Source organism: Paraburkholderia phosphatilytica (assembly GCF_003443895.1).
Classification (GTDB): domain Bacteria; phylum Pseudomonadota; class Gammaproteobacteria; order Burkholderiales; family Burkholderiaceae; genus Paraburkholderia; species Paraburkholderia phosphatilytica.
In genome coordinates this window covers 1-115,343 of the sequence record NZ_QQOA01000020.1, presented here as the reverse complement: position 1 = coordinate 115,343, position 115,343 = coordinate 1, and the positions used below count along the sequence as shown (strand labels likewise).

Here is a 115,343-nt window from a genome sequence, read left to right as displayed (position 1 = left end):
ACCGCACGCCGATTCTCGTGCCGAAGGAAGTGGAATGCGGCGTGATCGGCTGCGCGATTCTGGCGGCGACATCGCACGGGCAATTCGCGCGCCTCGGCGATGCCGTCGACGCGTTCGTTCACTTCGAGCGCGAGATCGCACCCGACCCGCGCGCGAGCGACGTCTACGACCGGATGATGCCGATCTTCGAGCGGCTCTACACGCACTCGCAGCGGTTCTACGACGACCTGGACCGCCTCGCGGCGCACACCTCATGACGAACGCGACGACCCAGCGAACGCAGGCAATTCTGTGGGACATGGACGGCACGCTCGCGGACAGCGAGGCGCTGCATCTGCAGACTTTGCTCGACGTGCTCACGCATCACGGCGTGACGGCGGGCGACGAGCTGCATCCGCTGATTCTCGGCATGACGGGCCGCGAGGTGCATACGCTCTGCTGCGAACGCTTCGGACTGGCGACGAAATTCTCCGCGTGGGCGGCGTTCCGCGCACGTCGCTATCTGGCTGGCGCGCCGCTGCTGAACGAACGAGCCGGCGCGCTCGACGTGTACCGCGCGGCGCAACGCGCGGGCATCGCACAGGCGATCGTATCGAACTCGTCGCGGATGCTGCTCGAAGCGAATCTGCGCGCGCTCGAACTCGAAGCGCCGGATCTCGTCACCGTCAGCGCGAACGACGTGCGGCGCGGCAAGCCCGACCCCGAACCTTATCTGCGCGCCGCGTGGCTGCTCGGTGTCGAACCTGCGGATGCGATCGTCGTCGAGGACAGCCCGACCGGCGCGCGTGCGGCGATCGCAGCAGGGATGCGGGTTATCGCGTGGCCGGTGGACGGAGGCGATGCAACGAGTTTTCCCGCTGCGGCGCGCGTCGTTCGTTCGGCGGATGAACTTGCCGCCGCGCTCGAGCTGGTAACGATCAGTCAAGGAGCAGATCACGATGGAACACGGGCAACTTCAGCAGCAACGCGGCGATGAAGTCGATGCATTCCGCGCCGGGCTGTTCGACGGCAAGACGGTACTCGTATCGGGCGGCACGAGCGGGATCGGCCTGGCGATTGCACAGGGCTTTGCGCAACTGGGCGCGATGGTGATTGCCACCGGCAGTTCGCAGGCGAAGCTCGATGCGCTGAACGCGGACCGCACGCTCAGCGGAATCCGCTTCGCGCGGCTCGACGTGCGCAATCACGACGACATCCAGCGCTTCGTCGACGAACTCGATACGCTCGATGTGCTCGTCAACGCGGCAGGCGTGGCGCGCCCGGCGGACGAGTATCGCGACGATGTGTTTCGCGAAGTGATCGACGTGAACCTCACGGCGGCGATGCGGCTTTCGATGGCGGCGCGCGTGAAGCTGGAGAAACGTCAGGGCGCGATCGTCAATGTCGCGTCGATGCTCAGCTATATCGCGGACGTCGAGGTGCCGGCGTACTGCGCGAGCAAGACCGGCATGCTCGGCTTGACGCGTTCGCTCGCGCACGCATTCGGTATCGCCGGCGTGCGCGTGAACGCGATTGCGCCCGGCTACCATCGCACGGCGATGACGCGCGCGTTGTGGGAAGACCCGGCGAGCGCGAACCGGATCGCCGCGCGCAGCGCATTGAAGCGCTGGGGCGAAGCGGACGATCTGGTGGGCGCGGTGCTGTTTCTGTCGTCGAAGGCGTCGGCGTTCATTACCGGCGCGACGCTGCCGGTGGACGGCGGGTATGTGAGCGGGGTGTGATGTCTGCTTGCGCAGTCGGGCTGGTGCGGCGTGCGGTCGACTATCTCCCGGAAACGCTCACCTTTCGGTGTGTGCGATGTAACGTCGGTGCACGCTCGGCTAGTCGAGTCACGAGGTTACCGGGGCGCGAATTGGTGAGGATTTCCAGGAGATCGCGAGTGAAGTGAAGCGCTCTCCGATCGTTGCGCTCACCGTTTCGACGCTTTCGTCTTTTCAAACGAATCGATGTCTAGCGTTCGCCAGTGCGGCCTGTCAACGCAGTCTTGGGGTGCTATCAGCGCGATTGGTGAGGATTTCCAGGAGTTGCCTGCGAGCGGTGGCAAAGGTGATGTCACTGCTCGTCAAGCTGCTCACGTTTTCCGACGCGTCGCTAAAAGGTGAAGCGCTTGCGATCTTCTACCTTCACCGCAATGCTGCGCAGATGCGTGAGTCGTGACTCCCTGGATATCCTCACCGTTTCGCTTTGCTTCCAATGCGGACGGCGCTCATCGCCTCTTAGGTGAGGATATTCAGGAGCATCTTGCAGTTCATCGAAACACGCCTCACGTCAGCCTCGAAAAGCATTGATCCAGAATCGCGAGCGCAGCCTGCAGTCGCTCAACGCCGATCGTGAGCGGCGGCAGGAGCCGCAGCACATTGCCGTGCGCGCCGCCGGCCAGCAACAGCAAGCCTTGCTCGCGCGCCATCGCAAGCAGTGACTTCGCGCGCTGCGTCGCTGGGTGCCCATCGGCTTCGCGCAGTTCGATGCCGATCAACGCGCCGATTCCGCGTACGTCCGCGATCACCGGATGGCGCCGCCGCATGTCGTGCAGTGTCGCGCGCATCGCCTCGCCGATCTCGCGGGCGCGGGCAGGCAGCTGTTCACGTTCGATCACGTCGAGCACCGCGAGCGCGGCCGCGCACGCGAGCGGATGACCCGCGTACGTCCCACCGAGCCCGCCGGGTCCCACGGCATCGACGATCGCGGCTCGACCCACGATGCCGGCGAGCGGCAATCCGCCCGCGATCGATTTGCCGAATACGACGAGATCGGGCACGACGTCCATCTGCTCGATCGCGAAGAACGTGCCGGTACGTCCAGCGCCGCTCTGCACTTCGTCGGCGATCAGCACGATGCCATGCTGGTCGCAAAGCTCGCGCAGACGCGCCGCGAACGCGCGCGGCGCGACCTGAATGCCGCCTTCGCCCTGCACCGGTTCGAACAGGATCGCGGCGATGTCCTCGGGCGCAGCGTCGTTGCGGAAGATCTGCTCGATGCTGTCGATCGCACGACGCACGTCCACGCCGTTCAGCGTGTCGGGAAACTGCGCGCGGTAGACGTCGCCGGGCATCAGTCCCATACCCGCAGCGTACGGCGACACCTTGCCGGTCAGCGCGAGCGTCATGAACGTGCGCCCGTGAAACGCGCCGGTGAACGCGATGACGCCGCGCCGCTGCGTATGCGCGCGTGCAATCTTGATCGCGCTTTCCACCGCTTCGGCGCCGGTCGTGAAGAGCGCGGACTTGCTGTGCGCGCCGCCGGGCATCAACGTGTTGATGCGCTCGCATACGGCGACGTAGGGCTCGTAGGGCAACGCGGCGAAGCAGGTATGCGTGAAGCGTTGTAGCTGGCGCTGCACCGCGTCGACGACGTCGGGATGCAGGTGACCCGTGTTGAGCACCGCGATGCCGCTCGTGAAATCGATGTATTCGCGACCGTCGACGTCGCGGATCAGATCGTTTCGCGCTTCGGCCACGAACACCGGATGAGCCTGATTGAGGCCGCGCGCGACGGCGGCCTGGCGGCGCGACAGCAGCGCCGCGTTGCTGAGGTCCATGGCTCACTCCACCGTCGCCTGTTGCTGCATCTGCGCGGCGAGGCGCGCATCGGCGCGTGCGGCGAGTGCGAGCCGGTCGCCGTCGCGATAGCGGTCGAGAAAATCGAAGGGCCGTGCGCTCGCGCCGCGTGCGAGTTTCGCGGCGAGACCTTCCGGTGCATGATTGGCCCAGTCGAGCAGCGACTGCGCGAATTCCGTTGTCGGACGCGAGACGTAGCGGTTCGTGAAGTTCGCGAAATCGAGCGGCAGGTGCTCGCGGTTCGCTTCATACAGGCCGTGCAGCATATCGATCGTTTCGCGTTCGCCGATCTCGCCGGCGTTGAAACGCTCCATCGCTGCGCACGCGCTATCGAACATGCGCTCGTAACGATGGCTCTCGATCGACAGATGACCGGGATACGTCGCGGCGTCGAAGGTCGTGCGCAGCGCATCGTCGTCACGCTGCGCGAGATAGTCGGCCAGTATCCGGCGCAACCGCAACACGCCAATGTAGCTGCCGCTCAGCCAGACGCGGAACCATGCGTTCCACAGCGGGAAAGTCTTGAAGGCCGTGTACGAATTGGCCACCAGACGGTCGTTGATGCGGACCACTTCGAGGCTGTAGCGCTCGAGCGTCAGCAGGTTGTCGCGCTTCCATACGTCGGTCCTGGCCGATTCGAGCAGCACCGGTGCAATCCGCACAATCGATTCGAACGTGTTGACGAGCCCGCGCGAGAACAGCGGATCGACGAAACCCACCGCATGACCGAGCAGGCAGTAACGATCGCCGACGGTCGTGCGGCTCGTGTAGTTGAGGCGTGGCGCGACGGTCCATTCGCGCACGCGCGCGGCCTTCGTGAAGTGCTTCGCAACCGACGGATGATCAGCGAGGAACTGCTGGAATTCATGTTCCGGATCGCGGCTCGCCGGACCATGCTTGCCGATGTCGAACTGCAGGCCGACGCTGCACAGCGGATTCGTGCTGAACGGCTGGTTGTTGAACGGGATGATCCACAGCCAGCCGCAGTCGAACATATGGTGCAGTGTGGTCTGAGACAGCGCGGTGGGCGAACCGTGTACCTCGACTGGCGCGATCGCGTCTTCGTACAGGTCCACGCCGACCATGTGCGTGAAAAGCGAGCGCGTGTTCGCCTGCATCGGCCGCGCGCCGTCGCGTAGTTTTAGCGCGTCCGCAAGCGGCGAGCGGTAGCCCGCGGCGTCCACGACGAAGCGTGTGCGCAGCGTCTGCCCGTCCGCGAGTGTGAGCGTTACGCCGTCGTCTGCGACGTCGATCGTCTGGATGCGCGCCTGCTGGCGAATTGCGGCGCCGAGCCGGGCGGCGAGCGCGACGTAATACGCGTCCACGTCCTGGCGAAACAGATGCGCTTCGGGCGCGAGCACCGGCGTGGACACGACGTCGTTGATATTGTGCTCCTTGCGAAAGCCGTTCCACGCGAAGCTGAACGCGAGCTTGACGCCGGCCGCGGACGAACCGATGTGCTGGTTGATCTGCGCGATGTTGCCGGGATACGCGAGTTCGGGAATGCCATAGCGCTCGGCAAGCAGCTCCAGCAAGATGGCGCTCTCCGGCACCATCGATTCGCCGACGGCAAAGCGCGGATGCGTACCCGCGTCCAGCACGACGACTCTCGTGCCGTGCTTCGCGAGGATGGCACCGAGCATCGAGCCGGAGATGCCGGAGCCGATGATCGCAATATCGTAGTCGTAGGTCATGATTGGTTATCCGAAATAGTATGAATTGATCCTGGTCTGTTTGGCGTCTCGCGCTTGTGTTCAGGCTTCAAGCGGAGTCGTGTTTGCCCGCCAGAACGGCCGTGACGCGAATGTCATCGTGTTCGCTGAAATCCGCGGTGGCGAGAATCAGATAACGTGCGTCGCCGCGTGCGAGCCACGTCGCGGCGAGCGCGTTTGCGAGCGACTGCGCGCGCAAGGCGGTCATCGTCAGGTGCAAGGTCGGGCCGCGAAAGCCGAAGCGCGTGCAGCAGAACGAGATGGCCGCGCCCGCGTTCGCGTTGATGAACGCGACGGGCGACACGCGGCCGTTGCGGCTGACGTCGCTGAACACGCGTTGCGACTTCGCGCGTGGAAATGCCAGACCGGACTGGATCATGCCAATGCGATCCGTGTGCGGTTCGAGCCGCGCACGATGCACGCGATACAGCCGGCCGACTGCCTCCAGCACCGGCAGCACGACGGGGTCGGCGTTGCGCATCCCGGCGCTTATTTCCGGATGCATACGCGAAATATCGATGCCCGCGACTTCGCACACGTCGATAACCGCGAAGCCGCAGGTCTCGTTGACGATCAGGTCGATCATGCGTCGCTCCGTTCGAAGACGAGACTCGTGTTGAACCCGCCAAAGCCGATCGTGACGCTCAGGCCGTATCGTGCATCGATCGAGGCTGGGGCGGCAATCGGCATCGGCAGATCGAAGTCGTGGATCGGTGTGCCGAGGGCGTAGATTGGCGGCACGCTTCGACGCTGCAGCGCAAGGATCAATGCGATCGCTTCGAGTGCACCCGTGGCGCCGAGCGTGTGTCCGAACGCGCCTTTGGTCGCGAAGACGGTTGGGCACGACGCGCCGAAGAGGCGCCCATAAGCGGCGCTCTCGATGCGGTCGTTGGTGGGCGTGCCGGATCCGTGCGCGTTGATGACGCCGATATCGTCAGGACGCAGACCGGCCGCGGCAAGCGAACGGTTCACCGCGAGCCGGATGCCGTTGCCGTCGCGATCGGGTGCGGTGAGGCCCGCGGCATCGTTCGACGAACCCGCGCCGCGCAGTAGCGCATAGGGCTGCACGTCAGCCCGCTTGTCGGCCCGTTCTAGCACGAGGAAACCCACACCTTCGCCGAGGATCGTGCCGTCGCGATGTTCATCGAAGCTGCGCAGTGTAGTCGACGACATCGTGCCGAGTGCGGTGTGCGCGAGTCGCTTCGCGTCGCTCAGCACATCGGCGCCGCCGCAGATGCAGCAGTCGGCCATGCCGGCATCGATCAGTTCAGCGCCGACGAGCAGCGCATCCGAACCCGACGAACATGCCGTAGAGAGCGCGATGGATGTCACGCCGAATTCATCCGCCACGTCCTGCACCCAACGGTCGAGCGGTTGTGTGACGCACTGCGAGTCGTCAAGACGTGCGCCGAAGCTCGTGCCCACCACGAGCACCGTGCGCTGCCGGTGCAGCGGCACCGGTAGATGTGCATCGTCGATCGCGGCCGCGACGGTTTGCTTCGTGAGGTCGTGAAGCGTCGCGGCGATATCGTCACGGTCGATGTCGGGAATGGCCGCGACGCGCTCGTTCTTCAGCGCATGACGTGACGCTAGCGGCGCGATGCCGGACTCGCCATTGACGAGCCGCTGCCAGACGCCGTCGAGCGTGCTGCCTAAAGCGGTGCGCCATGCCATGCCTGTCACGACGATTGGCGTCATGACATGTGCTCCACGTGGGAGCGCGAGGGGGCCGTCGCAAAGTGCGCTCCGTACACGCGCAAAAACTGATCGGGGCGCGACGTGTCGAACGGATTCGGACAGAACGTGTCGTGTATCGCGTTGCCGTCGAACGAGATCGCGCGCTGCATCGGCTCGCGCTGCAGCCAGTCGTCGCCGATGAAGTGTGGCGTGACGTCCGCGGCGTCGAAGCCTGCGAGTTCCTCGGGCCGCATGAACTTGCGCTTCTGGCGATCGAACACCTGCCGGTACGCCGACGAATCGAAATAGCGGATCCGTCCATCTACGACGAACGCGTTCAGCGAGTGCCAGCGCTGCGGCAGATACAGATAGTCGACGTACAGCTGGCGGATTGCATACACCGGCTGCGCAAGCAGCACGCTCGCGAGCGTGCCGGCCACGTCGCTCATCTCCGTGCAGAAGCACGGCAAGCGCGGCGCGTCGGCCTCGACGAACGCGCGCAGATAATCCGCAAGACCGAGCGACGGAATGATCTCGTCGCGATACCGTGCATAGACCGCTTCGTGATGCGCCCATTCCGCTTGAGGGTGACGCAGCCGCATCACGTTCGCAGGCCAGGTGCCGAACACGTCGGGCTCCTGGGTGATGTGGCACATATGCAGCGGGATGACTCGCACCACCTGCTCGATGGTGGAGAGTCCGTATTGCTCGATCACGGCGCGGGCCAGTGCGCTGATTTCCTCGGTCATAGCCGCTCTCTCCTTATTTGTAGAACTCATGCTGCTGACGATTCACGGCCGTCAGCGTCAGGCTGTGTGGGCGCTCGTGCCGCTTGAGCGCTTTGAGGATGCGGCTGCGCATCGCATCCGCGTCGCTCGGGCTCACCATGCGTTCGTCCACCACGATGTCGAGCAGATAGCCGTCGAGCGCGTCGGAACCCATCAGCGTCCGGGTCTTGCAGGTCAGCACACCGGGCAACGCGCGGCAGAACTGCTTGATGGCGGCGAGATTGATCTTCTCGTCGTTGAGCACGATGAAATCCGACTTGCGATTGCGGAAGAACAGATAGCCGTCTGCATCGATCTCGAAGATGTCGCCGGTGCGAAGCCACCTGCGGCCGTCGAGTTCGATGAACGGGCTTTTCGCGTTGCGGCCGATCTTGCGCTTGAGCAACGTGTCCGAATGCACCAGCAGTTCGCCGATGCCTCCACTGAGGAGGTCTGCGTCCAGCAGGCGCACCATCGTGTCGCGCATCGGCAAGCCAGCGGATGCGAATCTCGTTGCGTCCACTTCGTGTGCGTTGCAGGTCGACACACGAGGGCCTGCTTCGGTGATGCCGTAGGTCAGATAGAGCGCCGTGTCGGGATAACGCGTCACGAATGCGCTCGCGTGCTCCGGCGCGAGCATGTCTCCGCCGACCGTGAGCGCGCGCAAGCCGCGCGGCAACGTCGACGCGCGGTCCACAACCAGTTCTCGCAGCAATATCGGTGTCAGCGAGCTGACGGTGACCGCGTGCCGCGAGAGATCGGCGACATACTGCGAAGCGATGAACGGCGGCCCACCAATCACCAGACGTGCGCCGCATTCGATGCTCGCGATCGCCTGCGCCACGAGCGCGAACGAGTAGTAGAGCGGCAGGTTCACGAGCACCGTATCGGCCGCGGTGAGGCCGATGTCCTCCGCGTGCTTGCGCGCGTTCGCACGCAGCGATTCGAACCCGTGCACACAGCCGCTGCTGAACTCCGACGACGTGCCGGACGTGGTCAGGATCACTTCGCCGGCATGCGTGACCGGCGATGTGTGCGTAGAGAAGAAGCCGGTCTCCCAGCCGTGCTGCGCATCAACGTCGCAAAGTGCCAGCTCGCGGCACAGTGTTTCGCCCAGACGCGGTTTGACGATCGCAGCTGCGCGGAAGTCTTCAGCCATCTGCCGCAGGCGCTCGGCGGGCGTGGTCGGCGATACCATCGCGGGCACGTAGCCGGCGGCGACGAGCGCGAAGAACAGGCGCAGCAGCCTGACGCCATTCGGCATGCCGACCAGCACGACGCTGCCGTCTGGCAACGCGTGCCGGCGCAGCGTCGCGATGAACCGGTCGACCTCGGCGGGCGTGCAACGTGGAGACGAGAGACTCGACGTTTCGACGATCGCGCCATCTCCAGCGCAAATGTCCATGAGCGCGCCCACCGTTCAGCGCGCCACGGCGTGAACGGCTGCGCCGGCGTTCAGCTTCGACAGGACGAAGCTTGCCAGCACGTCGCAGTTGAGAAAGTTGTCCGGTACGAATTCGCTTTCGTCGATGCGGATGCCGAACGCTTCCTCGCATTGATACTTGAGCTCGATGAAGCCGATCGAATCGATGCCGATCACGGACTGGAATCCGTCGGTCAATCCGATGCGTTCGGGCGAGATGTCGACGTCGAGCTGCGTGGCAATGACGTGACGCAGACGATCGACGATCTGCTGCCGGGTTTCGTTCATGACGATCCTCGTAAAAGTATGTGGGGGAAGACGGATGGCTATTTTTTGACGCCTACGTCTGCGATTGCGCGTCAGGCAGCGCACGCTCGGCGGATCGCAGCTGATAACGAACGAGCGGCGTGGTCGCTGCGGTCGTGACGAGCGCGAACAGCACCAGCATCGTGTAGACGGCGGCCGGCAGGATGCGCAGTTGCAGGCCGATCGAGAGCACGATCAGCTCCATCAGGCCGCGCGCATTCATCAGCGAGCCGACCAGCGCGGCGTCGCCCGGCAAGAGGCCGCAGAGGCGCGCGGCACCATACGAGCCGCCGAACTTGCCGATGAATCCTGCTGCCAGGAAGACGACAAACCACCACCATTCCCCATTGCCCGTCACGGTCGGCATCGACATGTGCAGGCCGGCGTACGAGAAGAACACGGGCATCAGCACCGTGCGCAGGAAGCCGCCGAACCAGCGGTCCCAGTGTTCGCGCAGGGCGGGAACATCGCGTAGCAGCATGCCAGGCAGCAGCGCGCCGAACGCGCTGTGCAAGCCGAGACTCGCGGTCGCGCACGAAGAGACCAGCACCGTGCAGACGACGATGGCGAACATCGCCGGCAGATCGTCGCGCGCCGCGAGTTTCGACAGCAACGGTTGGATCGCGACGCGCACGGCCGCGACGCATCCTGCGATATAGACCACGGGGCCCAGCAACGAGATCAGCAAGCGATCGTTGCCGTGTTCCGCGCCGGCGATCGATGCGACGACAGCCAGCAGTATCCAGCCGGTCACGTCGGTCATCATCGCGGCCGCGAGCGCGGTCCTGGCCATCGGATGATTGCTGAGGCCCAGGTCCGCGACGATGCGGACCATCACCGGCACCGCGGACACGCCGAGCGCGACACCGCAGAACAGCACATAGGAGAGCGCCGGTACGTTGGGTGCGAGCGTCGCGCGCGACCATGCGGCGACGCCCATGCCGAGCACGAGCGGCACTGCGAGGCCAAGCGCCGCGACGAGTGCGGGCAAACGTGCGCTCGCGAGCTTCGCCGGGCCGGGAAGGCGAATGTGCAGACCGATTTCGAACATCAGCAGCACGACACCCAGTTCGCCGAGCTGCGACAGGCTTGCCGACACGCTGGCGGGCAGCACGAACCGATGCAACGCAGGAAACGCGACGCCGAGCACCGTCGGCCCCAGCAGTATCCCGGCGACGATCTCACCGACTACGCGGCATTGGCCGATTCGCACCGCGACGCTTCCGCACGCATGGCAGGCAAGGATCACGATGGCTAGCTGAAGAAGGAACATGGCCGTTTCTGTTGTGCTCGAACGAAGGGTTCGCTTACGCTGAATTTCAGGTGACGAAGATAGCGGCGCGCTTGCAGCGCCGAAACTCCAGGAAATGAGAGGGGCCGCCTTGATCAAAGCGGGATCCCGTATCAACCGATCAGGCCGAGCGCGGCGGCGCGAGCGGCCGCATGCGTCTTGTTGACGGCGCCGAGCTTGCGGGCCGCGTTGGTGATGTGAAAGATGCAGGTGGATTCCGCGATGCCCAGAATCAGGCCGATTTCCGCGGCGGTTTTGCCTTCGGCCGTCCACGTCATGACTTCGCGTTCACGCGCGGACAGGCGAGGGATCTCGCTGTCGAACATCAGCGGTATCAGCGGCTCGATGATGCGGGACTGCGCGAAATGCGCGAGCCAGATCATCGGATATTCGATGTCGGCGAGTTCGTCGGGAGGCAAGGGGCGAGTGGCACGGGCGAGCGTGAACCAGGTCAGCGCGCCAAGGCGACCTTTCATCGGCATGGACCAGCCGTAACGAATCCCTTGCGCTTTCACTTCCGACCAGTACTGGTGATCGGACGCCGGTGTTTCAGTGCTCCATAACAGCGGAATGGATGAAGTCCTGCAGTGTCGAAGAATCGGATCGGATTCGGTGGTGACCGGATTCCGGAAACGCATCTGCAACGTCAGCGGATAGTCGCCGCGCGCCTCGACCGCTGGGCGTGAAAAAGGCACCGGCAACCGGATGCCGAACATCCAGAAGTCGAAGCGAAGCGCGTTCGCACTGCTTGCGATTTCCCGATGCAGCGCTTCTTCAGAAACGGAACGTTCGGCAAGCTCTTTAAGTCTCGTCTCGTACCACTGGCGCATGTGTTTTCCCCGAAAATAGTCCACTCGGGGAGCGCGCAAAGCTTTGAAGCAATCAGGTCTTCGACCTGGACGAGACAGCAGTGGATGCGGCCAAACGCGACCTAACGCACGCGGGTGCGCCTTTCTCCATCGCGCATGGCCGGACGTTCGCCTTGCATCTGCCGGATGCAGGTGAATGCGAGCCCGCACAGCGCGATCGCCATGCTGATGCCGCACACCGATTCCCAGCCGGTGCGCAGCAGAATCCACGGACCGACGATCGAACCCAGCGCGCCCGACGCGTAGTAGCCGAACATGTACACGGTGTAGATGCGGCTGCGCGCGGTGGCGTCGATGGCCATGAGTCGTGTCTGGTTCGCGACCTGCGAAGCGAAGCAGCCCACATCGAACAGCACGAGGCCTGCGACAGTGCCCGCGATCGACGCGCGGGTGACCAGCAGCAGCGCAACGCCGGCCACGACGAGCAGCAGACCGGCGATGACGACGGGGCGATGCCCGAACCGGTCGGACGCGCGGCCCGCTGCGCGCGTTGCGAACAGACCGAGTACGCCCGCGAAGCTGAACAGACCCGCCTGCGCGGTGTTCAGGTTGAATGGCGGACCGGCCACCTGCAGCACCAGCGTGACCCAGATCATGCTGAACACGCTGAACCAGCACGCCCCCGCGATCATCCCTTCACGCAGCAGCGCGTGTTTGCGCAGTAGCGATGGCAGCGACGCAAGCAGGCCCAGATAGCTCGACGTGTGCTGCGGCCGGTCTTTCGGCAGCAGGCGATACGCGAGCACCGCGAGCACGAGCGCGGCGGCGCCGAACAGCAGCAGCATCGCGCGCCAGCCGACTGCCTGCGACAGCAGCCCACCGACGAGGCGGCTCAGGAGGATACCCGCGGACACCCCGGTGCCGACGGTGCCGACTGCGCGCCCTTTCGAATCCGGCGGCGCGATCCGAAACGCGACGGTGGCGAGATGCACGGCGTTGGTGGCGGTTGCGCCGATCACGCACCCTGCCGCTGCCAGCGCCGGCAGCGACGGCGCGCATCCGGCGAGCACGAGCGCGACCGCGAGCGCGGCGAACTGCCACGACACGATGCGAGCGGGCGAAAGCTTGTCGCCAAACGGTGTGAGCAGCAGGATGCCGAACATATAGCCGACCTGCATGCTGCCCGCGACGAATCCCATCGCACCGGGCGGCACACCGAACGTGTGCGCGACGGCGGGCAGCGCCGGCTGCAGCGTGTAGTTGTTCGCGATGGCCACGCCGGCGGCGAGCGCAATGAATGCGGTCAGCCAGTGCGAGCGCCTGTCTTGCGCCTGCATCACGCGTTCTTCCGCGACGCGGTTCATCGCGCGTTACGCGGCGGCTTCGTGCTTCACCGCGGTGATCTCGATCTCGACGAGGATCTTCGGATCGATGAACGGCGCGACATGTAGCAGCGTGAGCGCCGGCCGGACGTCGCCGAACACTTCGCCATGCGCGCGGCCGGCTTCTTTCCAGTTCGCGACGTCCGTGACGTAGAGCCTGCTTTGCACGACGTCCTTGTAGCTGAAGCCGGCGTCGCTCAGCACGCCGCCGAGCTTCTGCAGGATCGCGCGGGTCTGCGTGTACAGATCGTCGCCGACGATCGCGCCGTCCGCGCCGCTCGCGGCCGTGGCGGAGACATAAAGCGTGTTGCCTGCCTGGACCGCACGCGAGTAGCCGATCGTCGCTTCCCATGTGGAACCAGACGAATAGCGCTTGTGCATGGTGTTCTCCTTCGGTCGAACGGGTTGTACTACTTGAGGAGTAAAAATACTTACTACGGCGGTAGTGTACGTAGCCAAAGGTGAATATGCTAGTCTCGCGAGCATGACTACGATTATTTCCGACGAGCTGCTGTCTGCCCTGATCCGGCTAGGCTTTTCCCAGTACGAAGCCCAGGCTTACTGCGCACTGTTGCAACGCTCGCCGTTGAACGGTCACGAAGTTGGCAAGCTCTCCAACGTTCCTCCATCGAAGATCTACGAAACGCTGCAAAGGCTGGACGCTAAAGGCGCCGTACTGCTGCATCGCTCGGAGCCGGTTCGCTATGCGGCCGTGCCGTACGCGGAGGTGCTGTCGCGTATGCGCGAGCGCTTCGAGGGCGACCTCGAGCTCGTCAACAAAGGGCTGTCCACGTTGCCCGCCACGCGCGAACTCGGGCTCGTATGGTCGCTGCGCGAGCGCAGTGCGATCATCACCGCGTTTCGCAGCACGATCGACAGCGCGAAGCAGACGCTGTTTGCCGCGGTTTGGGACGAAGAGATGGAGCCATTGCGCGACGCGATCGAAGCGGCCTCCGCGCGCGGTGTGGATGTGCACGTCGCCATTTATGGCATGGCGAGTCTGAACGGACCGCGCTGTTACGACCTGCGTGAATGCGGTGAAAGTGCGCGCAGGCGTCTCGAAGGGCGGCGTCTGTCGGTTGCTGTAGCGGACGAACAGGATGCGATCACTGCGGAGTTCGGGGTATTCCCGAATGAAGAAGCTGTGCTGACGAATAACCCCGTCGTGAGTCTGCTCGCCATCGAGTATGTGAAGGCCGACGTGATGGGGCGCATCCTGATCAATTCGATGGGGCCGCGCGCTTACGAAAAGGCGCTGAACAGCGAGGTCATGCAGGCGTTGCTGTCGGCGAAAACGATTCGGCCTTTGCCGCAGCAACGCGATGCCGCACAGCCGGCTAGCGAAAAACGCAAAAGCGCCAAAGAGACCAAACCTGCCAGAAGCGCAGCGAAGCCCCGCTAACGGGTCAGTGTTGAACTGATCCGACAGTCAAACCGGACGCTTGGCAAAGACTTCAAATCCGCCTACACTACCCGTGTAGTGCAAATGCTCCACCAGGGTAGTAAAAAACAGCGGTAAGGCGGTAATTCGTACGCAAAAAAAAGCCGCCCAAAAACGAGGCGGCGTAATGATTCTGGCTATTCCGAGGGCCTTGCCAGAACCTGAGAGAAGGGTAGTATCACACAAAACAATGTTCCGCGTACGAAGGTTCCCAGCCCTCGTGACCATCAGGTCCGAGGGTTTTTGATTTTCTGGGGGGGCCTTTGCCAAAGGGCAACCAAAGCATCAATTCGCTGAGGTCCTCAGCGCCGCGCGCAACGCCTGCGCCAGTTGCTGCTGCGCAAGCCGCGCGGCACGCACTGCACCGCCCATGCTGATGAATCCATGCGCGAGGCCGTGATACTCAACGACGATCGCGTCGTTGCCCGCTTCAAGCAAACACTGTCCATAGGCAAGCGCCTCGTCGCGCAGCGGATCGTGCGTTGCGACCTGCAGAAGCGCAGGCGGCAGCGTCGACAGGTCGTCCGCGAACAGCGGTGCGGCAAGCGCATTCTTCGGCGCACCTTCGGTGCCAAAGTAGAAGCCGTTGAAGTAGTCGATCATGCGTGCCGTTAGCGTCGGCCCTTCTGCGTAGAGCGTGCGTGACGGAAAGTCGACGCGCGAACCGGCGGCCGCCGGCGGATACACGAGCCCCTGAAACGCGATGGCCGGGCCGCCACGGTCCCGCGCGAGGATGCACATCACGGTCGCGAGCAGCGCGCCGGCGCTATCGCCCGCTACCGCGATGCGTGCGTGCCGCGACGCGAGTTCGCTGGCGTTGGCGGCCACCCATTCGAGCGCGGCCCACGCGTCGTCGATGGCGGCGGGGAACGGATGCTCGGGCGCGAGCCGGTAGTCCACCGACACGACGGTCGCGCCACTGTCGTCGCACAGTTGACGGCAGACGTTGTCGTAGCCATCCACGTCACCGAGCACGAAGCCCCCGCCGTGGTAATAGACGACGATGCCCTCTGCCGCTTCGCGATGCGGACGGTAGATGCGCAGCGGCAGCGCGCCGCCGGGGCCGCCGATCGTATGGTTACTCGCGCCGACGTCCGCGGGCGGGACATCCGCTGCCGCCAGGATCTGGCGATACACGGCACGCGCCGCTTCCGGCGGCAGTTCGGTCAGATCCGGCGCACCGGACGCCGCGGCCTGAGCAAAGATGGTTTGGAGAGTGCTGTCGAGCGGCATGGCTGGCCTTGTGTGATTAGATACAAAACATAATCGTTATGTTTAATATCAATTCTAGGCAAGCGATGCCGTCGCGACATCGGGACAAACGAGCATGCGCGGCAGCGACTACTTTTTGCCCTTCGGCGCGGACCAGCGCGACTGATCCAGCAGACAGTCGAACACCCGGTCGCGCTCTTTCTTCGGCAGCGGAGAAAGGCCGAGCAGTTCGATGAAGATCAACCCTCGGGCGGCGGCCCAGCGCACAAGCGCCAAGTCCACGTCGTCGGCTTCTTCCTTGAGGGCTTCGACCCGCTTGACGTCGAGCTTGCGGGTGGACGCAAGCAGCTCCGGGTCTTCGACCATCGCCGCGATGATCGCGAGCGCGACCGAGTGCGGCTGGTTGATCGCTTCCCGCGCAATGGCGAGCTGCGACATCAGCGTGCGTTCCGGCATCTCCGGGTCCGCTTTCGCGAGCCACGCCTGCGAAAACTGCTCGAAATATTCGACCTGATGCGCAAGCAGCGCCTTGAGGATGCCGTGCTTGTTGCCGAAGTGATGCAGCAGGCCGCCCTTGCTGATGCCGCTTTCGCGCGACAGCGTTTCGAACGTGAGTTCGCCTGGGCCGTCGCGCGACAGGATGGCGAACGCCGCCTGGATGGCGGCCTGACGTGAACGTTCGGAGCGGGTGGGGTTGTCCATGGGTTCCAGCGGTGAATGGCAAAGGCGCGCGAACCGCGAGTGAGTGCTTCGGGCCGCCACGCGTGTCAGGCATGCGAGACCCGTCATTATGGCCTGTTTGCCGATGCGCTCCGATCCCGGCGGACGCCTCCGCGGTTCTCGTGCCCTCGTATTGTGCAGACGTTCAGGCATAAAAACAAACCGTACATCCGGTTTACATCCGGAGCTTGCGGTGCTACGCTTCGGTCTCGCGTCAACAGCCGGGCGCAGTGACCCCGGCATCCCTCACTAGCGCGGACCCTTCAACGGAGCTTCCAATGTACAAATCGGATCACGCACGGTTCGCCGTGCTCGCAGTCGCATGCGCAGCGCTCGTGGGCTGTTCGAGCGCGCAGCCGCCGGTCGCCTATACGGGCGTCGCCTCGGCAACCTATCTGAAACCCAACGCGCAGAAGGACGCCGCGCGTGTGCCGTACCGCTACACGACGGACGTCGACTGGCGCCGCTATCACAAGCTGATGATCGACCCGGTGGCCGTGTACAGCGGCGCCGACAACCAGTTCGGCGACCTGCCCGCCGAAGACCAGCGCAAGCTCGCCAATTACATGGAGTCCACCTTCGCGCAGAAGCTCGGCAAGCGCTTCGAGCTGACGAATGCGCCGGCCCAGGACACGCTGCGCCTGAAGCTGACGCTCACCGGCGCGGAAACGAGCACCGCGGTGCTGTCGACGGTCTCGCACTTCGACATCGCGGGTGGGCTCTACAACGGCGTGCAGGCTGTGCGCGGCGGCAAGGGTTCGTTCACGGGCTCCGTGACCTACGTGGTCGAGCTGTATGACGCGTCGTCGAACCGTCTGTTGCAGGCGTACGTGTCGAAGCAGTATCCGAACGCGATGAACATCGGCGCGACCTTCGGTTCGCTCGGCGCCGCGAAGACGGGCATCGAGAAGGGCGCGGACGCGCTCGTCGCGCAACTGGACAGCCGCGGATAGCGGAACGACGTGCTGAACCGCAGCGCGCTGCCGTCGCCGATCTGGCTGGTGCCGCTCGTGGCGGCGCTCGTCTGCATCGCACTCGCTGTGCAGGCGATCGCCGCGCGCGGGCCGGTCGTCACGATCAGTTTTCTCACCGCCGAAGGCCTCGCCGCCGGCAAGACGACGCTGCGCTATCGCAACCTCGATATCGGCATGGTGAAGGACATCCGGCTCTCGCGCGACCACTCGCGCGTGCTTGTCGATGCGCAGTTGACCGACACCGCGAAGCAGTTCGCCGTCGAAGACACGCGCTTCTGGGTCGTGCGGCCGCGCATCGGTTCGAGCGGCGTGTCCGGACTCGGCACCGTGCTGTCGGGCGCGTACATCGGCGTGGATCTGGGCCGCTCACGCGAGCGCCGCGCGCAGTTCATTGGCCTCGAAACGCCGCCCGCCGTGACGAGCGAACGCAACGGGCGGCGTTACGTGCTGCACGGCACGTCGCTGGGCTCGATCGATATCGGTTCGCCTGTTTACTACCGGCACGTTCAGGTCGGGCAGGTCACTGCGTTTTCGCTGGACAGCAACGGCGAGGGCGTGACGGTCGACGTGTTCGTCGACGCGCCGTACGACCGCTACGTCGATCTGAAATCGCGCTGGTGGCATGCAAGCGGCGTCGACTTGCGGCTCGACTCGAGCGGCGTGCGCCTCAACACGCAATCCCTCGCCACGGTGCTGCTTGGCGGCATCGCGTTTCAGCAGCCTCCGCCCGATCAATCCGTCGGCGAGACCGCGCCGGACGGCGCATCGTTCACGCTTGCCAGTGACGAGACCACGGCGATGCGCGATCCCGATGGCCCGGCGGCGCCCGTCATGATGAAGTTCGACCAGTCGCTGCGCGGACTCGCGGTGGGCGCGGCCGTCGATTTTCACGGCATCGAACTGGGCTACGTGACGAAAATCGACGTCGAATACGATGCGAAACGCGGCGATTTCCTGATGCCGGTCACGATCAACCTGTATCCGAGCCGCCTCGGCCGCCGCTATCGCGATGCGGTGCAACAGAGCGATCCGGAGGAGGGCAAGGCGCTGTTGCGCAGGCTCGTCGCGCGCGGGCTGCGTGGCCAGCTGCGCACCGGCAATCTGCTGACGAACCAGCGCTACATCGCGCTCGACATGTTTCCGAACGCGCCGCCGGTCAGCATCGATACGGGCAGAACGCCGCTCGTGCTGCCCACGGTGCCGAACACGCTGGAAGAACTGCAGGTGCAGATCGCGGACATCGCGGGGAAGCTCGACCGCGTGCCGTTCGCGGACATCGGCCGCAACCTGAACGAGACGCTGACGCGCGCCACTGCGCTATTCGATCAACTCGACACCGAGCTGCTGCCGCAGGCGCGCGATACGCTCACCGAAGCACAACGCACCTTCAGCACCGCCCAAGCGACGCTGCAGCAGGATTCGCCGCTGCAATCCGATATACATCACGCTCTGACAGAACTGACGAGGACCTCGCAGAGCCTGAACCAGCTCGCGGACTATCTGGAGCGGCATCCCGAATCCCTGCTCATGGGCAAGCCGCAGGACGAACGGCACTAAAACGGCACTGAAGCGGCGCGGGGCGGCAACGCGCGGATCGTCCCAACATTCGAAACACTAGCTGGTCCGTGATATATCACAACATAATATAATCATGACCAGAAAGTCGTTCCGCATTGCAGTCATCGCCTTTAGGGTGTGCGCTCGACTCCGACCCAACCCGTTTCCGCCCGACCGATGTCTTCCCGCACTCCATTCTCACGCTGGCTGTCCAGTTTCATCCCCGCGCCCGTCACCGTCCGATGGCCCGAACGCTGGCGCTCGTGCCTCGGCGCGCTGCTCGGCATCGCGTTCACCGGCGGCTCGATGCACGTGCTGTTCGGCGGCGGCGCGGACTTCCCGCTGCTCGTCGCACCGATGGGGGCGTCGGCCGTGCTGCTGTTCGGCGTGCCCGCGAGTCCGCTCGCGCAGCCGTGGTCGATCATCGGCGGCAATCTCGTGTCGGCCACGGTGGGCGTGACGTGCGCGATGCTCGTCGGCGATCCGGTGCTGGCAGCCGCGCTCGGCGTGAGCATCTCGATCTGCGGAATGTTTTTGCTGCGCTGCGTGCACCCGCCATCAGGCGCGGTGGCGCTGACGGCGGTGCTGGGCGGACCCGCGATCCATCGGCTCGGTTTCGGCTTCGTGCTCACGCCGATCTTCGTCGAGTCGTGCGCACTGCTTGCCGCGGCGCTCGCGTATCACGCGGCGACGGGGCACCGCTATCCGCACACCGTGCCGCACGATCGTGCGAAAGATGCGAAGGCAGCCCAGTCCGCGCAGCCCGCGGGTATCACGCCAGATACACCAGGCATCACGCCGGGCTTTACGCGCGCCGATCTCGAAGCGGTGGTACGCCGTCAGAGCGAATGGCTTGACGTCGATCTCGACGATCTGGAAAAGCTGATGCGCGAGACGCAACTGCAGGCGTTCGCGCGCGGCTTCGGCGAACTGACTGCCGCCGACATCATGTCGCGCCGCGTGCAGTCGGTGACGCGCGATACCGCGATCGCACGGGCGTTCGCGGTGCTTCGGGAGCACAACGTGAAGGCGCTGCCGGTGACCGAAGCGGACGGGCGCCTCGCGGGCATCGTGACCCGCGCGAACCTCGCCGCGAGTTTCGGCGAACGTGGCGCCGGCTCGGGCGCTTCGCGTCTCGCGTCGCTGTTCGGTCTGACGGGCGGCGGGCGCGATGACGGTTCGGGCCCCGCAGTTGGCAGCGTGATGACCAGCCACGTGGTGAGCGTGGGCGCGAAAGCACCGCTGACGGAGCTCGTGCCGTTGTTCGCACACCACGGCCACCACCACATTCCGGTGGTCGATGCGACCGAACGCGTGGTCGGCATGATCACGCAGGTGGACCTGATCTCGGGCCTGTACCGGCATTCGGCCGGACTCGAAAGAAAAGTGGCGTAAAGCCGGCGCGTCGCTGCATTGCGGCAACACCGGCGTCTTCTCGTCAATTTATATCATCATGTGATATATTCGACGGTTCGTGCAGTTCTACTGATAGGCCTCGATTGACCATGAGCATCGCTTTACACAAGCGCGATTTCTCGATCAACGCGCGATTACCTCTGATCTTCCTGCTGGCGGCTTGCATCGGCGCAGTCAGCACGCTGGCAGCCTACGTGCTGCTGAACCTGATCCGGCTGTTCACCAACCTGTTCTTCTTCGGTGCGTTTTCGTTCGCCGACCGCTCGCCCGCGCAGAACCATCTGGGCCTGTGGGTCGTGGTGATTCCGGTGGTCGGCGGCGTGATCGTCGGCCTGATGGCGCGCTACGGCTCGGACAAGATCCGCGGTCACGGCATTCCTGAAGCGATCGAAGCGATCCTGTTCGGCAAGAGCAAGATGTCGCCGAAGGTGGCAATCCTGAAGCCGCTGTCGTCGGGCATCGTGATCGGCAGCGGCGGCCCGTTCGGCGCCGAGGGCCCGATCATCATGACGGGCGGCGCGCTCGGCTCGCTGATCGCTCAATGCGTGAAGGTGACCGCGGCGGAGCGCAAGACGCTGCTCGTCGCGGGCGCGGCGGCCGGCATGACGGCCGTGTTCGGCACGCCGGTCGCGGCGGCGCTGCTCGCCGTCGAACTGCTGCTGTTCGAATGGCGGCCGCGCAGTTTCCTGCCGGTGGCGGTGGCCTGCGCGGTGGCGGGCTTCGCGCGCGCGATCTTCTTCGGCACGGGTCCTCTGTTTCCGCTGGAGACAGCGGCGCCGGGCGGCTGGGCGCTCCTGTCGTGCGTGATCGCGGGCCTGCTGTGCGGCGCGCTCGCATCCGGCCTCTCCGCTGCGCTGTACAAGATCGAAGACCTGTTCTCGGAACTGCCGATCCACTGGATGTGGTGGCCCGCGTTGGGCGGCATCGTCGTCGGGATCGGCGGTTTTGTCGAGCCGCGCGCGCTCGGCGTGGGTTACGACGTGATCGGCGATCTGCTCCATCAGCACATCGCACTGCAGATTGCGCTCGCGTTGCTCGTCGTGAAGGCGATCATGTGGGTGATCGCGCTCGGCTCCGGCACGTCAGGCGGCGTGCTCGCACCGCTGTTGATGCTGGGCGCAGGGCTCGGCACCGTGCTCGGCCCCATCCTGCCCGGTCATCAGCCCGCGCTGTGGCCGCTAGTCTGCATGGCCGCGACGCTCGGCGCGACGCTTGGCGCGCCGCTGACTGCCATCGTGTTCGCGTTCGGCCTCACGCATGACAGCAACGCGCTGTTGCCGCTGCTGACGGCCACGCTGGTCGCGCATGGCTTCGCGACGGTCGTGATGCGCCGTTCGATCATGACGGAGAAGATCGCGCGGCGCGGTTATCACATCTATCGCGAGTACGGCGTCGATCCGCTCGAACGCCACTACGTGGACGAAGTGATGACGCAGACCGTCGAATCGATCGATGCGGCCACGAGCATCGCCGATACGCTGGCCACGTACTTCGGCGCCGCACAGAAGCGCCGCGCGTATCCGGTGGTGCGCGACGGCGCGGTGATCGGCATGGTCGATCGTGGGTTGCTCGAGCGCTACGTGCATGGCGATGCGGCATTGGCGCGCGACGTCTCGGTGGTCGAAGCGTTGCCGAAGGGCGATCCGCTCCTCGCGCTGCCGGAAGAAACCTGCCGACTGGTTGCAACGCGGCTCGCGGTACATAACGTCGAACGTCTGCCGGTGGTGGTGGATCGCACGTCGCGGCGGCTCATCGGTATCGTGTCGCGTAGCGACCTGATCAAGCCTTCGCTGCTGCACTTCGAGGAAGAGCACAAGCGCGAGCGCTTCCGCCGCGTGGTGCCGGCGATGGGCAAGCGCAGGTTTGCGCCGGTGCGCAAGACGGGTTGATTTCAAGCGCAGCGGTAAAGCTAAGGCCTACCGCTGCGGCGTCGGAAAATACACCCCCGCGCGTTGCGCGGCGTTGACGATGTGCGCTTCGATCGCGCGGCCCGCGGCCTCCGAATCGCGCTGGCGCAGCGCATCGAGAATCTCGCCGTGCTCGCGCCACGTGGAGAGCACCAGTTCGCGCCGGTAGAACGGCATGCGCTGACTCTCCTTCATGATGTCCGCGCTGCTGCGCAGGATCGATTCGATCGCCGCATTGCCCGCAATGCCGACAATGCGCATGTGGAAATCGAAATCGAGCTGCGCGGCTTCATCGAGCTCGTTATGCGACAGCGCCGCCTGCAGCGCCGCGAGATTCTGCTCGAACCAGTCGACATCCACATCGCTGATCGCGAGCGCCGCCATGCGCGCGGCGAAGCCTTCCAGCGCAAAGCGCATCTGGTACGTATCCGGCAACGACGTCTGATCGGCAAACCGCCAGGTCTGTGTTGCCGGCGCCTGCGCGCTTTCCACGTACACGCCCTTGCCGGGACGGATCTTCAGGAGTCCGAGCGCTTCGAGCGTGGTTAACGCTTCGCGCAGCGATGCCCGGCTGATCTCCAGTTCTTCCGACAATTGACGCTGCGCGGGCAGCAGGCTGCCAACCGGATAGATGCCGGTCTCGATCCGTTCGCGGATCGTCGCGATCGCGGCATCGGTGACGGTATGGGGAACGTTCTTCATCGTGCTCGGGTTCTCCAGGCTGGTCTGACCTCATTGTAATCCCGCCTGCCGACGTCCGCATGCCCGTCACTGCTGGATAGCAGATCGGAGACGCTGCCGTACTCAGAAAATGCGCGGGTAAACACTGCCTTTTGATTCCTTGACCTCACCATATCGGTTTCCTAATATCGTCCATAACATCACTGGTCGGACCAGTATGAACAGTTGAATCAACCAGGAGACTGCTGTGGCGAAGTTCTTCAACTCGTTGTTCGGGCGGGTCGTGATCGCGCTGGTCGCGGGCATCGTGATCGGCGCTGTGTTCCCGCATTTCGCGCAGTCGTTGCGGCCGCTCGGAGACGGCTTCCTGAAGCTGATCAAGATGGTGATCGGGCCGATTGTGTTCTGTGTGGTGGTGAGCGGCATGGCGCACGCGGGCGATCTGAAGAAGGTCGGCCGGGTGGGGCTGAAAGCGGTGGTGTACTTCGAGGCGATGACCACGGTCGCGCTCGTGATCGGCGCGGTGCTTGCGTATGCGACGCGGCCGGGCGCCGGCATGAACGTCAATCTCCATTCGCTCGACGCGGCGTCGCTCGCCACCTACACCGAGCACGCGAAGAACCTGAAGGACACCGCGGCGTTCCTGCTGAAGATCATTCCCGATACCGCGATCGACGCGTTCGCGACCGGCGACGTGCTGCAGATCCTCGTGTTCTCGGTGCTGTTCGGCGCGGCGCTGTCGTTGCTCGGCGACAAGGCGCAGCGCGTGAACAACCTGATCGACGAGATGGCGCAGATCTTCTTCAAGGTGATGAGCTTCATCATCAAGCTCGCGCCGCTCGGCGTGCTCGGCGCGATCGCGTTCACGACCGGCACGTATGGCGTCGCGTCGCTCAAGCAGCTCGGCCTGCTGGTGATCGTGTTCTACGCGAGTTGCATCGTGTTCGTGGCGGTGGTGCTCGGCATCGTGATGCGGCTCACGGGCTTCAGCATCTTCAAACTGATCCGCTATCTGCGCGAGGAACTTTCGATCGTGCTCGGCACGGCTTCCTCCGACGCCGTGCTGCCGCAGGTGATGCGCAAGCTCGAATGGATGGGCGTGAAGGACTCGACGGTGGGCCTCGTGATTCCGACGGGCTACTCGTTCAACCTCGACGGCTTCTCGATCTATCTGACGCTCGCGGTGATCTTCATCGCGCAGGCTACCAACACGCCGCTGTCGATGCACGACCTGATCGTTGTGGTGCTGGTGTCGCTGATCACGTCGAAGGGCGCGCACGGCATTCCCGGTTCGGCCATCGTGATTCTCGCCGCGACGTTGTCCGCGATTCCGGCGATCCCGGTGTTGGGTCTCGTGCTGATCCTGCCGGTCGACTGGTTCGTCGGCATTGCCCGTGCGCTTACGAATCTGATCGGCAACTGCGTCGCGACGGTCGTCGTCGCGGTGTGGGAGAACGACATCGACAAGGCGCGCGCCCGCCGCGTGCTGAACCTCGACCCGGCGCTGCGCTTCCAGCCTGCCGAAGAAATCGCCGCAGGCGAAGCCGCACCGGCAGGCCAGCACGCCCCGGCGCATTGAAACACTGAAACGACGGCGCTCAACGTATCCACGCGCCGCCGCTCGACATTCAACACGAGACACCGAAAGAGTACCGACCATGGCCATTCCGACGCTCGACCCCAACGCCCCCGCCTTCACGCGCCGCTACATGAACCTCGCCGATCCGCGGCTGGGCGCGAAAGCGCTCTTCGCGAGCGACGAGTTCTTCGCGCCGAAGGAACGCATGCTGGACCCGCAGCCCGCCGTCTTCATTCCCGGCAAGTACGACGATCACGGCAAATGGATGGACGGCTGGGAGACGCGCCGCAAGCGCACCACGGGCCACGACTTCTGCGTGATCAGGCTCGCGCGCCCCGGCGTGATCTACGGCATGGATCTGGATACGAGCCACTTCACGGGCAACTTCCCGCCGGCCGCATCGATCGAAGGTTGCCGCTGCGATGGCGAGACGCCGCCCGACAACGCCGACTGGCAGACGGTCGTGCCGGCCACCACGTTGCAGGGCAACCAGCACCACTATGTCGACGTCGCCGCGCGCGACACCTTCACGCATCTGCGCGTGAACCTGTATCCGGATGGTGGCCTCGCGCGACTGCGCGTGTACGGTCAGCCGGCGCGCGACTGGACGCGTGTCGAACGCGGCTCGCTCGTCGATCTCGCCGCCACCGAAAACGGCGCGTATCTCGTCGCGGCGAACAACCAGCACTTCGGGCTCGCATCGCAGATGCTGATGCCCGGCCGCGGCGTGAACATGGGCGATGGCTGGGAGACCCGCCGCCGCCGCGAGCCTGGCAACGACTGGGCGATCGTGGCACTCGCGCGGCCCGGCGTGATCCGTCGAGTTGAAGTCGACACCGCGCATTTCAAGGGCAATTTCCCGGATCGCTGCTCGTTGCAGGCCGCGCGCGTCGCGGGCGGCACCGACGATTCGCTGATCACCCAGGCGATGTTCTGGCCGGTGCTGCTCGACGAGCAGAAACTGCAGATGGATCACGTGCATATGTTCGAAGCGGACCTGGCCGCGCTCGGCCCGGTGACGCACGTGCGCTTCAATATTTTCCCCGACGGCGGCGTGTCGCGTCTGCGTCTGTGGGGCGAGATCGAATAGGAGTGCCGCGATGAACACGCTTTCCGTCGAGCCGCTCACGCGCGCCGCGTTCGCGCCGTTCGGCGATGTGATCGAGCTTGCAGGCGCGCGTCATTTCCCGATCAACGGCGGCACGACCGAGCGCTTTCACGATCTCGCGAAGGTCGATGTGTGCGAAGCAGGCGGCCGGCCGCTGATCAACCTGTTCCGCGCGCAGCCACGTGAGGAGCCGGTGGAGATCGCGCTGATGGAACGGCATCCGCTAGGCAGCCAGGCATTTCTGCCGCTCGACGGCGCGCGCTATCTCGTCGTCGTTGCGCCCGCCGGTGAGTTCGATCCCACAAGGATGCGCGCGTTCGTGAGCGAAGGTTGGCAGGGCGTGAACTATGCGAAGGGCGCGTGGCACCATCCGCTGCTCGCGCTCGATCGTGTCAGCGATTTCATCGTCGTCGATCGTGGCGGCGAGCAGCCGAATTGCGACGAGTGCGCGCTCGCCACGCCGTGGCGGCTGGATTGGACGATCAACCCAGCCGCGCACGATCACGCCGAGGTCAGCACGACCCTTGTAGCGCAGCCGTAACCAGCCGCTGCTGCTCCTGCCGGTGCGCGCGCATCGACGCGTGCGCGCCGGCAGGCGTCGCGATACGGCACACGTCGCTCAGGCGCACGCCGGGCGGCACACACGCTTCCAGTTCGTCGCGCACGCCGCGCCACGCGCCCTGGTTGCGGTCTTCTTCCTGCGCCCACACCACTTCGCTCAGGTTCGGGAAAGCAGCGAGCGCCGTGCGCAGTTCGTTGACCGGGAACGGATAGAGCTGCTCGACGCGAATCAGCGCGACGTGGCCGAACGCATCGCGACGTTCGTCGCGCGCAGCGGCGAGCTCGTAGAAGAACTTCCCGCTGCACAGCACTGCGCGCATAACGCGCTCGGGCGCAACGATCGCCGCATCGGCCAGCACCGGCACAAACGAGCCTTCGACGAATTCGCGCAGCGGCGAATGCGAACGGCGATTGCTGTACAGCTGCGTTTTCGGCGACATCACGACGAGCGGCTTCGGCGCCGTTTGCGCTGCCTGCTCGCGCAGCAGATGGAACCACTGCGCGGAAGTCGACGGCACGACGACACGCAGGTTGTCGTCCGCGCACAGATGCAGGAAGCGGCCGAGGAAACCGTTCGAGTGCTCGGGCCCGACGCCTTCGTGACCATGCGGCAGCAGCAGCGTCAGCGCGGAGCGATAACCCCACTTGTACTCACCCGGCGCGATGTAGTGATCGACGATCACCTGTGCGCCATTCACGAAGTCGCCGAACTGCGCTTCCCAGATCGTCAGCCGTGATTTCGTCTGCACGCTGTAGCCGTATTCGAAGCCGAGCACGGCTTCCTCGGTGAGCGGCGAGTTGACGATGTCGAACGCGCCCTGGCCCGTTGCGACATGACGCAGCGGTACGTGACGCTGCGGCGTTTCGCCGGCTTCCTGCTGCTGACCGTGCCAGACGCCATGCCGATGCATGAAGGTGCCGCGGCCCACGTCCATGCCTGAGAGGCGGACGCCGTGCCCTTCCTCGACGAGCGATGCGTACGCGGCGTTCTCCGCGAACGTCCAGTCGACGGCGTTGTCTTCGCTCGCCACCGCGGTGTGCCACCTGCGCGTGAGATTGCGCACCAGCTCATGCGGCAGCAAGCCTTCGGGCAGCGTCGTCAAAGCCTCGTTCAGCGAGCGCAAACGTTTGCCCGACAGCGTACGCAATGCATGCGGCGTGCGTGCGTCCGGCGTCATCGCGATGAATGCGGCCGTGCTGTGCGCGGTGCCCGCGTTCAGTCGTTGCGCGGCGGCGTCGCGCAGCGCGGCGAGCGGCGTTTCTTCGGCTATCACGGTGTGATACAGCTCCGTGACGGTGGGGTGCGATGCGATCGTCGCCTGGCGGCGCGGCTGCGTGAGCGTCGGCACGTCGTGCTCGGAATGGCCGAGCCGGCGATATCCGATCAGGTCGATCACCACGTCGGCGCCGTGCGCCATCCGGTAGTCGAACGCAATGCTGACCGCACGCAAGACGGCTTCGGGATGATCCGCGTTCACGTGAATCACCGGCGCGTCGATCATGCGCGCGATGTCGGTGCAGTAGTCGTGCGCGTCGACGTCCATGCGGTTCGGCGTCGTGAAGCCGATCTGGTTGTTCACGATCACGTGGATCGTGCCGCCCAGTTCATAGCCGTCCCGCCGCGTGAGGTTCAGCGTCTCCATTACGATGCCCTGGCCCGCGAACGCGGCATCGCCATGCACGACGACGGGCAGCGCGGCCGCGTCAGGATGCTCGTCCTGATACGCGCGCGCCATGCCGCTCACCACTGGAAAAACGCTTTGCAGATGCGACGGATTGTGCGCGAGCAACAGTTCGACCGCGCCATACGCGGTCTGTCGGCGCGCGCTGCCGCCCAGGTGATACGGTAGATCGCGCTGGGTCGCGGCGATATCCGAATCCGTATCGAGGCAGCCCAGCATCGTGCCCACGTCGAAGCCCATCACGTTGATGAGCGCGTTCAGCCGGCCACGATGCGGCATGCCGAGAAACACCTGATGCACGCCGCGCTTGCCCGCTTCGTCGGCGAGACTTTCCAGCAGCGGCACGAGGCTTTCGCAACCTTCGAGCGAGAAGCGCTTCGCGTCGGCGAGATGCGCAGCGATGTGACGTTCCCACATTTCCGCCGCGACCAGCCGCGCGAGCAGCGCGCGTTTGTCGTCGCGCGTCGGCGGCAACGCGAGCAGGTCCGCTTCGAGACGGGCGAACATCCAGTGACGGCGATCGTCGCTGCGAACGCCGCTGCAGTCGAGGCCGATCGGGCCGCAATACGCGCGCTTCAGTTGCCGTTCGAGATCGTGCACGGTGATCGCCGAGGGCAGCGCGGCGTCGTCGAACGCGCGTTCCTGCTGCGGATCGAGCCCGTGGTGCGCGAGCGTCAGCTCGGGCAGCGTGGGCTGCGCCGTGAGCGCGAGCGGATCGAGTTGCGCGCGGCGGTAGCCGTGCTCGCGGTACGCATCGATCAGGCATGCGATCGATTGCGATGCGTGGCTGGGTGACATGCTGTCCGCCTGTGCGGACGGCGTGTCGGAGCGGTGCGTGGACGCGACGGCGTATTCAGGGTAGCGGGAAGTCATGATTGAACACCAGGTGAGATTCCGTTAGTCGGATCTCGCCGGCCGCATTCCGATACGCGCGCCGAGCCCCGCGTTGACGGCGGAAGCGGGGACGAGCGCCTTCCAGCGGACGGCAAGACGATTGGGAACGCATCGCGGCATGTATTTCGCCGGTCGCGTTCCTGCGTTGATTCAAGCGAGCCCGCTGCGACGGCGGGCCCGTGTCTCCATCCGTGGACTGCGCTGCTTTCGGTTACGACAGTTGCAGGTCGGCGCACCCGTGCTGCGACGGGGCCGTGCCGCGCACAGCGGGTTGCCGCGCGGCGTGGTGCGTGTTCGATTGCGTATCGTCGAGCTGGAACTGGCCGACCATGCCGGACAGTTCGTCCGCCTGGTCCTGCAGCGCCTGCGCGGCATTCGCGCTCTCTTCGACGAGCGCCGCGTTTTCCTGCGTGGTGCGATCCATCTGGGTGATCGCCTGGTTGACCTGCTCGATGCCGTCGCGCTGCTCCTGGCTCGACGCGCTGATCTCCGCGACGATCTCGGTCACGTGCTGGATGCTCGTCACCACTTCGCGAATCACGTGACCCGCTTCCGCGACGAGCGCACTGCCGTTGCCGACCTGGCCCACCGATTGATCGATGAGTTCCTTGATTTCACGGGCTGCTACCGCGCAACGCTGCGCGAGGCCGCGTACTTCGTTCGCGACCACCGCGAAGCCGCGGCCATGCTCGCCCGCGCGCGCGGCTTCGACCGCCGCATTCAGCGCGAGGATGTTGGTCTGGAACGCGATGCCGTCGATCACGCCGATGATGTCGACGATCTTGCGCGACGACACGTTGATCGCGTTCATCGTGTCCACCACGTGGTCGACCGCATCGCCGCCTTTCGCTGCGACCACCGATGCGTTCGCCGCGAGCGTGTTCGCTTCGCGGGCGTTGTCGGCGTTCTGTTTCACCGTCGACGTAAGCTGCTCCATCGCCGCGGCCGTTTCTTCGAGCGCGCTTGCCTGGCGTTCGGTGCGGCTCGACAGGTCCACGTTGCCGCTCGCCACTTCGCGCGAAGCCTGCGCGATGGTGTCGGTGCCCTTGCGGACCTGGGTGACGATGCCGTGCAGGTTGTCCACCATGCGGCCGAGCGCCTTCTGCAGACGGCCCACTTCGTCGTCGCCTTCCGCCATGAACGGATGCGTGAGATTTCCGTGCGCAACCGCTTCGGCGAGTTCCACCGCGCGGTTGATCGGGCGCGTGATGCTGCGCGTGATGAACACGCCGGTCGCGATCGCGAGCAGCGCCGCGAACAGCGACAGCAGGATCATCTGCAGCTTCGCGTCGTGCGCTTCTTCGGTGGCCTGCGCGACGTCGTGCGCCATTTCGCCGGCCTGATAGTCGACCATCTTGTCGACGAGCGCGTAGTACGCGTCCTGCAGCTTCGCCATGTCGCCCTGGTAGAGGTCGCGCGCGTCCTGCTGCTGGTTGTTCTTCACGAGGTCGAAGAACTTGCGCACGCTCAGGCCGTAAGCGGAACGCGCATCGAACTGCTCCTGGAAGAGCGCCTTGCTCTGTTCGCTCCGGAGCTGCTTCTGGAGCTTCGCGTAGGCGTCCGCGTTGGTCTGGCGGATCACCGCGTAGTCGTTCATGTACTTCGCGGCCTGATCCGGTGAGCTCGCGAGCAGCAGGTTGCTGAGAATGACGGTGGCCTTGTAGCCGTTGTTCTTGATCTGGTTGCTGAGCGCGATCAGCGTGTAACGCTCCTCGACGATCTGGCTCATTTTCGTATTGCTGGATTCGAGGTGCGCGATGCCCACTGCGGCGGTGCCGATCAAGAGCGCAACGACGAGCGCGAACGCGGCGCCGAGTCGCACGCCGATCCTGAGATTGCCTATCTTCATGTTTCCGATTCCTGTACCTACGGCCTGACGATCTGTGTCGTGAATGAGTGGACGGCACCGCGCCGCCGCCGCCCGGGTATCGCCGGACAGTGGCTGCGACGCAGCCTGAAGCAAGCCGCTCGGTCAGGGGGCAATCGTTTGCGCTGCAAGGGTCATGATGAACCTGCGGGCGCGCGAAACCGCTCTGCCGGAACGGGCAGTCTCCACGCGTCCCAGGTTGGGCACGGTCGCGAAGCGGTGAGCGCATGGGTGCAGATGCAACGAACGCGTCGACGCTACGACCGGGACTGCCCGGGCGCTTTCTTCAGACAATATGTCGACCGCGATTCGGGAATCTTTAGCGGGGCAGGAAGGGTTCGTAACGAAAAAACTTCGTGGCGTGCAGATGTGTGGCGTCGTGCGGAGGTTTGCACGACGCCGGCGGGGTCAGGCGTCTTTATTCAGGACGCCTGGCGGTAGTAGATGTTCTGTGGATGCCGCGCTTCGGCGAAGAAGAACCAGCGCTCCGCGACTAGGCCCGCGTACTGTACGAGGCTCGCGAGAAGAAACAGCCACGGGATGATGCGTGCGGCCGCAACGCCCGCGCCGATGCCGGTCAGCACGAACGGCACGAGAAACGCGCCGATCAGGAAACTCCATCTGACCCGTTGCAGCGTCAACGGTGTCTGACCGTGGAAAAACTCGCGCAGATTGAACGCGCCTGCCGTGAAGCCGCGCGATTTCTGCACGACCTTCGCCGCGCGGATGCCGGTCGCGCTCTGCACGGTCGACTTTGGCCGCAGCCGCGCGTTGCGCGCGAGGGACGCGACGCGGCTCGCGCAGCCGGCGGCGGTCAGCACGCACGCACACACCGCGAGCCCCGCCACGAGCGACGGCGCGAGCCACGCCGCGCACGCGGTGGCGATCGTGAAGCCCGACGCGCAGCCGAGCAGCACGAAATTGACCATCGTCAGCGGCGTGGCCCATTCCTGCAGAAAGCGCAGGCACGCGTAGATCATCGCGGTACACACGAAGAGGCCCGCGCTCGCGACGAGCGCCACTGCGCCGACGGCGAGCGACCACGGCGAGCCGAACCAGTGGGCAACGCCATACGCAAAGGTCGCGGCAAGAAATACCGGCAGGCACAGGCATTCTCGCGAGAGCCACGACGTGCGCCACATCGCGATTGCCCGCCATGCGCGCTCGGGATGACCGAGGTGGAAGAACGAAGCGACGAGTCCGAGTCCGCCGAGCACGACGGCCAGTGCCGCGCCGGTCACGAAGAAGAAACGCGGCGCGGCATCCGGCGCAACGAGTCCGAGATGCGCGGCCAGCTCGATACCGAACAGCGCGATCAGCAGGCCTTGTCCCGCGCCGCTCAGCGTGGTCAGGAATACGACGGAAAATGCGGGTTTCATCGGTGTTTCCTTGATTTCCCTGAGGCCGTCACGAAGCCGTCACGAGAGCGCGCCGTTTACGGCGCCGATGCGCGTCGCTGCGGACGCGAGATGCAACTGCCCCTGCTCGACCTGGTCATCGATGCGCTCAGGCTGCGTCTGCTGCGACCCGGACGAACACGAGCACGCACCGCTGCCGCACGACGTGGTGGTCTGGCGCGGCAGATAGTGATTCGCGGGCCGCGTGTTCCATTCGGGCATCAGCTGATAGCCGCCGCGCTCGCGGATCGCCTGCGAGACCGTCGAATTCGGATCGTGAATGTCGCCGAAGAGGCGCGCGGAAGTCGGGCACGCGAGCACGCAGGCCGGCTTGCGGTCGCGTTCGGGCAACGCTTCGTTGTAGATGCGATCGGCGCAGAGCGTGCATTTCGTCATCTCCTTACGCGCTTCGTCGATTTCGCGCGCGCCGTACGGACACGCCCACGCGCAGTACTTGCAGCCGATGCAGCGGTCGTAGTCGACCAGCACGAGACCGTCTTCCTTGCGCTTGTAGCTCGCGCCGGTCGGACAGACGGGCACGCACGGCGGGTCTTCGCAGTGCAGGCACGACTTCGGGAAATGGATCGTGTCGGTGAGCGGAAACTCGCCGGCTTCATAGGTCTGCACGCGGTTGAAGAACGTGCCGAGCGGATCGTCGTCGTACGGACGGAAGTCCGCGAGGCTGCCTGCCTCGCCCGACGTGTTCCACTCCTTGCAGCTCGTGACGCACGCGTGACACCCGACGCATACGTTCAGGTCGATGACGAGTGCCATCTGGGTCATGGGACCTCTCCTGTTCGATGTTCACCGGCGCAACGTACGGACGATAGATGCCGCGCGCCGGTGTGAATTCAGTCTTGCCGTGTGCCGCGCAGCCGCGCCGCGAATTGCCCGCGTCCTGCGAAATACGTCTGCACGACGCGCTTCACGATGTTCGTCGAGCCCGGCAGCGGCGGCATCGGTGCGAACTGCGGCAGCGTGTGGTCGGCATCCGCTTCGGCGGGATAGATGCGCACGCGCACGTCGTACCACGCGGCCTGCCCCGTGATCGGATCGGAATTCGACGTTCGCGCGTCGCGGCCGCTGACGGGTAGTTCGTCCGTGATCACGTGGTTGAGCAGGAAGCCGTTGCGCGATTCGTTGGCGTCCGGGCCGAGATTCCATGCGCCCGCCGCCTTGCCGATCGCGTTCCATGTCCAGACGGTGCCCGGCTCGACCGCTTCGCTGAAGCGCGCGCGGCAGCGCACCTTGCCCCACTGCGATTCGACGTAGATCCACGCGCCGTCTTCGATGCCTTGCTCCGCCGCCATGCGCGGGTTCACGAACAGGAAGTTCTCGCCGTGAATCTGCCGCAGCCATGCGTTCTGCGAGTCCCACGAGTGGTACATCGCCATCGGCCGTTGCGTGACCGCGGCAAGCGGATAACGCGCGCCGTCGGTCACGTCGTGCTCGAGCGGTGCATACCAGAACGGCAGCGGATCGAAGTAACGCTCGATGCGCGCGCGCAGATGGTCGGGCGGCTGGCGGCCTTGCGTCTTGCCTTGCGCCGCGAGCCTGAACTTCTGCAGCACGTCGGAGTACAGCTGGATCAGGATCGGCTGGTCGAATTTCCGGAAGCCGTTCTCCACCGCCCACTTCAGGTACGGCCCGTTGCCGTTGCGCATGTATTGCAGCGTTTCCGGCAGCGTGTAATGGAACACGCAGTTGTTCTTTGCGTACTGCTCCCACTGGTTCGGGTTCGGCTCGCCGACGAGCGCCTTGTCGCCATCCTTGCCACGCCAGCCGATCAGAAAACCGACGCCCGAATCCGGCGTGGTCTGGTGATGGATGATGAACTCGGGATAGTCGCGATAGCGCCGCTTGCCGTCGGGCGTCGTGAACGCGGGCAGCTTGAGCCGGCTGCCGAGTTCCACCAGCACCTCCTGGAACGGCTTGCATTCGCCCGTTGGCGGCACGACCGGAACGCGGACCGAGTCGACCGGTCCGTCGAATTCGGAGATCGGCCGGTCGAGCATCGACATCGCGTCGTGACGTTCGAGGTACGTCGTATCCGGCAGGATCAGGTCGGCGAACGCGGTCATCTCCGACTGGAACGCATCGCAGACGACGATGAACGGAATCTTGTACTCCCCGTCTGAATTGCGATCCGCGAGCATCTTGCGAACCTCGACGGTGTTCATCGACGAGTTCCACGCCATGTTCGCCATGAAGATCAGCAGCGTGTCGATCGGATACGGATCGCCGCGCCACGCGTTCGTGATCACGCTGTGCATCAGGCCGTGCACAGCGAGTGGGTATTCCCACGAAAACGCCTTGTCGATGCGGACCGGCTCGCCCTGATCGTCGATGAACAGATCCGCGGGCGCGGCGGGCCAGCCGAGCGGGCCGACCGCGAGCGGCGTGTTGGGCTTCACCGCATCGGGACTGTTCGGCGGTTTCGCGGAAGGCGGCACCGCGCGCGGAAACGGCGACTTGTGCCGGAAGCCGCCAGGCCGGTCGATCGTACCGAGCAGCGACATCAGCACCGCGAGCGCGCGGATCGACTGGAAGCCGTTCGAATGGGCGGCGAGGCCCCGCATCGCGTGAAAGGCGATCGGATTGCCTTCCACGGTGTCGTGCGTCTGGCCCCACGCGTCGGTCCAGCGGATCGGCAGGCTGATGCGATGATCGCGCGCCACCTCCGCCATCTCGCGCGCAAGGCGCTGGATCGTGTCGGCCGGAATGCCGGTGATGCCTTCGGCCCATTGCGGCGTGCAGCTGGCCACCTGTCTGCGCAACAGTTCGAACGACGGCGCGACGGGCGTGCCGTCGTCGAGCGTGTACTCGCCTTCGAGCGCCGGCGTCACGCCCGGCGTGTGATGCAGCACCGCGCGCTGCGTGGCGGTGTCCCACCAGCGATGATTCTGCGGGAACAGCGGATTTTCTTCGGGCGCGTCGCGGTCCTGCACGAAGAGTCCGAACGTGTCGCTGTGCTCGTTCATGTCGAGCAGCTCGGCCGCATTCGTGAAGCGTGCAACGAAGTCGCGGTCGTACGCGTTCGCCTCGATCAGCTCGCGGATCAGCGCCATGAACAGCGCGCCGTCGGTGCCGGGGCGGATCGGCACCCACTCGTCGGCGATCGCCGCATAGCCGGTGCGGATCGGATTGATCGCGATAAAGCGGCCGCCCGCGCGCTTGAACTTCGAGATCGCGATCTTCAGCGGATTCGAGTGGTGGTCTTCGGCCGTGCCGATCATGAGGAACAGCTTCGCCGAATCCAGATCGGGTCCGCCGAATTCCCAGAACGAGCCGCCGATCGTGTAGATCATGCCCGCCGCCATATTCGACGAGCAGAAGCCGCCGTGCGCCGCATAGTTCGGAGTACCGAACTGTTTTGCGAAGAGGCCCGTCAGCGCCTGCATCTGGTCGCGGCCGGTGAAGAGCGCGAACTGCTTCGGATCGGTTGCGCGCAGATGCGCGAGCCGCGTTTCGAGCATCTCGAACGCGGTGTCCCACGAGATCGGCTCGAACTGCGCGGTGCCACGTTCGGCATCGCGCTTGCGCAAAAGCGGCTGCGTGAGGCGCGCGGGCGAGTACTGCTTCATGATGCCCGACGAGCCCTTCGCACAGATCACCCCTTGATTCAGCGGGTGCTCAGGGTTCCCGTCGATATACCGGACCTCGCCATCCCGCAGATGCACGCGTATGCCGCAACGGCACGCGCACATGTAGCAGGTGGTGGTCTTGACCTCGAGCTTTTCGTTCTGGGTACGTGCGTGATGTTCCATAGCTTGCTCCGCAAACCCGTCGCCGGATCAGGCGTGGACGATCCGGCAATCGATACGCGTGATGCTAGGCGCCCCTTGACCATAAGAAAAATCATAATTCTCGACGCAACATATCGGCGCGCCTGATGATCGCCGCTCTCGCTTACGCTACTGCCCGTTCAAGACGACAGCGTTGCCGCCGCCTGCGCCGCGCGCCCGCATCATGGCCGCATCCGGCGCCTGAATCAGCGGCGCGAGTTTCAACGCCGTTTCACGCATGCGCGGCACGGCCTCCAGCAGGTCATTCAAATTCGCGCGTGCGGTCGGCGCATGCGCGGCCAACGCGGCGAGCACGCGTCCACTCGCGGCATCCACCACCGGCACCGCGATCGCGACCATGCCGCGCACGAACTCTTCGTTGTCGATGCCGATGCCTCGTGCGGCCAGGCGATCGAGCTCCGCTTCCAGCAGCCCTTGTTCCGTCAGCGTGCGATGCGTCATCCGCTTCAGCGACAGGCGCGACAACACCAGGCGCCGTTCAGCCGCGGGCAGATGCGCGAGGAAGAGCTTGCCGCTCGCGGTGCAGTGCAACGGCACGCGCATACCGGGCTGCATGTGCAGCCGCAGCGGCTCCGCGGTTTCGACGCGTTCGATGTAGAGCACCGTGTCGCCATCGAGCGCGGTCAGGTTGCAGCTTTCGCCAAGCGTCTCGACGAGCGCGCGCAGCAGCGAACGGCACGCGCGCGTGAAGGTGTTGTTCGACAGCGTGGCGAGCGCGAGCTGCGCGGCGCGTGGACCCAGCGCAATGCCGCGATCGGTGCCGCGCGAGTCCGGCATGTGCGCGACGTATCCCTGCGCTTCGAGCGAATCGATCATCCGCGCGAGCGTCGCCTTCGGAATGTGCAGCCGGGCCGCGAGCTGCGAGAGCGTGAACGGCTGGCCCGCTGCGGCGAGCTGCTCGAGCACGGCGAGCGCGCGCAGCACGCGTGTGTCGTCTGCCGCATGGTCTGCGAAAGCGGGTTGTGTGACGTTGCGCATAGGTCCCTTGGTGAGCTTCACGCGTGGCGATGACGATGCTGCAATGCAACCGAATAAATGGAACAAAAAGTTCTGATTCCGTACCGCATTTGTCGATTCTAGTAGTGAACGCTTGAACGTCAAACATTACAACCATAAAGTTAAACGAAACATCCCGGTTTTTATCGGACGTGAAACACGGAGACACCATGACGGGCAGTTACGACTACGTGGTCGTCGGCGCAGGATCGGCCGGCTGCGTGCTGGCGAACCGGCTTTCGGATGGCGGACGTTACTCGGTCTGCCTGCTGGAAGCGGGTCCCGCGGACCGCTTCATCTGGATTCATATCCCGATCGGCTATGGCAAGACGATGTTCCATCCCGTCTACAACTGGGGCTTCTATACCGATCCCGATCCGAACATGCACGACCGGCGGCTTTACTGGCCGCGCGGCAGGACGCTTGGCGGCAGCAGTTCGATCAACGGTCTGATCTACGTGCGTGGCCAGAAGGAGGACTACGACCAGTGGGCTGCGTTCGGCAATCGCGGCTGGAGCTGGAACGACTGCCTGCCGTATTTCCGGCGGCTCGAACACAACGAACTGGGCGCGGGGCCAACGCGGGGTACCGATGGCCCGTTGTGGGCGTCGACGATCAAGCAGCGGCATGAGCTGGTCGATGCGTTCATCGCGGCATCCGGGACGCTCGGCGTGCCGCATGTCGACGACTTCAATACCGGCGACCAGGAAGGCGTCGGCTACTACCAGCTGACGACGCGCGGCGGCTTCCGCTGTTCGACGGCCGTCGCGTATCTGAAGCCGGCGCGGCGCCGCCCGAATCTGCACGTGGAGACCGACGCGCATGCGACGAAGATCCTGTTCGACGGTACGCGCGCAACTGGCGTGCGCTACACGCAGCACGACAGGATCGTCGATGTGCGCGCGAACCGCGAAGTCATCCTCACGGCGGGCGCGCTGCAGACGCCGCAGTTGCTGCAGCTCTCCGGCGTCGGGCCGCAGGCGCTGCTGCGCGAGCACGGCATTCCAGTAGTGGCCGACCGCGCGGGCGTCGGCGAGAACCTGCAGGACCATCTGCAGGTGCGCCTGATCTACGAGGTGACGAAGCCGATCACGACCAACGATCAACTGCGCACGTGGACCGGCCGCGCGAAGATGGGCCTGCAATGGGCGCTGTTCCGCAACGGGCCGCTCGCGATCGGCATCAACCAGGGCGGCATGTTCTGCCGCGCGTTGCCGGACGAATCTCCGACGCCTGACGTGCAGTTCCACTTTTCCACGCTGTCCGCGGATTCGGCGGGCGGCGATGTGCATCCGTTCTCCGGCTGTACGTATTCGGTGTGCCAGCTGCGGCCCGAATCGCGCGGCACGGTGCGGATCCGTTCGACCGATGCGCGCGAGGCGCCGTCGATCCAGCCGAACTATCTGGCGACCGATCTCGATCGCCGCACGACGGTGGCGGGCGTGCGCTTCGCGCGCCGCGTCGCGGCCGCCGAACCGATCGCTTCGTTGATGAAGCGCGAAGTGCGTCCCGGCGCCGACGCGCAAACCGACGGCGAACTGCTCGATTTCTGCCGCGAGTACGGACAGACGATCTTCCATCCGTCGGGTACCGCGAAGATGGGCGTGGCGGGCGATCCGCTCGCGGTCGTCGACGAACGGCTGCGCGTGTACGGCACGCAGGGGCTGCGCGTGGTCGACTGCTCGATCATGCCGACGCTCGTGTCGGGCAACACGAACGTGCCGATCGTGATGGTCGCGGAAAAGGCGTCGGACATGATCCTCGCCGATGCGCGCGGCGGCGAGCCGGCTCTGCGCATCGACAGCCGGTTCACCGCGGAAGCGGCGTAAGCGCAGCACGAGAGCACCACACGAGCACCACACGCATCAGCAACGCAACGCAGTCAGCAGCACACGTAAAGCAGCACGCATCGAGCAGCGCACAACAAGCAGGGCACATCACCGGCGCGCCAGGCGGCACAGACTGCCCGCGCGACCGGCCAGGACCACAACCGCCGAGCGCCCCGGAGGAGACGTCAGGGGCTATGCATCGTGCCGCGTATCCGAGTTCGCGCAGGCACGGCCATCACTGGAGGAGCTGCAATGGCCATGGATCCACGTGTAGTTCGTCGCGTCGCGCTAGCCAGCGTGATCGGCGCGACCGTCGAGTGGTACGACTTTTTTCTGTACGGCGTGGTCGCCGGCATCATTTTCAACAAGCTGTACTTTCCAGGCAGCGATCCGCTCATCTCGACGTTGCTCGCGTACACGACGTTCGCGGTCGGCTTCGTCACGCGGCCGCTTGGCGGCGTGATCTTCGGGCACTTCGGCGACCGCATCGGCCGCAAGTCGGCGCTGATCCTGACGCTCGTGATCATGGGCATCTCGACGGCAGGCGTCGCATTCGTGCCGACCTACGCGCAGATCGGCGTAGCCGCGCCGATCCTGCTGCTGTCGCTGCGCGTGCTGCAAGGCATCGGCCTGGGCGGCGAATGGGGCGGGGCGGTGCTGATGGCCTACGAATATGCGCCGCCCGACAAGCGCGGCCTGTACGCGAGCCTGCCGCAGATCGGCCTCTCGATCGGCTTGTGCCTCGCTTCCGGGATGGTCGCCGCGCTGTCGCATGGGCTGACGGAGCAGGCGTTCTTCTCCTGGGGCTGGCGCGTCGCGTTCGGCGCGTCCGTGCTGCTCGTGGTGGTGGGCCTGTATATCCGGCTCAAGGTGATGGAGACGCCGGAGTTCCTCGCGCTCAAGCGGCAACGGGGCGAGTCGCGTATGCCGTTCGCCGAGATGCTCGCGAACTATCGCGGGCCGGTGATGCTCGGCATGGGCGCGCGGTTGATCGACGGCGTGTTCTTCAACGTGTTCGCGGTGTTCTCGATCGCCTACCTGGTGCAGCACGCGGCGCTGAGCCGCACCGATGCGCTGCTGGGCGTGATGCTGGCCGCCGTCGTCATGTGTTTCTTCATACCGTTGTTCGGCCGGCTCTCGGACAAGGTGGGCCGCACCCGCGTGTACCGCTGGGGTTCGCTGATCTGCGGGCTCTCCGTGATCCCGGCGTTCTGGGTGATGGACCATCAGCCGCCCAACACGGCCTTGATCTGGCTCGCGATCGTGATTCCGTTCGGCATCTTCTACGCGATCGTATATGGGCCGGAAGCCGCGCTCTTCGCCGAGCTGTTCGATGCGAACGTGCGCTATACGGGCATCTCGTTCGTCTATCAGTTCTCGGGCATCTTTGCGAGCGGCCTGACGCCGATCATCGCGACCGCGCTGCTGCGCGTGAACAGCGGCAAGCCGTGGATGATGTGCACGTACGTGCTGTTGTCCGCGCTGATCTCCGCGTGGTCCGCGCGTGCGATAGAACGACGAGGGGAGACTGCAGCAGTCGCGATCGAGGCGCATTGAGGCGGTGCGTTGTCGCTCAGCACCAACGCACACTCACGCCCGAAACGTCTTCGCGGTTTCCTCGGCCGCGAGGTGCAGATCGGGCACGAACGCGAGCAGGTCGTCCAGCGCGACGCGGCCCACCGGCGCCTGCACCGCGATCGCGGCGCACGCGCGGTTGCGGTCCAGCATCACCGGCACTGCGATCGCGATCAGCCCCTGCAGATGCTCCTGATTGTTGATCGCGAGCAGACGCCGGCGCGTGATCGCGAGTTCGCGGCGCAGCGCTTCGCGGTCGGTGATCGTGTGCTCGGAATACGCGCGCAGCGGCAGCGAATCGATCATCCGCTCGCGCCGTTCCTTCGGCAGGAACGACAGCAGCACCTTGCCGCTCGCGGAGCAATGCAGCGGAACGTGCGAGCCCGGTTGCAGGTGCATGCGTAGCGGCCATTCGGTTTCCACGCGGTCCAGGTAGACCACGTCGTTGCCCGCGAGCATCGTGAGATTGCAGGTTTCCCCGATCTTCTCGACGAGCGCTTCGAGCAGCCCGTGGCGCGCCGCCGCGGGGCCGGTGCGCATCAGCACGTTGATCGCGAACTTGCGCACGCGCGGCGAACATTCGTAGAGGCGGTTGCTCGCGCCGCGCAGCACGAGCCCGGCGTCCATCAATTGCGCGAGGATCCGGTGCATCGTCTGCTTCGGCAGGCCGAGCGCGCCCGCAAGGTCGGTCATCGAGATCGGGCCGTTGGCCTCGGACAGCGTTTCGAGCACGCGAAACGCCCGCACGGCCGCCGCGTTCGACTGGTTCGACGTCGTCATGCCACCCTCATCGATGCACCTTTCATGCCGTCAATTGTGCATCGAATGGCGCGTTTTTCGGGACTATGGAAGTCCCGAATTCCGCACTTTCCGACGCTTAGGATCACGCAGCAACGAATCGAACGGAAAACGGGACTGCGGGTTTGCCGCGTAAGACTAGATTGACGCTCAGATACCTCAAATACCTTTGATGGAGCGCAATCCATGAACGTCAGAGCCACGGCAGCCGAAGTCGGACCCGGCGACGCCGAAACCGAACGCAGCGTAGCGCAGCTCGTCGCGAAGGCGCGTGCGGCGCAGCAGGCGTTCGAGCACGCCGGCCAGGCCACGCTCGATGCTGCCGCCAGTGCCGCTGCGTGGGCGATTCTCGAGCCCGCGCGTAACCGGCAGCTCGCCGAACTCGCGGTGCGCGATACGGGCCTCGGCAATGTCGCGGACAAGGTGGTGAAGAACCACCGCAAGACGCTCGGCCTGCTGCGCGACCTGCACGGGCAGAAGACCTGCGGCGTGATCGCACGCGACAGCGCCAAAGGTATCGTCGAGATCGCACGCGCGGCCGGCGTGGTGGCTGCGGTGACGCCATCGACGAATCCGTCGGCCACGCCCGCGAACAAGATCATCAACGCGCTCAAATGCGGCAATGCGGTGATCGTTGCGCCGTCGCCGAAGGGACATTCCGCGTGCGCGATGCTGCTCGGCTTCGTGCACGAGCAAGTCACGAAGGTGGGCCTTTCCACCGATCTCGTGCAGATGCTGCCGTCGCCGGTCACGAAAGCGGCGACTGCGGCATTGATGCGCGCGGCGGACCTGGTGGTGGCCACGGGTTCGCAGGCGAACGTGCGGATGGCCTACACGAGCGGCACGCCGGCATTCGGCGTGGGCGCGGGCAACGTCGCGTCGATCGTGACCGCGACGGCGTCGCTCGCAGAAGCGGCGCGCAGGATCGCCGCGTCGAAGACCTTCGACTACGCGACGAGCTGCTCGTCGGAGAACAGCGTCGTGATCGAGGATGCCGTCTACGACGCGATGCTCGCCGCGCTCGCGGAAGCGGGCGGCGTACTGCTCGACCCATCGCAGAAGGAGCGCCTGCAGCAGGCGATGTGGCAGGACGGCAAGCTGTCGTCGCGCTGCACCGCGCAATCGGCGCCGACCATCGCGCGCATCGCGGGCCTCGACGACATCGCCGCGCGCGAGCCGGCATTTCTGATGGTCGAGGAGACCGGCTTCGGCGCCGACCACCCGTTCTCCGGCGAAAAGCTCTCGCCGGTGCTGACCGTCTATCGCGCGTGCGATTTCGACGACGCGGCGGGCATGGTGCGCCGCATCTACGCGTACATGGGCGCCGGCCATTCGGTAGGCCTGCATGGCTCGGACGAAGCGCAGGCGGTCGAACTCGGCCTCACGCTGCCGGTGGCGCGCGTGATCGTGAACCAGGCGCACTGCACGGCAACCGGCGGCAATTTCGACAACGGTCTGCCGTTCTCGCTTTCGATGGGCTGCGGTACCTGGGGGCGCAACAACTTCTCGGACAACCTCGGCTTCCGGCAGTACCTGAACATCACGCGGGTCGCGTATCCGATTGACGGCCGTGTGCCGGAAGTCGACGAGCTGCTTGGCGATTTCTTCGGGAGCTACGGCCGATGAACCTGCCCGTCACCGTGCGCGCGCTCGTCGACGAGCGTGCCGCGCATTACCCGGATCGTCCCTTTCTGCTCGCGTCGTCGGGCGACAACGCTGCGGCGAATGACACCGCACCGCGCGTGCTGACTTTCGGTGCGGTGCAGCGCGACTGCGCGACGCTTGCTGCGCGCTTCGCCGAAGCCGGCCTGCACCCTGGCGACGTCGTGTCGCTCTTCATGAGCAACGGCTTGCAGACGGCGCGGCTGCTGCTTGGCGCGATGTACAGCGGCCTCGTTGCGAATCCGATCAACCTGCTGAGCCAGGCGTCGCAGCTGCGCTATGTGATCGAGCACTCGGACACGCGCGCGATTTTCGTCGAGCCGTCGATGCATTCGACGATCGCCGCCGCGCTCGCCGAACTGCGTCAGCAAGGCATGACGCGCGACGTCGCGCTGATCGAAACAGCGCCCGATGCCGACGCGCTGCCCGAATTCGCGCCGCTCGAAGTGGCGCTCGCCGAAATGCCGTCGCTCACGCACGAAAGCGCAGCGCAGCCCGCGGCGGCCATGCAGCATGGAACGCAACCGTGCGCGATTCCGCTGCCGTCGGACGGACTCGCGCAGGCCGACGACGTCGCGCTGCTGATGTACACGTCCGGCACGACCGGCGCGCCGAAGGGCGTGCTGCTTACGCATCGCAACCTGATCGTCAACGCGCGCAACGTGAGCGACGAGCATCGGCTGGATAGCGCCGACCGCGTGCTCGCGACGCTGCCGCTCTATCACATCAACGGTCTTGTCGTGACGCTGCTCGCGCCGCTCTTCCATGCGGGCTCCGTCGTGATGGCGCCGCGTTTTTCGGTGCGCACGTTCTGGCGCGACGTCGCGCAGCATGCATGCACGTGGATCAACGTGGTGCCGACCATCGTCGCGTATCTGCTCAACGACGAAGCCCACTGCCTGTTCGATCTGTCGGCGCTGAAGTTCTGCCGCAGCGCATCGGCCGCGTTGCCGTGCGATCACCATCGCGCGTTCGAAGGGCGCTTCGGCGTCGGCATCATCGAAACGATGGGGATGACCGAGACGGCCGCGCCGATGTTCAGTAATCCCTATGAGCCGGAGAAACGGCGCGTCGGCAGCATCGGCCTGCCGTCGGGCGGCGAAGCGAAAGTGGTCGCGCTCGATGGCAACGACTGCGCGCCCGGGGAATGCGGCGAGCTTGTGCTGCGCGGCGAGCAGGTGATGCGCGGCTACTACAAGCGCCCCGAAGACACCGAGGCCACGTTCACCGCCGACGGCTGGCTGCGCAGCGGCGACCTCGGGTATCGCGATGAGGACGGCTACTTCTACATCAACGGCCGCGCGAAGGAACTGATCATCAAGGGCGGCGAAAACATCGCGCCACGTGAGATCGACGAAGCGCTGCTGCGCCACCCGGGCGTGCTCGAAGCCGCGGCGGTAGGCGTGCCGGACGTCGCGTACGGGCAGGACATCGTCGCGTTCGTGGTGCCGCGCGCGGTGGACGGCGCCGCCGAGCCCGACATCGCCGATCTGCGCGCGCACTGCCTGCGCGAGCTCGGCCGCTACAAGACGCCGAAGGAATTCCGCTTCGTCGCGGAACTGCCGCGCGGACCGTCCGGCAAGGTCCAGCGGCTGAAGCTCTGCACCACCTGATTCGATTGCCGGCGGGTTACCCGGAACGATATAAAACACAGGAGACAGCATGGAAAAGCGGACGCAGCGCGTGAAGACGCGCCACATCATTCTGGCGGTCATGTGCGTCATGTATTTCATCTCGTACATCGACCGCGTGAACATTGCGGTCGCCGGACCGATGATCCGTCACGAGATGGGGCTGACGCCGGCGGAGCTCGGCCTCGTGTTCTCGGCGTTCGCGTATCCGTACGCGGTGATGCAGATCATCGGCGGCTGGCTCGCGGATAAATACGGACCGAAGCTCGTGCTGATCGTGCTGTCGCTGATCTGGGGCGTGTCGACGTTCCTGACCGGATTCGTCGGCAGCGTCGCCGTGCTGGTCGCGCTGCGCTTCGTGCTCGGCATCGGCGAAGGCGGTGCGTTTCCGACCGCCACGCGCGCGTTCACGTACTGGATGCCGCCTACCGAACGCGGCTTCGCGCAGGGCATTACGCACAGCTTCGCGCGGCTCGGCGGCGCAGTCACGCCGCCGATCGTGCTCGCGGTCGTCGCGTTCGGCGGCTGGCGCGATGCGTTCATTCTGCTCGGTATCGCGAGTCTCGCGTGGACCGTGCTGTACATGTGCGTGTTCACGAATTCGCCGGAACAGAACCGCCGCATCACGGCCGAGGAGACCGCCGAAATCGGCTATCGCGCCGGCGACTGCGAACGCGCGAAGCGTCAGGCCACGCCGTGGCGCAAGCTGATCCGCCGCATGTGGCTCGTCACCTTCGTCGACTTCTGCTACGGCTGGCTGCTGTGGGTGTATCTGACGTGGCTGCCGTCGTATCTGCGCGAATCGCGCGGCTTCGATCTGAAGCACCTCGCGCTGTTCACCGCGTTGCCGTTGCTGGCCGGCGTGATCGGCGACACCTTCGGCGGTGTGGTGTCCGACCGGCTGTTCAAGATGACCGGCCGGCTGCGCCTCGCGCGCTGCGCGGTGCTGATCGTCGGCATGGGCGGCTCGCTCACGTTCCTGCTGCCGATGGTGTCCACGTCGAATCCGCTGACGGCGGTGTGGTTCCTGTCCGCGTCGTTCTTCTTCCTCGAGATCACGAACCCGGTGCTGTGGACGTTGCCGCTCGACATCGCTGGCCGCTACGCCGGCACCGCGGGCGGGCTGATGAACACCGGCTTCGGTGTGGCGGGGATGGTGTCGCCTGTCGTGTTCGGCTATCTGATCCAGACCACCGGCAGCTACAACGTGCCGTTCACGATCTCTGCAGGGCTGCTCGCGGTGGGCGTGGTCGGCGCGTGCTTCATCGATGCGACGAAGACCGTGGAAGTCGACGAGGAACGCGAGCGGATGCGCGCACCCGAGGGCGGCGACGTGCCCGCGTTCGCGCACGCGCTGTCGCCGTTGCGCTTCGAGCGGCCGCATCTGCGCCGGCCGCTGCGCTGGCGCAAGTGAGCCGCCGCATCGCGGTGCGCTTCGATGCAATTCAAACAGCGCACCGCGCGGCGTGTTTCAGGCAGGCTTGGCGAGCTTGCGCAGCCGCCAGATGAGGCTCGATGTATCGAAGCGGCTGCCGCCCAATGCCTGCACGTCGGCATAGAACTGGTCGACGAGCGCGGTGACGGGCAGCGCCGCGCCGTTGCGCTTCGCCTCGTCGATACAGAAGCCGAGATCCTTGCGCATCCAGTCCACCGCGAAGCCAAAGTCGAAGCGGTCTTCGATCATCGTGCGGCCGCGGTTGTCCATCTGCCAGCTCGCGGCGGCGCCCTTGCCGATCACGTCGAGCACGAGCGGCATGTCGAGCCCGGCATGCTCGCCGAAATTGATCGCTTCCGACAGACCCTGCACAAGACCCGCGATGCAGATCTGGTTCACCATCTTCGCAAGCTGGCCCGCGCCTGCCGGGCCGATCAGCGTGACCGCCGCGCCGTAGTGCTGGAGCGCCGGCGCAACGTGTTCGAACGCGGCCGCTTCGCCGCCGCACATGATCGTGAGCTTGCCGTTCTTCGCGCCAGCTTCGCCACCTGATACGGGCGCATCGACGAAGTGCAGTCCATGCTCCGCCGCCGCCTTCGATAGCTCGCGCGCCACGTTCGCCGACGCCGTGGTGTGATCGACGAATACGGTATCGGTGGCCATGCCAGCGAACGCGCCTTCGTCGCCGAGCGCGACGCTGCGCAGGTCGTCATCGTTGCCGACGCAGCACATCACGACCTGCGCGCCGTCCGCGGCTTCGCGAGGCGTGCGCGCGGCGCGGCCGCCATGCTCGCTGGCCCAGCGCTCCGCTTTCGAAAAGGTGCGGTTGTACACGGTCACCTGCAGACCCGCTTTCGCGAGATGGCCTGCCATCGGATAACCCATCACACCGAGCCCGAGAAAGGCGACTCGCGTGACAGGGGCGCGGGAAGACGAAGGTGTGACATCGCTCACGGCTACTCCTTGGGGTTGGCTGACTGGGGATCCGGAAATTATGTCATCGATGCTGCGAGCGCACAGCGAGCGCGCTCGGCGTGCGATCCACCGCGCTACGGGCTGCACCAGGCGAATCCCGTCCACTGGCCCTACCCGCGCCGCGAGCCCGTCGCTACGATGATTTCACGCACTGCCGCTCCACGCGGCGTGCGACCGATCCCTATCCAGTCAGGCGGAGACACGCATGGCCGAATCACAGACAGTGCCGGCGCGCGCGAGCGCGGAATTCCTCGCGGCATTCTCGGACGCATTCAATCGACACGACGCCGACGCGTTGATGACCTTCATGACCGCCGACTGCGTGTTCGACGCGGCCGCCGGCAGCGAGATTCACGGAACGCGCTTTACCGGCGAGGCGGCGGTGAAAGCCGCGTTCCAGGCGGTTTTCGACAGCTTTCCCGATGCGCACTGGGGCGAAGGGCGCCATTACACGATGGGCGATCGCGGCGTCTCCGAATGGGTGTTCAGCGGCACGCATCGCGACGGCTGGCGCATCGAAGCTGAAGGCTGCGACCTGTTCGAGTTTCGCGACGGCCTGATCGCGGTCAAGCGCGCATTTCGCAAGGAACGCCCGAAGCTGGGCGCGTGAAGTGTGAATCCGACGGAGCCGCACATGGCATACAGTTCGATCGATCTCAGGGGTAACGGGCCGCTCGGCGAATCGCCGCAGGGCACGCACTACGATCCGGCCTACGATCCGCTGGTGTCGCCGGGACCAGGCTGCGGCACCCAGTATGCGCCAACGTATTGGGTCGCGACGGCCGGCAGCCCGCCGCCCGACGATGGACCCGTTACGACGGATCTCGACGTCGACGTCGCCATCATCGGTGCAGGCTACACGGGACTCGCAACGGCGCTCTGCCTTGCGCGCGAGCATGGCATCAAGGCCGTCGTGCTCGAAGCGAATCGCACGAGCTGGGGTTGCAGCAGCCGCAACGGCGGGCAAGGGCAGAATGCGTCGGGGCGGCTCTCGCGCTCGCAATGGATCGAGCGCTGGGGCAAAGACGTCGCGCTGAAAATGCACGACGAAATCCAGCAGGGCTTCGATCATTTCAAGGCGCTGGTTGCGCAGATCGATTGCGATCCGCAGCCGGGCGGCCATTTCCTGATCGCGCATCGGCCGCGCATCATGGCGCAGCTCGCCGCGGAAGCGAAGGTGTGGCGCGACGTATTCGGTTACCCATCCGAGCTGATCGACGCACGCACGCTGCGCAGCCAGTTCGTCAACGACCACGAAGCGGCCGGCGCGCTGCACGAGCCCGAAGGCATCGGCATCCATGCGCTGAAGCTCGCGTTCGGTTATCTGCGGCTCGCGCGCGAAGCCGGCGCGAAGGTGCACACCAGCAGCCCGGTGACCGGCTGGGACACGGTGAACGGCGTGCATCATCTGCGCACGCCGGGCGGCATCGTGCGCGCGCGTGCGGTCGGCATCGCGACGGGAGCCTACACCGCGCAGACGCTGCATCCGTCGTTGCGCAGCAAGGTGATGCCGATCCTGTCGAACTCAATGGTGACGCGCCCGCTCACCGACGACGAAATCGCTGCATGCAATTTCCGCACGACGCAGGTGCTGACCGACACGCGCACGCTGCGCTTCTACTATCGCTTTTTGCCCGACCGCCGTCTGCAGATGGGCAGCCGCAGCGCGATTACCGGCGCGGACGCCGCGCATCCGCGACATCTGGATCTGCTGAAGGAAGGCATGGCGCGCAAGTTTCCGGCGCTGCGCGGCGTGCAGATCGATTACTCGTGGTGGGGCTGGGTGGACGTGAGCCACGACATGATGCCGCGCGTGTGCCAGCCCGACCCGAAGCAGTCCGTGTATTACGCGCTCGGTTATGGCGGCAACGGTGTGTCGTATTCGCAGCAGGCGGGCAGACGTCTCGCGGAGCACATCGCGGGCAAGGGCCGCGCGCTGACGCTGCCGATCTTCACGTCGCCGCTGCCGGGCCATCCGTTCGCGCCGTTCCGGCGCATCGGTCAGCGCATGCTGTACGTGCAGTATTACCGGCGCGACGAGCGGCCTTGAGTAACGATGGGCCGAGCGCGGAAGGTCAGAAGGTTTTCGCGAGGTCCTCGGCCGCTTGCTTCAGGCGCGGCACCATGTCGAGCGTGCGCGACAGCGGCGAACGCGACACCGGCGCATGCACGGCCACAGCCGCAATGCAGGTGCCGTTCGCATCGATCACGGGCGCGGCCGCGCACACAATGCCGATCACGAACTCTTCGTTGTCGATCGAGATGCCCTTGTGTTCGATGCGGTCGAGTTCGGCTTCGAGCAGTTCGACATCGGTGATCGTGTTCGGCGTGAAGCGCTCGAGCTTCATCGCGCGCAGCAGCGCGCTGCGGTCTTCGCGCGGCTGCATCGCGAGCAGCAGCTTGCCGCTCGCGCTGCACCATGAGGGCACGTGCGAACCCGGTTTCAGGTCGAGCCGCAGCGGCCACGGCGCTTCCACTCGATCGAGATAGAGCACCTCGGTTTCGTGAAGCATCGTGAGGTTGCAGGTTTCGCCGAGGTCGCCCACGAGCTTCGACAGAATCGCGTGCCGCAAACGACGCGCGCCCGCGTGCGTCATCACGTTGAGTCCGAGTTGCGCGAGACGCGGCCCGACCACGTACGCGTTCTTCTCGCCGGGTTCGCGGATCACGAGACCGCCGGCCTCCAGCGACGCAAGCATCCGGTGCAGCGACGCCTTCGGCATGTCGACGTCCTCGGCGATGTCGGCGAGCGACACCGGATTGCCCGCGTTCACGAGGTATTCGAGCAGCGCGAAAGCACGCAAGGTCGGCGTGTCGGTTTTAATCATCTTCCGTTCCGGAAACAGGATCAGACTATTTTAATCGACCATCCACAGCCGAGTTGTCGAAAATAAATGAAATGATTTGTTCCGAAAAAAGATGATTGCTATCATGGAGACATGGCTGCGCCAGACGGGCGCCGGAGGAAGAGCGTGAGGGACAACGTGATGAGCGGGCCGGACCGCACGGTATTGGTACGCGCGCTGTTTGGCATCGATTCGGACCTGATGGTGCCGGCGTTCAGCGAGCGCGACCCGCACGTGCCGGACATCGACGACGCGTACTGCTTCAACCCCGAAGTCACGCTCGCGATTCTCGCCGGGTTCTCGCGCAACCGTCGTGTGATGGTGCAAGGGCTGCACGGCACCGGCAAGTCGACCCATATCGAGCAGGTGGCCGCACGGCTCAACTGGCCGTGCGTGCGGGTGAATCTGGACGGCCACGTGAGCCGGCTCGATCTGGTGGGCAAGGATGCGATCGTCGTGCGCGACGACGTGCAGGTGACCGAATTCCAGGAAGGCATCGTGCCGTGGGCGCTGCAGCGGCCGGTCGCGCTCGTGTTCGACGAATACGATGCAGGGCGGCCCGACGTGATGTTCGTGATTCAGCGCATCCTGGAGCGCGACGGCCGCTTCACGCTGCTCGACCAGAACCGCGTGATCGAGCCGCATCCGTTCTTCCGGCTGTTCGCCACCACCAACACCGTGGGCCTCGGCAATCTCAATGGCCTGTATCACGGCACGCAGATGCTGAACCATGCGCAGATCGACCGCTGGAATGTGGTCGCGACGCTCAACTATCTGTCGCGCGACGAGGAGACGCGGATCGTGCTCGCGCGCGTGCCCGAACTCGAACACGATGCGGGCCGCGCGCTCGTCGGTTCGATGGTCGGCATGGCGGGGCTCACGCGCAAGGGCTTCGCCGCGGGCGATCTGTCGACGCTGATGTCGCCGCGCACGGTGATCAGCTGGGCCGAGAACTGCCTCGTGTTTCGCGACCCGGCGCTCGCGTTCCGGCTCACCTTCCTCAACAAGTGCGACGAGGCCGAGCGGCCGATCGTCGCCGAGTACTACCAGCGATGCTTCGACGTCGAACTGGATACGCCGTCGCAATGGCATGACGGCGATGCGTCGCGCGGACCGCAAGGGTCTGGCGGATGAGCGACGCACGCCATGTCGGTCCGCGGCGCGACGCGCTCTGCGCGGCCGCGGTTCGCGCGTTGACTGGCGATCCGGCGTTGCACTATCGCGGCGGCCGGCTGTTCCGGCATCTGCGGCCTGTTGCGCTGCACGCGCCGCATCTGCGCGCGGATGCGCGGATCGGCGATCTCGCGTCGTCACGCGGCGCGGCCGATGCCGCCGCGCTGCGGCTCCTGCATTCGGACGATGTATTGCATCGTCGCTTCGCGATGGACGAGCCGCTCGAACGTCTCGTCTTCGAGCTGCTCGAACAGCTGCGTTGCGAAACGCTTGTGCCGCCCGGCATGCGCGGCGTCGCGCGCAATCTTCGGCATCGGTTCGATACGTGGTCGCGCGCGTGCCATCGCGCGGGGCTGCTCGACAGCGAGGTCGGCCTGCTGATCTATACGGTTGCGCAGATGGCCGCGTCGCGCCTGTCGGGCCAACCGGTGCTCGAGGAGACCGAAGGCCTGATCGAGGCAACGCGCGCGGTGCTTGCGCCGCGGCTTGGCGTCGCGCTGGCGGGCCTGCGGCGACAGCGTGCCGATCAATCTGCGTACGCGATGCACGCACGCGAAATCGCACACTGTATCGGCGCGATGGTTCGCGATGTGCGGCATGCGCTCGCGGAAACGAATGCGTCGCTCGACGACGATGAGCACGAAGCTGCGCGCACGATGCTCGGCACGTGGTTCGATACGGACGAAGAAGACGGCTTCGATGCGCCCACGCTCGCCGCGAGCGGTGAAAGCCGCGTGCGTGCGACGACCGGCGCGGGCTATCGCGTGTTCACGACGCGCTACGACACGGTGATTCATCCCGCCGCGCGCATTCGGCCCGAGTTGCTGCGCGAATATCGCGAGCGGCTGGACGAGCTCGTCACTGCGCGGCATCTGAATGTCGCGCGGCTCGCGCGGATCCTGCAGACGGCACTCGCGGTGCCGATTCGCGACGGCTGGTCGTTCAGCGAGGAGGAGGGGCGCATCGACGGGCGGCGTCTCGCGCAACTGGTCACATCGCCCGATGAGCGCCGGTTGTTCCGGCTCGAACGCGAGCGGCCGCGCGCGGATTGTGCGGTGAGCTTCCTGATCGACTGCTCGGGCTCGATGAAGGCACATATCGAGGCAGTCGCGGTGATGGTCGACGTGCTGGTGCGCGCGCTCGACATGGCCGGTGTCGCGACCGAAGTGCTGGGCTTCACAACCGGCGCGTGGAACGGCGGTCGCGCGAAACTCGACTGGCTGGCAAGCGGACGGCCGGCGCATCCGGGGCGGCTCAACGAGCAGTGCCGGCTGATCTTCAAGGACGCGGACAGCAGCTGGCGCGCGGCGCGTGGCGCCATCGCCGGGCTGTTCAAGGCGGACCTGTTTCGCGAGGGCATCGACGGCGAGGCGATTGACTGGGCGTGCGAGCGGCTCTGCGCGCGCGGCGATGTGCGCCGCGTGCTGGTCGTGATCTCGGACGGCAGCCCGATGGACAGCGCGACGAGCCAGGCAAACGACGCGTTCTATCTCGATCAGCATCTGCGGGAAGTCGTCGCGCGGCACGAAGCGGCGCGCGACGTCGAGGTGCTGGGGCTTGGCGTCGGTCTCGATCTCAGTCCGTTCTACCGGCACAACCTGGGACTCGATCTGTCCGTGCCGCCGGATATGACGCTGTTCGCGCGGCTCGCCGCGTGGCTGGGGGCGCGGCGGCGGGGGGGTATGTGAGGCGTGCCGCGCCCGCCAGCTACACCACCGCCGCCTTCACCTGCGCGCTCTGCGCCTGCGCCGCGGTCACCGCGATCACGTGATAAACGTCTTCGACGCTGCAACCGCGCGACAGATCGTTCGCCGGTTTGCGCAGCCCCTGCAGCAGCGGGCCGACCGCCTTCGCGCCGCCAATCCGCTCGGCGAGCTTGTAGCCGATGTTGCCTGCGTCGAGATTGGGAAACACCAGCACGTTCGCATGACCGTGCACGTGCGAATGCGGGATCTTCCGGTCCGCGATTTCGGCCACGATCGCCGCATCGAGTTGCACGTCGCCGTCGATCGCGAGATCGGGGCGCCGCGCCTGTACGATCTGCGTCGCATGCACGACCTTGTCGACGGCGGCGTGGTGCGCGCTCCCGTTCGTCGAGAACGACAGCATCGCAACGCGCGGCGTCTCGTCGATCAGCAGGCTTTGCGCGCTATCCGCCGCAGCCATCGCGATTTCGGCCAGCTGCTTTTCGTCGGGATCGACGACGAGCGCGCAGTCCGAGAAGATCAAGCCGCCCTTCATCATGTGGAATGGCTCGCACAGCATCATCAGAAAGAAGCTCGACACGAGACTGAAGGCCGGGTCTACGCCGATGATCTGGATCGCGGTGCGTACCACGTCCGCGGTCGTGTTGACCGCGCCGGACACCGAACCGTCCGCGTGGCCGAGCCGTACCATCAGGTTCGCGAAGCACAGCGGCGTCTGCACTTCGCGGGCGGCCGCCTCCGCGGTCATACCTTTGTGCCGGCGCAGCTCGAGCAACGCTTCGCCGAGCGCCGGCGTGAGCGCGGACGTCGCCGGATCGACGATCTCCATCCCCGCGAGATCGACTTCGTGAACGACGGCGGCGTCGCGAATACGCAGCGCGTCGCCGACCAGCACGATGCGCGCAACGCCTTCGCGTTGCGCGCGCTGTGCCGCGAGCAGGATGCGGCTGTCCTCGGCTTCGCTCAGCACGATGCGCATCGGACAGGCGCGCGCTTGCTCGATGATGCGGTTCAGGGCTTTCATGGCCCTGCTCTCAGACGTAGTCCCTGTACTTGTCGAGCAGACGCACTGGCTTCGACAGTGCATCGCGGCGGAACGGATCGCCAAGTTCCCGCGTGCACATGATCTCGACGATCGTCGTCTTGCCTTCGTTCATCTGCATGTCGACCGCGCGTTTCAGCGCGGGACCCACATCCTCCAGTTGATCCACGACGATCCCTTCCGCGCCCATCGCCTTCGCGATCGCGGCGAAGCTCGGGTTGTCGAGTTCGCCCGCCACGAAGCGGCGGTTGTAGAAGTCCACCTGGTTCTTCTTTTCGGCGCCCCATTGGCGGTTGTGGAACACCACCGCGGTGACCGGAATCTTGTGGCGCACGCAGGTCAAGGTTTCCATCATGCTCATGCCCCACGCGCCATCGCCCGCATACGAGATGGCCGGACGATCGGGCGCGGCGACCTTCGCGCCGATGATGGTCGGGAACGCGTAGCCGCAGTTGCCCCAGCTCATCGCCGCGAAGAAGCTGCGCGGCTCGTCGAAACGCAGATAGCTGTTCGCGACCGAGTTGATGTTGCCGATGTCGGTGGACACCATCGCGTGCGCCGGCATCGCTTTTTCCAGTTCGCGCAGCACCTGGCGCGGCGACAGATAGCGGCCGCCGCTGAACGGGCGCTCGTCCTTCTGCTCGGCGATCATGTCCAGGCTGTACGGGTCGCGCTCGTGCGTCCACTCGTCGAGCTCTTTTTCCCACGCGGTTTTTTCGGCGGCGATCTGCGATGCGCGTTCGTCGCGCGACGCGTCGCAGGCGAGCGTACGGCCCGCGAGTCGCTGCGTAAGCGCGGCGGCCGAGGCCTTCGCGTCGCCGCAGATGCCGACCGTGATCTTCTTCACGAGGCCGAGCATCTTGTGGTCGGCGTCGATCTGGATGATCTTCGCGTCCTTCGGCCAGTAGTCGAGGCCATGCTGCGGCAGCGTGCCGAACGGCCCGAGACGCGAACCGAGCGCGACGACCACGTCCGCGCGCGAGATCAGCTTCATTGCCGCTTTCGAGCCTTGATAGCCGAGCGGACCGCACCACAGCGGGTGCTTCGCCGGGAACGAATCGTTGTGCAGATAGCTGTTGACGACCGGCGCACCGAGCCGTTCTGCGAGCGCCTTGCATTCGTCGATCGCATCGCCCATTACGACGCCACCGCCCGAGATGATCACCGGGAAGCGCGCTTCAGAAAGCAGCCGCGCGGCTTCGTCGAGACTCTGCTCGCCGCCGGCACCGCGTTCCAGCTTGCGCGGCTGCGGAATCTCGGCCTTGATCTCGCCGTAGAAGTAGTCGCGCGGAATGTTGAGCTGCGTGGGGCCCATGTCGGTCAGCGCGCGTTCGAAGCAGCGGCCGGTGAATTCGGCCATCCGCGCCGGGTGCGTGACGTGGCCCTGGTACTTCGTGAATTCCTGGAACATCGGCAGCTGCTTCGCTTCCTGGAAGCCGCCGAGCCCGATACCCATCGTGCCCGCTTCCGGCGTCACGATCACGACCGGGCTGTGCGACCAGTACGCGGCCGCGATCGCGGTCACGCAGTTGCTGATGCCGGGGCCGTTCTGGCCGATCACGACGCCATGACGGCCCGACACGCGCGCATAGCCATCCGCCATGTGCCCCGCGCCCTGCTCGTGGACGACCGGAATCAGGCGGATGCCGGCGGGCGCGAAGATGTCCATCGCGTCCATGAACGCGGAACCCATGATGCCGAACATGTCGGTCACGCCATTGGCCGCGAGCGTCTCGACGAACGCCTCGGACGGCGTCATGGCCTGCGGGCCGTTGCCAGCATGGGTGCCGGTGGATTTCGGGTCGCTCATGAGTGTCTCCGGTATTTAAAAATGGAACGAAATGTTCCGTAGTGATTCGCCACACACCCAATCTAGTGCATAGGCCGCGAACGGGTCAATAGAATTTCTGGAATAAAACGGAATGTTTTGTATCATTATCGATGTGAGGTGATGATGGCGCGTGGATGCGCCGCGAGCGCGAATTCGCCCGCACGGGCCGCCGGGTATGGCAGGCCGTGGCGAGTCGGGCGAGTTGGAGGAGGCGGTGGGGTCAGGCGCGGTTGCGCTGCTGATGGACAACCTGTGCGAGCGCGCGTACGCCCGGCTCGATGCGGTCGGTGCGGATCGCGGCGAAGCCCATCCGGAAGCAGCGCTGGTCGTCGTAGCCGTTCATGAAGAACACGTTGCCGGGTTCGATCAGGACGCCGAGCGCCTGCGCATCCAGCGCGAGCCGGGTGGCGTCGAGCCAGGCAGGGCCTTCGACCCAGCATGACGCGCCGCCCGTGACGGGCATCACGCGCAGCTCCGGCAGGTGGGCGTCGAGCGCGTCCGTCAGCGCCTGCGCGCGTTCGCGGTACGCATGCGCGAGCCGGCGCAGCAGGGTGTCGTGATGGCCGAGCGCGAGAAAGGTCGCGAACGCGCGCTGGATGTAGGCGGCCGGATGGCGCACCATCAGCCGGCGCAGTGCGCGCAGTTCGCGCACGAGGTCGCGCGGCCCGACCACGTAGCCGAGCCGCAGCCCCGGCGCGAAAGTTTTCGACAGGCTGCCGACGTAGATCACGCGGTCCGCGCTGTCCAGGCTTTTCAGCGCGGGATGAGGGGTGCCGGAGAAGGTGTTTTCGCTCTCGTAGTCATCCTCAACGATCACGAAGTCGTGCCGCTGCGCGAGCTCGAGCAACGCGTGGCGGCGCTCCAGCGGCAGCGTAACCGTGGTGGGGCATTGATGGCTGGGCGTCACGTACACGTAGTCGCAATGCGCGAAGGTGCTTTCGTCGGCGGGATTCACGCCGCTCGCGTCCACCTGCAACGGCAGGAGCCGTGCGTTGCGCTGGCCGAAGATGTTGCGCGCGTCTGGATAGCCGGGGTTTTCGAAGCCGATCGTGGTGTGCGGGCCGCTCAGCAGATCCGCGATCAGGTAGAGCGCCTGCTGGCAGCCGATCGTCACGACGATCTCGTCGGGCATTGCGAACACGCCGCGGCGCGGCAGCACGCGCGTGCGGATCTGCTGGACGAGCGTTTCGTCGTCGCGTTCGATGAGGTCGGGCGCCCAGTTGCGGATCTCCATCACGGAGAGCGCCTTGATGCAGCACTCACGCCAGTCGCTGGTCGGAAACAGCGCCTGGTCGAACTGACCGTAGATGAACGGATATTCGTAGTTCTGCCAGGTCGCGGGTTTGACGATATTGCGTTGCGCCGACGGCGGCCGCGGAATGCGCTGCCGCCAGTCGGGCCGGGTGTGGCCGTTCGCTTCGGCCGCCGGCGCTTCGGCGCCGGCGGCGGTGAAGCCGCGCTGGCCTTCCAGCATCGCCGGGTTCACGAAGTGGCCGCTGCGCTGGCGCGACACCAGGTAGCCCTCTTCGACGAGCTGCTGGTACGCGAGCACCACCGTATTGCGAGCCACCTCGAGCTGATCCGCGAGTTCGCGGCTCGACGGCAGCGCGGCGTCGGGCGGCAACTGGCCGTCGAGGATCGCGCCGACCAGCATCTGGCGGATCTTGCCTTGCAGGCTCATGCCGGAGTCGGACGAACGCTGGAACAGCTGCGTCCAGATGGCGGCCGAGGGACGGCTGGGCATGCGGGCTCCTTGCAGTCGGATTAGAGCTTGGACTCAACGAATGGGATTGTCTGGCACTAACTTGCTCATTTTTTTCGTGACGATACTCGGTTTCATGCGGCGCGGACGATTGGGACAACTCCCTCCCGTTCGCGAGGCCGCCAACCCGCTCGTCGCGACCGCGTCGCGCTTCAGCGAGCCGAAATCGTGGAGACCTGCCATGCCGAATCAAAGCTGTCTGACATTACGTCGCTGGATCGACCGCATGGCGCGACGTATTGCGCCAGCCGTGCTCGCGCTCCTCGCGTGCTTCGCCGCGCCATTCGCGCACGCGCAGGACAAGGAGGTCACGATCGCGTACCAGCAGATCGTCGATCCGTGGGTCGTGGCGATCGCGAACGGCTCGATCGAGAAGGAAACGGGCTACAAGATCCACTGGCGACAGTTCGAATCCGGCGCGAAGGTCGCGACCGCGATGGCGTCCGGCGACGTGAAGATCGGCGTGATCGGGTCGAGCCCGCTCGCGGCCGCGGTGAGCCAGGGCGTCGACCTGCAGCTCTTCTGGATTCTCGACAACATCAACCAGGCCGAAGCGATGGTGGTGCGCAACGGCTCCGGCATCAATACGCCGGCTGACCTGAAGGGCAAGACCATCGGCGTGCCGTTCGTCTCGACGACGCACTACCACACGATGTTCGCGTTGCAGCACTGGGGCATCAATCCGTCCGACGTGAAGATCCTCAACATGCAGCCCAACCAGATCGTCGCGGCATGGGAGCGCGGCGACATCGACGCGGCGTACGTGTGGGACCCGGCGCTCGCGGAGCTGAAAAAGAGCGGCAAGGTGCTGATCACGTCGGGCGAACTGTCGAAGCTCGGCAAGCCGACGTTCGATGGCATCGCGGTGGACCGCAAGTGGGGCGAGGAGCACAAGGACTTCATGGTGAAGCTGGTGCGCGCGATCGCCAATCAGGACAACCAGTACCGCAGCAATCCGACCCAGTGGACGGCGACCTCGCCGCAGGCGGCGGCGATCGCGAAGATGATCGGCGGCACCGCGGCCGACGTGCCGGGTTCGCTCGCGCTGTACGGTTTCCCGACGCTGACCGAGCAGGCGTCCGCGCAATGGCTGGGCGGTGGTTCCGCGAGCCGCGCGGCGTTCGCGCTGAAGGACACGTCGACCTTCCTGAAGGACCAGAAGCAGATTTCGACGGTACTGCCGGACTACACGAAGTTCGTCACGCCGGACTATGCTGAAGCAGCACTGAAGACCAACTGACCCAACTGACCCGCGAGGGCAAGGAGGCAATGTGGAAAGCATGCACGTCAATGGCGTCAGCGTCATGTACCCGGGGCGCCGGCCGGGAGAGCGCGTTCACGCGCTCGACGACATCGATCTGACGATCGATGCGGGCGACTTCGTCGTCGCGCTCGGCGCATCGGGATGTGGGAAGACGACGCTGCTGTCGTTGATGGCCGGCTTCATCGCGCCTTCCAGCGGCGAACTGCTGCTGGGCGGCGAGCCGATCATGGGGCCGGGCGCGGATCGCGGCGTTGTGTTCCAGAAGCACGCGTTGCTGCCCTGGCTCAACGTGCTCGACAACACCGCGTTCGGCCTCAAGCTGCGCGGCGTATCGAAGGGCGAGCGCTACGAGATCGCCGCGCGCAATCTCGCGCTCGTCGGGCTGCAGGATTTTCATCGTCACATGATCTATCAGCTGTCGGGCGGCATGCAGCAGCGGGTGGGCATTGCGCGCGCGCTGACCTGCGATCCGGCGATGCTGCTGATGGACGAGCCGATGGCCGCGCTCGATGCGCTCACGCGCGAAACCATCCAGGAACTGCTGCTCGACGTGTGGACGAAGACGAACAAGATGTTCTTCTTCATCACGCACAGCGTGGAGGAAGCGCTGTTTCTGGCGAGCCGGCTGATCGTGATGTCGCCGCGGCCGGGGCGCATCACGCATACGTACGAACTCGACTTCAATCGCCGCTTTCTGGAGAGCCGCGATGCGCGGGCGGTCAAGTCGAGCCCGGATTTCATCGAGATGCGCGAGCGCGTGCTCAGCATCATCTATGGCGACGAAAAGCAGCACAGCGCCGATGCCGAGGTGTTCCATGCTTAGTTCGAAAGGAGGGCACGCGGTGCTCGAGAATCACGGCAACCCGCTCGATTCGCATGCCAATGCGGAAGCGCCGCGGCCGAAGCGGCACCGTCCGCATGTATTCGCACGCAAGGCGGTGAAGCCGGGCGACGCGTTCGGTGCTCCGGGCGAAGGCAACAGCGTACTCGTGAGTCTTGTGACGGTGGCCGCGTTCGTTGCGCTGTGGTTCGCCGCGACCAACCTGCACTGGATCAAGCCGCTGTTCCTGCCGTCGCCGCAGGCCGTCTATGCGAAGTTCATCTCGGTAGCGACCGACGGCTTCGCGAACTCGACGCTCGCGCAGCACACGATGATGAGCTTGCTGCGCGTGTTCGGCGCGTTCGCACTGGCGTGCGTGACGGCGATTCCGATCGGCGTGCTGATGGGCGTGTCGCGCTTCGCGCGCGGCGTGTTCGATCCGCCGATCGAGTTCTACCGGCCGCTGCCGCCGCTCGCGTATCTGCCGCTCATCATCATCTGGTTCGGCATCGGCGAATTCTCGAAGATCCTGCTGATCTACCTTGCGATCTTCGCGCCGCTCGCGATCGCCGCGCGCGCGGGTGTCCGCTCGGTCAGCATCGAGCAGATTCACGCGGCGTATTCGATGGGCGCATCGCGCACGCAGATCGTCTTCCACGTGATCCTGAAGTCGGCGTTGCCGGAAATCTTCACCGGCATGCGGATCGGCATCGGCGTCGGCTGGACGACGCTCGTCGCCGCGGAAATGGTCGCGTCGACGAGCGGTCTCGGCTTCATGGTGCTCAACGCCGCGGAGTTTCTTGCCAGCGACGTCGTGATCATGGGCATCATCGTGATCGGCTTCTTCGCGCTGTGCTTCGATCTGCTGATGCGACGGATCGAGCGCGTGCTCGTGCCGTGGAAGGGCAAGGTCTGAACTAGATCGTGTCTAGATCGCGTCGAGGTCGCGCAGCACCGCGTCGGGCAATTCGAGGCGCGCCGCGTTCAGGTTCTCGCGCAGATGCGCGACCGACGACGTGCCCGGTATCAGCAGGATATTCGGCGACCGGTGCAGGAGCCACGCGAGGGCGACCTGCATCGGCGTTGCGTCCAGCGATGCCGCGATCGTCGACAGCGCCGACGACTGGATCGGCGTGAATCCCCCGAGCGGGAAAAACGGCACGTACGCGACGCCCTTGCGCGCGAGTTCGTCGACGAGCGCGTCGTCGTCGCGCTGCACCACGTTGTAGTGATTCTGCACGCAGACGATCGGCACGATGCGCTCCGCCTCGGCGACCTGCGCGGACGTCACGTTGCTGAGGCCGATGTGCCGCACGAGCCCTTCGCGCTGCAGTTCGGCGAGCGCCGTGACCTGCTTCTCGATCGACCCTTCCGACGGTGCGTGCACGTCACCCATCACGCGCAGATTGACGACGTCGATCACGTCGAGGCCCAGATTGCGGAGATTGTCGTGCGCACCGCGGCGCAGGTCCTCCGGCTCTTGCGCCGGCAGCCACGCGCCGGTGCTGTCGCGCACGGCGCCGAGCTTCGTCACGATCGTCAGGTTGTCCGGATACGGATGCAGCGCTTCGCGGATCAGCTGGTTGGTGACGTGCGGCCCGTAGAAGTCGCTGGTATCGATGTGATCGACGCCGAGTGCGATCGCTTCGCGCAGCACGGCGAGCGCGGCATCGCGATCTTTCGGCGGACCGAATACGCCGGGGCCGGCCAGTTGCATCGCGCCGTAGCCCATGCGATGGACCTTGCGGCCGGCAAATGTGAACGTGCTTTCGGGATTCGACTTCGGCATGACGCTCTCCTTGGCGAGTAGTGGGAGCCAGTATGGCGACGATTGCGCTGTTCGATAATCCGCTCTAGATTGTACGGGTCGTTAAAAATTTTGAACGATCCCGATGGAATTCAACGATCTCGCCGCATTCGTTTCGGTGGCCCGCGCGGGCGGTTTTCGCGACGCGGCGCGTGTGGGCGGCGTCACGGCGTCGAGCCTCAGCATCGCGGTGCGACGGCTCGAAGCGAAGCTCGGCATGCGTCTTCTGAACCGCACCACGCGCAGCGTCGCGCCGACCGAAGCGGGGCTGCGCCTGCTCGAACGGATCACGCCGCTGTTCGGCGAGATGGAAGCCGCGCTCGACGTGCTGAACGGCTTTCGCGACAAGCCGTCGGGCACGTTGCGGCTGAACGTGCCGTCGAGCGCGGCGCGCATCGTGCTGCCTTCTGTGCTGGCCGCCTTCATGAAGACCTACCCTGACATTCGCGTCGAAGTGGTGGTGGAAGACGGTTTCGTCGACGTGCTGTCGATCGGCTGCGATGCGGGCATTCGCTACGACGAACGGCTCGAGCAGGACATGATCGCGGTGCCGATCGGACCGCGCGTGCAGCGCTTCGCGACCGCTGCGGCGCCCGCGTATCTCGATGCGCATGGCCGGCCCACGCATCCGCGCGAACTGCTTGCGCATGCGTGTCTGCGCGGCCAGTTCGCGGGCGGCGCGAAGCCGACGTGGGACTTCGAGCGCGACGGCCAGATCGTGCGTCTCGATCCGCAAGGGCCGCTCGTGGTGCGACCCGGCGCCGCGGTCGACCTCGCGGTGTGTATGGCGACCGAAGGCCTCGGCGTGATTCATCTGTTCGAAGACATGCTGCGGCCGCATCTCGACAGCGGCGCGCTGGAGCCGATTCTCGAACCGTGGTGGCAGGACTTCTCCGGGCCGTTTCTGTACCACCCTGGCCGTCGGCACGTACCCGCGCCGTTGCGCGCGTTCGTCGACTTCCTGAAGGCGGGCGAGGCTTAGCCGGATCGGCGAGTGAGCGTCATTTGCGGCCATCCGCGGCGTGCGTTATGGTGGTTCCTTCGCGCATCGAACCCCATCCGAGGTTTTCATGGCCGAAACCGACACCGAAGTGAAGGCGCGTGCCGCGTCGATCCCGCCGCAGCAGTTCTCGAACGACGTGCTGCTGGAGAAATACGCGAAAGGCGACGAGCGAACGGCAGACGACGTCTATCGACGCGTCGCGCGCGGCGTCGCGCTGGCGGAACCGGAGGCGCTGCGAGCGCTGACCGAAGCGCGTTTCGTTGAGCATCTGCAGGGCGGCGGCCTGGGCGCGGGCCGCATCATGAGCGCCGCCGGCACGGGCATCGCCGCGACGCTGATCAACTGCTTTGTGCAGCCGGTCGGCGACAGCATCCAGGGCGTCGACGAACAGGGGCTGCCCGGCATCTACGTCGCGCTGCTGCAGGCGGCCGAAACGATGCGGCGCGGCGGCGGCGTCGGCTACAACTTCTCCGCGATCCGGCCGAAGGGCGCGCGCGTGCACACTACGAGTTCGTCGGCGTCGGGGCCGTGCAGCTACATCGACGTGTTCGATGCGTCGTGCCGCACGGTGGAGAGCGCGGGCTCGCGGCGCGGCGCGCAGATGGCGGTGCTCGACTGCGATCACCCGGATCTGCTCGACTTCATCGAAGCGAAGCATTCGAAAGGACGCTGGAACAATTTCAACGTGTCGGTTGCGGTGACGGACGAGTTCATGCGCGCCGTCGAGCAGGACGACATGTGGCAGCTCGTGCATCGCGGCGAGCCTTCGCCCGCCATGCGCGCCGCGAACGACATGCGGCAGCGCGCGGACGGCATGTGGGTCTACGCCGAGCGGCGCGCGCGCGAGATCTTCGATCGCATCATGCGTTCGACCTACGACATCGCGGAACCCGGCATCGTGTTCATTTCGCGCATGAACGAGGACAACAATCTGCGCGCGCTCGAAACCATCCGCTCGACCAATCCGTGCGGCGAGCAGCCGCTGCCGGCGTATGGCTGCTGCAATCTGGGCCCGCTGAACCTGACCCGCTTCGTGATCGAACCATTCGCGCAGATGCGCGGCGGCCAGCCTTCGTTCGACTGGGCGCTGCTCGCGGAACGCACGCGCACGCAGGTGCGCTTTCTCGACGACGTGCTCGACATCACGCTGTGGCCGTTGCCGCAGCAGCACGACGAGGCGCGCGCGAAACGCCGCATCGGCGTCGGCTTTACGGGGCTGGGCGACGTGCTGGTGATGCTCGGGCTGCGCTACGACTCGCAGGAAGGCCGCGACTTCGCAGTGCGCGTGGCGAAGCTGATGCGCGACGAAGCGTATCGGGCGTCGGTGGAACTGGCGCGCGAACGCGGCGCGTTTCCGCTCTTCAACGCCGACGCGTATCTGCAGGCGGGCACGTTTGCGTCGCGGCTGCCCGACGATATCCAGGCGTCGATCCGCAAGCATGGCATGCGCAACAGCCACCTGCTGTCGATCGCGCCGACGGGCACCGTGAGTCTTGCGTTCGCGGACAACGCGTCGAATGGGATCGAGCCGGCGTTTTCGTGGACCTATACGCGCATGAAGATGATGGCCGACGGCGGCCGCGAATCGTTCGCCGTCGAAGATCACGCGTACCGGCTGTACCGCGAACTGGGCGGTGACGTGAATGCGCTGCCGGACTACTTCGTCAGCGCGCTCGAAATGTCCGCGCACGATCACCTGAAGATGATGGCGTGCGTGCAACCGTATGTGGATACGTCGATTTCGAAGACGGTCAACGTGCCGGCCGATTATCCGTTCGATGCGTTCGAGAGCCTGTACTTCGACGCGTGGAAGGGCGGTCTGAAGGGGCTTGCCACCTACCGGCCGAACGAAACGCTGGGCGCGGTGCTGAGTGTGCCGGCGCGCGACGCGGACGGCGACACGATGGCCGAACCCGCGCTGGATCCGCTGCGGATCGCGATCGATCATCGGCCGCGGGGCGAACTGCCGGCGGTGATCGAGAAGGTCGAATATCTGACCGCGGCCGGCAAGAAGTCGTTGTATCTCGCGGTGTCGTTCATCGAGGTGACGGGGCGCGTGGGCGGCGACGAAGTGACGATCGAACGGCCGATCGAATTCTTCATTCCCGCTGGCCAGCGCGACGAGTCGCAGCAATGGATTACGGCGACGATGCGTTCGTTGTCCCTCGCCGCGCGAGGCGGTTTCGTCGCGCGCAACCTGCAGGACCTGCGCAAGGTGTCGTGGGACCGCGGCCAGGTGCGGCTCGGCGAGGTGCAGCGGCTCGACGGGCATCGCACGCCGCGCTGGCACGATTCGGAAGTGGCCGCGCTCGCGTATGCGATCCAGCAGATCCTGCATCGGCGCGGGTTCCTGGATGCGGAGGGCAACCAGGTGCCGTCGCGGATGCTGTCGCAATTGCCGCGCGGGCAGGAGGTGGTGGAGCGGGGGTCGGATGCCGGCGGAGAATTCGCGTTACCGGATGGCGCCGAGAATAACGGCAATGCGAACGGAGCGTCGTCCGTCTATCAGCTGAGCACGATGCAAGGGCGCAAGTGCGAGACTTGTGGTGCCAATGCGGTGATCCGCAAGGATGGATGCGACTTCTGCACCGCGTGCGGGGAGATCGGGGCGTGCGGTTGAGACGTGAGCGCCTGATCGCTCGCGTTGACGACTGACTGCTGCATGTGTTTTTCGCAGAAACGGGAACGGCGGTCGTCTCCATGAAGACGGCCGCCGTTTCTGCATATTGGTTTCTCGCCGCGTATTGCCGGTCCCTCGCGGCGGTGCGAATCAGTCTCGCAACGTGGTATCGCACGGCGCGATGCGCCGTTGGTTCGCCGTTCAATGTGCCGCGGTTGCGTGCGTCGTTTCGGCGACACGGTACTGATAGACGTTCGGATCGCCCGACACCGGCGTGAGATTCGCATCGGCCTTCGCATCGCTCGTCGAATTCAACGAGCTCGGCGCCGTCAGTGAGGCCGTCAGCGTCGGCGCTGCGGTGGTCGCGGCAGCGGTCGTCGCCTCAGCCGCGGTTGCCGCAGTGGCCTGCGCAGCCGTCGAGGCGCTGGCTGCCGGCGCAGTCGTTGCCGCAGGCGCGGTTGCCGGAGCCGTCGGAGCCGGAGCGGGCTTCGTTGCGACCGCAGCCGTTGCGGCCGGCGCTGCCGTCGTGGCTGCCGCTGCCTTCGGTGCGTCGTCGACGCACGGCGAGTTCGTCTTCGCGGCTGCCGCGCGGAACGATTCGTCCTGGCACATGATGTTGAACGCGATGTCCTTGCGGTCCATCCGCCACGCGACGGCTGCATTCAGCCGGCGGTTACAGTCCTGGTCCTTGATCGTCGCCGCGCCCGTTGCGCCCACGCCGACCACCGACACCGCCGCCGACACCGAGCCCCAGCACGTTTCCGTCACCGATGCCGTCAGCGAAGGCGCATAGACGGTCGGCGCGCTCTTCACCGTGTACGAGCCGGTATAGCCCACGGTCGATTCGGTCGGCGTCAGCTGCGCGTTGGAGACCCCGCTCGTGCCAGTGCCCGAGCCGGATCCGATATTCACATTGACGTTGGTCGCCTGCTGCGCGGTCGATTGCGTTCCGTTCGTAATCGTGCCGTTTGCCTGCGCCATCGCGCTGCCACTCAGCAGCACCATCACCATCGCAATAGCGTATTTCATTTCTTTCCCCCCGGTCCGCCGAAGGGGGCCGGACTTGGTCCAGACCCCCGCCAGTTCAGATCAGCTTCAGTTGAACTGCGTTGCCGCGTGGATTTACCACGGCTTGCCGAAGCCGCTCGTCGCAGCCGAACCGTCCAGCGAACCGAAGCCAGCCGCGCCGCCGCCGATTTCGCCGATGAGGCCGGTTGCGCTCGAGTTGGCGCTGCCGCTGGCGTTGGTGTTGCCGTTCTGGTTGCTGTAGCCGTTGGAGCTGTTGAACTCGCTCGAACCGAAGTTTTCCGAACCCGTGCTGCTTGCGACCGTGAAGCCGCTGTTCGTGAAGTTGTTCGTGCCGATCTGCGTTTCCGAGCTGTTGTTGCCGTTGCCCAGATTCGAGTTCGTCGTCGTGTTCGTGTTCGTGAAGCCAGCGTTCGTGCCGAACGTGACAGCCGTGTTCGCGAAGCTCTGGTTACCAGCCTGGTACGTGCCCGACGTCGAGCCCGGGCCATTCAGCGAAGCGGTGTAGTTGCCGCCGACGCTCGAGGTGGAGTTGTTGCCCACCGCGAAGCCAGCGATACCCAGCGCGCCGCCAACGCCTGCGCTGCCAGCGACCGATGCCGACGAACTGCTGGACGGAGCCGGGTTGAAGCCGCCGCCAGCGAAGGCGGATGCGGAGAGTGCCAGTGCAGCCACTGCCAGTGCGATCTGCTTTTTCATTTTGTCATCCTAAATGGCTAGGCGCGTTACAGTGTTCGAGGCCGCGCCCTTAAACCCCGTGATGCTCCTCTGTCGTTGCATCCGCAAGGGCGCGATTGCGCTGTCTGCATCCGCTGGAAGGCCTTCCGGAAATGCGTAGCCAGACAGGACACGGCGGTTGATTTCGCACAGGACGCCACGGCACGGCGTCCGTCTCCCGGCTGGCCTCTTTGGGCCTTCGCTAACGACGGTAATAGCTCCCACAACACCGATTTTTCACAGTAGGGATTACTGATCCAATTGGTGTGGGCGTAATGTATTTGCACCGGAAAGGGGCGGTATGTGCGTCGACGAACGAATGCAACGAAATGTAAAAAGCATGGCTATTGGCAGCCATCGCGAGCAATTCGAAGCACCTGCGACTAACCCTGATGCAAACGTTAAACGCACGGTCTGAAAGCGCTGAAATTGATTGCGGAGTAGACGATCTCCGCGTTCCGCGCGATGCTCGCGCGCTTCCCCCACTGCGAATAGGGTGATTACATGACCCCTTACTTCAGGCATTTATTTGGGGCTTAAGAAAACCTGAATTCACCGTTTGCGAGGACTGACTCTAAAGCGATCGCACTGCAGCAAATTGCTTGGACACCTGAAATGGGGAGGCATAGAATCCGATCAAAATAGAAATTCGCGGATCAACGTGAAAACCTCGCAAGTAGTGAAAGCAGCACCGCTCATTGCTTCCAGCACGATCGGCATCGCCGGTTTCTCGACGACGCATATCGCGAACAACGCCTGCCCGTCCAGGCGACGGAGCAGACGTCCCTTGACTGCGGTCGATTGCTGACGTCCGCCAGACCGCAAGTCACATCGCGCTTTACAGCCCGTTCACATTCCCCTTCGTGCCGTCTCCGTTCCGAAACCGGGGTGGAGGGTAGCGCTCGGCCGCAGGGTGTTCAATTCGACAAGGTCAGAGCACCAGATAACATGCAAACTCTTTTGACAGGTGGATTGGTCCCGTTCCTCGGGGTAGTGGTAGTTCTGCTGATTCTCGGCGTCATGGTCTGGACGTCGGGAACGATACGTTACATACCGAATGACGCAGTCGGCGTCGTGGAGAAGCTTTGGAGTCCAAATGGGTCGGTGAAGATCGGTCTGCTGGCGCTGCACAGTGAAGCGGGCTTCCAGGCCGACCTGCTGCGTGGCGGCTTTCACTTCTTCATGCCGTTCCAGTACCGCGTGCATATCCGGCCGATGATCTCGGTCACTCAGGGCAAGATCGGCTACGTGTTCGCGCGCGATGGTATCGATCTGCCGGCCGACCAGACGCTGGCAGACAACTCGAAGGTCGACGACTTCCGCGATGCGCGCGCGTTTCTCGAGCGCGGCGGCCAGAAAGGACCGCAGCGCAAGGTGCTGCGCGAAGGTACGCACATCCTGAATCCGGCGCTCTTCGTCGTGATGACGGAGGACGCGACCTATTCGCTTTCGATGGCACCGGATGAGAAGGCGTACTACGGCAAGATGCGCGACGTGCTCGACGAACGCGGCGGCTTTACGCCGGTCGTCATCAAGGAAGTCGCGGGCACGCGCGGCTCGGACCAGATCGCAGTGGTCACGGTGCAGGACGGTCCGGGCCTGAGCGCCGATGAGCTGCTCGCGCCCGACGTGGGCGACGTGCACAACGCGTTTCAGGAACCGGAGAAGTTTCTCGCCGCGGGCGGCAAGCGCGGCCGGCAGCAGCGCGTGCTGGTGGAAGGCACCTATTACATCAACCGGCTGTTCGCGACGGTCGAATTCCTGACGAAGACGATCATTCCGGTCGGCTATGTGGGCGTGGTCGTGTCGTACACGGGCCGCCGTGGCAACGATGTGTCGGGCAGCGACTACAGTCATGGCGAGCTCGTCGAGAACGGCTTTCGCGGCGTGTGGCGCGAACCGCTGATGCCAGGCAAGTACGCGTTCAATACGTACGCCGGCAAGATCGAGCTCGTGCCGACCACCAACTTCGTGCTGCTGTGGAAGACCGGCGAAAGCGGTTCGAATTTCGACTCGAATCTGCGCGAGATCACGCTGATCACGAAGGATGCGTTCGAGCCGCAGTTGCCGTTGTCGGTGGTCGTGCATATCGACTATCGCAAGGCGCCACTCGTCGTGCAGCGCTTCGGCAACATCGAGCAACTCGTCGAGCAGACGCTCGACCCGATGGTGTCGTCGTACTTCAAGAACGTCTCGCAGACGAAGACGTTCATCGAGCTGATCCAGTCGCGCAGCGAACTGCAGGGCAACGCGTCGAGCGAAATGCGTCAGCGTTTTCAGGCGTATTCGCTGGAGTTCGAGGAAGTGCTGATCGGCACGCCGAAGCCGCAGCCCGGCGACACGCAGATCGAAAACATCATGGCGCAGCTGCGCGACCGGCAGATCGCGCGCGAACAGGTGGAGACGTTCGCGCAGAAACAGATCGCGGCCGACAAGCAGCGTGAGCTCAACGAAGCCGAGCAGCGCGCGTCGAAGCAGAAGGAGTTGACGGCTTCGCTCGTCGACGTGTCGATCAAGGAGAACCAGGGTGCCGCGAACGTGAAGGCCGCGGAGAAGCGCCGCCAGGAAATCGAGGCGCTCGCGCAGGCGGAGAAGTTCCGCCAGGAGATGGAAGGCGCGGGTCGCGCTTCCGCGATCAAGGCGGTGGGCGAGGCTGAAGCGTCGGCGATCAAGGCGAAGTCCGACGCGCTCGAAGGCGAGGGCGCCGACAAGCAGCTGATGCAGACCGTGATGCTGCGTCTCGCGGAAGCGTTCGAGACGTCGAAGATTCCGCTCGTGCCGCAGATCCAGATGGGCGGCGAGCAGGGCGGCAATGCGTTTTCCACGCTGTTGTCGTTGATGAGTTCGTTGAAGGCCGCCGAACTGTCGCAGACGCTGCCGCGCCAGGAGGTTCCGCGTAGCTGACGCGGTCGCCCGGCTTTCGCCGGGCACGTGGCGGCTTTACAGTTGTCAAACAAAAATAGGCTGCGCACGATAAGCAAAGACCTTGCTTATCGCGCCGCACCACACTATTCAGCAACGCATTCACTCATCCTCGATCACAAGACGTCAGACACGTTGCACTTGTTAACTTGACAACAGCAAAGTTGACTGACAACAATAGCCGCGTGCCCTCCCGTCATCCGCCTGACCGCTCACCGCGCCGATGCAGGGCGCCGCTGCATGCGCCTGTTGGCACACCAATCCAACAAAGACTGCTGATCAGGAGACATCTTGTGGGAAAGCCGACATCGAGTGGCCGGGTGAGCCGGCGTAGCTGTGTGGGGCGCGAGAGGCCGGTGCAGTCGCCCGGTCGCCGCGCGTTCATGGTGCTGGCGGGCACATCCGCGGGCGCTACTTTGCTGGGCAGCCTGCCGGGTTGCGGCGGCGGCGTTTCGGTCGCGCCGACTGCGTCCGGCACCGCGGCCGCCGAAGATCCGATCTGGGGCTCTTCCGGTTCGGCGACCAAGATCGTCGCGTCGCTGCAAGGCGTCGCGCAGACGATGTTCCGCAGCTTCGACTTCGTCGTGACGAGCTATGGCGCGCAGCCGTGCAGCGTCGTTGCCGCGACGAATCCGTATACCGGCTCGTCGTCCGTGCAGAGCCCCGGCGCCGACCTGACCACCGCGGCGAATCCTTTCGATTCCCGGCCCGCGTTCCTCGCGGCCATCACTGCGTGCAATGCGGCGGGCGGCGGGCGCGTGGTCGTGCCGTCGGGCAACTGGTACTGCGCGGGGCCGATCGTGCTGCTCAGCAACGTGCAGTTCCACCTCAGCAAGAACTGCACGATCTACTTCAGCCCGAACCCTGCGGACTACGCGAAAGACGGCCCCGTCGATTGCGGCGCGAACGGCAAGCTCTTCTATAGCCGCTGGCAGGCGAACGACTGCCTGAACTACGGCGCACCGGTGTATGCGCGCAACCAGATCAACATCGCGCTGACCGGCGAAGACAGCACGTCGATCCTCAACGGCCAGGCGATGACGCCGTTCGCGGGTAGCGGCAACACGGCCACCTGCTGGTGGACCTACAAGGGCTCGAACGGCGCTTACGGCTGCGTCAATTCGTCGACGCCTTCGCAAGCTTTCAGCAATCCGAATAATGTGGATCTGAAGACGATCGCACCGAACATCTCCAGCACGCTTTATACGTTGCTCACGAGTCCGACCACACCGTGGCAGCAGGACCAGAATTACCTGCCGGCGCTGTCGGAAGCAGGCGTGCCGGTTGAGAAGCGCATCTTCGGTCTCGGGCATTATCTGCGGCCCTGCATGATCGAGTTCATCGGCTGCAGGAACGTGCTGATGGAGAACTACCACACGCAGAACACGCCGTTCTGGCAGCACCATCCGACGGACTGCACGAACGTGGTGATCTGCGGCGTGATGGCGGACAGCATCGGGCCGAACAACGACGGCTTCGATCCGGACGCCTGCACGGCGGTGCTGGTCGATTCCGTCACGTTCAATACCGGCGACGACTGCATCGCGATCAAATCCGGCAAGGCGCTCGACACCGAATACGGTCCTGCGCAAGACCACGTGATCGTGAACTGCACGATGAACAGCGGACATGGCGGCATCACGCTCGGCAGCGAGATGAGCGGCGGTGTGCAGAACATCTTCGCGCAGAACCTGAAGATGCTGAACCAGAACTGGGCGACCAATCCGCTCAACATCGCGATTCGCATCAAGACGAACATGAATCGCGGCGGTACGGTGAAGAACGTGTACATCGATCAGGTCACGCTCGCGAACGGCGTCAACCTGAAGGGCAGCGGCTATGGCAGCTCGATGCTGTCGGGCAGCCCGATCAACAGCTCGGTGCCGCTTGGCGTGGTGACGTCGGTGGCGGGCAATCCGTCCGCGTCGCAAGGCGGCCTGATCACGTTCGACTGCGACTACGACCCGGCCGGCGACGCCGTGCGCATGAACCCGCCGGTCGTCGAGAACATCAACATCTCGAACGTGCAGGCGAGCAATGTGACCGTCAACGGCGTCACCGCGTCGTGCTTCCAGGCGATCGTCGCGCAGGGGCCGGTCGCGTTCGACTACAACGGTCCCGCACCGGCGCCGGCCGTCTCGCCGATCACCGGCGTGACGATCACCAACTGTAATCTCGGTACGCCGGTGAACGACGGCACGGCGAGCGCCACCACGCCGGGGCCGATCTACGCGTACAACGTCAACGCGATCACGCTGAACAACGTCGTGATCGGCGGGACGACGTACAACACGAAGATCGTCGATGTGCGTTAGCGTGTGACGATGCGAAGGACCCTGCGCGGTGCGGCGTACGCTGCGCCGCGCGGGTGGAATTTTTGCTTTCAAACGAGAGAGGAGACATGGAGATGAGAGGTCGTTATCGCTGGGTGGTTGCCGCGCTGCTGTTTTTCGCGGGAATGCTCAACTATCTGGATCGCGCGGCGTTGTCGGTGGTCGCGCCGATCATCAAGCACGACCTCCACATCGACGATGCAAGAATGGGCCTGCTGTTCAGCGCGTTCTTCATCGGCTACTGCGTGTTCTGCTTCATCGGCGGCTGGGCGGCGGACCGTTTCGGTCCGCGCAAGGTCTTCATGCTCGCGGCCGGATTCTGGTCGGCGTTCTGCGGCGCCACCGCGCTGGCGGGCAACTTCGCGACGCTTGCGATCGCACGGATCGCATTCGGCGTGGCCGAAGGTCCGATGGGCACCACCACGAACAAATCGATCTCGAACTGGTTTCCGCGGCGGGAAGCGGGGCGCGCGGTCGGTCTCACCAATGCCGGCCAGCCACTCGGCGCGGCGATCGCGGCGCCGATCGTCGGGCTGGTTGCGGTGCGGTTCGGCTGGCGCATTTCGTTCGTCGTGATCGCCGCGCTCGGCTTCATCTGGATGGTGTTCTGGTGGCGGTGCTTCCGCGATCAACCGGAAGCTCACCGTTCGGTGTCGAAGGAAGAGGCCGACTGGATCGCGAGCGACCGCACCGCTGTCGCGCTCGATGAAAACGGCGGCGCCACGCCGAAATCGCACAACGTGACGTATTACCTGCTGTCCGTTCCGGTGATCGGTGTCGCGCTCGCGTTCTTCGCGTTCAACTACGTGCTGTACTTCTTCCTGTCGTGGCTGCCGAGCTACCTCACCGACTATCAGCATCTCGACGTCAAGCACATGAGCGTGGTCGGCGTATTGCCGTGGCTCGGCGCGACGCTTGGCTTCGTGCTGGGCGGCCTGCTGTCCGACTCGCTGTACGCGCGCAGCGGCAACGTGCTGTTCGCGCGCAAAGCCGTGATCATGCTCGGTCTCGGGATGGCGGCAGTGTGCGTGCTGCTGGTGTCGCGCGTGGCGTCGCTTGCGCCCGCCGTCGCGCTGATCGCGGTGGCAAGCCTGTTCGCGTTCATGACGCCGCAGGCGTGCTGGTCGCTGCTGCAGGACATCGTGCCGCGCGAACGGATCGGCGCGACAGGCGGCTTCGTTCACCTGCTCGCGAACCTGGCCGGCGTGGTGTCGCCGAGCGCGACGGGCTTCATCATCGAATACGGTGGCGCCGGCTATGCGCCCGCATTCGTGCTGGCGGGGGTGCTGGCCGGCGTCGGCATGCTCGCGATGTGGCTCGCGGTGCGCGAGCAGAGTGTGGCGCGACTCGCGCGTGCGGCGGTCTGAGTTTGAAAGAACGCGGCGGCCGAAAGGTGAGGGAATTCGGGAAAGCAGGCGCATGAACATCCGCTTTTGATGCCGAGCGGCGCCGAAAAGAGGCCCGATTCGCTGCAAAAGCATCCCGTCCGCGCGTAAAGGTGAGCTTATTCAGGATGTAAAACCTGGTAGAACCAGGTAAGCGCCATCCTGCATCCTCTCACCTTTGATTTCGATCGCGCGTGACGTCGATAGGCATCGCCAGCCGCCGCACGCGCGATCGCACCCTCACCGCTGCGGAATCACCAGGTGCTGTCCGATCAGGATCAGGTTCGGATTCGCGAGGTTGTTGCGCTTCTGGATCTCCACATAACGCGAGCCGCTGCCCAGCATGCTCGATGCGATCACGTTCAGCGTGTCGCCTGAACGCACGACGTAGGTCCGCTCCGCGCCACTCGCACTCGCCACGATCACCTGGTCGCTCACGAAGTACTTGCGCAGCAGATCCAGATACTCGGGCGTCTGCTTGACCTTCGCGATCGCCGAGTTCAGGTAGATCAACAGCGCGCTGTCTTCCTTGCGCACGCCGATCTTGTACGCGAGGTTCGAGCCGTCGAGCTTCGTGACCGCGAAGCGCAGATCCGTGCCCTTGATCTCCGATACGCCGAACGGGTAGTCGTAGACGATCGCGTCCACCTGATGCGAGTCGAGGAAGTGCGCCATCCACGAGCGCTCGCCGCCAATGCTCGCGTCGGACAATTCGACGATCCGGCTGTTCGGAAACGCCTTCGTCACATACGCCTTCACGTCCGGGTCGCCCTGCAGCACGCCGATGGTCTTGCCCGCGACGTCGGCCGCCGAGCGGACGCTCGAGTTGTGCGGCACGATCAGCGCATAGCCGAAGTCTTCGACGTACGGCACCGAGTAGACGACGCCGTCGGGCGTGTTGTCAGGGAACGTGAGGCCGTCCATCGCGATGTCGACCACGGCGTTGCCGTGCGGGTCGGTCTTCATCAGCTGCGCCGGCACGTCGGGATAGGTGTCCACGCCGTGATACGTGTCGATGACGATGCGGCCGTGATCGCCCGACGTGAATTCCTTCTGCGCGAACAGCAGGTTCGCGAAGTCGACGTTGAAGCCCTGCGGCTTGCCCTGGTCTTCCGAATAGAACGGCCGCGACGGATTCTCGACGCTCACGCGCACCACGCCGTTTGTCAGGATCGACTTCAGCGTGTCGCGATTCGGCACGAAACCGTCGGGCACCGCAGGCGAGGGCTTCGCGATATTGACCGGCGCGGGCTGCGCAACGGTGTTCGCGTTGTTGCCCGCGGCGAGATCCGTCGACGACGTCTCGCCACCGCCGCTGCGCTGCGCGTTGTAGCGCAGCGTGCCTTGATACACCGCCCAGCCGAGGGCGAGCACGATCAGGAACAGCAAGGATCCAATGATGCGTTTCATGTTGGTCTTCTAGAGTAAGAGGGAGTGGGCGACAGCACGCTCATTCGGACGCGGTGGGCGAACCGAGTTTTTGCGGCGGCGCCGTGTCGCCGATTTCCGTCGCGGCGGCTTTCGCCTGCTGGACCTCGGCGTTTTCCATCAACGAGGTTTCCATCTCGGAGAACGCCTTGTTCACCGAGTTCATCACCGAGTCGAGCGCGGCATCGGTCTTGATCTGCGCGAACGTATCGCTGGTTTGCAGGCCGGCGATCTTGTTCATCCGCTGTGCCGATTGCGACATGTCCCACAGCGCGCGGGCGCGATCGATCGCGTCGGCGAAGCGCTTGAGCTCATCCTGCACCTGCTTGTAGCGTCCTTCGCGGAACGCGAGCAGCTTGTTCATCGTGGCGAGCTGGGCTTCGAAGCGCGCGGCGTCTTCCGGATACTGCTTCTTGAACTGGACCGTCTTGTCCGCGAAGTTCTTCACCTCGGTGCGAAAGTCGGTGATGCTCTTCTTGAACTTCTCGGCCGCTTCCTGTTTTTCCGCGAGCTCGTTGTAGAGCGTCTCGATCGGATTGTTCTTCGCCTCGGCGACGACCATCTTCACTTTCTGGTTCGCGAATTTCATCGCGATCACCGGGCCGAAGTTGATCGCCGCGAGCCCGATGATGGCCGCGAGCACCAGCCCGACGAGCCCCTTGACGAGCAGGATCGCGAGCGGCGCGCCGATAGCGATGCACAGCGCGATGATGGCCCATTTGACGACTCGGTACTTCGTCTGGCTGAACGTCGTCGAAACCGATGTATTGCTGGCAGACATAAAATCCCCTTTTCGTTTTTGCACTGTGAATGGCGTGAGTCACCGCGTTTAAAGTCACATCGGCAACGCTATTGAGCCGATGTGAATGCCATGCGGTCAGCACACATGAAAACGATTCACGTTGGATAAAACTCGATGTGCGCCGCTGTTTCTGCACGACCGTACGCGCACAACGAACCCGGGCCGCGGCGCGATGCCCGTGCTAGTCGTGACGTTCGAATCGGATGAAGGGCGCTTTAAAGGCGTCGCGCGCGGCAGCGGGCGTCGAAATCGACGACCGGCGGGAGCGGCCTCGTGTCGTGAAGGCCCTTGACGGGCGGGCGTTGCAGCGCGTTGCCGAACGGTTCGGCCACGTCATGACCCGCGCTGATAGCCTGAACGGCAGCGTGAACTTCGCAATACGGCAAAAACGGAATCACCACGGCCCATGCAGTCAACGCCGATTGGCAGGACGTCGCATTGAGCAACCAGGTTTTCATTTTCTTTACCCCATCCTCTGCGGTTCTGATTATGTCTTTCGCGCGATGAGACGATGGGAACTATACGCCGCGCCGCAACAAAGTGTGAGTCGCGCGATGCGATTGGAATAGGTACTCTGACGGCGCGTTTTAGGCACGTTATTTATCTGGCCGTTCAAAACGCGGCCTGCGTTTCGGGCGCAAACGTTAAATGCGGAACACGTATTTGCGCAATCGCGAAGACGCGTGCCGAGCCCGTTTGACGCGCTTTTCCGACGCACGAAAAGTGCTACAGATGCTTGCCGCCGCGCCGCATCGCGCGTGAGTTCACTATATGATTCCACCGTGCAGGCGCAGCCTGCGGGCAGTCATGACGATTGTGGGAGAAGAGCCGCATCATGCTGGTCCACATCCGCGAAGCCACGCCGCGCGACGCCGCCGCGATCGCGGAGATCCACGTCACGACGTGGCAGACCGCCTACGAAGGCATGCTGCCGGCGAGCTATCTCGCGGGTCTGTCCGTGGATGTCCGCGCGCGTCAGTGGCATCGTTCGCTGTCCACGCGGCAGCCGCGCGTGTTCGTTGCCGAATCGGGCGATGCGATCGTCGGCTGGGTCGCGTTCGGCCGCTGCCGCGATGCGGACAAGGACGGCAGCTGGGGCGAGGTCGAAGCGCTGTACGTGCTGCCGTCGTTCTGGCGGCGTGGCGTCGGTCAGCGCCTGATGGACTCGGCGCGGCGCGCGCTCTCGCGCATCGGCTACACGGACGTCGTACTGTGGGTGCTCGCCGACAATCATCGCGCGATCGCGTTCTACCGCAACGCGGGTTTTATGGACGACGACACGAGCCGCGCCGTCCACATCGCCCATGCAAGGCTGAAGGAAGTGCGCTACAGCGCGGCGCTGACCGGCCCATGGACGGCCGCGTCGTCCAGTATTCGCGACCTGATGCGCTAACGCTGGCTGTTCGCCAGGCGGACCTCGCTCGCCCCCGCGATCGAAACATCAAACCCGCCGGAAAATTCCCGGTATCCGGGACTTCGCGCCGCAACGCGCACACGATCCGATTGCGCATGCGTGTTCCGCCTCCATATCGCGGCGAGCTTTGGCATACTGCCGTTTGGCCGCGCAGGACCGGCGACGCACCGCCGGTCGCGATCAGCGCTCGCATGCCGTCCGCCACCACACGCCCCGTCGATGAATTCCCGACTCAGCAGTCTCGCCCGCATTCCCTACTTCATGCCGCTCGCCGGCGCCACCTTGATGCTCGGCGTCGCGATGTCCTTCACTGCACCGTACCTGTCGCTGTTCGGCGTCGAACGCGCCGGCATGACGCCGCTGCGGCTCGGTCTCTTCATGACGCTGATCGCCGCGAGCGGCGTCGTATCGAGCGCGTGGGCCGGCCGCTGGTCGGACCGGCACGGGCATCACCGCGCATTGCTGCTCGCTGCGCTGATCGCGGCGGCGCTCGGCTTCCTGCTGCTCTGTTTCGTGCGCGATTACCGGGCGCTGCTGATCATCGGCATCGCGTTTCTCGGCTCCGGAGGTTCCGCGCTGTCGCTGGTGTTTTCGTTCGGCCGCGCGGCGATGATCGTGCGCGACGAAGCCGAGCGCGCGTTCGCCACCGCCTCGCTGCGCACGGTGCTTTCGGTCGCGTGGGTGTTCGGGCCGTCAGTCGGCGCGCTGGTGCTCGCGGGCGTCGGCTTCTATGGCCTCTTCCTGTTCGCGGCCGCCTGCTTCGCGGCGTGTGGCGCGATCATCGGGCGCATGCGCGAGTCGCCCGACGTGCACGAGCCGCCGGATCATGTGCCCGGCGACCCGGCCACGTCGATCGAAGTGACGACGCTCGAACCCGAAACGCCGGTCGAGCCGGACCCGACGCATGCCGATGCATCGCAACGCCTGATCTGGCGTTCGGTGTTCGCGATGACGCTGATCGGTCTTGCCGCGAACGCAACGATGATCGTGCTGCCGCTCTACATCGTGCAGGGGCTGAAGGGCACGCGCATCGACGTATCGGTGATGCTCGGTCTCGGCGCATTCCTCGAGATTCCGATGATGCTGTGGCTCGGCGCGCGCGGTTCGCGCCTGAACAAGCTGAACTGGCTGGCCGCGTGCGCGGCGGTGCACGTCGTCTACTTCGTCGGTTGCGCCGCGACGAGCACCATTCCGATCCTGATTCCGATGCAGGCGTTCAACGCGTTCGTCGTCGCGGTTACGTCATGCCTCGGCATGACGTACATGCAGGACCTGATGCCGCAAGCACCCGGCCGCGCCACCGCGCTGTTCTTCAACTCGGCGCGCGTCGGCTCGATTCTGTCAGGCGTGCTGTCGGGATTGCTCGTGGCCGGCGTCGGCTACAAAGGCACGTTCCTGTTCTGCGGTCTGCTCGCGGCGGGCGCGCTCGTGCTGTTCGCCGATCCGCCTTGGGAGCGCTGGTATCGCGTCGCACGCGACTGGTGGCGCGCGCGATCGCGATCAAACGACTGACGCGGCACGAACACACGAAGCGCACGAAGCACACAAAGCACACAAAGCACACAAAGCACACAAAGCAACGCGGCCGGTGAACCCGGCCGCGATTGCGTTCATGTCACCGCGTAGCGAGAGTCAGGTCGCGGCGCGCGCCCGACCCACCTGCCAGCGCGCCTTCGCTTCCGCGCCTTCGGGCAACGGATAGGTCTGGTCCGCGAGCACTTCGACCGGATCGTAGCGTCGCCGCACGAGATAGATCGGCCGATGCTTCGTTTCGAAGTACACCCGCCCCAGGTACTCGCCAAGCACGCCGATGCCGATCAACTGAACGCCGCCGAGGAACAGGATGATGCTCGCGAGCGACGCATAGCCCGGCACCGGGTTGCCGTAGATCAGCGTGCGTATTACGAGAAAGAGACCGTAGAGCACAGCGACCGCCGCAACGCTGCTGCCCACGTAACTCCACACGCGCAGCGGCAACGTGCTGAAACTCGTGAAGCCCTCGAGCGCGAAATTCCACAGCTTCCAGCCGGAGAACTTCGTCTTGCCCGCGAAGCGCGGCTCGCGCACGTATTCGACGATCGCCGATTTAAAGCCGACCCACGCGAACAGCCCCTTCATGAAGCGTTGCCGCTCGGGTAACTGCTTCAGCGCCTCGAGCACTTCACGCGTAAACAGCCGGAAATCGCCGACGTTTTCCGGAATGTGTTGCGGCGCGAGCGCATTGTGCGCGCGATAGAACATCGCGGCGGTCTTGCGCTTCGCGAACGTATCCGTCTCACGATCGACGCGTTGCGCGAGCACGACGTCGTAGCCTTGCCGCCACTTGTCGACCAGTTGCGGAATCACGTCGGGCGGATCCTGCAGATCCGCATCGAACGGAATGATGATGTCGCCATTGGCCTCGTCGAGGCCGGCAGTCAGTGCCGCTTCCTTACCGAAGTTTCTCGACAGCTCGATGATCTTCAGCTTGCCGTACCGACGCCGCAGCAACTGCAGTTTCGCAAGCGTGCCGTCGCGGCTGCCGTCGTCGACACAGATCACTTCGAAGTCGAGATCTTTCAACGAAGACAGTACGGGCACGACTCGTGCGAACAGATGCTCCGCGGAGTCTTCTTCATTGTAAAAGGGCACAACCAGCGAGAGCAGCATATGTTCACCTGATGGTCTGTTGGTTGGGTCCACGATGCGTTGGTGCGAACGATTGCATCGAAACATAGCCATTACCGTGCCCCGGCATGGCCGACCATTCGGTGCGGAACCACACATACGACGATTGCGCTGAGCCTTACGGTGCGCTAGTCGATGCGATTCCGTCAGACGGATTCTCTCGTTAGGCAAACGGAACAACCCACGGCGCATGGTGTCTTGATGGCACGCATTCCGCTGATGCTGGATCGACCCTCAGGCAAAGGACCGGACTTCACACATGGAACCGATGAACTCGGGCACGGCGTCGCGCTATGCCCCCTCCGACCGTGCGCGTCACGGACTGTCGCCAGGCGCGAATGCGGGCCTCGACAGCCTGTTCGTGCCGATCGCGATCGCCATCTTCGCGGTTGCGATTTTTCTGCGCGTTTTCCATCTCGACTATCTGTCGCTCTGGAACGACGAAATTTTTTCGCGCTACTACTATGACCTGTTCGGCGCGAAATTTCTCGTCACGACTGGCCTCACGATCGAGCCGACGCCGCCGCTCTACTATTTCCTGCTCGAACCGTGGATGGCCGCGTTCGGGCACAGCGAGTCGGCGATGCGCTCGCTGTCGGTGGTCGCGTCGCTGATCGCGTTGCCTCTCGTCTACGCGGTGGCGCGCGATCTGTCGAATCGCGCGATTGCATTGACGGCTGCCGCGCTGTTCGCGGTGTCGCCGATGGCCGTGTATTTCTCGCAGGAAGCGCGCGTGTACATGTTCACGGTGATTCCCGCTGCGCTGATGCTGCTCGGCATTGCGCGCTTTCTGCGTGAAGCGCGCAACGGGGATCTCGTGTTGTATGCGGTCGGTGCGATCGTCGCGCTTTACAGCCACGCCACGTTCACGTTCATGGTGGCCGCGTGCAACGCGATCGTGATCGCGTATCTGTGGCTCACGCCGGTCGCCGCGCGCGAACCCGATGCAGGTCCGCGACGCGCGGCGTTCTCGCGTATGGGTGCGACGGTGCGCTGGCTCGTCGCGAACGTGGTGGTGGGGCTTGCGTATCTGCCGCTGCTGGTGCCGATGCTGTCGATCGGCAAGCATGGCACCGGACTGTCGTGGATTCCGCCGCTGTCGTTCCGCGATCTGCTCGTCGCGATGAGCGCGCTCGTGATGGGTCCGATCACGGAGATGCGCTTCCCAGGCGTCGAACTGAGCGGACTGCTGATCGCCGTCGTGGCGGTGGTGCTGATGCTGGCGATCATGCCGCGTCGAGCGCTCGCGGTGGTGGTAGGCATTCCTGTGCTGTTCGTCGCGCTCGTGACGATCGCGAGTCTCAAGCAGCCGATCCTGATTCCGCGCATTCTTTGCTGGATGACCTTGCCGCTTGCGGTCGTCCTTGCGTATGCGATCGTCGTGCCGTCGAAGCTGCGCATCGTGGCGCGGCTCGCGGCGCTGCTTGCGATCGGCGTCGGCTTATACTGGCAGATCGCGCTGGCCGATGGCGCGAAGCCACCGTTTCGCGAGATCTTCAGCGAGACGCGCGCCGAGCTCACGCATGCGGACGACGTCGTGCTCGCGCCGTATGCGTCAGCCGTGCTGCTGAAATACTATGGGCCGCCTGTCATCAAGAACCTGCAGAAGTGGCATGATCCGGCCGTGACCGGCATCGAGAGCAACCAGATGATCGAACAGTTCGGTATTCCGCTGCGCACGCGGCAACAGGTGATTGACGACATCAAGAGCGGCAAGTCTGTCGCGATGGTGGTCACGTCGCCGGACGCGCGCTTCATGCCGGCACTGATGGACAACGTGCCGCCGCCGCAGCGCCGCGTCGAATCCACCTGCAACATCGTGCCGCGCCATGGTGTGCAGCCGCCGCCGTGCATTGCGGTGTACGGCTGGAACATGCCGTCGAACGCGCCGGTCGCCACGCAGGCGCCGCAATGAGCACGCCGGACCACACGGTGCGCCATGCCGGTTCGCGCGGGTTGATCGGCGCACGCGCATTCCGCTTCGTCAAATACGCGCTGATGGGGCTCGTCGGAACCGGCGTGCAGTACGCGGTGCTGATCGCGCTCACCACCACGCATGTCGCGAGCGCTGTGGTCGCGTCGACGATCGGCGCTGGCATCGGCGCGATCGCGAACTACGTGCTCAACTACACCGTCACCTTCAAGAGCAACGCGCGCCACCTGCATGCGGCGCCGCGCTTCTTCATCGTCGCGGCCGCGGGTATGGCGATCAACGCGCTCGTGATGAGCGTGATGGTCAACCGGCTGCACGTGTACTACCTGCTGTCGCAGGTCGTCGCGACGGGCGCGGTGCTGCTGTTCGGCTTCATCGTGAACTCGCTGTGGTCGTTCAAGACGCGTCACGAAAGCTGATCGCCACACGTGCCGCGCGTTGTGCGAACCGCACGCATCCAGATGCAGTGAACGACGACGGGGAAACGCGATGAAACAGCCAGACGGGGCGCGCCGCCCAGGCCAGCGCGGCGAATATCTGACGAAGATGCGCAACCTGAAGATGGCGCGCTCGGTGCACGCCTACGTGCGCGGCAACACGCTGAAGTTCTACGAATGGCTCAACGACGCCGGCGTGAAGACGCTGCCGGAGGGCCCCGCGATCTGGATCTGCGGCGACTGCCACACGGGCAATCTCGGCCCGGTCGCCAATGCCGATGGCGACGTCGAAATCCAGATTCGCGATCTCGACCAGACCGTGATCGGCAATCCCGCGCATGACCTGATCCGCCTCGCGCTTTCGCTGGCAACGGCCGCGCGCGGCTCCAACCTGCCAGGCGTCACGACCGTGCAGATGATGGAAGCGCTGCTGGAAGGCTACGAGCACGCATTCAAGCGCGGCAAGCCGCACGATGGCCGCTGGAACAAGCCCGTGCCGATCCAGGTCGTGATGCGCGAAGCGGTGCGCCGCTCGTGGAAACACCTCGCGCGCGAGCGCCTTGAAGACGTGCAGCCGACGATACCGCTCGGCAAGCGTTTCTGGCCGCTTGCGCAGAAGGAAAGTGCCGCGGTGCGCACGCTGTTCGACGATGAAGCGATCGCAGGACTCGCGACGGGCTTGAGCAACCGGCGCGACGGCGGTCACGTTGAAGTGCTCGACGCGGCGTATTGGGTGAAGGGTTGCAGTTCGCTCGGGCGTTTGCGTTACGCGGTGCTGCTCGATGTCGACGGCGGCGTGATGGAAGGCGACGACCTGTGCCTGATCGACGTGAAGGAAGGCGTGAAGGCCGCGGCGCCGCGCTATCCGAACGCGGCGATGCCGCGCGACAACGCGCAGCGCGTCGTGGAAGGCGCGCGGCATCTGTCGCCGTTCCTTGGTGAGCGGATGCGCGCGGGGCGGTTGATGGACCGGTCCGTGGTGGTGCGCGAGTTGTTGCCGCAGGACATCAAGCTCGAGATCGACGAACTGACGCATCACGAAGCGAGCGACGTGGCGCGCTATCTCGGTTTCGTGGTCGGCAAGGCGCACGCGCGGCAGATGGATGGCGCCACGCGGCGCGCGTGGCGCAACGACCTCGGGCGCAATCGCTCGAAGACCCTCGACGCGCCGCTGTGGCTATGGACGAGCGTCGTCGAACTGGTGAGCGGGCACGAGGCGGGGTATCTCGAGCATTGCCGAAGGGTGGCGGCGGCGGGGCGGTAGGCGTACGACCTCACCCCAACGCGCCAAACCCCTCCGCAATACTCTCCACGTCACCGGGCCGCACGACGCGCGCCACTTCCGCGCCGTTGCGCATGAAAATCAGCGTCGGCCACAGCTTGACGCGAAACGACCGGCCGAGCGGCCGGCCCGGACCGTCTTCGATCTTCAGGTGACGCACGTCCGTGTGCGATTCGAACGCGCGGCCGATCAGCGGCTGCGCGCCCTGGCAGTAGCCGCACCAGTCGGTGCCGAATTCGAGCACCGTGGTGCCGGCGAGTGCGTCGACTTCTTCGCGCGTCGGCGCGGTCGTGGAGTAAGGCGTAGCCATCGAATATCCCGAAGCGGTCCCAGAGCGTTGTCCCTGCATTCAATGTAACGGAAAAGCCGCGAGCAGGCAGGGCGACTGACAACGTGCCATCGCTCGGCTTTGAGGGAAATCCATCAAATCTCCGGATGATCGGCCGTCGGGTATCGACTAAGGTTGCCTCCGATGGCGCGACATCCGCCGCGCGTGAACAACAACGGGAGACAGCATGAAGCCGCATGATGCGATGGTGATCGTCGGCGCGGGGCAGTGTGGGGCACGCACGGCAAGCGCGCTGCGCACGAACGGTTGGGAAGGCGCGATCGTGCTGCTTGGCAACGAAGGGCTCGCGCCGTACGATCGCCCGCCGCTGTCGAAGCAGGTGCTGCTCGGCGAGCGCACCACCGCGCAATGCACGCTCTACGACGAAGCGTTCTACCGCGACAACCAGATCGACCTGCGCGTCGATGCAGCGGTGACGGCGATCGATCGCGCCGAACGTTGTGTGCGGCTTTCGAATGGCGACAGCGTGCCGTACCGGCGCCTGCTGATCGCGACCGGCGCGGAGCCGCGCCGGCTCGCGGTGCCCGGCGCGGAGCTGGCGGGCGTGCATCTGCTGCGCGCCGTGCCCGATGCGCTCGCGATCGTCGAGGAACTCGTGCCTGGCCGCCGTATTGCGATCGTCGGTGCGGGTTTCATCGGCCTGGAAATCGCGGCGACGGCAAAGGCGCGTGGCTGCGAAGTCATCGTGATCGAGGCGGCTGCGCGAGCGTTGATGCGCGCGGTGCCGGAAGTGGTGGCGGGCTATCTCGTCGACAAGCATCGCGAGATGGGCGTCGACGTGCGCTTCGCGGTGCAGGTCGAACGTCTGGTGGCGGATGCGTCGGGCGGGCGCGTGGCCGGCGTCAAGCTGTCGGATGGCACGAGCATCGATTGCGATGCCGTGGTGGTCGGCATCGGCGTGACGCCGCGCACGGCGCTGGCCGAGGCGGCTGGCATCGACGTCGCGGATGGCATCGCGGTGGACGACACGTTGCGCACCAATGACCCGCACATCTTCGCGGCCGGCGATGTCTGCTCGTTCCCGCATCGGCTGTTTCGCCGGCGCATCCGGCTCGAATGCTGGAAGAACGCGGAAGATCACGCGAAGGTGGTCGCGCGCAACATGCTCGAATACGGCGAGACGTATTCGGCAGTGCCGTGGTTCTGGTCGAACCAGTACGACATGACGATCCAGATCGCGGGCATTCCGGCGTTCGGCACGAACACCGTGACGCGCGACGCGGGCAAGAGCTCGAAACTCTTCTTCGCGCTCGATGGCGACAACGTGCTGGTGGGCGCGAGCGGCGTCGGCAAGATGGCGGAGATCGCGAAGGACGTGCGCATCGCGCAGGAACTGATCGCGCAATGCAGCCGGATCGAGCCGCGGCTGCTGGAGGACCCGGCCACGAAGCTGCGCTCGCTGATGTCGGCAGAGGCAACGTAAGCGCAGGCCGCTCGAACGGTCGCGACCCAGGTCAAGCCCAACGCTCAATCCACCGGCGGCAGATTCTCGCGCAGGAACACCGTGACGGGAATGCGCTGCGGCAGCGTCACGCCGGGGTCGCGATGGTAGTGGCGCAGCACGAGTTCGATCGCGCGCAGCGCCTCGCCGCTCGCGTTCTGGTCGATCACGGCGTCGAGCGTGCCTTCCAGCAGCAGGCGCCGCGATACGTCGCTCAGCTCGTGGCTGATCATCACGGTGGGGCGTGCGCAGCCCATCGCATTCAGCGCCGCGGCAATGCCTTCTTCGCCCACCGAGATGTTGTAAATGCCGCGCAGGTCCGGGTAGCGCGCGAATGCATCGCGCGTCAGGCGCTGCGTGCGCGTGGGGTCTTCGCGGCTTTCGACCGAGTCCACCACGTCGCAGCGTGGAAACCAGCGGCGCAGCACCGAACGGAAACCATGCTCGCGCTCTTCGTGGCCGAGAAAGTCGTGCCGGCCCGTGACGATCAGCACCTTGCCGCCGGACTCGCCCAGAAAGCGCCCCATCAGTTCGCCCGCTACACGCCCCGCGCCGCGATTGTCGATGCCGACGTACGCGAGACGGCCGGTGCCGGGCAGATCGCTCGCGAGCGTGATGACCGGCATCGATGGGCTCAGCTTGCGCACCGCCGCGCTGATGTCGGGATGTTCGTACGTGACGATCACGAGCGCGTCGGCCTTCTGCGTGGCGCGCTCGATGGTCGCGACGATCCGCGCTGGCTCGAGGCTGTCGAACCACGTGACCGCGCAGATCACGCGTTGCGATTCGAAAGTTTTCTGCGCGAGTTCGAGGCCGTGCTGCAGGTTCAGGTAGTACGCGTGTTCCGGACGCAGCATCAGGATCGCAATCCGCAGCAGGCGGGTCGGCACGCTGCCCAGCGCGCGATCGATCTTCAGCTTGCGCGCCCATTCGAGCACGCGCGCTTCCTTGTCGCGGGACACGCCGCCGCGGCCGTTCAGCACGCGGTCGACGGTGGCTTCGCTTACGCCCGCGGCCTTCGCGACTTCCGCCATGCTGGTTTTACGGCGAAGCGTGGAAGCCATCGGCGGGCTCGTGCGTGAGGTGTGTGGTCTGGCGGTAGAGGTTAGTGGATTTCGCCCGCCGGCGGCAACAGCGATACCGCGTTGACCGCTTTGTGCCGCACGCCGCAACGTGCGCGCACCGGTTCCCACGAGTATTCGCCGCGCAGCTTCGCGAACGCGCGCATCGTGATCGACGCATCGATCGGGATCGGATTCGCGATGCTGAAAATCGACGAACCGGAATGCACTTTCGCCTTCAGCACGCGACGGTCGGGCACCATCACGGAGTCATATCGTGGCGCGGAATGCACCCAGCGGTCCAGCGCCGCGACACAATCGACCACGACGCGCGGCACGTGCAGGCGGGCAAGGTAAGCGTAGTCTTCGGCAGCGGCAGTTTGCGCGAATGCGCGATGGCCCATCCAGCTCAGTGCGATCAGGCCGAGAACGACAATGGTGATCTTCATGCGAAGTTGGCCCGCGTGAAGCGGGCTTCTTGAGAACGGCAGGAAGGTCCCGAGTATACACGGGCCTTTCAGGATGCCAACGTTTCGATTGCTATTCAGCCTTCTGGCAGTTCGCGCACGTCCGCCGTCGGCGCGCTGCCGAATGCGTCGCTCAACGCGTAGTCGATCAGCTTCAGCGCGGACGCTTCCGGCGTGGCCAGCTTGCCGCTGCGCTTCATTTCTTCGAAGCGCTCGCGCATTGGAAACTGCTCGGCTCCCGTCGCGCGGATCGTGGCCTGCATGTCGGTATCGACCACACCGGGCGCGAGGCTGCAGATGCGCAGCGCGCGGTTCGCATCGAGCGCGACGGCGCGCGCGTGATGATCGAGCGCGGCCTTCGTCGCGCAGTAGATGCTCCAGCCGGGATACGCGTTGCGCGCGGCACCGCTCGAAATGTGCACGATGCGGCGGTCGTTCGCGGCGGGTGTGGCGGCAGCGAGTGCGCTCGCCAGCATCAGCGGCGCTGCCACATTGAGGCTCACGGCACGCGCGATGGCAAGCGGGTCCTGACCTTCGATCGGGCCGATCGGCTCAACCGCCCCCGCGTTGTTGAACAGCACGACACGCCCGGCGCGGTTCGCGAACGCGCCCAACGCATTGCTGCCGAGCCATGCGCCAACCTGTTCCAGCGACGCCAGATCCACCTCCGCTTCCCGCAGCAGCGTGCCGAAGCGTTCGGCGAGCGCGGGGTTGCGCCGGCGCGAGACGCCGAGCACGGCGATGCCGCGTTCGAGCAACTGTGCCGCGAGCGCTTCGCCGAGCCCGCGCGTGTGTCCAGTGACGATCGCACGCGTGGTGGACGTAGCGTGCGAATGCGAAGTAGTAACCATGATGATGAAAACCTTGGTGTGACGTGATCTTCAGAGTGTGCCGACGATTGTACGGCGCACGCGCGGAACGCGTCGCGCTACGCGGCAGTGCCTGCGCCCGCATCGCGGAAATGCTCCCGCACGAATTCGACGAAGCGGCTTGCCGCGCCGTTGCTGATCGTCGATGGAAAGGTCAGCGTGAGCGGCGCCGTGAGCGCATGCGGCTTCTTCAGGCGGCAATACACGACGCCCACCTGACTATAGCGCTGCATCGATGCCGGCACGAGCGTTACGCCGAGACCCGTCGACACCAGCTTGATGCCCGACAGCATGCGCGGCACCTCGCGCGCGACGTTCGGCGAGAAGCCGGCTTCGCGACACGCCGTGAGAATGTCCGCGTACATGCCGGGCGCACCGGGCCGGCGCACGAGGATAAAGTCTTCGTTCGCGAGCGCGCGCAACTCCACTTCCGGTTCGCGGCTGCGTTTGCGCGCGAGCAGCGGATGCCCCTCGGGCAGCACGACGACCATCGGCTCTTCGTCGAGCACCACGAACGATAGATCCGGCGGCACCACCACCGGCTTGCGCAGAAACGCGACGTGCACGAGACCGCCCGCGAGCCGCTCGTTCACTTCGGCCGCGTTGAGTTCCGTGAGATCGACGCCGACGTCCGGATGCAGGCGCCGGAATTCGCGGATCGCCTCCGTGGTGAGCGGATGGAAACTCGCCGAGCTGGTGAGACCGATGGACAGCGTGCCGATCTCGCCGCGCGCGATGCGAGCCGCGCGTTCAACCGACTGATGCAGGCCGTCGAGAATGCGCTGCGCGTCTTCGGCGAAGGCCTTGCCGGCGTCGGTCAGCACCACGCCGCGTGGCAGCCGCTCGAACAGTTCGAAGCCGATCTCCTCTTCGAGCAGGCGGATTTGCTGCGACAGCGGCGGCTGCTGCATCGCGAGCCGCGACGCCGCGCGCGTGAACTGTCCTTCTTCGGCCACCACCAGAAAGTAGCGCAGATGCCGCAATTCCATCGCTCGACTCCGTCACGCCCAGGGCGAAAATGACATATCTAAAAAATATGGATAGTGCCTGAAATGGGTATTTTACATTTGCCACAGGCAAACCTACGATCTCGCCATCGCAACGGGTGGTGAATGTCGGGGCCGCTCGCTGCGTGCAAACCAACACAACAACGCACTCAGGAGACGCTCAGTGAAGAAGAAGCACTATCTCGCCGCCGCGCTTGCCGGCGCCGCCAGCCTGCCCGTGTTCGCACAGTCGTCGGTCACGCTGTACGGTGTGATCGATACGAACCTCGAAGTTCTCAATCACGCCAGCGCGACGGGCGACACGCTGGTGCGCGAAGGCTCGGGCGGCCTCAGCAATTCGCGCTTCGGATTCAAGGGCACGGAAGATCTGGGCGGCGGATACTCGGCGTTCTTCTGGCTGGAAGCGGGGATCAACAGCAACGACGGCTCGAACACGACGTCAGGGGTGCTGTTCAATCGTCAGGCCGCGGTCGGCATCTCGAATGCATCGTACGGCTCGCTGTCGGCCGGTCTGCAGTACACCGCGATGTACGACATCCTCGAGCAGTACGATCCGATGGGCTATGCGCCGCACTACACGTGGTTCCCGACCACTGGCTCGTCCGACGACTTCTCGTACAAGGCGCGTCTCAACAACTCGGTGAAGTACGTCGGTCAGTTCGGCGGCCTGAAGGCGATCGCGGACTACAGCTTCGGCGGCACCGCGGGGTCGTTCCAGAGCAGCGCGGCCTACGGCGCGGGCCTCCAGTACGCGATCGGCACGCTGTCCGCCGCATTCGCGTACGACTACCGCAACGGCGCGGTCACCACCGCGGGCCTGTGGACGAAGTCGCGCAACTGGAGCCTGTCCGCGCGCGACGAGTTCGGCCCGGTGACCGTGATGGGCGGCTACGAGCACTATCTGTACAACCCGACGAAGGGCGCGACGGTGTCGGCGGCGTTGTGGTTCGGCGGTGTGCGCTATCGCATCGTTCCGGCGTTCCAGCTGACGACGGCGCTGTACTACCAGAGCAACCAGACGAAGAACGTATCGAACTCGATCATGGGCGTGCTGAGCGGCGACTACTCGCTGTCGAAGCGGACCGATCTGTATGCGACCGTTGCGTATGCAGCGGCAACGCGTTACGCGAACGGTACCTACACGCCGGTAGGGGTGACCGACGATACTGCGTACGGTCCGAACCAGACCGGTGTCACGGTCGGCATCCGCCATCGTTTCTGATCGGCGCCGGCGTCGTGCAGCAACATGCAGCGTTCCAGCGTGATGGAGGAGTGAATCGATGGATCTGAAGGTCTTGCGCAACTTGCGTGCGAGCGCTTTATGGAGGCTTGCGCGTAGCGCGGCCGTTGCGGCTGGCGCTGCTGCTGCGATCGTTGCCGCGCCAACGCTCACATTCGCGCAGCACGTGTACGAACCGCATCTGCATCCGGTTGCGGTGATCGCGCCGGTGCGCTTGCGGCTCGACACGCCACAAGGGCCGGCGGAAATTCCGCTCTATCTGTCGGCGGACTGGAGCGTGCCGCAGCCGCGCATCGAACGCGCGGTGATCGTGATTCACGGCAAGCTGCGCAACGCGGACGTGTACTACGGCACCGCGGAAAAAGCCCGCGACGCGGCGGGCGCGGACCCCGCGACCACGCTGCTCGTCGCGCCGCAGTTTCTCGCGACGCTCGACACCCGCATCCACAGCGTGCCGCCCGACATGCTGCGCTGGAAGGACAACGCGTGGATGGGCGGCGAGCCGGCCGAGGGCAGCGTGCCGCTCAGTTCGTACGCGGTGCTCGATGCGATCGTCGCGCGCCTCGCGGATCGGCGCCTGTTTCCGAACCTGAAGCACGTGACGTTCGCCGGGCATTCGGGCGGCGCACAGGTCGTGCAACGCTACGCGGTGGCCGCGCATGATCTGCAGGCGCTCGCCGATGAAGGGATCGACGTCAGCTATGTGGTGTCGAGCCCGTCGTCGTACGCGTATTTCGATGCCGGACGGCCGGATGCGCAGGGACGTGCAGCGCCGTTCGACGCCGCGCAGTGCCCATCGTTCGACGACTGGAAGTACGGGATGCAGGCGCGGCCGCCGTACGTGAACGACCGCTCGCCGGCGCAACTCGAGGCGGCGTACGTGAAGCGGCCCGTGACGTATCTCGTCGGCGGCAACGACGACGACCCGAAGCAAGCCGCGCTCGACCGCAGTTGTCCGGCCGAAGCCCAGGGTGCGCAACGGATTGCGCGCGCGGAAGGCTACTTCCATTATCTGCAGGCGCGGCACCCGGAAGGCTTGAACCAGCAGTTCCACGTGGTGCCGGGTGTGGGCCACAATGGCGCGCGGATGCTCACTTCGCCATGCGCGCTCGCGACGATGTTCGGAACAGGATCATGCACAAAATGAACGACCTGCACGCACTCGATAACGATGCAATCGACCATACCCACGCATCGCCTCAGCTCAACCCGCGCATGGTGCGACGCGCGATCGTGTCGTCGGTGCTGGGAAGCGGGCTCGAGTGGTTCGACTTCCTCGTCTACGGCTATTTCTCGAAGATCATCGCGCAGGTGTTCTTTCCGTCGGACCACACGTTCGTATCGCTCGTGCTGACGCTCGCGACGTTCGCGATCGGCTTCATCGTGCGGCCGATCGGCGGCATCCTGCTCGGCATCTACTCGGACCGCGTCGGACGGCGCCGCGCGCTCGCGGTGCTGATCATCGCGATGGCGGCGAGCACGCTGCTGATGGGCCTTACGCCTTCGTATGCGACCATCGGCGTCGCCGCGCCGCTGCTGATCGTGCTCGCGCGGCTGTTGCAGGGGATGTCGGTGGGTGGGCAATTCGCTACCGCGTCGGCGATGCTCGTCGAGTACGCACCGCCGGGCAAGAAGATGTTCTACGGCAGCTTCAACATGTCGTCGCAGGCGTTCGCGCTGCTGCTGTCGTCCGGCGTCGGCCTGATTCTGACCACGCAGCTCACGCATGCGCAGCTCGTGGCGTGGGGCTGGCGCGTGCCGTTCCTGATGGGCTCGTTCGCGGGGCCGATCGGCTTCTATATCCGCCATCGCGTCGCGGAGTCGCCTGAGTTCGTGCAGCTGCGCGAGCATCGTGGTGCGCCGGTCAAGCAGCCGGTACGCGAATTCTTCCGCGAGAATACGGACGCGGTGATCTGCGCGATGGGCGTTATCATCGTCGGCGCCGCGACGAACTACGTGTGGCACTCGTATCTGCCGCTGTATGCGGAGCGGCAGCTGCATCTGCCGCTGTCGAACGCGCTGGTCGGCGCATTCGTGTCGGGCGTGCTGAATATCGTGCTGTTTCCGGTGGCCGGCAAGCTCTGCGACCGCTATGGGGCGTACCGGCTGTTTTATCCGGTGATCATCGCGTGGGTGGTGGTCGCGTATCCGCTGTTCCATTTCGTGATTTCCGCGCCTACCTTTGCGCATCTGTTCACCGCGCAGATGATCGCGACGCTGTTCCTGGCGGCGATGTCGGGCTCGCATCCCGGCATGCTGGCAACGCTGTTCCCGGTGCGCAATCGTTCGACCGGCGTCGCGCTGTCGTACAACGTCGCGGTGACGCTGTTCGGCGGCCTCGCGCCGCTCACCATCACGACGCTCACGCAGTGGTCGGGCAGCAGCCTCACGCCCGCGTTCTACCTGATCTTCGCGGGGCTGCTCTCGCTCGCGATGGTGTTCTTCACGAAGTCCGGTCGCGACGAGGTGCCTGAAGCGCGCGCCGGCTCCGCGACGACGCACTGAACGCGCACTGGCTTCGCGTTGGCTCCGCGTTGACTCTCTAATCACGCTTTTCACAGGTTCTGCATGTCCGAGCATTTCCCCCCCGGCGACGAGCGCGCGCCGAACGAGCGTCCTGTCACCGCGATCGCGCCGCATCGTCTCGCTATCGAGACGGAGGCAGGCCGCGGCGTCGCGCCGCTTTACGTGACCTGCGACTGGAGCGTGCCGCAGCCGGCCATTCGCCGCGCCGTGATCCTGATCCACGGCCGCCTGCGCAATGCCGATACGTATTTCAAACTGGCGCAAGCGGCGCGTGCCGCGGCCGGCGGCAACGAGAGCGACACGCTGCTCGTCGTACCGCAGTTTCTCGCGAGTGCAGATGTGTCGGCGCATGATCTGCCTGCCGACACGCTGCACTGGGACTGGACCAGCTGGATGGGCGGCGATGCGGCTGTCGGCCCCGCGCCGCTCAGCTCGTTCGATGTGCTCGACGCGATCCTCGATGGGCTCGCGGTGCGCGAGCAGTTTCCGTCGCTCGCGAGCGTGGTGATTGCCGGGCATTCGGGCGGCGGTCAGGTTGCGCAGCGCTACGCGGTGGTCGCGCGAGGCGAAGCGCGGCTCGCCGAACGCGGCGTGGTGGTGCGCTATGTGATCGCGAATCCGTCGTCGTATGTGTACTTCGATGCGCAGCGGCCCACCGCGGATGGAAGCTTCGCACCGTTCGATGCGGCAGCCTGCCCGGGCTTCAACGACTGGAAATATGGATTGAACCGCTTGCCGGCATACGCACGATCAGCGCAGTCGTCGGAGCAGGCGGATTCTGCGCAGACGCTCGAAGCGGACTACGCGCATCGCGACGTAACGGTACTGCTCGGCAGCGAGGATTGCGACCCGGCGCATCCGGCGCTGGATACGTCATGCGCCGCGCAGACGCAGGGCGCTCATCGGCTCGAACGCGGGCTCGCATACGAGCGCTACATGCGGATGCGTCATCCGTCGGGCTTGCGGCATCGCACGATCGTGATCGATGGCTTCGGCCACGACGGCACCGGAATCTTCACTTCGCCGCAGGGCGTGGCCGCCGTGTTCGATGACGACAATCATGGCGCGCAGCCCGCAACGACGCGATCGGAGCATCAGCGCGACGGCCTGTAACCCGTCGTTCACTCCCCGCCGCCGACGAGCCCCGTACGTTCCTGCACGCCCCAGCGCTTGCTGCGGGTGAGGAAGTGCACCCAGCCGAGCGCGGCGCCCGTGTGCCGCAGCACCTGGAAGCTGAACGGTTCGAACACCGACGCGACGAACGCCATCGCGAGGCTCGAATTGCGGCGGTCGCCGGTCCAGCATCGGTACAGATGCACGGACCACAGGTGAAAGGCGAAGTCGACGATGATCTTCGCGACGATCACGCCCGACACCGACAGCGCGACCCCGAGCTTGCCCTGCACGATGAACATCACGAGCAGCGCGATCGCGGTGAGGCCGTAGATCGGCTGCAGCGTGTCGAACGCCTTCACGGGCAGCATCAGCAGACCGAGTTGTCCGTAGCGGCGGTTGCCGATCATGTCGCGGTTCCAGTACTGCGTCTGCAGGAAGCCCGCGAACCAGCGGCGGCGTTGCCGCAGGAAGCTGCGCACGGTGCCGGGCGCATCGGTGTACGCCTGCGCTTCGCCGATCACGCGCACGCGCCAGGTCTTGCCATGCTCGACCGCATAGCGGCGCAGCCGGTGAATCAGCTCGTAGTCTTCGACGAGGCAATGTCCGTCGAAGCCGCCCACCGACAGCACCGCGTCGCGCCGGAAACACGCGAACGCGCCCGATACGAGCAGCAGACTGTCCGCGCGCATCCATGCGAAGCGCGAGATGAAGTTGCGGATGTACTCGTAGGTCTGAAACCACTGGAAAAAGCGGCCCATCGTGTCGCGCGCGCACATCGGCGTGAGGATGCCGGTGGCCGCAACGAGTTCGGGCTCCGCTGCGAACGCGCGCCGCATCGCGGCGCAGGCATCGGGCGCGACGCGCGTGTCGGCATCGACGGTGAGCACCGTGTCGGTCTCGATGTGCGTGAGCGCCGCGTTCAGCGCGGCCGCCTTGCCGCCGTGCGGCACGCGCAGCCAGCGTAGCGTCGGATACAGCGTGCTCGGCGCGCTCAGCTCGCCGTCGGGCGCCTGCGCGAGACCGTACTGCTGCGTGAGGACGTCGATGGTGGCATCGGTGGAGCCGTCGTCGGCGAAGACGATCTGCTGCAACGGCTCGCTCTGCTTGAGCAGGCCATCGAGCGTCACCTGAATGACGGGCGCCTCGTTGTACGCGGCCACTACCGCGCCGAGCGTCGGCAGCTTCGCGCCGCGCGGCATGGTGGGCGCCGTTGCCTGCCCTCGTGCGAACGAACCGGCGAGCGGCAGCGTCTTCCACGAGACGAAGCAGAGCAGCAGCGTGTCGTACGCGATATACGCGACCCCGATGGACCACGACACCAGGCCGTGCAGCAGGAACGCGCGCGCGAACAGCACGAGCCACAGCGCGAACACGCCGCCGTGGATCAGCACGCTCGCGAGCGGCGTACCGCGCGGCACGAGACGCGGCGACGTGTGTGCGAGGGCGGCGGAGAGCGCATCGAGCGTGGTGACGGGCAACGCCTGGCCGCTGCGCGAACTCACGGGTCGGCGTCGCGAAGCGGACATGGCGAGCGGCGCGCCCGCTTCGACCGGAGTGCGGGTGGGCGTACTCATGGCAGCATCCGGCGCAGCACCGATTCGCGGTCGATCAGTTCATGCTTCAGCGCGCCCAGGATGTGCAGCGCGAGCACCACGTAGAGCACGTAGCCGAACGCCGTGTGGATCGCGCCGAACACATCGTGCAGGTGCTCTTTCAGCGCGGGCGGCAGGTCCATGATGAAGCCGAGGCGGAACCACGGCACGATGTGGAACAGCGACATCGGATGCGTGGCCGCGTCCTTCCACGCGGAGTCATGCAGCCAGCCGGAGATCGGCAGCGCGAAGATCAGCACGTAGAGCAGCACGTGCGCCGCATGCGCGGCAGCGCGTTCCCAGCGCGGAAAATGCTCGGGCAGCGGGGGCGGCTTGTGCGTGACGCGCCACAGAATGCGCACGATCGCGAGCCCCAGCACCGTGATGCCGATCGACTTGTGCAGGTCGATCACCGGGCGGACCCAGTCGTCCGGCAGGTAATCGGCGCTCAGTGCGAGCGCGACGTTGCAGATCATGCCGAGTGCGATCAGCCAGTGCAGCACCATCGCGGTACGCGTATAGCGCTCGACGGGCGGAGCCGTAGCTGCGTCGGTGCTGTGAGGAAGGTTGGCGCGAGTGTTCATGTGTGCGTCTGGGTGCGTCGTATCGGGTTGGGCCGCGCGCACGGCGCGGAGACGATGTGGCGCGCCAGCAAAGCCGTTGCGCGCCACGCGGATTCGTCTAATGCATAACGGTCGTTGCTCTCAGTTTATTCCAGCGCGCTGACGAGCCTCGGTTTCGTGGGCAACCTGCCCAGCAGGTGTGGCCGATCTGGCGGCGATGCGCTCGCCGAAGGCTTCATTTGGCTTTCGGATGCGGCGAACGCACCGCGCGACGTGCGCTCGCGAGGACGCCGGATATGACAGCGCCGTGTCGGCCAGCTCGGCGTTGACCACGTCACGTGGCCGTCATGCGTTACTGCGAAAACGCTTCGTATTGTTCGGTAACCATGATATCGCTTGGGTTCTGTAAGGTGCGTCTGCAACCAGGCGCCCGCAGTCCTTGCGGAAACCGAAACAAACGACGAGGCTTCTCGCGATGAGATGTACGGTCGCCGCCGCGGCGGCTGCATGCAGCGCGCTGTGCAGCGTCGCCGCCGCTCAGGAACTCAACCTGAACGCCGGCACGTTGACGTCGAGCGGCCAGCACTCGTACTCGTGGTCGCTCGATTACTTCGAGGGTATCGGCCCGTACTTCGAAGGCAGTCTGAGCTGGCTCAACGAAGGCCATATTCCGGATCATCATCGCGACGGCCCGACGGTGCAGCTATGGGCGAGGTTGCCGCTCGATCAAAAGCGCTTCGAACTGGCGGTAGGGGTCGGGCCGTATTACTACTTCGACACGACGGCGGCGGACCAGAATCTCGGCTACTCGAACACGCACGGCTGGGGCGCGGTGTACAGCGTGCGCGCCACGTACTTCAGCACGCACCGCTGGACCGCGAACGTGCAGCTGAACCGCACGGAGGCAACGCGCGGGCCGTGGACGACCGCGGTGCTGGTGGGCATCGGCTATCAGCTCGATGCGCCGGACGGCTCCGGCGCGCGCGACTGGGCGCTGCCACGCACACACAAGGTGACGAACAACGAGGTCACCGTGATGGCCGGCGAGACCATCCTCAACAGCCTCAAGTCGCAGACGTCATGGGCCGAGGCCATCGAATACCGGCGCGGACTGACGAACTATCTCGACGCGACGCTCGGCTATCTGCATGAAGGCAACGGCATTACCGCGCGCCGCGACGGCATCACGTCGCAGCTCTGGCTGACCCGCGCGTTCTTCGACGACCGCGTGACGCTCGGCGCGGGCGCCGGCCTGTACGCGGCGATCCATCAAGGCAAACACGCCGAAGATCGCGATACGGGTGACGGCATCCTGTCGGGGCTCGTCTCGCTGTCGGCGTCGTACCGGTTCACGCAGCACTGGACGGCGCGCGTCACGTGGAACCGGGTGGTGACGCGCTACAGCCGCGATACGGACGTGCTGCTCGCTGGCGTTGGTTACCGCTTCTGACGGCGCGATCCTGGCGGCCGGGCACATCGAGACTTTTCGTGCGGCGGCGCAGCGGGTACGCTAGCCGGATACGTACAGCCGACAAGACCAGGAGACACCGATGCTTCCGCGCGCCGCCAGCTATGACACCCTCGTCTCGAACTTCGCGTGGCGTATTCCCGCGCGCTACAACATCGGCGTCGACGCGTGCGACAAATGGGCGGACGGTAGCGGCCGCCTCGCGCTGATCGTCGAATCGAATGACGGCAGCGTGCAGCGCTATACGTTCGACGAACTCAAGACACTGTCGGACCGGCTCGCTTTGGCGTTGCAGAAGGGTGGCGTCGCGCGCGGCGAGCGCGTCGGCATCTTCCTCGCGCAGTCGTTGGAAACAGGACTCGCGCATCTCGCCACGTATAAATGCGGCGGCGTTGCGGTGCCGCTCTTCGCGCTGTTCGGCCCCGACGCGTTGCAATATCGCCTCGCGAACAGCGGCGCTGTCGCGCTCGTCACCGATCGCGCGGGGCTCGCGAAAATCGAGGCGCTGCGGGACTCGCTGCCCGATCTGCGCACCGTGTTCGTGGTGGATGCGGAGCCCGATGCGTTGAGCGACGAAGCGCGCGCACAGGGCGTCACTTCTTTCTGGCATGCGTTGAATGCCGCATCGGAGGAAGCCTTCGAGCCAGTCGACACCGCTGCGGAAGACCCGGCCGTCATCATCTATACGTCGGGCACTACCGGCAAGCCGAAAGGCGCGTTGCACGCGCATCGCGTGCTGCTCGGACACCTGCCGGGCGTCGAGATGCCGCAGGCGTTCTTCCCCGATGACGCGACGCTGATGTGGACACCCGCCGACTGGGCGTGGATCGGCGGCCTTTTCGACGTGCTGCTGCCGGCGTGGCATCACGGCGTCGCGGTGCTCGCGCGGCGCTTCGAGAAATTCGACGGCGAAGCGGCGTTCGATCTGATGCAACGCCATCAGGTCACGCACACGTTCCTGCCGCCCACCGCGCTGAAGATGATGCGCACGGTCGAGCATCCGGAGCGCTGGCCGCTCGCGTTGCGCGCGGTTGCGAGCGGCGGCGAATCGCTCGGCGCGGAGCTGATCGACTGGGGCCGGCGCGCGCTCGGTGTGACGATCAACGAGTTCTACGGACAGACCGAATGCAACGTCGTGCTCGCTTCGTGCGCGACCTTGTTCGAGCCGAACGTCGGCTCGATCGGCAAGGCAGTGCCGGGTCATCGCATTGCGATCGTCGACGATGCGGGCGTGCCGCAGTCGGCCGGCACACCGGGCAATATCGCGGTGCGCTCGCCGGACCCGGTGATGTTCCTCGGCTACTGGAACAACGAAGCCGCGACGCGCGACAAGTTCCGCGGCGAATGGCTGATGACGGGCGACATGGGCGTCGAGGATGCGGACGGCTTCGTGCGCTTCGTCGGACGCGACGACGACGTGATCACGAGCGCGGGTTACCGCATCGGCCCCGCGCCGATCGAAGACTGTCTGCTGCGTCATCCGGCCGTGCGCATGGCGGCCGTGATCGGCGCGCCGGACGCGCAGCGCACCGAGATCGTCACCGCATTCGTGGTGCTGAACACGGACTACGCAGCCAGCGACGCGTTGAAGCGCGAGCTGCAGGATCACGTGAAAACGCGGCTCGCGGCACACGAGTATCCGCGTGTGGTCCACTTCGTCGAACAGCTGCCGATGACGGCGACCGGCAAGATCATCCGCCGCGAACTGCGCGACCGGGTGTCGGCCGCCATTCCACCGCAATCTCAACGATGACTGTCGATACCAACGCGAAGGCGCGCACGCTGCGCAAACCTTCTTCGCCGCCCGCGCGGCTCGACGATACCGACCGCAAGCTGCTCGCGCTGCTTGCTGAAGACGCGACGCGCAGTTACGCCGATCTCGGCGAAGCGCTCCATTTGTCGCCGCCCGCCGTGCACGAACGCGTCAAGCGGCTCAAGCGCGATGGTGTAATCACCGCGACCGTCGCCGCGCTCGATGGTCCGAAACTCGGCCGGCCGCTGCTCGCGTTCGTGCACGTCGATACGACGAGCTGGGCCGTTACGCGACATCTGCTGGCGCTGAAGGAGTTGCCGGAGGTCGAGGAGATTCACACCGTCACCGGCGAAAGCGCGATGCTGCTGAAGGTTCGCACGCGCGACACGCAAACGCTCGAAGACCTGCTCGAGCGCATTCATTCGATCGAGGGCTTCACGGGCACGCGCAGCTATATCGCGCTGTCGACGTATCTCGAACGCGGACCGAGCCCGTCCGAATAACGTGTCATGGGTGCAGCGACAGGCCCTTCACCGCCTTGTCGACGCCCTTCTTCGCGCCGCGGATCGCAATGCCGACGAGGTCGGGCGTTTCCACGGACTCCTGCTTGAACACCTCGCGGTTCGCCGCGTCGTGACCCGTCGAGAACATCGCGCGCACGTAGACCGCGCGCGTCAATTCCCGCTCGATGCTCTGGCGCCACGCGCGCAACAGCCCGGCCGGATCGGACTGGTAAATCATCATCGGCTGGCCAAGCAGGCGCGCATGCTGGCGGCCGCCCGCGTCTTCGTAGGGTTCGCCCATCGCTTCAGGCGCCGCGCCGGCAATGCCGGTCGCGAGGAACGCGGTGACGTTGAGCTTCTGCCAGATGGCGAGATCGTCGAGCACGACGATCGCAACTTTGGTATCGAATTCCATGGAGTCGGGAGCAGGGGACTATCGACCGTCGATGATAGGCGCGGCGTGGTGCTCGCGCTCGTCAGCGGCGTGATAAACGAATCACGTTCGGTTTCAGGGGGAGTTGCAGCGCTGCATTGATTCGGTTGCCGAACGGGATTCGGTACCTGCTATGGGCATGGCGAAGACTCGGCAAGGAACACGGATGGAATAAGGGCAGGGTGTCAGGTGTTTTGTCGGCAGCGGATGGCTTCGATGCCTATCGAAGCCGTGTCGCGTTTTCAAGCCTTCAAACAACACCACCACGCTTCACGCGCGGGGCCGAGAAATTCGCGTTTCGCGAAAGGACACCGATCATGCGCTCCCTTTCAACTTGCCTGTCACGCTCGGCCGTGGCGCTGACGGGAATTTTCATCGCGGGCCTCGCACGGGCCGCGGCACCCGCATCGATCGCCACACCTTCTGACGCACAGGTCGTCGCGACGATGGCGGCAACGGGCGTACAGGTCTACTCGTGCGAGTACGACGATGCGCACCAACTGACGTGGGTCTTCAAAAGCCCGCTCGCCACGCTCTACGACACCAACGGTCAGGCGGCGATCCATCACGCGGCGGGTCCGTCATGGCAGGCCGACGACGGCAGCAAGATCACCGGGCACGTGCTCGCGCAGTCACCAAGCCAGACGGCAGACAGCATTCCGCAACTGCTGCTCGAAACGAAGAGCGCGGGCAGCGCCGGCGTGCTCGCGCAGGTGCGCTTCGTGCAACGCGTGGATACCGCGGGCGGCACGGCGCCCACGCAACCTTGCACGACCGAGCATCAGCGCGGCGAATCCCCATATTTCGCGCACTACGTGTTTCTGAAGTAACGCGGCGTGCGTTGAACGTGCAACGCGCCGGCGACATTCAGTCGTCGTTGCCGGTCGCTAAAAAATCGGCGCGTGCCTGCGCGCGCCATTGCGCCGGCGTCATTCCCACCTGCTTCTTGAACGCGCGCTGGAACGCCGCATCCGACAGATAGCCGACCGCTTCGCCGATCTCCGCGATCGGTGTGCGGGTTTGCGCGAGCCGGCGGCCCGCGATCGACATGCGGATTTCGGTGAGCACGTCGCTGGCCGAGCGGCCGATCGCTTCGTCGAAGTGCCGCACGAAGGTCGCGCGCGACATATGGCAAAGCTCGGCGAGGTCCGGCAGCGTCCACGGCTTGCCGGGTTCGTCGAACATCGCGGAGAGCGCGGGCAACAGACGCGGTTGCCGCGCGAGCGCGAGCAGCCCGCGCGGCGGCTCGCCCGACTCGCTCGCGAAGCGCAGCGTCAATGCGAACAGCGCGCCTGACAGATGATTGACGAGCGTGTCGCTGCCAGCACCTTGCTCAAGCGCTTCTTCGCGCATCAGTGCGATCAGCCGCGCGAGGCGGCTGGCTTCGATTCGCGCTTCCTCCGCTTGCACGGCGTCCGCGTCGTCCTCCAGCGCGTCGCTGTTGCCGTCAAGCCGCACGCTGTGCACCAGCAGCATCCCCGGCAGATGGTCGCGCAATAGCTGCTGCGGCATCGCGGGCACGAGGAAGCGGCCGCACAGCACGTCGGCGGCCTCGCCGCGGCCGCGATTCGTGACGATCTGCAGCGGACCGTTGACTTCCCGCGTCGCTTTTGTCGGCTTGCGGCCGCTGCCGTCATGCAGCGCGTGCGCGCCGCCCGACGGAAACAGCACGATATCGCCCGCCCGCATCCGCAGCGGCGGCTTGCCCTCGTATTCGACCAGCGCCTCGCCGCGCAACAGCACGTGGTACGCGATTTCGCGTTCGCCGGCAGGCGGCTCGTCGATGCGCCACGGCGCGCCGAAGTGGCAGCGCACGTCGAGCCGGCCGGTGACGGGCATCAGCGTGAGCAGACGGCTGAGCAGATCCATGGGTGTCCCCTTGTGTGGGAAAAGAGCCCTGCAAATGCCGGTGAGACTTTCAAGCATGAAACTGCGCCATTCTGGCATTAAAAAGCTCAGCCTGTCGTCCTACACTGCCTCCATGCCATACGAGATGGCTACCGAAACAGCACCATCAACCATCATCAAGGAGTCAGTCATGTCCCGTCTTTCCACGCCCTCCGTTGCCGACGCGACCGGCACAGCCGCCGACCTGTTCGCCGCGATCAAGAAGAACGCCGGCAAGGTGCCGAACGCGTACGCGACCATCGGCGGTTACGCGCCCGACGTGCTCGGCGCAGCGCTGAACCTGGACGCCGTGCTGCAGAAGAGCACGCTTTCGAAGGCCGAGATCGAAACGATCCGCCTCGCGACGAGCGAAGTGGCCGGCTGTGACTACTGTCTCGCGGCCCACACCGTGATGGGCAAGTTCGCGGGTCTCGCGCCGGACACGATGAAGCAGATTCGCACGGGCGCCGCGACCGGCGACGCGAAGCGCGATGCACTGGTGCGGTTCGTGCGCGCGATCGTGACGACGAGCGGCACGCTGCCCGCCGAAGAGCTGAACGCGGTGCGTGAAGCGGGCTATACGGAACGTCAGGTGATGGAAACGGCGCTGGCGATCGCGGCGATCTCGTTCACCAACATCGTGAACCGTGTCAACGATACGACGGTGGACTTCCCGGCTGCGCCGTCAGTGGCGTAAGCAGCGTTTCAACCTCTGATTCAGCCTCTCAGCGTGCGGCGGTAGACGTTTGGCGTCACGCCCACGCTTTCGCGGAAGCGATGGCTGAAGTGGCTGGGATTCGCGTAGCCGCAGCGCGCGGCGACGTCGGCGAGCGGCAGGTCGGTTGCGCGCAGCAGTTCGCGCGCGCGATCGAGCCGTTGCGCCGCGATCCATGCGGCGGGCGGCAAGCCGAACGACGTGCGGAACATCCGCGCGAGGTGGAATTCGGACAGACACGCCTGGTCGGCGAGTTCGCCGAGCGTGAGCGGCTGGTCGAGATGCGCGTCGATATAATCGCGCAGACGCCGGCGCGTAGCAGCCGCAAGTCCGCCTTTCAACGCGACGCCGGTGCGGCGCACGCCCTGTGCGCGCAGCAGTTCGCTCAACACCTCATGCGCCGTTTCGTTCGCGCGGAGCATGGCATCGGCGTCGTCCCACACCTGATTTGCCAACGACTGGCACAGGCTCGCGATGTGCGGGTCCTCGAAGTACGTGCGGTCGGCGAGCGTAAGTTCGCGCGGCTCACGATCGAGTTCCTGCACCGCGCGCCGCGTGAAGTGCTCGGGCAGGAAGTAGAGGTGCATGAAATGCATGTGGCCGCGTACCCACCAGCGCGATTCGTGTTCGCCGGGCAGCGCGCACAGGCGCTGCGGCGCGCCGAAGCGACCGGGCATCTTCTGGCGTTCGGTGCGATAGCCGCCGTCGAGATAGCACGACAGCGTGTGATGACCGGGACGGTCGTAGATCGTCTCGGCTTCTTCGATGTCGCGGCGCCAGATCGCGACGGCCAACTGGTCGCCAAGCCACGCGAAGCGGTCGAGCGTGGCGTTGGCCTGCGCGAGCGTATGGCAGATCGACTGCAGACCGAACGGCACGGTTGCAGGATCGATGATGGCGTTGGCGTTGGCGAGTTCGGTCACGAACGGGCGGTTAGAGAGAAGGATTGCTGAAAGTATAGAGCCACGCGCGCGCCCGCGCGCGTGGCGGCCGGGAAATGCGCAATTCTGGACAATCCGCGTCCGCGCGCACCGCGCATGATCGGAAGTCCAATCACCTCTCATGCATGGTCCGAGCATCATGAATCTCCTGCTTTACGTCGTCACCGTGCTGATCTGGGGCACGACCTGGATCGCGATCAAATGGCAGCTCGGCGCTGTGCCGCCGCCGGTTTCGATTGCCTGGCGCTTCTTCATTGCCGCGTTCGTGCTGTTCGCGATCCTGCGCGCGATGCGCCGCCCGATCGTGCCGCCGCGCGCCGCGTGGCCGTATCTCGCCGCACAGGGGCTCGCGCTCTTCTGCGTGAACTTCCTGTGCTTCTACTACGCTGAAAGCATCGTGCCGAGCGGTCTCGTCGCCGTCGTGTTCTCGACCGCGCCGCTGCTCAACTCGATCAACGGGCGCATCTTCATGGGCCGCCCGCTGCAGCCCACTGCGATTGTCGGCGCGCTGCTGGGCCTGGCCGGCATCGGCTGCCTGTTCGTGCAGCAGATGGCCGGCCACATCGGCGAGCACGCGACGTGGCTCGGTCTCGTCATCGCGCTCGGCGGCACGCTGTGCTTCTCGATCGGCAACCTGCTGTCCAGCCGGATGCAGTCGATGGGTCTGCATCCGCTCGCCACCAACGGTTGGGCAATGCTGTTCGGCGCCGGCGTGCTGACGCTCGCGAGTCTTGCGCTCGGGCTGCATTTTTCGATCGAGCCCGATGCGCGTTATCTCGGCGCGCTGCTGTATCTCGCGATTCCCGGCTCGGTGATCGGCTTCACCGCGTATCTGACGCTGGTGGGACGGATCGGGCCCGAGCGCGCGGCCTACTGCACGGTGCTGTTTCCGCTCGTCGCGCTGGCGGTGTCGACGGTGTTCGAGGGCTACCGCTGGTCGTTGCTGGCCGTGATCGGCCTGCTGCTGGTGGTGGCGGGGAACCTGGTGGCGTTCGATCTGACGCGCCGGCTGTTCGCGCGGCGGAGCGGGCTGGCCCGGTGAGCGTGTGAGCCTGAAGTGAGGTTTTCCAGGAGGTGACTCGCCAGCGTGGTGCAAAGGTGAGGCGATACGGGAGCCGCAGGCCCTGTTTGCGAAATCAGGCCGTCGGCGGTGAGCCTTTCCAGGAGATCGCACGAAAACCCGGGGATTCCCACCGCGTAAGGTGAGCGCATCCAGGTGTTCACCGCGCACCTGAGCGGCGTTTTACATCGTTGAGGTGAGGCTTTTCGGGAGCCCCGCTGCGGTGCAAGGCTGCGACGAACCACGCTCACCACAACATCCGTGATCAATTTTCGCGCCGCAGTTTCACCGCCAGCACCGACAGCAACGTGCCGGTCAGATACGCCGCGCAGGTCACCCCGGTCATGATCCACAGCGCGGTGGACAGATGCGCGGCAAGCGTCGCCGCGCCGCCCGCCACCGCCACGCCCAGCAGGCCGCCGGACTGGCGCAGCGCGTTCAGCAGACCCGACGCGACGCCAGCCAGTTCGGCTTCGACCTGATCGAGCACCGTCGAAATCATCGGCGGCACCGACAGCGCCGTGCCTCCGCCGAACAACGCCATCGCGACATACGCCGCGACGCGCGGCGCCCGCAGATCGAAACAGAGCGCGATCAAGGGCACGGCGAGCGCCGCCACCCCGAGACCCAGCGCCATCATCTGCTGCGGCCGCAGCCGGCCATGCAGCTTTGCCGACAGCACATTGCCGGCCGACAGGCTCGCGGCGAGCGGCAGCATCGTGAGTCCCGTCTGGCGCGCGTCGAGACCGAGCACGCCGTGCAGATACAGGCTCAGGATGAACAGCAGGCCGAAGTAGCCCACGTACGCGAGCGTGCCCGTCACGTTCATCGCGACGAACATGCGGTTGCGGAACCACGCGACCGGCACCATCGGTTCGGCCGAGCGCCGCTCGATCATCACCAGCGCGAACGAGGCGACGAGCGTGACCGCCAGTGCGCCGATCACTTCGATTGAACCCAGGCCACGCGACGGCAATTCGATCGCGGCGAAGCACAGCGCGCCGAGCGCGACGATGCTCGCGATCTGTCCGCTCCAGTCGAAATGCCGCGCCACCGCGCGTTCCGCGCGGCGCACGACGACCCACGCGCCCACGAGCGCCGCGATCCCGGTCGGGACGTTGACGAGAAACGCGCTGCGCCAGCCGAAACCGTCCACCAGCAAGCCGCCGAGCACCGGCCCGACGGCGGCTGCCACCGATGCGATGGTCGCCCATACGGCGATCGCGCGGGCGCGTTCGTGCGGGTCGTGGAAGGTCGCGCGCACGATCGCGAGCGAGCTCGGCAGGAACAGCGCGGCGCCCGTGCCTTGCACGAGGCGCGCGGCGATCAGCAGGTTCGTCGACGGCGCGAAGCCGCACGCGGCCGACGCCGCGACGAACAGCGCGAGTCCTGCCAGATAGATCGTCTTCGCGCCGAAGCGATCGCCGGCCACGCCGCCCGCGAGAATCAGCACGGCGAAGCTGAGCGTGTACGCATCGACGATCCACGCGAGCCCGGAGACGCTCGCGGCGAGGCTCGCGCGCATCGCGGGAAGCGCGACGTTGACGATCGTGGTGTCGAGGACCGCCATGAACATGCCGATCGCGACGAGCGCGAGCGTCAGGCGGCGGTGCGCGGCGTCGTGGGTTGGGTTGTCGCATCGAGCGACGGCGGCCTCGTAGGCGGTGTCGGTCATCGTGATGTGCTCCGGTTCGATCTGTGGCAGTCTAGACACCGGCTGTGATGCAATAAAGCAGTGAATTCGCATGCGACCGATGCAGATTTGCATCACGTTCGGAGCTGCTCGTGAACTGGGACAATGCCCGCTTTTTCCTCGCGATTGTTCGTGCAGGCACACTGCGCGGCGCGTCCTCGCGCCTGTGCGTCGACCAGGCGACGGTCGGCCGGCGCCTGGCCGCGCTCGAAGAGGAACTGTCGACGCGGCTCTTCCTGCGCACGCCGTCGATGTACGTACTGACGCCCGCGGGCGAAGCGCTGCTCGCGCCCGCCGAAGCAATGGAGCAGGCCGCGCATGCGATCGAACGGCGCGTGGCCGGTCTCGACGAGCAGCTCGCCGGCACGATCCGCATCGCCACCACGGATTCGCTCGCGAAGCGCTTTCTGCTGCCGGCTATCGTCAAGTTGCGCAGCACGCACCCGGGCATCGACATCGTGTGCACGACGTCTTCCGCGATCGCCAATCTCACGCGGCGCGAGGCCGATCTCGCGATCCGCACCGTGCGTCCCGATTCGCCGGATCTGATCTGCCGCCGGCTCGCGCAACTCGAACTCGGCGTGTTCGCGTCGCGCGGCTATCTGGCGTCGCGCGGCGAACCGCGCGAGGGCGACGCGTTCGCGGGCCACGATCTGGTGCTGTACCAGCGCGCGGTGGTGCCGTCGATGTGGGATGCGCTGTGCGGCGAATCGATCGCGCGCGGCAACGTGGTGTTCCAGACCGCGTCGACGATGATGCTGATCGAGGCGACGCTGGCGGGGCTCGGCGTCACGGAAATCCCGCTGTATCGTGCGGAAAACGAGCCGGAGCTGGTGCGCGTGCTGCCGAACCGTCGCGATGCGTTCGACGTCTGGCTCGTCGCGCACCGCGATCTCTACAAGACCGCGCGGATGCAGGCGCTGATCGCGGCAATCAGCGAGGAATTCGCCGATGCGCGTTGACGCATCTCATCATCATTCGGAGTTCGAAGCGATTGGCGTTCCAGACTATGCGATGGCAATGACGAGGCGAGATGGACGCTGACCCGCCGATAGGTATATAACTGTAGCTATCCCTTACCTGGAGCTGGCCGACATGATGCGTGACGATCTGCAGAAACGGGAACAGGACGCTGCGCCCGATCTCGAGCACCTTGATGCGGCGGTCAATCACGTGGGCGAGATGGTGTCGTCGGGGCACATCGCCGCGGCGGCCGCCAAAGGCATTCTGTACAGCCTGATCGAAACGCTCGGTGCGCTGGTCGGCGATCCCGACCTGCCCGAGCATGCGCGCTCGGGCTACGAAGGCCTGCTGGAAACCGCGCGCGAACTCAGGGCGAAGGTGTAGAAGCGTAGAAGCGCGGGCTCACGCCGCCGTTTCCGACTCGTCATCGTCGCCCAGCAGTTCGCGCAGCGCCGCTGGCGCCGAGACGATTTCCAGTTGCGGCGTGCCGTGCCAGTCCGCGCAGCGCTGCAACGCACGGCGCAGGTCGGTGGCGAGCCGGCCGCTCACGCGCACGCCCGGCTCCAGGTGCACCTGCTTCAACTCGAAAATACCGCTCGCGCGGTGCGCCTTCGCGTCCACCCGTCCCACCAGTTTTCCGCGGCTCAGCAGCGGCAGCACGAAGTAGCCGTACTTGCGTTTTGCGGCGGGCGTATAGCATTCGATCGCGTAGTCGAAATCGAACAGCGCGACTGCGCGCTTGCGGTCCCACACCACCGGATCGAATGGCGACAGCACGGTCGTCACGCTCGATGCGAGCCGCCCCGCGTTCGCATCGTCGATCGATGCGGCGAGGTCGCGGTGCACGTAGGTGGGCTGCTTCCAGCCGTCGACCTGCACCGGCTCCAGTTCGCCTTCATCCGCGAGCGCAGCTAGCGCGTCCACGTACGGGCGGCGCGGCATCCGGTAGTAATCGGCCACCCAGTCGGCGCGCACGACGCCGAGCGCCTGGCAGGTCCGGCGCAACAGTTCGTGCTGCACCACGTCGACGGGCTGCAGGTCGCGCGCGTCGCTCCAGTGCGGGAGCACGCGTTCGGCGATGTCGTAGACGCGCTGAAAATTGCGCCGCTCGGCCACCATCAGTTGACCGAGCGCGAACAGCACTTCGAGATGCCGCTTCTCCGGCTTCCAGTCCCACCAGCCGCTGCCTTTCGCGCCATCGTCGCGAGCGAAATCCGCGGAGCGAACCGGGCCGTTCGCGCGGATACGATCCAGCAGCGCATCGATCTCCGCGCGATACGTGTCGTGCCATTCGGCGGCGTACTTCCAGCCCATGCCGACGGGGTCCAGCATCCGGTGGCGCAGCAGACCGTAGTCTTCCACCGGCACGAAGCACGCCTCGTGCGACCAGTATTCGAACAGCTTGCCTTCGGCGAGATGCTCGTCGAGCCACTGCTGCGGATACGCGCCGACACGGCTGAACAGCACGAGATACGGGCTGCGCGCCACCACGTGAATCGTGTCGATCTGCAATTGCGCCATCCGGCGGATCGCATCGAGCACGTCGGCTTTGGTGGCCTTGCGGCGCGGCGGCGCGAGCAGACCTTGCGCGGCGAGATGCAGCGTGCGCGCCGCGGGAAGCGAGAGCGGCTTCACGCGGCGAACGACGGTTGGTTAGATGGCAACGCGTGCGATGGGTGCATCGGCTTCGGCATGAGCATGTGGCTCACATCACGCCTCATGTCACGCCTCATGTTATGCATTAACCGGCAGCATTTCGCCGGCTTCGAGCGCAAGCATCTGATGAATCTGCGACACCACCGCCGCGCCTTCGCCAACCGCTGCCGCCACGCGCTTGGTCGACCCTGCGCGCGCGTCGCCGATCGCGAACACGCCTTCGACGCTCGTCGTCAGATCGCAGGCCGCCGCACTCGCGTTGCCCGCCGAGCCCGTCAGCACGAAGCCCTTGTCGTTGAGCTCCACGCCGCATGAGCGCAGCCAGTCGGTATTCGGATCCGCGCCCGTGAACAGGAACACATGACGGCAGTCGAAATGGCGCCGGCCATCGGCGAGCGGCGCTTTCAGATACACCTTCGCGAGGCCGCCCAGATCGTCCGCTTCGAGGCTCGCGATCTCGCTCTGCGCATGCACCGTGACGTTGGGCAGCGACGCGATGCGGTCGATCAGATAGCGCGACATCGTCGACGAGAAGTCCGGCTTGCGGATCAGCACGTGAATGCGCTTCGCGTGCGACGCGAGGTAGACGATCGCCTGGCCGGCGGAGTTGCCGCCGCCCACCAGCACGACTTCCTCGTGTTTGCAGAGCTTCGCTTCGACCGGCGACGCCCAGTAGTACACGCCGCGGCCTTCGAAGTGATCGAGGTCCGCGATCGCCGGGCGCCGGTACACGGCACCGCTCGCGATCACGATCGCTTTCGCGGCGACGCTGCCGCCGCATTTCAGTTCGAGCCGATGCGGCATGACATCGCAATGCAGCGACTTCACCTTGACCGGAATCGCGACGTGCGCGCCGAACTTCTGCGCCTGCACGAATGCGCGGCCCGCCAGCGCCTGGCCGGTGATGCCGGTCGGAAAGCCGAGGTAGTTTTCGATGCGCGAGCTGGCGCCCGCCTGGCCGCCGGGCGCGCGCGAGTCGAGCACGATTGCCGACAGGCCTTCCGACGCCGCGTACACGGCGGTTGCGAGCCCCGCGGGACCGGCGCCGACGATCGCGACGTCGTACACGTGCGACGCATCGAGATCCGGCAGCAGGCCGAGGCAGGTGGCGAGCTCCGGGTCGCTCGGATGGCGCAGCACGGAGCCGTCCGGGCACAGCACGAGCGGCAGGTCTTCCGGACCCGCGGCGAACTGTTCGGTGAGCTGCAGCGCTTCCTCGTCGCGCTCGTCGACCACCGAGTGCGGATGGCCGTTGCGCGACAGGAAGCCTTGCAGCGCGATCAGCCGCGCGTCGTGACGTTTGCCGATCAGGATCGGGCCGCCCGCGCCTTTTTCGATCAGCGCCACGCGGCGCAGGATCAGCGCGCGCATGATGCGCTCGCCGAGTTCCGCTTCGGCGACGATCACCGCGCGCAGGCTGTGCGGCGGGATCAGCAGCGCTTCCGAATCTTCGAGCGCGAGACCGTCGACGAGCGCCGGCTTGCCCGAGAGTTGCCCGACCTCCGCGAGGAACGGCCCCATGCCGTTGTGCTCGCCGATCGTCTTCTCGCGGCCGAGGCCGTCGCGCTGAAGCACGCGCACGCTGCCGCTCAGCAGCACGTACATGCCGGGACCGGGCTCGCCGGTCTTGAACAGCAGATCGCCCGTCGACCAGCGCATCACTTCGCCGAAGCGGCGCAGCCGGTCGATCTCTTCCGCGGTGAGCCGCGGGAACATCTGATGGCCGCGGGTCGCGAGATTCGAGAACGGCGCGTCCGCGACCACGTCTTGAGGAAGTTCACCGCCCAGTGACGCACCCATCGAATGCTCCTTGTTGGTTCGTTGATGGCGCGGCCGCGCGCGCCTCGGTGTGGGTCTGACGTCCGGCGCGAACGCGCCGTGACAGACGATGCCGGGGCTGTGCCGGCCGGCTCAGATGGGCTTCGGCTCGATGCCGACGCCCATGTCCGGCGACGGCTCGTGCAGCAGCGAGTCGAGCGGACGGCCGGCGTCGCGCCAGGCGTCGAGGCCGCCGCGCAGCGGCAGCACGTCGGAGAAGCCCGCTTCGTTGAGCTGCTTCGCCATCCACGCCGCCGAGATCTCGTTCGGACAAGAGCAGTAGATTACGACCTTCTGGTCGTGAGGGTATTTCTGGATGATCTCGTCGAGTTGCCGCTCGTCGGCGAAGAGCGACCCGGGAATCACGTACGGATCGAGCTTGCGCTTCTCTTCCGAGCGGATGTCGAACACGACCGGCGAGTGCCGTGCCTCGATCAGCGTGTACAGATCGTTGACGTCGATGCGTGCCGCGGCAAGCTTCTTGATCAGCTGACGGCGGCGATGCCAGCGGTACAGCGTGTACAGCACCAGCAGCACGCCGACCACGACGAGCGTCATATGGCCGAGCCGGCTCGCGCCGGCGAACAGCATGTCGATCTGCGGTGCGAACACGACGCCGACGATCAGCCCGACGCCCGCCCAAAGCGCTGCGCCGATACCATCGAACGCGAGGAACGTGCGGTACGGCGTGTGCATCGCGCCGGCCATCGGTACGGAAACGATCGACAGCCCCGGCACGAACTTCGCCACCGCGAGCACGCGCACGCCCCAGCGGCCGAAGAAGCGCTCGGTCTTCTTCACGCAGGTATCGCGCGACAGCGACAGCTTGCAGAGCGTCTTCAGCGTGTTGCCGCCATAGATACGGCCGGCGAGATACCACGCGCTGTCGCCGATCAGCGTCGCGCAGATCGACAGCACGAGCACCGGCACGACCTGCGTGCCGACCGAACCGGGATGCAGCGCCGCCATCGCGCCGAACAGGACGAGCGTCGGCAACGCCGGCACCGGCAGCCCGAGCGAGGCGGCCAGCACGTTGGCGAAGACGAGGGCGGGTCCGTACTGCTGAACAAGTTCGTGTAGGAGCATCGTCTTACTTCCACCGCCGTGATGGGCGGAATGCGAAGGAGGAATTGTAAATTATGGACGCATTTTCGCGCTGCGCAACTGCCGCCGGCCATGACGATCCGGTGCGCAACGGTCGTTCAGACGGCCAGACTACGAAAACGATGATGCGTGACTGCGGTTCGCGCGCGGGCGATTATGCCGGCGCTGAAATGGCAACGCGATGACGGGCCGCACGAGCGGCGGCAAATGGGGCGGGGTGGAGTGAAGCAGACGAGCCGACAGCGGTAAAACTAACACGCGGCGGATGTACAACGACGCAGCAAGGCGGCGAACCGGCCCGCATAGCGGCACCGGTGCGCGTTGAAGTTACGAACGGTGATTGTGGTTGTGCTGTTCGCCGGGCAGCTCGGCGCCGTGCGCGCGGATCGCGGCGATCAGTTCGGCGGGCGTGATCTCGTAACGCACTTCCCGATGGATGCCGGGCTTGCGCTCGTCGACTTCGATCAGAAGAATGGCCTTGCCGTCCTCTGTCGATTCGAGGCGCAGCGAGCGGAGTTCGCGCGACGTCGCGTCATCGTATTCGGTGAGCAGGGCCATGGACCCGGAAGATCCGGTAGTGCGCATCGAAGTTGTCCTCGTTCCGTTGTTGATCAAGCATTGTACGGGCTCGCCCGTACGGCGTCTGTCGCAAACCGCTCACATCGGGGCCTTGACGCCGAAGCTCCGCCGACTATTTCGATCAGTGTAACGCGACTCTCCGCGTTGCCGCCCGCCTTTTTATCCGGCCCGAATCCGCGCCGGCGTTACCGCGCATGTCATGCCGGCGACGCGCGGCCAGGGTAAGTCCTGCCGTCGCTGCGCCGCGCGGGGGCCTGTTTGCGGCAGGTTGGCGGCGGGTTCGCGTTCGATATGCAGCGAGCGTCGCGCGCGTCATGCACATGTCCGAAAGCGGCCAGAACATCGCCGGCCGCTGCGCTAGAGTGCGAGACATGACTCCCGATCGCGAAACCTGCTACCAGGCCGTTCTGTCCCGCGACCGCCGCTTCGACGGCTGGTTCTATGTCGCGGTGTCGTCGACCGGTATTTATTGCCGTCCGGTATGTCCGGTGCGGGCGCCGAAGCTCGAGAACTGTACGTTCTACGACAGCGCCGCCCAGGCCGAGCATGCCGGCTACCGTCCGTGCTTGCGCTGCCGGCCGGAACGCGCGCCGGGGCATGGGCTGCTCGACGTGTCGAGCCGGCTCGCGCAGGCCGCCGCCGAAATGATCGGCGCGGGCTTCCTGAATGACGCGAACCTCGACGACCTCGCCGCGCGCATCGGCGTCACCGCGCGTCATCTGCGGCGCATTTTCGAAGCCGAATTCGGCGTGTCGCCGCTCGACTACGCGCAGACGCAGCGTCTGCTACTCGCGAAGCGCCTGCTGACCGAGAGCACGCTGCCCGCGGCGCAGGTGGCGCTCGCGGCGGGCTTCGGCAGCGTGCGCCGCTTCAACGACGTGTTCGGCCGTCGCTACGGGATGACGCCGGCGCGGCTGCGCAAGCAGGTGCAGCCGGCGATGCCCGACACGCTCACGCTCGAACTCGGCTGGCGGCCGCCGTTCGCATGGGACGCGCTGTTGTATGGCCTTGCCGATCACGCAGTCGATGGCGTCGAGCGGATCGCGCACGGCACCTACGCGCGAACGCTCGTGGTGTCGCGCGACGGCCATGCGCATGCCGGCTGGCTGAGCGTCGCGAACCTGCCGGAGCGGCATGCGGTGCGCGTCACCGCGAGCGCGACGCTGACGCCGGTGCTCGCGGCCGTGCTGGCGCAGGTACGCCGCGCATTCGATCTCGACTGCCGCCCCGATCTCGTCGATGCGCGGCTCGGCGATCTGGGCCGCGCGATGCCGGGGTTGCGCGTACCCGGCGCGTTCGATGGAATCGAGATCGCCGCGCGCTGCATCGCGATGCGTCAGTGGCCGCTGGCGCAGGCGCGTCTGTGGTTGCGTCGCGTGGCGGACCGTTTCGGGACGCCGGTCGAAGGCGCGCCGGCCGGATTGCGTGTCGCGTTTCCATCGGCCTCGCGACTCGCGCGCTTGCGGCCCGACGAACTGCGCGCCACCGGACTCTCGGAAACGGGCGCACGGCAGCTGCTGACGCTGGCCGGCGACGTGGCGAGCGGCCGCGTGTCGCTCGAACCGTACGCGCCGCTCGACGACACGCTCGACCATCTGCGCAACGCGATCGGCCTCGACGAATGGGCGGTGCAGACCATCGCGATGCGCGCGCTCGGCTGGCCGAATGCGTTTCCGGTCGGCGATCCGTTGGGCCCAACGGCTGTCCTTGCGAGCGGAGCGCAGGGCGGCGCGCAATGGGCGCCGTGGCGTGCGTATGCCGCGCAGCATCTGACAGGCACCTCCGCAGACAGGATGAACGCAGCATGAAACAGCGCTTCCTGATCGCGTCGCCGCTCGGCGACATGCTCGTGCACGTCGAAGACGATGCGCTCACCGGCCTCTACTTCGTCGGTCAAAAATACTGCCCGACGCTCGACGGTGTCGCGCATGTCGCTCGCGAACTCAACGCGCCGCGCATCGTGCGGCAGAGCGAAGACGAGTTGCGCGCGTACTTCGCCGGTGAGCTGCAACGCTTCAGCGTCGCGCTGCGGCCGGTGGGCACGGCGTTCCAGCAAAGCGTCTGGGAACAACTGCGCGCGATTCCGTACGGCGAACTCGACAGCTATGGCCGGATCGCGCAGCGCCTGGGTTTGCCCTCGGGCAGTGCGCGGGCCGTCGGCGCGGCGAACGGGCGCAATCCGATTTCGGTGATCGTGCCTTGCCATCGTGTCGTCGCCGGGACAGGCAACCTCACGGGCTATGCGGGTGGGCTCGAACGCAAACGCGCGTTGCTCGAGCTGGAGCGGCGGGTACGGCCGGAAACGCCGAATCGCGCTTCGGGCGGCGTGCCGTACCAACCTGATCTGCTCGACACGACGTCCGCGTTCTGATCGACCCGCACCGAATCAGCGGCACACAGGCGGCACAAACGTGGCACAAACGCGGCACAAAGAAAAAGGCCCGTCTTGGTATGGACGGGCCGTTTAAACGCCGTTGTTACTCGGGTCAGCCAGCCCGCACAGAGTGGGCGCTGACGGAGTGATCGTCGTTCGCTGGAAATGTTTTGTCGAGGTGGGAGTAACGCCAATCCTTCTGATCAATCGCTTGTGCTTGGCGGCTTCGCGGCGCGCGTTCGAACGCAGCGCATGCTCGTGCTTTTCCTGTTTTGCGATTGAGTTGGTGCGGGGTTCGCGCACCTCGCGGGATCGTTTTCGAAGGACTGCGCAGCGCGCGAGCGGACGAAAACAGATAGGCCGATTTTATATCGGAATCCTGTCTATCTCGGCGATGCGAAAGAGGATGTGAAAGAGGATGTGAAAGAGGATGTGAAAGAGGATGTGAAGCGGACGACATGCAGCTTCTAAAAAGCGGACAGGCGCGGCGAAACTCCGCCGCGCCGTTCCGATGATGTTGTGATTCTCCCTGATTGCTGCCGTCGATTCGAGCTGCGATCGCATGACGCACGAGCACAACCTGACGTCAACGAAACGAATGGTAGACGACGCGCAACAGCCGATGTGAAACCGCTCCGTCGCTTCTGTAACGACGAGTAACACCGCATTGGCGGGATGCCGGGCCGGCGTTTCCACCTCCATGCGCGGGCGGTAACGCCGTGTTACCAAAGTCGTCCAGCCGTTGCACCTGGGCGCGTTTGCGCTTCGTAGACTGCGCTGGTCATGCATGACGTTGCATCGGTGCCCGGATGGCTCGCGCTTCGTCATGTGTCTTCAGAAGCGCGTTGCCAGCACGCCAGCAAGCGGGCAGCGCGAACCAGCCAGCGTCACAGGAGCGAGTCATGCGAGAGCACCGTTGTCGTCGAGTCACTACGCAATGCAATGACACCACCCTATGCGCCGAATTCAGCGACGACACCGGCCAGCTGCGAGTGTTCAGAAACGGCGAGCTGCTGCGCGAATGGTTTCCGCCGAAATCATGGATCGCCATCGCTTCGGTGGCCGGCGCGCGCAACTGGGGCACGCGCCCCGACGAACACGAACTGAATGCGCTGCTCGACAGCGAAGTGCAGCTTTTGCGCGGAACGTGACCGCTTGACCGCCGCGTTGCCTATCCTGGCCGAAGCCCGCGGACATCGCTCGTTACGCGACCAGGCGTTACCCGCAGGGCAATCGCATTAGGACGCCCGCCGCATGCCGAGTACATCTCGGCGGAAATCATCGTCCCACGCGGCCTGCTTGAGCTTGGCCCGTACCG

97 protein-coding genes (1 of these 97 running past the window's edge) are annotated in these 115,343 nt (G+C 65.4%); 49 read left to right on the top strand and 48 right to left on the bottom strand.

Annotation, left to right across the window (positions count from 1 at the left end):
- The 3 genes in view from DVS29_RS21460 to DVS29_RS21450 are tightly spaced (each overlapping or abutting the next) and all read left to right on the top strand, a layout consistent with a single transcriptional unit that may run on beyond the window.
- Positions 1-257 carry the end of a xylulokinase gene (locus tag DVS29_RS21460; protein WP_118182503.1) on the top strand. The gene continues 1,249 nt to the left of window position 1, outside the view, so the window shows 257 of its 1,506 coding nt (coding positions 1,250-1,506); its start codon lies beyond the left edge, outside the window; the stop codon is at positions 255-257.
- Positions 254-976, top strand: a complete 723-nt coding sequence (locus DVS29_RS21455; protein WP_118182502.1) for an HAD family hydrolase — start codon at positions 254-256, stop codon at positions 974-976. The genes DVS29_RS21460 and DVS29_RS21455 overlap by 4 nt, the downstream gene beginning before the upstream one ends.
- Positions 939-1,721, top strand: a complete 783-nt coding sequence (locus DVS29_RS21450; protein WP_118182501.1) for an SDR family NAD(P)-dependent oxidoreductase — start codon at positions 939-941, stop codon at positions 1,719-1,721. Before DVS29_RS21455 ends, DVS29_RS21450 begins: the two co-directional genes overlap by 38 nt.
- Before the next feature lie 542 nt (positions 1,722-2,263).
- Here DVS29_RS21450 and gabT read toward each other — a convergent pair.
- The 11 genes from gabT to DVS29_RS21395 all read right to left on the bottom strand — a co-directional run bounded on the left by gabT (position 2,264) and on the right by DVS29_RS21395 (position 13,305).
- Positions 2,264-3,538, bottom strand: a complete 1,275-nt coding sequence (gene gabT, locus DVS29_RS21445; RefSeq protein ID WP_118182500.1) for a 4-aminobutyrate--2-oxoglutarate transaminase — start codon at positions 3,536-3,538, stop codon at positions 2,264-2,266.
- Between the two features lie 3 nt (positions 3,539-3,541).
- Positions 3,542-5,251, bottom strand: a complete 1,710-nt coding sequence (locus DVS29_RS21440) for an NAD(P)/FAD-dependent oxidoreductase (protein WP_118182499.1) — start codon at positions 5,249-5,251, stop codon at positions 3,542-3,544.
- A gap of 67 nt (positions 5,252-5,318) precedes the next feature.
- Positions 5,319-5,855 carry a hypothetical protein gene (locus DVS29_RS21435; protein ID WP_118182498.1) on the bottom strand — a complete coding sequence of 179 codons (537 nt, stop codon included), beginning with the start codon at positions 5,853-5,855 and terminating at the stop codon, positions 5,319-5,321.
- Positions 5,852-6,967, bottom strand: a complete 1,116-nt coding sequence (locus DVS29_RS21430; RefSeq protein ID WP_118182497.1) for a beta-ketoacyl-[acyl-carrier-protein] synthase family protein — start codon at positions 6,965-6,967, stop codon at positions 5,852-5,854. Before DVS29_RS21430 ends, DVS29_RS21435 begins: the two co-directional genes overlap by 4 nt.
- Entirely contained in the window at positions 6,964-7,695 is a 732-nt protein-coding gene (locus DVS29_RS21425) for a hypothetical protein (RefSeq protein ID WP_118182496.1), read from the bottom strand. Before DVS29_RS21425 ends, DVS29_RS21430 begins: the two co-directional genes overlap by 4 nt.
- A gap of 13 nt (positions 7,696-7,708) precedes the next feature.
- Entirely contained in the window at positions 7,709-9,118 is a 1,410-nt protein-coding gene (locus DVS29_RS21420) for a class I adenylate-forming enzyme family protein (protein ID WP_118182495.1), read from the bottom strand.
- Between the two features lie 15 nt (positions 9,119-9,133).
- A complete protein-coding gene (locus tag DVS29_RS21415) occupies positions 9,134-9,424 on the bottom strand; it encodes an acyl carrier protein (RefSeq protein WP_240655722.1) in 291 nt (96 codons plus the stop codon).
- Between the two features lie 52 nt (positions 9,425-9,476).
- Complete coding sequence (locus DVS29_RS21410) at positions 9,477-10,715, bottom strand: cation:proton antiporter (RefSeq protein WP_118182494.1); 1,239 nt, start codon at positions 10,713-10,715, stop codon at positions 9,477-9,479.
- 131 nt (positions 10,716-10,846) lie between these two features.
- A complete protein-coding gene (locus DVS29_RS21405; RefSeq protein ID WP_124800674.1) occupies positions 10,847-11,752 on the bottom strand; it encodes an autoinducer binding domain-containing protein in 906 nt (301 codons plus the stop codon).
- Positions 11,665-12,906, bottom strand: coding sequence for an MFS transporter (locus DVS29_RS21400; protein ID WP_118182492.1), 1,242 nt, complete (start codon positions 12,904-12,906; stop codon positions 11,665-11,667). Before DVS29_RS21400 ends, DVS29_RS21405 begins: the two co-directional genes overlap by 88 nt.
- 6 nt (positions 12,907-12,912) lie before the next feature.
- A complete protein-coding gene (locus DVS29_RS21395; RefSeq protein ID WP_118182491.1) occupies positions 12,913-13,305 on the bottom strand; it encodes a RidA family protein in 393 nt (130 codons plus the stop codon).
- 103 nt (positions 13,306-13,408) lie between these two features.
- Here DVS29_RS21395 and DVS29_RS21390 point away from each other — a divergent pair, with 103 nt between their 5' ends.
- Positions 13,409-14,326 carry a TrmB family transcriptional regulator gene (locus DVS29_RS21390; RefSeq protein WP_118182490.1) on the top strand — a complete coding sequence of 306 codons (918 nt, stop codon included), beginning with the start codon at positions 13,409-13,411 and terminating at the stop codon, positions 14,324-14,326.
- 324 nt (positions 14,327-14,650) lie between these two features.
- On the opposite strand, the gene DVS29_RS21385 is transcribed toward DVS29_RS21390, so the two are convergent.
- Positions 14,651-15,598, bottom strand: coding sequence for an alpha/beta hydrolase (locus DVS29_RS21385; RefSeq protein WP_118182489.1), 948 nt, complete (start codon positions 15,596-15,598; stop codon positions 14,651-14,653).
- A gap of 108 nt (positions 15,599-15,706) precedes the next feature.
- A complete protein-coding gene (locus tag DVS29_RS21380) occupies positions 15,707-16,279 on the bottom strand; it encodes a TetR/AcrR family transcriptional regulator (protein ID WP_118182488.1) in 573 nt (190 codons plus the stop codon).
- Positions 16,280-16,575: 296 nt separating this feature from the next.
- On the opposite strand from DVS29_RS21380, the gene DVS29_RS21375 reads away from it, so the two are divergent.
- The 4 genes from DVS29_RS21375 to DVS29_RS21360 all read left to right on the top strand — a co-directional run bounded on the left by DVS29_RS21375 (position 16,576) and on the right by DVS29_RS21360 (position 22,133).
- A complete protein-coding gene (locus DVS29_RS21375) occupies positions 16,576-17,250 on the top strand; it encodes a DUF3313 domain-containing protein (protein ID WP_118182487.1) in 675 nt (224 codons plus the stop codon).
- A gap of 9 nt (positions 17,251-17,259) precedes the next feature.
- Positions 17,260-18,828: a PqiB family protein gene (locus DVS29_RS21370; RefSeq protein ID WP_118182486.1), complete on the top strand. Its 1,569-nt coding sequence runs from the start codon at positions 17,260-17,262 to the stop codon at positions 18,826-18,828.
- 177 nt (positions 18,829-19,005) lie between these two features.
- Entirely contained in the window at positions 19,006-20,223 is a 1,218-nt protein-coding gene (locus DVS29_RS21365; RefSeq protein ID WP_118182485.1) for an HPP family protein, read from the top strand.
- 110 nt (positions 20,224-20,333) lie between these two features.
- Positions 20,334-22,133: a chloride channel protein gene (locus DVS29_RS21360; protein WP_118182484.1), complete on the top strand. Its 1,800-nt coding sequence runs from the start codon at positions 20,334-20,336 to the stop codon at positions 22,131-22,133.
- 27 nt (positions 22,134-22,160) lie between these two features.
- Here DVS29_RS21360 and DVS29_RS21355 read toward each other — a convergent pair whose 3' ends face one another.
- Entirely contained in the window at positions 22,161-22,853 is a 693-nt protein-coding gene (locus DVS29_RS21355) for a FadR/GntR family transcriptional regulator (protein ID WP_118182483.1), read from the bottom strand.
- 226 nt (positions 22,854-23,079) lie between these two features.
- Between DVS29_RS21355 and DVS29_RS21350 the strand changes: the two genes are divergently transcribed.
- The 3 genes from DVS29_RS21350 to DVS29_RS21340 all read left to right on the top strand — a co-directional run bounded on the left by DVS29_RS21350 (position 23,080) and on the right by DVS29_RS21340 (position 26,060).
- Positions 23,080-24,411 (top strand): C4-dicarboxylate transporter DctA, encoded by a 1,332-nt coding sequence (locus tag DVS29_RS21350; RefSeq protein ID WP_118182482.1) that lies wholly within the window; start codon positions 23,080-23,082, stop codon positions 24,409-24,411.
- 79 nt (positions 24,412-24,490) lie between these two features.
- Positions 24,491-25,501: an allantoicase gene (alc, locus tag DVS29_RS21345; RefSeq protein WP_118182481.1), complete on the top strand. Its 1,011-nt coding sequence runs from the start codon at positions 24,491-24,493 to the stop codon at positions 25,499-25,501.
- Positions 25,502-25,511: 10 nt separating this feature from the next.
- Positions 25,512-26,060 carry an ureidoglycolate lyase gene (locus tag DVS29_RS21340; protein ID WP_118182480.1) on the top strand — a complete coding sequence of 183 codons (549 nt, stop codon included), beginning with the start codon at positions 25,512-25,514 and terminating at the stop codon, positions 26,058-26,060.
- Here the strand turns inward: DVS29_RS21340 and DVS29_RS21335 are convergent.
- The 6 genes from DVS29_RS21335 to DVS29_RS21310 form a co-directional block, all read right to left on the bottom strand.
- Positions 26,032-28,635 carry a 2-oxoglutarate dehydrogenase E1 component gene (locus DVS29_RS21335; protein ID WP_118182479.1) on the bottom strand — a complete coding sequence of 868 codons (2,604 nt, stop codon included), beginning with the start codon at positions 28,633-28,635 and terminating at the stop codon, positions 26,032-26,034. The genes DVS29_RS21340 and DVS29_RS21335 overlap by 29 nt on opposite strands.
- A 232-nt stretch (positions 28,636-28,867) precedes the next feature.
- On the bottom strand, positions 28,868-30,505 hold the full coding sequence (locus DVS29_RS21330) for a methyl-accepting chemotaxis protein (RefSeq protein WP_118182478.1): 1,638 nt from the start codon (positions 30,503-30,505) through the stop codon (positions 28,868-28,870).
- 440 nt (positions 30,506-30,945) lie between these two features.
- Positions 30,946-31,902: a dimethyl sulfoxide reductase anchor subunit family protein gene (locus DVS29_RS21325; RefSeq protein WP_118182477.1), complete on the bottom strand. Its 957-nt coding sequence runs from the start codon at positions 31,900-31,902 to the stop codon at positions 30,946-30,948.
- A 39-nt stretch (positions 31,903-31,941) separates the two neighbouring features.
- Entirely contained in the window at positions 31,942-32,703 is a 762-nt protein-coding gene (locus DVS29_RS21320) for a 4Fe-4S dicluster domain-containing protein (RefSeq protein ID WP_118182476.1), read from the bottom strand.
- Between the two features lie 68 nt (positions 32,704-32,771).
- Positions 32,772-35,687, bottom strand: a complete 2,916-nt coding sequence (locus tag DVS29_RS21315; protein ID WP_118182475.1) for a molybdopterin oxidoreductase family protein — start codon at positions 35,685-35,687, stop codon at positions 32,772-32,774.
- A gap of 147 nt (positions 35,688-35,834) precedes the next feature.
- The gene (locus DVS29_RS21310; RefSeq protein WP_118182474.1) at positions 35,835-36,704 is read right to left on the bottom strand and encodes an IclR family transcriptional regulator; all 870 of its coding nucleotides are present in this window, start codon (positions 36,702-36,704) and stop codon (positions 35,835-35,837) included.
- Positions 36,705-36,892: 188 nt separating this feature from the next.
- Here DVS29_RS21310 and DVS29_RS21305 point away from each other — a divergent pair, with 188 nt between their 5' ends.
- A complete protein-coding gene (locus DVS29_RS21305) occupies positions 36,893-38,551 on the top strand; it encodes a GMC family oxidoreductase (protein ID WP_118182473.1) in 1,659 nt (552 codons plus the stop codon).
- A gap of 252 nt (positions 38,552-38,803) precedes the next feature.
- Positions 38,804-40,108: an MFS transporter gene (locus DVS29_RS21300; protein ID WP_118182472.1), complete on the top strand. Its 1,305-nt coding sequence runs from the start codon at positions 38,804-38,806 to the stop codon at positions 40,106-40,108.
- 33 nt (positions 40,109-40,141) lie between these two features.
- Here DVS29_RS21300 and DVS29_RS21295 read toward each other — a convergent pair whose 3' ends face one another.
- Complete coding sequence (locus DVS29_RS21295) at positions 40,142-40,906, bottom strand: IclR family transcriptional regulator (RefSeq protein ID WP_118182471.1); 765 nt, start codon at positions 40,904-40,906, stop codon at positions 40,142-40,144.
- Positions 40,907-41,110: 204 nt separating this feature from the next.
- Here DVS29_RS21295 and sauS point away from each other — a divergent pair, with 204 nt between their 5' ends.
- Genes sauS through DVS29_RS21280 form a run of 3 tightly spaced genes read left to right on the top strand, consistent with a single transcriptional unit; the run spans position 41,111 to position 45,631 of the window.
- Positions 41,111-42,550, top strand: a complete 1,440-nt coding sequence (gene sauS, locus DVS29_RS21290) for an acylating sulfoacetaldehyde dehydrogenase (protein ID WP_118182470.1) — start codon at positions 41,111-41,113, stop codon at positions 42,548-42,550.
- Complete coding sequence (locus DVS29_RS21285) at positions 42,547-44,199, top strand: AMP-binding protein (protein WP_118182469.1); 1,653 nt, start codon at positions 42,547-42,549, stop codon at positions 44,197-44,199. The genes sauS and DVS29_RS21285 overlap by 4 nt, the downstream gene beginning before the upstream one ends.
- A gap of 49 nt (positions 44,200-44,248) precedes the next feature.
- Positions 44,249-45,631, top strand: a complete 1,383-nt coding sequence (locus DVS29_RS21280; protein ID WP_118182468.1) for an MFS transporter — start codon at positions 44,249-44,251, stop codon at positions 45,629-45,631.
- Between the two features lie 57 nt (positions 45,632-45,688).
- Here the strand turns inward: DVS29_RS21280 and DVS29_RS21275 are convergent, their stop codons facing one another.
- The gene (locus DVS29_RS21275) at positions 45,689-46,606 is read right to left on the bottom strand and encodes an NAD(P)-dependent oxidoreductase (protein WP_118182467.1); all 918 of its coding nucleotides are present in this window, start codon (positions 46,604-46,606) and stop codon (positions 45,689-45,691) included.
- A 226-nt stretch (positions 46,607-46,832) separates the two neighbouring features.
- Here DVS29_RS21275 and DVS29_RS21270 point away from each other — a divergent pair, with 226 nt between their 5' ends.
- Positions 46,833-47,237: a nuclear transport factor 2 family protein gene (locus DVS29_RS21270; protein ID WP_118182466.1), complete on the top strand. Its 405-nt coding sequence runs from the start codon at positions 46,833-46,835 to the stop codon at positions 47,235-47,237.
- A 24-nt stretch (positions 47,238-47,261) separates the two neighbouring features.
- Positions 47,262-48,677 (top strand): NAD(P)/FAD-dependent oxidoreductase, encoded by a 1,416-nt coding sequence (locus DVS29_RS21265; protein WP_240655721.1) that lies wholly within the window; start codon positions 47,262-47,264, stop codon positions 48,675-48,677.
- 25 nt (positions 48,678-48,702) lie between these two features.
- Here DVS29_RS21265 and DVS29_RS21260 read toward each other — a convergent pair whose 3' ends face one another.
- Positions 48,703-49,455 (bottom strand): IclR family transcriptional regulator, encoded by a 753-nt coding sequence (locus DVS29_RS21260; RefSeq protein WP_118182465.1) that lies wholly within the window; start codon positions 49,453-49,455, stop codon positions 48,703-48,705.
- Between the two features lie 159 nt (positions 49,456-49,614).
- Between DVS29_RS21260 and DVS29_RS21255 the strand changes: the two genes are divergently transcribed.
- Both DVS29_RS21255 and DVS29_RS21250 read left to right on the top strand, forming a co-directional pair.
- The gene (locus DVS29_RS21255; protein ID WP_118182464.1) at positions 49,615-50,607 is read left to right on the top strand and encodes an AAA family ATPase; all 993 of its coding nucleotides are present in this window, start codon (positions 49,615-49,617) and stop codon (positions 50,605-50,607) included.
- The gene (locus tag DVS29_RS21250) at positions 50,604-52,334 is read left to right on the top strand and encodes a cobaltochelatase CobT-related protein (protein WP_118182463.1); all 1,731 of its coding nucleotides are present in this window, start codon (positions 50,604-50,606) and stop codon (positions 52,332-52,334) included. Before DVS29_RS21255 ends, DVS29_RS21250 begins: the two co-directional genes overlap by 4 nt.
- Positions 52,335-52,353: 19 nt before the next feature.
- Here DVS29_RS21250 and pta read toward each other — a convergent pair whose 3' ends face one another.
- From pta to pdxR, 3 genes are all read right to left on the bottom strand, one after another.
- On the bottom strand, positions 52,354-53,376 hold the full coding sequence (pta, locus tag DVS29_RS21245) for a phosphate acetyltransferase (protein WP_118182462.1): 1,023 nt from the start codon (positions 53,374-53,376) through the stop codon (positions 52,354-52,356).
- A gap of 10 nt (positions 53,377-53,386) precedes the next feature.
- Positions 53,387-55,204: a sulfoacetaldehyde acetyltransferase gene (gene xsc, locus DVS29_RS21240; protein WP_205962490.1), complete on the bottom strand. Its 1,818-nt coding sequence runs from the start codon at positions 55,202-55,204 to the stop codon at positions 53,387-53,389.
- Between the two features lie 241 nt (positions 55,205-55,445).
- Positions 55,446-56,969, bottom strand: a complete 1,524-nt coding sequence (gene pdxR, locus DVS29_RS21235; protein ID WP_118182461.1) for a MocR-like pyridoxine biosynthesis transcription factor PdxR — start codon at positions 56,967-56,969, stop codon at positions 55,446-55,448.
- A 244-nt stretch (positions 56,970-57,213) separates the two neighbouring features.
- On the opposite strand from pdxR, the gene tauA reads away from it, so the two are divergent.
- Genes tauA through DVS29_RS21220 form a run of 3 tightly spaced genes read left to right on the top strand, consistent with a single transcriptional unit; the run spans position 57,214 to position 59,987 of the window.
- Entirely contained in the window at positions 57,214-58,227 is a 1,014-nt protein-coding gene (tauA, locus tag DVS29_RS21230) for a taurine ABC transporter substrate-binding protein (protein ID WP_118182460.1), read from the top strand.
- A gap of 40 nt (positions 58,228-58,267) precedes the next feature.
- Positions 58,268-59,074, top strand: a complete 807-nt coding sequence (locus tag DVS29_RS21225; protein ID WP_205962494.1) for a taurine ABC transporter ATP-binding protein — start codon at positions 58,268-58,270, stop codon at positions 59,072-59,074.
- Positions 59,067-59,987, top strand: coding sequence for an ABC transporter permease subunit (locus tag DVS29_RS21220; RefSeq protein ID WP_118182458.1), 921 nt, complete (start codon positions 59,067-59,069; stop codon positions 59,985-59,987). Before DVS29_RS21225 ends, DVS29_RS21220 begins: the two co-directional genes overlap by 8 nt.
- Positions 59,988-59,999: 12 nt before the next feature.
- On the opposite strand, the gene DVS29_RS21215 is transcribed toward DVS29_RS21220, so the two are convergent.
- Positions 60,000-60,860, bottom strand: a complete 861-nt coding sequence (locus DVS29_RS21215; RefSeq protein WP_118182457.1) for an aldo/keto reductase family oxidoreductase — start codon at positions 60,858-60,860, stop codon at positions 60,000-60,002.
- Positions 60,861-60,963: 103 nt separating this feature from the next.
- Between DVS29_RS21215 and DVS29_RS21210 the strand changes: the two genes are divergently transcribed.
- On the top strand, positions 60,964-61,860 hold the full coding sequence (locus DVS29_RS21210) for a LysR family transcriptional regulator (RefSeq protein ID WP_118182456.1): 897 nt from the start codon (positions 60,964-60,966) through the stop codon (positions 61,858-61,860).
- Between the two features lie 88 nt (positions 61,861-61,948).
- Complete coding sequence (locus DVS29_RS21205) at positions 61,949-64,501, top strand: adenosylcobalamin-dependent ribonucleoside-diphosphate reductase (protein WP_118182455.1); 2,553 nt, start codon at positions 61,949-61,951, stop codon at positions 64,499-64,501.
- A 201-nt stretch (positions 64,502-64,702) separates the two neighbouring features.
- On the opposite strand, the gene DVS29_RS37380 is transcribed toward DVS29_RS21205, so the two are convergent.
- Together DVS29_RS37380 and DVS29_RS21195 are read right to left on the bottom strand one after the other, a co-directional pair.
- Positions 64,703-65,530: a hypothetical protein gene (locus DVS29_RS37380; protein ID WP_164707960.1), complete on the bottom strand. Its 828-nt coding sequence runs from the start codon at positions 65,528-65,530 to the stop codon at positions 64,703-64,705.
- A 93-nt stretch (positions 65,531-65,623) separates the two neighbouring features.
- Positions 65,624-66,226: a hypothetical protein gene (locus tag DVS29_RS21195; protein ID WP_118182453.1), complete on the bottom strand. Its 603-nt coding sequence runs from the start codon at positions 66,224-66,226 to the stop codon at positions 65,624-65,626.
- 1,092 nt (positions 66,227-67,318) lie between these two features.
- On the opposite strand from DVS29_RS21195, the gene DVS29_RS21190 reads away from it, so the two are divergent.
- From DVS29_RS21190 to DVS29_RS21180, 3 genes are all read left to right on the top strand, one after another.
- The gene (locus tag DVS29_RS21190) at positions 67,319-69,148 is read left to right on the top strand and encodes an SPFH domain-containing protein (RefSeq protein ID WP_240655720.1); all 1,830 of its coding nucleotides are present in this window, start codon (positions 67,319-67,321) and stop codon (positions 69,146-69,148) included.
- A gap of 401 nt (positions 69,149-69,549) precedes the next feature.
- Positions 69,550-71,481: a glycoside hydrolase family 28 protein gene (locus tag DVS29_RS21185; protein ID WP_118182522.1), complete on the top strand. Its 1,932-nt coding sequence runs from the start codon at positions 69,550-69,552 to the stop codon at positions 71,479-71,481.
- A gap of 86 nt (positions 71,482-71,567) precedes the next feature.
- Complete coding sequence (locus DVS29_RS21180; RefSeq protein WP_240655719.1) at positions 71,568-72,866, top strand: MFS transporter; 1,299 nt, start codon at positions 71,568-71,570, stop codon at positions 72,864-72,866.
- 258 nt (positions 72,867-73,124) lie between these two features.
- Here the strand turns inward: DVS29_RS21180 and DVS29_RS21175 are convergent, their stop codons facing one another.
- From DVS29_RS21175 to DVS29_RS21165, 3 genes are all read right to left on the bottom strand, one after another.
- Positions 73,125-74,294: a transporter substrate-binding and LysM peptidoglycan-binding domain-containing protein gene (locus tag DVS29_RS21175; RefSeq protein ID WP_118182451.1), complete on the bottom strand. Its 1,170-nt coding sequence runs from the start codon at positions 74,292-74,294 to the stop codon at positions 73,125-73,127.
- A gap of 40 nt (positions 74,295-74,334) precedes the next feature.
- Entirely contained in the window at positions 74,335-75,093 is a 759-nt protein-coding gene (locus DVS29_RS21170) for a hypothetical protein (RefSeq protein ID WP_118182450.1), read from the bottom strand.
- Between the two features lie 236 nt (positions 75,094-75,329).
- Positions 75,330-75,560, bottom strand: a complete 231-nt coding sequence (locus DVS29_RS21165) for a hypothetical protein (protein ID WP_124800673.1) — start codon at positions 75,558-75,560, stop codon at positions 75,330-75,332.
- 389 nt (positions 75,561-75,949) lie between these two features.
- On the opposite strand from DVS29_RS21165, the gene DVS29_RS21160 reads away from it, so the two are divergent.
- On the top strand, positions 75,950-76,507 hold the full coding sequence (locus tag DVS29_RS21160) for a GNAT family N-acetyltransferase (protein ID WP_118182448.1): 558 nt from the start codon (positions 75,950-75,952) through the stop codon (positions 76,505-76,507).
- Between the two features lie 240 nt (positions 76,508-76,747).
- Positions 76,748-78,040 (top strand): sugar efflux transporter, encoded by a 1,293-nt coding sequence (locus DVS29_RS21155; protein WP_118182447.1) that lies wholly within the window; start codon positions 76,748-76,750, stop codon positions 78,038-78,040.
- A gap of 120 nt (positions 78,041-78,160) precedes the next feature.
- On the opposite strand, the gene DVS29_RS21150 is transcribed toward DVS29_RS21155, so the two are convergent.
- Positions 78,161-79,177 carry a glycosyltransferase family 2 protein gene (locus tag DVS29_RS21150; RefSeq protein ID WP_118182446.1) on the bottom strand — a complete coding sequence of 339 codons (1,017 nt, stop codon included), beginning with the start codon at positions 79,175-79,177 and terminating at the stop codon, positions 78,161-78,163.
- A 277-nt stretch (positions 79,178-79,454) separates the two neighbouring features.
- Here DVS29_RS21150 and DVS29_RS21145 point away from each other — a divergent pair, with 277 nt between their 5' ends.
- From DVS29_RS21145 to DVS29_RS21135, 3 genes are all read left to right on the top strand, one after another.
- The gene (locus DVS29_RS21145; RefSeq protein WP_118182445.1) at positions 79,455-81,110 is read left to right on the top strand and encodes a glycosyltransferase family 39 protein; all 1,656 of its coding nucleotides are present in this window, start codon (positions 79,455-79,457) and stop codon (positions 81,108-81,110) included.
- A complete protein-coding gene (locus DVS29_RS21140) occupies positions 81,107-81,547 on the top strand; it encodes a GtrA family protein (protein ID WP_118182444.1) in 441 nt (146 codons plus the stop codon). Before DVS29_RS21145 ends, DVS29_RS21140 begins: the two co-directional genes overlap by 4 nt.
- A gap of 70 nt (positions 81,548-81,617) precedes the next feature.
- On the top strand, positions 81,618-82,829 hold the full coding sequence (locus tag DVS29_RS21135) for a DUF2252 domain-containing protein (protein ID WP_118182443.1): 1,212 nt from the start codon (positions 81,618-81,620) through the stop codon (positions 82,827-82,829).
- A gap of 10 nt (positions 82,830-82,839) precedes the next feature.
- Here DVS29_RS21135 and DVS29_RS21130 read toward each other — a convergent pair whose 3' ends face one another.
- The gene (locus tag DVS29_RS21130; protein WP_118182442.1) at positions 82,840-83,157 is read right to left on the bottom strand and encodes a thioredoxin family protein; all 318 of its coding nucleotides are present in this window, start codon (positions 83,155-83,157) and stop codon (positions 82,840-82,842) included.
- A 205-nt stretch (positions 83,158-83,362) separates the two neighbouring features.
- Here DVS29_RS21130 and DVS29_RS21125 point away from each other — a divergent pair, with 205 nt between their 5' ends.
- Positions 83,363-84,619 carry an NAD(P)/FAD-dependent oxidoreductase gene (locus DVS29_RS21125; RefSeq protein WP_118182441.1) on the top strand — a complete coding sequence of 419 codons (1,257 nt, stop codon included), beginning with the start codon at positions 83,363-83,365 and terminating at the stop codon, positions 84,617-84,619.
- Positions 84,620-84,663: 44 nt separating this feature from the next.
- Here DVS29_RS21125 and DVS29_RS21120 read toward each other — a convergent pair whose 3' ends face one another.
- The 4 genes from DVS29_RS21120 to DVS29_RS21105 all read right to left on the bottom strand — a co-directional run bounded on the left by DVS29_RS21120 (position 84,664) and on the right by DVS29_RS21105 (position 88,023).
- A complete protein-coding gene (locus tag DVS29_RS21120) occupies positions 84,664-85,701 on the bottom strand; it encodes a LacI family DNA-binding transcriptional regulator (protein ID WP_118182440.1) in 1,038 nt (345 codons plus the stop codon).
- 41 nt (positions 85,702-85,742) lie between these two features.
- Complete coding sequence (locus DVS29_RS21115; RefSeq protein ID WP_118182439.1) at positions 85,743-86,147, bottom strand: BspC domain-containing protein; 405 nt, start codon at positions 86,145-86,147, stop codon at positions 85,743-85,745.
- Positions 86,148-86,242: 95 nt separating this feature from the next.
- Complete coding sequence (locus tag DVS29_RS21110) at positions 86,243-87,016, bottom strand: SDR family oxidoreductase (RefSeq protein ID WP_118182438.1); 774 nt, start codon at positions 87,014-87,016, stop codon at positions 86,243-86,245.
- 77 nt (positions 87,017-87,093) lie between these two features.
- Positions 87,094-88,023 (bottom strand): LysR family transcriptional regulator, encoded by a 930-nt coding sequence (locus DVS29_RS21105; RefSeq protein ID WP_118182437.1) that lies wholly within the window; start codon positions 88,021-88,023, stop codon positions 87,094-87,096.
- A gap of 181 nt (positions 88,024-88,204) precedes the next feature.
- Here DVS29_RS21105 and DVS29_RS21100 point away from each other — a divergent pair, with 181 nt between their 5' ends.
- From DVS29_RS21100 to DVS29_RS21085, 4 genes are all read left to right on the top strand, one after another.
- Positions 88,205-89,263 (top strand): porin, encoded by a 1,059-nt coding sequence (locus tag DVS29_RS21100; RefSeq protein WP_118182436.1) that lies wholly within the window; start codon positions 88,205-88,207, stop codon positions 89,261-89,263.
- 58 nt (positions 89,264-89,321) lie between these two features.
- Positions 89,322-90,428 carry an alpha/beta hydrolase gene (locus DVS29_RS21095; RefSeq protein WP_240655718.1) on the top strand — a complete coding sequence of 369 codons (1,107 nt, stop codon included), beginning with the start codon at positions 89,322-89,324 and terminating at the stop codon, positions 90,426-90,428.
- Complete coding sequence (locus DVS29_RS21090; protein WP_118182435.1) at positions 90,425-91,786, top strand: MFS transporter; 1,362 nt, start codon at positions 90,425-90,427, stop codon at positions 91,784-91,786. Before DVS29_RS21095 ends, DVS29_RS21090 begins: the two co-directional genes overlap by 4 nt.
- A gap of 63 nt (positions 91,787-91,849) precedes the next feature.
- Positions 91,850-92,920, top strand: coding sequence for an alpha/beta hydrolase (locus tag DVS29_RS21085; RefSeq protein WP_118182434.1), 1,071 nt, complete (start codon positions 91,850-91,852; stop codon positions 92,918-92,920).
- An 8-nt stretch (positions 92,921-92,928) separates the two neighbouring features.
- On the opposite strand, the gene DVS29_RS21080 is transcribed toward DVS29_RS21085, so the two are convergent.
- Together DVS29_RS21080 and DVS29_RS21075 are read right to left on the bottom strand one after the other, a co-directional pair.
- Positions 92,929-94,497 carry a glycosyltransferase family 2 protein gene (locus DVS29_RS21080; protein ID WP_240655717.1) on the bottom strand — a complete coding sequence of 523 codons (1,569 nt, stop codon included), beginning with the start codon at positions 94,495-94,497 and terminating at the stop codon, positions 92,929-92,931.
- Positions 94,494-95,099, bottom strand: a complete 606-nt coding sequence (locus DVS29_RS21075; protein ID WP_118182518.1) for a cytochrome b — start codon at positions 95,097-95,099, stop codon at positions 94,494-94,496. The genes DVS29_RS21080 and DVS29_RS21075 overlap by 4 nt, the downstream gene beginning before the upstream one ends.
- A 454-nt stretch (positions 95,100-95,553) precedes the next feature.
- Between DVS29_RS21075 and DVS29_RS21070 the strand changes: the two genes are divergently transcribed.
- From DVS29_RS21070 to DVS29_RS21060, 3 genes are all read left to right on the top strand, one after another.
- Complete coding sequence (locus DVS29_RS21070) at positions 95,554-96,528, top strand: hypothetical protein (RefSeq protein WP_118182433.1); 975 nt, start codon at positions 95,554-95,556, stop codon at positions 96,526-96,528.
- 100 nt (positions 96,529-96,628) lie between these two features.
- Positions 96,629-98,299 carry an acyl-CoA synthetase gene (locus DVS29_RS21065; RefSeq protein WP_118182432.1) on the top strand — a complete coding sequence of 557 codons (1,671 nt, stop codon included), beginning with the start codon at positions 96,629-96,631 and terminating at the stop codon, positions 98,297-98,299.
- A complete protein-coding gene (locus DVS29_RS21060; RefSeq protein ID WP_118182431.1) occupies positions 98,296-98,802 on the top strand; it encodes an Lrp/AsnC family transcriptional regulator in 507 nt (168 codons plus the stop codon). Before DVS29_RS21065 ends, DVS29_RS21060 begins: the two co-directional genes overlap by 4 nt.
- Positions 98,803-98,806: 4 nt before the next feature.
- Here DVS29_RS21060 and DVS29_RS21055 read toward each other — a convergent pair whose 3' ends face one another.
- Positions 98,807-99,217, bottom strand: coding sequence for a DUF2000 family protein (locus DVS29_RS21055; protein WP_118182430.1), 411 nt, complete (start codon positions 99,215-99,217; stop codon positions 98,807-98,809).
- Positions 99,218-99,552: 335 nt separating this feature from the next.
- Here DVS29_RS21055 and DVS29_RS21050 point away from each other — a divergent pair, with 335 nt between their 5' ends.
- Positions 99,553-100,065 (top strand): DUF3455 domain-containing protein, encoded by a 513-nt coding sequence (locus tag DVS29_RS21050; RefSeq protein ID WP_118182429.1) that lies wholly within the window; start codon positions 99,553-99,555, stop codon positions 100,063-100,065.
- 37 nt (positions 100,066-100,102) lie between these two features.
- On the opposite strand, the gene DVS29_RS21045 is transcribed toward DVS29_RS21050, so the two are convergent.
- Positions 100,103-101,104: an AraC family transcriptional regulator gene (locus DVS29_RS21045; protein ID WP_118182428.1), complete on the bottom strand. Its 1,002-nt coding sequence runs from the start codon at positions 101,102-101,104 to the stop codon at positions 100,103-100,105.
- Between the two features lie 169 nt (positions 101,105-101,273).
- Between DVS29_RS21045 and DVS29_RS21040 the strand changes: the two genes are divergently transcribed.
- Positions 101,274-101,819, top strand: coding sequence for a carboxymuconolactone decarboxylase family protein (locus tag DVS29_RS21040; RefSeq protein WP_118182427.1), 546 nt, complete (start codon positions 101,274-101,276; stop codon positions 101,817-101,819).
- Between the two features lie 20 nt (positions 101,820-101,839).
- On the opposite strand, the gene DVS29_RS21035 is transcribed toward DVS29_RS21040, so the two are convergent.
- Positions 101,840-102,760 (bottom strand): helix-turn-helix domain-containing protein, encoded by a 921-nt coding sequence (locus DVS29_RS21035; RefSeq protein ID WP_276314330.1) that lies wholly within the window; start codon positions 102,758-102,760, stop codon positions 101,840-101,842.
- 157 nt (positions 102,761-102,917) lie between these two features.
- Here DVS29_RS21035 and DVS29_RS21030 point away from each other — a divergent pair, with 157 nt between their 5' ends.
- Positions 102,918-103,820: a DMT family transporter gene (locus tag DVS29_RS21030; RefSeq protein ID WP_118182517.1), complete on the top strand. Its 903-nt coding sequence runs from the start codon at positions 102,918-102,920 to the stop codon at positions 103,818-103,820.
- A gap of 283 nt (positions 103,821-104,103) precedes the next feature.
- On the opposite strand, the gene DVS29_RS21025 is transcribed toward DVS29_RS21030, so the two are convergent.
- Positions 104,104-105,513, bottom strand: coding sequence for a DHA2 family efflux MFS transporter permease subunit (locus DVS29_RS21025; RefSeq protein WP_240655716.1), 1,410 nt, complete (start codon positions 105,511-105,513; stop codon positions 104,104-104,106).
- A 110-nt stretch (positions 105,514-105,623) separates the two neighbouring features.
- Between DVS29_RS21025 and DVS29_RS21020 the strand changes: the two genes are divergently transcribed.
- Positions 105,624-106,493, top strand: coding sequence for a LysR family transcriptional regulator (locus tag DVS29_RS21020; protein WP_118182424.1), 870 nt, complete (start codon positions 105,624-105,626; stop codon positions 106,491-106,493).
- Positions 106,494-106,626: 133 nt separating this feature from the next.
- Positions 106,627-106,878, top strand: coding sequence for a hypothetical protein (locus DVS29_RS21015; RefSeq protein ID WP_118182423.1), 252 nt, complete (start codon positions 106,627-106,629; stop codon positions 106,876-106,878).
- 18 nt (positions 106,879-106,896) lie between these two features.
- Here the strand turns inward: DVS29_RS21015 and DVS29_RS21010 are convergent, their stop codons facing one another.
- The 4 genes from DVS29_RS21010 to DVS29_RS20995 all read right to left on the bottom strand — a co-directional run bounded on the left by DVS29_RS21010 (position 106,897) and on the right by DVS29_RS20995 (position 111,657).
- Complete coding sequence (locus tag DVS29_RS21010) at positions 106,897-108,129, bottom strand: winged helix-turn-helix domain-containing protein (RefSeq protein ID WP_118182422.1); 1,233 nt, start codon at positions 108,127-108,129, stop codon at positions 106,897-106,899.
- A gap of 99 nt (positions 108,130-108,228) precedes the next feature.
- Positions 108,229-109,950, bottom strand: a complete 1,722-nt coding sequence (locus DVS29_RS21005; RefSeq protein WP_118182421.1) for an FAD-dependent oxidoreductase — start codon at positions 109,948-109,950, stop codon at positions 108,229-108,231.
- Positions 109,951-110,061: 111 nt separating this feature from the next.
- Entirely contained in the window at positions 110,062-111,054 is a 993-nt protein-coding gene (locus DVS29_RS21000) for a DedA family protein/thiosulfate sulfurtransferase GlpE (RefSeq protein ID WP_118182420.1), read from the bottom strand.
- Between the two features lie 345 nt (positions 111,055-111,399).
- The gene (locus tag DVS29_RS20995; protein WP_118182419.1) at positions 111,400-111,657 is read right to left on the bottom strand and encodes a hypothetical protein; all 258 of its coding nucleotides are present in this window, start codon (positions 111,655-111,657) and stop codon (positions 111,400-111,402) included.
- 365 nt (positions 111,658-112,022) lie between these two features.
- On the opposite strand from DVS29_RS20995, the gene DVS29_RS20990 reads away from it, so the two are divergent.
- The 3 genes from DVS29_RS20990 (at position 112,023) to DVS29_RS20975 (ending at position 115,176) form a co-directional block, all read left to right on the top strand.
- The gene (locus tag DVS29_RS20990) at positions 112,023-113,459 is read left to right on the top strand and encodes a DNA-3-methyladenine glycosylase 2 family protein (RefSeq protein ID WP_118182516.1); all 1,437 of its coding nucleotides are present in this window, start codon (positions 112,023-112,025) and stop codon (positions 113,457-113,459) included.
- Positions 113,456-114,022, top strand: coding sequence for a methylated-DNA--[protein]-cysteine S-methyltransferase (locus DVS29_RS20985; protein WP_118182418.1), 567 nt, complete (start codon positions 113,456-113,458; stop codon positions 114,020-114,022). The genes DVS29_RS20990 and DVS29_RS20985 overlap by 4 nt, the downstream gene beginning before the upstream one ends.
- Positions 114,023-114,834: 812 nt before the next feature.
- Positions 114,835-115,176 (top strand): hypothetical protein, encoded by a 342-nt coding sequence (locus DVS29_RS20975; RefSeq protein WP_338069339.1) that lies wholly within the window; start codon positions 114,835-114,837, stop codon positions 115,174-115,176.
- Positions 115,177-115,343: the final 167 nt, after the last annotated feature.

Coding starts and splice junctions, on each gene's coding strand:
- DVS29_RS21455 (WP_118182502.1), top strand. CDS start 254: ATGACGAACGCGACGACCCAGCGAACGCAGGCAATTCTGTGGGACATG.
- DVS29_RS21450 (WP_118182501.1), top strand. CDS start 939: ATGGAACACGGGCAACTTCAGCAGCAACGCGGCGATGAAGTCGATGCA.
- gabT (WP_118182500.1), bottom strand. CDS start 3,538: ATGGACCTCAGCAACGCGGCGCTGCTGTCGCGCCGCCAGGCCGCCGTC.
- DVS29_RS21440 (WP_118182499.1), bottom strand. CDS start 5,251: ATGACCTACGACTACGATATTGCGATCATCGGCTCCGGCATCTCCGGC.
- DVS29_RS21435 (WP_118182498.1), bottom strand. CDS start 5,855: ATGATCGACCTGATCGTCAACGAGACCTGCGGCTTCGCGGTTATCGAC.
- DVS29_RS21430 (WP_118182497.1), bottom strand. CDS start 6,967: ATGACGCCAATCGTCGTGACAGGCATGGCATGGCGCACCGCTTTAGGC.
- DVS29_RS21425 (WP_118182496.1), bottom strand. CDS start 7,695: ATGACCGAGGAAATCAGCGCACTGGCCCGCGCCGTGATCGAGCAATAC.
- DVS29_RS21420 (WP_118182495.1), bottom strand. CDS start 9,118: ATGGACATTTGCGCTGGAGATGGCGCGATCGTCGAAACGTCGAGTCTC.
- DVS29_RS21415 (WP_240655722.1), bottom strand. CDS start 9,424: ATGAACGAAACCCGGCAGCAGATCGTCGATCGTCTGCGTCACGTCATT.
- DVS29_RS21410 (WP_118182494.1), bottom strand. CDS start 10,715: ATGTTCCTTCTTCAGCTAGCCATCGTGATCCTTGCCTGCCATGCGTGC.
- DVS29_RS21400 (WP_118182492.1), bottom strand. CDS start 12,906: ATGAACCGCGTCGCGGAAGAACGCGTGATGCAGGCGCAAGACAGGCGC.
- DVS29_RS21395 (WP_118182491.1), bottom strand. CDS start 13,305: ATGCACAAGCGCTATTCGTCTGGTTCCACATGGGAAGCGACGATCGGC.
- DVS29_RS21390 (WP_118182490.1), top strand. CDS start 13,409: ATGACTACGATTATTTCCGACGAGCTGCTGTCTGCCCTGATCCGGCTA.
- DVS29_RS21385 (WP_118182489.1), bottom strand. CDS start 15,598: ATGCCGCTCGACAGCACTCTCCAAACCATCTTTGCTCAGGCCGCGGCG.
- DVS29_RS21380 (WP_118182488.1), bottom strand. CDS start 16,279: ATGGACAACCCCACCCGCTCCGAACGTTCACGTCAGGCCGCCATCCAG.
- DVS29_RS21375 (WP_118182487.1), top strand. CDS start 16,576: ATGTACAAATCGGATCACGCACGGTTCGCCGTGCTCGCAGTCGCATGC.
- DVS29_RS21365 (WP_118182485.1), top strand. CDS start 19,006: ATGTCTTCCCGCACTCCATTCTCACGCTGGCTGTCCAGTTTCATCCCC.
- DVS29_RS21360 (WP_118182484.1), top strand. CDS start 20,334: ATGAGCATCGCTTTACACAAGCGCGATTTCTCGATCAACGCGCGATTA.
- DVS29_RS21355 (WP_118182483.1), bottom strand. CDS start 22,853: ATGAAGAACGTTCCCCATACCGTCACCGATGCCGCGATCGCGACGATC.
- alc (WP_118182481.1), top strand. CDS start 24,491: ATGGCCATTCCGACGCTCGACCCCAACGCCCCCGCCTTCACGCGCCGC.
- DVS29_RS21340 (WP_118182480.1), top strand. CDS start 25,512: ATGAACACGCTTTCCGTCGAGCCGCTCACGCGCGCCGCGTTCGCGCCG.
- DVS29_RS21335 (WP_118182479.1), bottom strand. CDS start 28,635: ATGACTTCCCGCTACCCTGAATACGCCGTCGCGTCCACGCACCGCTCC.
- DVS29_RS21330 (WP_118182478.1), bottom strand. CDS start 30,505: ATGAAGATAGGCAATCTCAGGATCGGCGTGCGACTCGGCGCCGCGTTC.
- DVS29_RS21325 (WP_118182477.1), bottom strand. CDS start 31,902: ATGAAACCCGCATTTTCCGTCGTATTCCTGACCACGCTGAGCGGCGCG.
- DVS29_RS21320 (WP_118182476.1), bottom strand. CDS start 32,703: ATGACCCAGATGGCACTCGTCATCGACCTGAACGTATGCGTCGGGTGT.
- DVS29_RS21315 (WP_118182475.1), bottom strand. CDS start 35,687: ATGGAACATCACGCACGTACCCAGAACGAAAAGCTCGAGGTCAAGACC.
- DVS29_RS21310 (WP_118182474.1), bottom strand. CDS start 36,704: ATGCGCAACGTCACACAACCCGCTTTCGCAGACCATGCGGCAGACGAC.
- DVS29_RS21305 (WP_118182473.1), top strand. CDS start 36,893: ATGACGGGCAGTTACGACTACGTGGTCGTCGGCGCAGGATCGGCCGGC.
- DVS29_RS21300 (WP_118182472.1), top strand. CDS start 38,804: ATGGCCATGGATCCACGTGTAGTTCGTCGCGTCGCGCTAGCCAGCGTG.
- DVS29_RS21295 (WP_118182471.1), bottom strand. CDS start 40,906: ATGACGACGTCGAACCAGTCGAACGCGGCGGCCGTGCGGGCGTTTCGC.
- sauS (WP_118182470.1), top strand. CDS start 41,111: ATGAACGTCAGAGCCACGGCAGCCGAAGTCGGACCCGGCGACGCCGAA.
- DVS29_RS21285 (WP_118182469.1), top strand. CDS start 42,547: ATGAACCTGCCCGTCACCGTGCGCGCGCTCGTCGACGAGCGTGCCGCG.
- DVS29_RS21280 (WP_118182468.1), top strand. CDS start 44,249: ATGGAAAAGCGGACGCAGCGCGTGAAGACGCGCCACATCATTCTGGCG.
- DVS29_RS21270 (WP_118182466.1), top strand. CDS start 46,833: ATGGCCGAATCACAGACAGTGCCGGCGCGCGCGAGCGCGGAATTCCTC.
- DVS29_RS21265 (WP_240655721.1), top strand. CDS start 47,262: ATGGCATACAGTTCGATCGATCTCAGGGGTAACGGGCCGCTCGGCGAA.
- DVS29_RS21260 (WP_118182465.1), bottom strand. CDS start 49,455: ATGATTAAAACCGACACGCCGACCTTGCGTGCTTTCGCGCTGCTCGAA.
- DVS29_RS21255 (WP_118182464.1), top strand. CDS start 49,615: ATGAGCGGGCCGGACCGCACGGTATTGGTACGCGCGCTGTTTGGCATC.
- DVS29_RS21250 (WP_118182463.1), top strand. CDS start 50,604: ATGAGCGACGCACGCCATGTCGGTCCGCGGCGCGACGCGCTCTGCGCG.
- pta (WP_118182462.1), bottom strand. CDS start 53,376: ATGAAAGCCCTGAACCGCATCATCGAGCAAGCGCGCGCCTGTCCGATG.
- xsc (WP_205962490.1), bottom strand. CDS start 55,204: ATGAGCGACCCGAAATCCACCGGCACCCATGCTGGCAACGGCCCGCAG.
- pdxR (WP_118182461.1), bottom strand. CDS start 56,969: ATGCCCAGCCGTCCCTCGGCCGCCATCTGGACGCAGCTGTTCCAGCGT.
- tauA (WP_118182460.1), top strand. CDS start 57,214: ATGGCGCGACGTATTGCGCCAGCCGTGCTCGCGCTCCTCGCGTGCTTC.
- DVS29_RS21225 (WP_205962494.1), top strand. CDS start 58,268: ATGCACGTCAATGGCGTCAGCGTCATGTACCCGGGGCGCCGGCCGGGA.
- DVS29_RS21220 (WP_118182458.1), top strand. CDS start 59,067: ATGCTTAGTTCGAAAGGAGGGCACGCGGTGCTCGAGAATCACGGCAAC.
- DVS29_RS21215 (WP_118182457.1), bottom strand. CDS start 60,860: ATGCCGAAGTCGAATCCCGAAAGCACGTTCACATTTGCCGGCCGCAAG.
- DVS29_RS21210 (WP_118182456.1), top strand. CDS start 60,964: ATGGAATTCAACGATCTCGCCGCATTCGTTTCGGTGGCCCGCGCGGGC.
- DVS29_RS21205 (WP_118182455.1), top strand. CDS start 61,949: ATGGCCGAAACCGACACCGAAGTGAAGGCGCGTGCCGCGTCGATCCCG.
- DVS29_RS37380 (WP_164707960.1), bottom strand. CDS start 65,530: ATGAAATACGCTATTGCGATGGTGATGGTGCTGCTGAGTGGCAGCGCG.
- DVS29_RS21195 (WP_118182453.1), bottom strand. CDS start 66,226: ATGAAAAAGCAGATCGCACTGGCAGTGGCTGCACTGGCACTCTCCGCA.
- DVS29_RS21185 (WP_118182522.1), top strand. CDS start 69,550: ATGGTGCTGGCGGGCACATCCGCGGGCGCTACTTTGCTGGGCAGCCTG.
- DVS29_RS21180 (WP_240655719.1), top strand. CDS start 71,568: ATGGAGATGAGAGGTCGTTATCGCTGGGTGGTTGCCGCGCTGCTGTTT.
- DVS29_RS21175 (WP_118182451.1), bottom strand. CDS start 74,294: ATGAAACGCATCATTGGATCCTTGCTGTTCCTGATCGTGCTCGCCCTC.
- DVS29_RS21170 (WP_118182450.1), bottom strand. CDS start 75,093: ATGTCTGCCAGCAATACATCGGTTTCGACGACGTTCAGCCAGACGAAG.
- DVS29_RS21160 (WP_118182448.1), top strand. CDS start 75,950: ATGCTGGTCCACATCCGCGAAGCCACGCCGCGCGACGCCGCCGCGATC.
- DVS29_RS21155 (WP_118182447.1), top strand. CDS start 76,748: ATGAATTCCCGACTCAGCAGTCTCGCCCGCATTCCCTACTTCATGCCG.
- DVS29_RS21150 (WP_118182446.1), bottom strand. CDS start 79,177: ATGCTGCTCTCGCTGGTTGTGCCCTTTTACAATGAAGAAGACTCCGCG.
- DVS29_RS21145 (WP_118182445.1), top strand. CDS start 79,455: ATGGAACCGATGAACTCGGGCACGGCGTCGCGCTATGCCCCCTCCGAC.
- DVS29_RS21140 (WP_118182444.1), top strand. CDS start 81,107: ATGAGCACGCCGGACCACACGGTGCGCCATGCCGGTTCGCGCGGGTTG.
- DVS29_RS21135 (WP_118182443.1), top strand. CDS start 81,618: ATGAAACAGCCAGACGGGGCGCGCCGCCCAGGCCAGCGCGGCGAATAT.
- DVS29_RS21130 (WP_118182442.1), bottom strand. CDS start 83,157: ATGGCTACGCCTTACTCCACGACCGCGCCGACGCGCGAAGAAGTCGAC.
- DVS29_RS21125 (WP_118182441.1), top strand. CDS start 83,363: ATGAAGCCGCATGATGCGATGGTGATCGTCGGCGCGGGGCAGTGTGGG.
- DVS29_RS21120 (WP_118182440.1), bottom strand. CDS start 85,701: ATGGCTTCCACGCTTCGCCGTAAAACCAGCATGGCGGAAGTCGCGAAG.
- DVS29_RS21115 (WP_118182439.1), bottom strand. CDS start 86,147: ATGAAGATCACCATTGTCGTTCTCGGCCTGATCGCACTGAGCTGGATG.
- DVS29_RS21110 (WP_118182438.1), bottom strand. CDS start 87,016: ATGGTTACTACTTCGCATTCGCACGCTACGTCCACCACGCGTGCGATC.
- DVS29_RS21105 (WP_118182437.1), bottom strand. CDS start 88,023: ATGGAATTGCGGCATCTGCGCTACTTTCTGGTGGTGGCCGAAGAAGGA.
- DVS29_RS21095 (WP_240655718.1), top strand. CDS start 89,322: ATGGATCTGAAGGTCTTGCGCAACTTGCGTGCGAGCGCTTTATGGAGG.
- DVS29_RS21090 (WP_118182435.1), top strand. CDS start 90,425: ATGAACGACCTGCACGCACTCGATAACGATGCAATCGACCATACCCAC.
- DVS29_RS21085 (WP_118182434.1), top strand. CDS start 91,850: ATGTCCGAGCATTTCCCCCCCGGCGACGAGCGCGCGCCGAACGAGCGT.
- DVS29_RS21080 (WP_240655717.1), bottom strand. CDS start 94,497: ATGAGTACGCCCACCCGCACTCCGGTCGAAGCGGGCGCGCCGCTCGCC.
- DVS29_RS21075 (WP_118182518.1), bottom strand. CDS start 95,099: ATGAACACTCGCGCCAACCTTCCTCACAGCACCGACGCAGCTACGGCT.
- DVS29_RS21070 (WP_118182433.1), top strand. CDS start 95,554: ATGAGATGTACGGTCGCCGCCGCGGCGGCTGCATGCAGCGCGCTGTGC.
- DVS29_RS21065 (WP_118182432.1), top strand. CDS start 96,629: ATGCTTCCGCGCGCCGCCAGCTATGACACCCTCGTCTCGAACTTCGCG.
- DVS29_RS21060 (WP_118182431.1), top strand. CDS start 98,296: ATGACTGTCGATACCAACGCGAAGGCGCGCACGCTGCGCAAACCTTCT.
- DVS29_RS21055 (WP_118182430.1), bottom strand. CDS start 99,217: ATGGAATTCGATACCAAAGTTGCGATCGTCGTGCTCGACGATCTCGCC.
- DVS29_RS21050 (WP_118182429.1), top strand. CDS start 99,553: ATGCGCTCCCTTTCAACTTGCCTGTCACGCTCGGCCGTGGCGCTGACG.
- DVS29_RS21045 (WP_118182428.1), bottom strand. CDS start 101,104: ATGGATCTGCTCAGCCGTCTGCTCACGCTGATGCCCGTCACCGGCCGG.
- DVS29_RS21040 (WP_118182427.1), top strand. CDS start 101,274: ATGTCCCGTCTTTCCACGCCCTCCGTTGCCGACGCGACCGGCACAGCC.
- DVS29_RS21030 (WP_118182517.1), top strand. CDS start 102,918: ATGAATCTCCTGCTTTACGTCGTCACCGTGCTGATCTGGGGCACGACC.
- DVS29_RS21025 (WP_240655716.1), bottom strand. CDS start 105,513: ATGACCGACACCGCCTACGAGGCCGCCGTCGCTCGATGCGACAACCCA.
- DVS29_RS21015 (WP_118182423.1), top strand. CDS start 106,627: ATGATGCGTGACGATCTGCAGAAACGGGAACAGGACGCTGCGCCCGAT.
- DVS29_RS21005 (WP_118182421.1), bottom strand. CDS start 109,950: ATGGGTGCGTCACTGGGCGGTGAACTTCCTCAAGACGTGGTCGCGGAC.
- DVS29_RS21000 (WP_118182420.1), bottom strand. CDS start 111,054: ATGCTCCTACACGAACTTGTTCAGCAGTACGGACCCGCCCTCGTCTTC.
- DVS29_RS20995 (WP_118182419.1), bottom strand. CDS start 111,657: ATGCGCACTACCGGATCTTCCGGGTCCATGGCCCTGCTCACCGAATAC.
- DVS29_RS20990 (WP_118182516.1), top strand. CDS start 112,023: ATGACTCCCGATCGCGAAACCTGCTACCAGGCCGTTCTGTCCCGCGAC.
- DVS29_RS20985 (WP_118182418.1), top strand. CDS start 113,456: ATGAAACAGCGCTTCCTGATCGCGTCGCCGCTCGGCGACATGCTCGTG.
- DVS29_RS20975 (WP_338069339.1), top strand. CDS start 114,835: ATGGCTCGCGCTTCGTCATGTGTCTTCAGAAGCGCGTTGCCAGCACGC.